Origin of the sequence: Acinetobacter sp. ANC 3813 (assembly GCF_002135435.1) — a bacterium.
GTDB lineage: Bacteria > Pseudomonadota > Gammaproteobacteria > Pseudomonadales > Moraxellaceae > Acinetobacter.
Map to the genome: position 1 here is coordinate 1 of NZ_NEGK01000009.1, position 115,343 is coordinate 115,343.

Annotated in this window: 110 protein-coding genes, 1 pseudogene and 1 riboswitch (1 of these 112 running past the window's edge); of the genes and pseudogenes, 51 read left to right on the top strand and 60 right to left on the bottom strand. The window is 40.5% G+C overall.

Features of this window, described 5'->3' with window-relative positions; genetic code table 11:
- The 3 genes and pseudogenes from B9T34_RS13425 to B9T34_RS13435 all read left to right on the top strand — a co-directional run.
- Positions 1 to 242: pseudogene (locus tag B9T34_RS13425) on the top strand (acetyl-CoA C-acyltransferase); the annotation flags it as partial.
- 66 nt (positions 243 to 308) lie between these two features.
- Positions 309 to 1,088: a 3-oxoadipate enol-lactonase gene (gene pcaD / locus B9T34_RS13430; protein WP_086213641.1), complete on the top strand. Its 780-nt coding sequence runs from the start codon at positions 309 to 311 to the stop codon at positions 1,086 to 1,088.
- Between the two features lie 124 nt (positions 1,089 to 1,212).
- The gene (locus B9T34_RS13435; protein ID WP_086213642.1) at positions 1,213 to 1,602 is read left to right on the top strand and encodes a hypothetical protein; all 390 of its coding nucleotides are present in this window, start codon (positions 1,213 to 1,215) and stop codon (positions 1,600 to 1,602) included.
- Between the two features lie 94 nt (positions 1,603 to 1,696).
- Here B9T34_RS13435 and B9T34_RS13440 read toward each other — a convergent pair whose 3' ends face one another.
- The 3 genes from B9T34_RS13440 to B9T34_RS13450 form a co-directional block, all read right to left on the bottom strand.
- Positions 1,697 to 2,926, bottom strand: a complete 1,230-nt coding sequence (locus tag B9T34_RS13440) for a CaiB/BaiF CoA transferase family protein (protein ID WP_086213643.1) — start codon at positions 2,924 to 2,926, stop codon at positions 1,697 to 1,699.
- Between the two features lie 51 nt (positions 2,927 to 2,977).
- On the bottom strand, positions 2,978 to 4,393 hold the full coding sequence (locus B9T34_RS13445; RefSeq protein ID WP_086213644.1) for an MFS transporter: 1,416 nt from the start codon (positions 4,391 to 4,393) through the stop codon (positions 2,978 to 2,980).
- A gap of 235 nt (positions 4,394 to 4,628) precedes the next feature.
- On the bottom strand, positions 4,629 to 5,852 hold the full coding sequence (locus tag B9T34_RS13450; RefSeq protein ID WP_086213645.1) for an acyl-CoA dehydrogenase: 1,224 nt from the start codon (positions 5,850 to 5,852) through the stop codon (positions 4,629 to 4,631).
- A 245-nt stretch (positions 5,853 to 6,097) separates the two neighbouring features.
- Here B9T34_RS13450 and B9T34_RS13455 point away from each other — a divergent pair, with 245 nt between their 5' ends.
- From B9T34_RS13455 to B9T34_RS13490, 8 genes are all read left to right on the top strand, one after another.
- Positions 6,098 to 7,045 carry a LysR substrate-binding domain-containing protein gene (locus B9T34_RS13455; protein ID WP_086213646.1) on the top strand — a complete coding sequence of 316 codons (948 nt, stop codon included), beginning with the start codon at positions 6,098 to 6,100 and terminating at the stop codon, positions 7,043 to 7,045.
- 123 nt (positions 7,046 to 7,168) lie between these two features.
- The gene (locus tag B9T34_RS13460; RefSeq protein WP_086213647.1) at positions 7,169 to 7,867 is read left to right on the top strand and encodes an SIR2 family NAD-dependent protein deacylase; all 699 of its coding nucleotides are present in this window, start codon (positions 7,169 to 7,171) and stop codon (positions 7,865 to 7,867) included.
- A gap of 193 nt (positions 7,868 to 8,060) precedes the next feature.
- On the top strand, positions 8,061 to 9,005 hold the full coding sequence (locus B9T34_RS13465; protein ID WP_086213648.1) for an ABC transporter permease: 945 nt from the start codon (positions 8,061 to 8,063) through the stop codon (positions 9,003 to 9,005).
- On the top strand, positions 9,005 to 9,886 hold the full coding sequence (locus B9T34_RS13470; RefSeq protein WP_086213649.1) for an ABC transporter ATP-binding protein: 882 nt from the start codon (positions 9,005 to 9,007) through the stop codon (positions 9,884 to 9,886). The genes B9T34_RS13465 and B9T34_RS13470 overlap by 1 nt, the downstream gene beginning before the upstream one ends.
- 85 nt (positions 9,887 to 9,971) lie before the next feature.
- The gene (locus tag B9T34_RS13475) at positions 9,972 to 10,988 is read left to right on the top strand and encodes an isopenicillin N synthase family dioxygenase (protein WP_086213650.1); all 1,017 of its coding nucleotides are present in this window, start codon (positions 9,972 to 9,974) and stop codon (positions 10,986 to 10,988) included.
- Positions 10,985 to 11,866 carry a hypothetical protein gene (locus B9T34_RS13480; RefSeq protein ID WP_086213651.1) on the top strand — a complete coding sequence of 294 codons (882 nt, stop codon included), beginning with the start codon at positions 10,985 to 10,987 and terminating at the stop codon, positions 11,864 to 11,866. The genes B9T34_RS13475 and B9T34_RS13480 overlap by 4 nt, the downstream gene beginning before the upstream one ends.
- 7 nt (positions 11,867 to 11,873) lie before the next feature.
- A complete protein-coding gene (locus B9T34_RS13485; protein WP_086213652.1) occupies positions 11,874 to 12,203 on the top strand; it encodes a DMT family transporter in 330 nt (109 codons plus the stop codon).
- Between the two features lie 191 nt (positions 12,204 to 12,394).
- Positions 12,395 to 13,186: a hypothetical protein gene (locus B9T34_RS13490; protein ID WP_086213653.1), complete on the top strand. Its 792-nt coding sequence runs from the start codon at positions 12,395 to 12,397 to the stop codon at positions 13,184 to 13,186.
- Between the two features lie 73 nt (positions 13,187 to 13,259).
- Here the strand turns inward: B9T34_RS13490 and B9T34_RS13495 are convergent, their stop codons facing one another.
- The 3 genes from B9T34_RS13495 to B9T34_RS13505 are packed head-to-tail and all read right to left on the bottom strand — an operon-like array spanning position 13,260 to position 16,542.
- The gene (locus B9T34_RS13495) at positions 13,260 to 14,282 is read right to left on the bottom strand and encodes an ABC transporter substrate-binding protein (protein WP_086213654.1); all 1,023 of its coding nucleotides are present in this window, start codon (positions 14,280 to 14,282) and stop codon (positions 13,260 to 13,262) included.
- On the bottom strand, positions 14,279 to 16,090 hold the full coding sequence (gene atzF / locus B9T34_RS13500; protein WP_086213655.1) for an allophanate hydrolase: 1,812 nt from the start codon (positions 16,088 to 16,090) through the stop codon (positions 14,279 to 14,281). The genes B9T34_RS13495 and atzF overlap by 4 nt, the downstream gene beginning before the upstream one ends.
- Positions 16,087 to 16,542, bottom strand: coding sequence for a CopG family ribbon-helix-helix protein (locus tag B9T34_RS13505; RefSeq protein WP_086213656.1), 456 nt, complete (start codon positions 16,540 to 16,542; stop codon positions 16,087 to 16,089). Before B9T34_RS13505 ends, atzF begins: the two co-directional genes overlap by 4 nt.
- Positions 16,543 to 16,976: 434 nt before the next feature.
- On the opposite strand from B9T34_RS13505, the gene B9T34_RS13510 reads away from it, so the two are divergent.
- Both B9T34_RS13510 and B9T34_RS13515 read left to right on the top strand, forming a co-directional pair.
- Positions 16,977 to 18,068, top strand: a complete 1,092-nt coding sequence (locus B9T34_RS13510) for a zinc-binding metallopeptidase family protein (protein WP_086213657.1) — start codon at positions 16,977 to 16,979, stop codon at positions 18,066 to 18,068.
- 120 nt (positions 18,069 to 18,188) lie between these two features.
- Positions 18,189 to 20,219: an AAA family ATPase gene (locus B9T34_RS13515; protein ID WP_086213658.1), complete on the top strand. Its 2,031-nt coding sequence runs from the start codon at positions 18,189 to 18,191 to the stop codon at positions 20,217 to 20,219.
- 15 nt (positions 20,220 to 20,234) lie between these two features.
- Here the strand turns inward: B9T34_RS13515 and B9T34_RS13520 are convergent, their stop codons facing one another.
- The 6 genes from B9T34_RS13520 to B9T34_RS13545 form a co-directional block, all read right to left on the bottom strand.
- Positions 20,235 to 20,537 carry a helix-turn-helix domain-containing protein gene (locus tag B9T34_RS13520; protein ID WP_086213659.1) on the bottom strand — a complete coding sequence of 101 codons (303 nt, stop codon included), beginning with the start codon at positions 20,535 to 20,537 and terminating at the stop codon, positions 20,235 to 20,237.
- A gap of 1 nt (position 20,538) precedes the next feature.
- Positions 20,539 to 20,886, bottom strand: coding sequence for a type II toxin-antitoxin system RelE/ParE family toxin (locus tag B9T34_RS13525; protein WP_086213660.1), 348 nt, complete (start codon positions 20,884 to 20,886; stop codon positions 20,539 to 20,541).
- A gap of 128 nt (positions 20,887 to 21,014) precedes the next feature.
- Complete coding sequence (gene uca / locus B9T34_RS13530) at positions 21,015 to 24,626, bottom strand: urea carboxylase (protein WP_086213661.1); 3,612 nt, start codon at positions 24,624 to 24,626, stop codon at positions 21,015 to 21,017.
- A gap of 3 nt (positions 24,627 to 24,629) precedes the next feature.
- Positions 24,630 to 25,298 carry an urea amidolyase associated protein UAAP2 gene (locus tag B9T34_RS13535; RefSeq protein WP_086213662.1) on the bottom strand — a complete coding sequence of 223 codons (669 nt, stop codon included), beginning with the start codon at positions 25,296 to 25,298 and terminating at the stop codon, positions 24,630 to 24,632.
- A gap of 15 nt (positions 25,299 to 25,313) precedes the next feature.
- A complete protein-coding gene (locus B9T34_RS13540) occupies positions 25,314 to 26,048 on the bottom strand; it encodes an urea amidolyase associated protein UAAP1 (protein WP_086213663.1) in 735 nt (244 codons plus the stop codon).
- Positions 26,049 to 26,092: 44 nt separating this feature from the next.
- A riboswitch (guanidine-I (ykkC/yxkD leader) is annotated at positions 26,093 to 26,205 on the bottom strand.
- 254 nt (positions 26,206 to 26,459) lie between these two features.
- Positions 26,460 to 27,353 (bottom strand): LysR substrate-binding domain-containing protein, encoded by an 894-nt coding sequence (locus B9T34_RS13545; RefSeq protein WP_086213664.1) that lies wholly within the window; start codon positions 27,351 to 27,353, stop codon positions 26,460 to 26,462.
- A gap of 282 nt (positions 27,354 to 27,635) precedes the next feature.
- Here B9T34_RS13545 and B9T34_RS13550 point away from each other — a divergent pair, with 282 nt between their 5' ends.
- Positions 27,636 to 28,346, top strand: coding sequence for an HAD family hydrolase (locus tag B9T34_RS13550; RefSeq protein ID WP_086213665.1), 711 nt, complete (start codon positions 27,636 to 27,638; stop codon positions 28,344 to 28,346).
- Positions 28,347 to 28,415: 69 nt separating this feature from the next.
- Here the strand turns inward: B9T34_RS13550 and B9T34_RS13555 are convergent, their stop codons facing one another.
- The 3 genes from B9T34_RS13555 to B9T34_RS13565 all read right to left on the bottom strand — a co-directional run bounded on the left by B9T34_RS13555 (position 28,416) and on the right by B9T34_RS13565 (position 33,072).
- Positions 28,416 to 29,912: a succinate CoA transferase gene (locus B9T34_RS13555; protein ID WP_086213666.1), complete on the bottom strand. Its 1,497-nt coding sequence runs from the start codon at positions 29,910 to 29,912 to the stop codon at positions 28,416 to 28,418.
- Between the two features lie 114 nt (positions 29,913 to 30,026).
- On the bottom strand, positions 30,027 to 31,196 hold the full coding sequence (locus tag B9T34_RS13560) for a thiolase family protein (protein WP_086213667.1): 1,170 nt from the start codon (positions 31,194 to 31,196) through the stop codon (positions 30,027 to 30,029).
- Positions 31,197 to 31,293: 97 nt separating this feature from the next.
- On the bottom strand, positions 31,294 to 33,072 hold the full coding sequence (locus B9T34_RS13565) for an acyl-CoA dehydrogenase C-terminal domain-containing protein (RefSeq protein WP_086213668.1): 1,779 nt from the start codon (positions 33,070 to 33,072) through the stop codon (positions 31,294 to 31,296).
- A 584-nt stretch (positions 33,073 to 33,656) separates the two neighbouring features.
- On the opposite strand from B9T34_RS13565, the gene B9T34_RS13570 reads away from it, so the two are divergent.
- A complete protein-coding gene (locus B9T34_RS13570) occupies positions 33,657 to 34,265 on the top strand; it encodes a TetR/AcrR family transcriptional regulator (protein WP_086213669.1) in 609 nt (202 codons plus the stop codon).
- Between the two features lie 81 nt (positions 34,266 to 34,346).
- On the opposite strand, the gene B9T34_RS13575 is transcribed toward B9T34_RS13570, so the two are convergent.
- The 4 genes from B9T34_RS13575 to cysK all read right to left on the bottom strand — a co-directional run bounded on the left by B9T34_RS13575 (position 34,347) and on the right by cysK (position 38,899).
- Positions 34,347 to 34,541 (bottom strand): heavy-metal-associated domain-containing protein, encoded by a 195-nt coding sequence (locus tag B9T34_RS13575; protein ID WP_086213670.1) that lies wholly within the window; start codon positions 34,539 to 34,541, stop codon positions 34,347 to 34,349.
- 85 nt (positions 34,542 to 34,626) lie between these two features.
- Positions 34,627 to 35,043: a Cu(I)-responsive transcriptional regulator gene (gene cueR, locus B9T34_RS13580; protein WP_086213671.1), complete on the bottom strand. Its 417-nt coding sequence runs from the start codon at positions 35,041 to 35,043 to the stop codon at positions 34,627 to 34,629.
- A gap of 1 nt (position 35,044) precedes the next feature.
- Positions 35,045 to 37,726, bottom strand: coding sequence for a heavy metal translocating P-type ATPase (locus tag B9T34_RS13585; RefSeq protein WP_086213672.1), 2,682 nt, complete (start codon positions 37,724 to 37,726; stop codon positions 35,045 to 35,047).
- A gap of 174 nt (positions 37,727 to 37,900) precedes the next feature.
- Positions 37,901 to 38,899: a cysteine synthase A gene (gene cysK, locus B9T34_RS13590; protein WP_086213673.1), complete on the bottom strand. Its 999-nt coding sequence runs from the start codon at positions 38,897 to 38,899 to the stop codon at positions 37,901 to 37,903.
- A gap of 287 nt (positions 38,900 to 39,186) precedes the next feature.
- Here cysK and B9T34_RS13595 point away from each other — a divergent pair, with 287 nt between their 5' ends.
- The 5 genes from B9T34_RS13595 (at position 39,187) to B9T34_RS13615 (ending at position 44,163) form a co-directional block, all read left to right on the top strand.
- Positions 39,187 to 39,510 carry an ArsR/SmtB family transcription factor gene (locus B9T34_RS13595; protein WP_086213674.1) on the top strand — a complete coding sequence of 108 codons (324 nt, stop codon included), beginning with the start codon at positions 39,187 to 39,189 and terminating at the stop codon, positions 39,508 to 39,510.
- Between the two features lie 252 nt (positions 39,511 to 39,762).
- Complete coding sequence (locus B9T34_RS13600; RefSeq protein ID WP_086213675.1) at positions 39,763 to 41,499, top strand: SulP family inorganic anion transporter; 1,737 nt, start codon at positions 39,763 to 39,765, stop codon at positions 41,497 to 41,499.
- A gap of 206 nt (positions 41,500 to 41,705) precedes the next feature.
- Positions 41,706 to 42,902, top strand: coding sequence for a serine/threonine transporter SstT (gene sstT, locus B9T34_RS13605; protein WP_086213676.1), 1,197 nt, complete (start codon positions 41,706 to 41,708; stop codon positions 42,900 to 42,902).
- A 36-nt stretch (positions 42,903 to 42,938) separates the two neighbouring features.
- The gene (locus tag B9T34_RS13610; RefSeq protein ID WP_086213677.1) at positions 42,939 to 43,613 is read left to right on the top strand and encodes a YoaK family protein; all 675 of its coding nucleotides are present in this window, start codon (positions 42,939 to 42,941) and stop codon (positions 43,611 to 43,613) included.
- Between the two features lie 13 nt (positions 43,614 to 43,626).
- Entirely contained in the window at positions 43,627 to 44,163 is a 537-nt protein-coding gene (locus B9T34_RS13615) for a DUF2058 domain-containing protein (protein WP_086213678.1), read from the top strand.
- Between the two features lie 181 nt (positions 44,164 to 44,344).
- Here B9T34_RS13615 and B9T34_RS13620 read toward each other — a convergent pair whose 3' ends face one another.
- Positions 44,345 to 44,626, bottom strand: a complete 282-nt coding sequence (locus tag B9T34_RS13620) for a hypothetical protein (protein ID WP_086213679.1) — start codon at positions 44,624 to 44,626, stop codon at positions 44,345 to 44,347.
- A 935-nt stretch (positions 44,627 to 45,561) separates the two neighbouring features.
- Here B9T34_RS13620 and B9T34_RS13625 point away from each other — a divergent pair.
- The 4 genes from B9T34_RS13625 to gcvH all read left to right on the top strand — a co-directional run bounded on the left by B9T34_RS13625 (position 45,562) and on the right by gcvH (position 49,553).
- Positions 45,562 to 47,427 (top strand): ABC transporter ATP-binding protein, encoded by a 1,866-nt coding sequence (locus tag B9T34_RS13625; protein ID WP_086213680.1) that lies wholly within the window; start codon positions 45,562 to 45,564, stop codon positions 47,425 to 47,427.
- A gap of 4 nt (positions 47,428 to 47,431) precedes the next feature.
- Positions 47,432 to 47,881, top strand: a complete 450-nt coding sequence (locus B9T34_RS13630; protein ID WP_086213681.1) for a MaoC family dehydratase — start codon at positions 47,432 to 47,434, stop codon at positions 47,879 to 47,881.
- Positions 47,882 to 48,048: 167 nt separating this feature from the next.
- Complete coding sequence (locus tag B9T34_RS13635; RefSeq protein ID WP_086213682.1) at positions 48,049 to 49,077, top strand: helix-turn-helix transcriptional regulator; 1,029 nt, start codon at positions 48,049 to 48,051, stop codon at positions 49,075 to 49,077.
- 98 nt (positions 49,078 to 49,175) lie between these two features.
- The gene (gene gcvH / locus B9T34_RS13640) at positions 49,176 to 49,553 is read left to right on the top strand and encodes a glycine cleavage system protein GcvH (RefSeq protein ID WP_086213683.1); all 378 of its coding nucleotides are present in this window, start codon (positions 49,176 to 49,178) and stop codon (positions 49,551 to 49,553) included.
- Positions 49,554 to 49,620: 67 nt separating this feature from the next.
- Here gcvH and ygiD read toward each other — a convergent pair whose 3' ends face one another.
- Entirely contained in the window at positions 49,621 to 50,475 is an 855-nt protein-coding gene (gene ygiD, locus B9T34_RS13645) for a 4,5-DOPA dioxygenase extradiol (RefSeq protein ID WP_086213684.1), read from the bottom strand.
- 286 nt (positions 50,476 to 50,761) lie between these two features.
- On the opposite strand from ygiD, the gene B9T34_RS13650 reads away from it, so the two are divergent.
- The gene (locus B9T34_RS13650; protein WP_086213685.1) at positions 50,762 to 51,937 is read left to right on the top strand and encodes an MFS transporter; all 1,176 of its coding nucleotides are present in this window, start codon (positions 50,762 to 50,764) and stop codon (positions 51,935 to 51,937) included.
- Positions 51,938 to 52,002: 65 nt separating this feature from the next.
- Here B9T34_RS13650 and B9T34_RS13655 read toward each other — a convergent pair whose 3' ends face one another.
- Together B9T34_RS13655 and B9T34_RS13660 are read right to left on the bottom strand one after the other, a co-directional pair.
- Positions 52,003 to 53,190 carry a PilT/PilU family type 4a pilus ATPase gene (locus B9T34_RS13655; protein ID WP_086213686.1) on the bottom strand — a complete coding sequence of 396 codons (1,188 nt, stop codon included), beginning with the start codon at positions 53,188 to 53,190 and terminating at the stop codon, positions 52,003 to 52,005.
- A gap of 266 nt (positions 53,191 to 53,456) precedes the next feature.
- On the bottom strand, positions 53,457 to 54,518 hold the full coding sequence (locus tag B9T34_RS13660; protein ID WP_086213687.1) for a 3-deoxy-7-phosphoheptulonate synthase: 1,062 nt from the start codon (positions 54,516 to 54,518) through the stop codon (positions 53,457 to 53,459).
- A 693-nt stretch (positions 54,519 to 55,211) separates the two neighbouring features.
- On the opposite strand from B9T34_RS13660, the gene B9T34_RS13665 reads away from it, so the two are divergent.
- A complete protein-coding gene (locus B9T34_RS13665) occupies positions 55,212 to 56,828 on the top strand; it encodes an ATP-binding cassette domain-containing protein (protein ID WP_086213688.1) in 1,617 nt (538 codons plus the stop codon).
- A 119-nt stretch (positions 56,829 to 56,947) separates the two neighbouring features.
- On the opposite strand, the gene B9T34_RS13670 is transcribed toward B9T34_RS13665, so the two are convergent.
- The 5 genes from B9T34_RS13670 to antA all read right to left on the bottom strand — a co-directional run bounded on the left by B9T34_RS13670 (position 56,948) and on the right by antA (position 62,805).
- Positions 56,948 to 58,117, bottom strand: a complete 1,170-nt coding sequence (locus tag B9T34_RS13670) for a fatty acid desaturase family protein (protein WP_086213689.1) — start codon at positions 58,115 to 58,117, stop codon at positions 56,948 to 56,950.
- 39 nt (positions 58,118 to 58,156) lie between these two features.
- Positions 58,157 to 59,179 (bottom strand): flavin reductase family protein, encoded by a 1,023-nt coding sequence (locus tag B9T34_RS13675; protein ID WP_086213690.1) that lies wholly within the window; start codon positions 59,177 to 59,179, stop codon positions 58,157 to 58,159.
- Between the two features lie 226 nt (positions 59,180 to 59,405).
- Complete coding sequence (locus B9T34_RS13680) at positions 59,406 to 60,788, bottom strand: MFS transporter (RefSeq protein ID WP_086213691.1); 1,383 nt, start codon at positions 60,786 to 60,788, stop codon at positions 59,406 to 59,408.
- Between the two features lie 140 nt (positions 60,789 to 60,928).
- Positions 60,929 to 61,423: an aromatic-ring-hydroxylating dioxygenase subunit beta gene (locus B9T34_RS13685; RefSeq protein WP_086213692.1), complete on the bottom strand. Its 495-nt coding sequence runs from the start codon at positions 61,421 to 61,423 to the stop codon at positions 60,929 to 60,931.
- 5 nt (positions 61,424 to 61,428) lie between these two features.
- Complete coding sequence (antA, locus tag B9T34_RS13690; protein ID WP_416202720.1) at positions 61,429 to 62,805, bottom strand: anthranilate 1,2-dioxygenase large subunit; 1,377 nt, start codon at positions 62,803 to 62,805, stop codon at positions 61,429 to 61,431.
- 245 nt (positions 62,806 to 63,050) lie between these two features.
- Here antA and B9T34_RS13695 point away from each other — a divergent pair, with 245 nt between their 5' ends.
- Positions 63,051 to 64,019, top strand: a complete 969-nt coding sequence (locus tag B9T34_RS13695) for an AraC family transcriptional regulator (RefSeq protein WP_139841273.1) — start codon at positions 63,051 to 63,053, stop codon at positions 64,017 to 64,019.
- 69 nt (positions 64,020 to 64,088) lie between these two features.
- Here B9T34_RS13695 and B9T34_RS13700 read toward each other — a convergent pair whose 3' ends face one another.
- Positions 64,089 to 65,204, bottom strand: a complete 1,116-nt coding sequence (locus tag B9T34_RS13700; protein WP_086213695.1) for an S-(hydroxymethyl)glutathione dehydrogenase/class III alcohol dehydrogenase — start codon at positions 65,202 to 65,204, stop codon at positions 64,089 to 64,091.
- A 125-nt stretch (positions 65,205 to 65,329) separates the two neighbouring features.
- Here B9T34_RS13700 and B9T34_RS13705 point away from each other — a divergent pair, with 125 nt between their 5' ends.
- Complete coding sequence (locus tag B9T34_RS13705) at positions 65,330 to 66,883, top strand: phospholipase D family protein (RefSeq protein WP_213034164.1); 1,554 nt, start codon at positions 65,330 to 65,332, stop codon at positions 66,881 to 66,883.
- Between the two features lie 104 nt (positions 66,884 to 66,987).
- On the opposite strand, the gene B9T34_RS13710 is transcribed toward B9T34_RS13705, so the two are convergent.
- The gene (locus tag B9T34_RS13710) at positions 66,988 to 67,665 is read right to left on the bottom strand and encodes a class I SAM-dependent methyltransferase (protein WP_416202718.1); all 678 of its coding nucleotides are present in this window, start codon (positions 67,663 to 67,665) and stop codon (positions 66,988 to 66,990) included.
- 203 nt (positions 67,666 to 67,868) lie between these two features.
- Between B9T34_RS13710 and B9T34_RS13715 the strand changes: the two genes are divergently transcribed.
- Complete coding sequence (locus B9T34_RS13715) at positions 67,869 to 68,306, top strand: hypothetical protein (protein ID WP_086213697.1); 438 nt, start codon at positions 67,869 to 67,871, stop codon at positions 68,304 to 68,306.
- A gap of 52 nt (positions 68,307 to 68,358) precedes the next feature.
- Here B9T34_RS13715 and B9T34_RS13720 read toward each other — a convergent pair whose 3' ends face one another.
- Positions 68,359 to 69,756 (bottom strand): PLP-dependent aminotransferase family protein, encoded by a 1,398-nt coding sequence (locus B9T34_RS13720; protein WP_171265215.1) that lies wholly within the window; start codon positions 69,754 to 69,756, stop codon positions 68,359 to 68,361.
- Positions 69,757 to 70,013: 257 nt separating this feature from the next.
- Between B9T34_RS13720 and B9T34_RS13725 the strand changes: the two genes are divergently transcribed.
- The 4 genes from B9T34_RS13725 (at position 70,014) to B9T34_RS13740 (ending at position 72,448) form a co-directional block, all read left to right on the top strand.
- On the top strand, positions 70,014 to 70,889 hold the full coding sequence (locus B9T34_RS13725) for a DMT family transporter (RefSeq protein ID WP_086213698.1): 876 nt from the start codon (positions 70,014 to 70,016) through the stop codon (positions 70,887 to 70,889).
- Positions 70,890 to 71,013: 124 nt separating this feature from the next.
- A complete protein-coding gene (locus tag B9T34_RS13730) occupies positions 71,014 to 71,505 on the top strand; it encodes a pyridoxamine 5'-phosphate oxidase family protein (RefSeq protein WP_171265216.1) in 492 nt (163 codons plus the stop codon).
- Positions 71,506 to 71,662: 157 nt separating this feature from the next.
- On the top strand, positions 71,663 to 72,133 hold the full coding sequence (locus B9T34_RS13735; RefSeq protein ID WP_086213699.1) for a hypothetical protein: 471 nt from the start codon (positions 71,663 to 71,665) through the stop codon (positions 72,131 to 72,133).
- Positions 72,134 to 72,214: 81 nt separating this feature from the next.
- Positions 72,215 to 72,448, top strand: coding sequence for a hypothetical protein (locus tag B9T34_RS13740; RefSeq protein ID WP_086213700.1), 234 nt, complete (start codon positions 72,215 to 72,217; stop codon positions 72,446 to 72,448).
- A 178-nt stretch (positions 72,449 to 72,626) separates the two neighbouring features.
- Here the strand turns inward: B9T34_RS13740 and B9T34_RS13745 are convergent, their stop codons facing one another.
- Both B9T34_RS13745 and B9T34_RS13750 read right to left on the bottom strand, forming a co-directional pair.
- Complete coding sequence (locus B9T34_RS13745; protein WP_086213701.1) at positions 72,627 to 73,265, bottom strand: uracil-DNA glycosylase family protein; 639 nt, start codon at positions 73,263 to 73,265, stop codon at positions 72,627 to 72,629.
- A 28-nt stretch (positions 73,266 to 73,293) separates the two neighbouring features.
- The gene (locus B9T34_RS13750) at positions 73,294 to 74,004 is read right to left on the bottom strand and encodes an SGNH/GDSL hydrolase family protein (RefSeq protein ID WP_086213702.1); all 711 of its coding nucleotides are present in this window, start codon (positions 74,002 to 74,004) and stop codon (positions 73,294 to 73,296) included.
- A 190-nt stretch (positions 74,005 to 74,194) separates the two neighbouring features.
- On the opposite strand from B9T34_RS13750, the gene B9T34_RS13755 reads away from it, so the two are divergent.
- The 5 genes from B9T34_RS13755 (at position 74,195) to B9T34_RS13775 (ending at position 80,443) form a co-directional block, all read left to right on the top strand.
- Complete coding sequence (locus B9T34_RS13755; RefSeq protein ID WP_086213703.1) at positions 74,195 to 75,655, top strand: alpha/beta hydrolase-fold protein; 1,461 nt, start codon at positions 74,195 to 74,197, stop codon at positions 75,653 to 75,655.
- Positions 75,656 to 75,963: 308 nt separating this feature from the next.
- Positions 75,964 to 76,746, top strand: coding sequence for a hypothetical protein (locus tag B9T34_RS13760; protein WP_228147455.1), 783 nt, complete (start codon positions 75,964 to 75,966; stop codon positions 76,744 to 76,746).
- 147 nt (positions 76,747 to 76,893) lie between these two features.
- Positions 76,894 to 77,421, top strand: a complete 528-nt coding sequence (locus B9T34_RS13765) for a MarR family winged helix-turn-helix transcriptional regulator (protein ID WP_171265217.1) — start codon at positions 76,894 to 76,896, stop codon at positions 77,419 to 77,421.
- A 2-nt stretch (positions 77,422 to 77,423) separates the two neighbouring features.
- Positions 77,424 to 78,581: a multidrug effflux MFS transporter gene (locus B9T34_RS13770; protein ID WP_086213705.1), complete on the top strand. Its 1,158-nt coding sequence runs from the start codon at positions 77,424 to 77,426 to the stop codon at positions 78,579 to 78,581.
- A gap of 407 nt (positions 78,582 to 78,988) precedes the next feature.
- Complete coding sequence (locus tag B9T34_RS13775) at positions 78,989 to 80,443, top strand: SulP family inorganic anion transporter (RefSeq protein WP_086213706.1); 1,455 nt, start codon at positions 78,989 to 78,991, stop codon at positions 80,441 to 80,443.
- 325 nt (positions 80,444 to 80,768) lie between these two features.
- Here B9T34_RS13775 and B9T34_RS13780 read toward each other — a convergent pair whose 3' ends face one another.
- From B9T34_RS13780 to B9T34_RS13795, 4 genes are all read right to left on the bottom strand, one after another.
- Entirely contained in the window at positions 80,769 to 81,512 is a 744-nt protein-coding gene (locus B9T34_RS13780) for an SDR family oxidoreductase (protein ID WP_086213707.1), read from the bottom strand.
- A gap of 25 nt (positions 81,513 to 81,537) precedes the next feature.
- Positions 81,538 to 82,236 carry a histidine phosphatase family protein gene (locus B9T34_RS13785; RefSeq protein WP_086213708.1) on the bottom strand — a complete coding sequence of 233 codons (699 nt, stop codon included), beginning with the start codon at positions 82,234 to 82,236 and terminating at the stop codon, positions 81,538 to 81,540.
- Entirely contained in the window at positions 82,233 to 83,354 is a 1,122-nt protein-coding gene (locus B9T34_RS13790) for a phosphotransferase family protein (protein WP_086213709.1), read from the bottom strand. Before B9T34_RS13790 ends, B9T34_RS13785 begins: the two co-directional genes overlap by 4 nt.
- A gap of 163 nt (positions 83,355 to 83,517) precedes the next feature.
- A complete protein-coding gene (locus tag B9T34_RS13795; protein WP_086213710.1) occupies positions 83,518 to 84,759 on the bottom strand; it encodes an acyl-CoA dehydrogenase family protein in 1,242 nt (413 codons plus the stop codon).
- Between the two features lie 92 nt (positions 84,760 to 84,851).
- On the opposite strand from B9T34_RS13795, the gene B9T34_RS13800 reads away from it, so the two are divergent.
- The 5 genes from B9T34_RS13800 (at position 84,852) to B9T34_RS13820 (ending at position 89,241) form a co-directional block, all read left to right on the top strand.
- Positions 84,852 to 85,769, top strand: a complete 918-nt coding sequence (locus tag B9T34_RS13800) for a LysR family transcriptional regulator (RefSeq protein WP_086213711.1) — start codon at positions 84,852 to 84,854, stop codon at positions 85,767 to 85,769.
- A gap of 261 nt (positions 85,770 to 86,030) precedes the next feature.
- Positions 86,031 to 86,585, top strand: a complete 555-nt coding sequence (locus B9T34_RS13805) for a thermonuclease family protein (protein ID WP_086213712.1) — start codon at positions 86,031 to 86,033, stop codon at positions 86,583 to 86,585.
- A 41-nt stretch (positions 86,586 to 86,626) separates the two neighbouring features.
- A complete protein-coding gene (locus tag B9T34_RS13810; protein WP_086213713.1) occupies positions 86,627 to 87,280 on the top strand; it encodes an IS1595 family transposase in 654 nt (217 codons plus the stop codon).
- A gap of 316 nt (positions 87,281 to 87,596) precedes the next feature.
- Positions 87,597 to 88,040, top strand: coding sequence for a MarR family winged helix-turn-helix transcriptional regulator (locus B9T34_RS13815; protein ID WP_228147456.1), 444 nt, complete (start codon positions 87,597 to 87,599; stop codon positions 88,038 to 88,040).
- The gene (locus tag B9T34_RS13820) at positions 88,033 to 89,241 is read left to right on the top strand and encodes an MFS transporter (RefSeq protein WP_086213715.1); all 1,209 of its coding nucleotides are present in this window, start codon (positions 88,033 to 88,035) and stop codon (positions 89,239 to 89,241) included. Before B9T34_RS13815 ends, B9T34_RS13820 begins: the two co-directional genes overlap by 8 nt.
- 7 nt (positions 89,242 to 89,248) lie before the next feature.
- Here B9T34_RS13820 and B9T34_RS13825 read toward each other — a convergent pair whose 3' ends face one another.
- A complete protein-coding gene (locus tag B9T34_RS13825) occupies positions 89,249 to 90,229 on the bottom strand; it encodes a GlxA family transcriptional regulator (protein WP_086213840.1) in 981 nt (326 codons plus the stop codon).
- A 151-nt stretch (positions 90,230 to 90,380) separates the two neighbouring features.
- Here B9T34_RS13825 and B9T34_RS13830 point away from each other — a divergent pair, with 151 nt between their 5' ends.
- Positions 90,381 to 92,168 (top strand): acyl-CoA dehydrogenase, encoded by a 1,788-nt coding sequence (locus B9T34_RS13830; protein WP_086213716.1) that lies wholly within the window; start codon positions 90,381 to 90,383, stop codon positions 92,166 to 92,168.
- A gap of 135 nt (positions 92,169 to 92,303) precedes the next feature.
- Here the strand turns inward: B9T34_RS13830 and B9T34_RS13835 are convergent, their stop codons facing one another.
- Both B9T34_RS13835 and B9T34_RS13840 read right to left on the bottom strand, forming a co-directional pair.
- Complete coding sequence (locus B9T34_RS13835) at positions 92,304 to 92,906, bottom strand: nitroreductase family protein (protein WP_086213717.1); 603 nt, start codon at positions 92,904 to 92,906, stop codon at positions 92,304 to 92,306.
- Between the two features lie 271 nt (positions 92,907 to 93,177).
- Complete coding sequence (locus B9T34_RS13840) at positions 93,178 to 93,669, bottom strand: hypothetical protein (protein WP_086213718.1); 492 nt, start codon at positions 93,667 to 93,669, stop codon at positions 93,178 to 93,180.
- Positions 93,670 to 94,067: 398 nt separating this feature from the next.
- On the opposite strand from B9T34_RS13840, the gene B9T34_RS13845 reads away from it, so the two are divergent.
- The gene (locus B9T34_RS13845; protein WP_086213719.1) at positions 94,068 to 94,814 is read left to right on the top strand and encodes a class I SAM-dependent DNA methyltransferase; all 747 of its coding nucleotides are present in this window, start codon (positions 94,068 to 94,070) and stop codon (positions 94,812 to 94,814) included.
- A 63-nt stretch (positions 94,815 to 94,877) separates the two neighbouring features.
- Here B9T34_RS13845 and fumC read toward each other — a convergent pair whose 3' ends face one another.
- Both fumC and B9T34_RS13855 read right to left on the bottom strand, forming a co-directional pair.
- On the bottom strand, positions 94,878 to 96,272 hold the full coding sequence (fumC, locus tag B9T34_RS13850; protein WP_086213720.1) for a class II fumarate hydratase: 1,395 nt from the start codon (positions 96,270 to 96,272) through the stop codon (positions 94,878 to 94,880).
- Positions 96,273 to 96,513: 241 nt separating this feature from the next.
- Positions 96,514 to 97,521: an NAD-dependent epimerase/dehydratase family protein gene (locus B9T34_RS13855; RefSeq protein WP_086213721.1), complete on the bottom strand. Its 1,008-nt coding sequence runs from the start codon at positions 97,519 to 97,521 to the stop codon at positions 96,514 to 96,516.
- A gap of 546 nt (positions 97,522 to 98,067) precedes the next feature.
- On the opposite strand from B9T34_RS13855, the gene tusD reads away from it, so the two are divergent.
- The 4 genes from tusD to B9T34_RS13875 are packed head-to-tail and all read left to right on the top strand — an operon-like array spanning position 98,068 to position 99,474.
- On the top strand, positions 98,068 to 98,436 hold the full coding sequence (gene tusD, locus B9T34_RS13860) for a sulfurtransferase complex subunit TusD (RefSeq protein WP_086213841.1): 369 nt from the start codon (positions 98,068 to 98,070) through the stop codon (positions 98,434 to 98,436).
- Between the two features lie 44 nt (positions 98,437 to 98,480).
- On the top strand, positions 98,481 to 98,831 hold the full coding sequence (locus tag B9T34_RS13865; protein ID WP_086213722.1) for a hypothetical protein: 351 nt from the start codon (positions 98,481 to 98,483) through the stop codon (positions 98,829 to 98,831).
- A gap of 11 nt (positions 98,832 to 98,842) precedes the next feature.
- Positions 98,843 to 99,139: a DsrH/TusB family sulfur metabolism protein gene (locus B9T34_RS13870; protein WP_086213842.1), complete on the top strand. Its 297-nt coding sequence runs from the start codon at positions 98,843 to 98,845 to the stop codon at positions 99,137 to 99,139.
- Positions 99,140 to 99,162: 23 nt separating this feature from the next.
- Positions 99,163 to 99,474, top strand: coding sequence for a TusE/DsrC/DsvC family sulfur relay protein (locus tag B9T34_RS13875; RefSeq protein ID WP_086213723.1), 312 nt, complete (start codon positions 99,163 to 99,165; stop codon positions 99,472 to 99,474).
- A gap of 45 nt (positions 99,475 to 99,519) precedes the next feature.
- Here B9T34_RS13875 and B9T34_RS13880 read toward each other — a convergent pair whose 3' ends face one another.
- Entirely contained in the window at positions 99,520 to 99,999 is a 480-nt protein-coding gene (locus tag B9T34_RS13880) for a winged helix-turn-helix transcriptional regulator (RefSeq protein ID WP_086213724.1), read from the bottom strand.
- Between the two features lie 77 nt (positions 100,000 to 100,076).
- Positions 100,077 to 100,976, bottom strand: coding sequence for a LysR family transcriptional regulator (locus tag B9T34_RS13885; protein ID WP_086213725.1), 900 nt, complete (start codon positions 100,974 to 100,976; stop codon positions 100,077 to 100,079).
- A 99-nt stretch (positions 100,977 to 101,075) separates the two neighbouring features.
- Here B9T34_RS13885 and B9T34_RS13890 point away from each other — a divergent pair, with 99 nt between their 5' ends.
- Both B9T34_RS13890 and B9T34_RS13895 read left to right on the top strand, forming a co-directional pair.
- Positions 101,076 to 101,522 (top strand): CidA/LrgA family protein, encoded by a 447-nt coding sequence (locus B9T34_RS13890; RefSeq protein ID WP_086213726.1) that lies wholly within the window; start codon positions 101,076 to 101,078, stop codon positions 101,520 to 101,522.
- Position 101,523: 1 nt separating this feature from the next.
- Positions 101,524 to 102,219 carry an LrgB family protein gene (locus tag B9T34_RS13895; protein ID WP_086213727.1) on the top strand — a complete coding sequence of 232 codons (696 nt, stop codon included), beginning with the start codon at positions 101,524 to 101,526 and terminating at the stop codon, positions 102,217 to 102,219.
- A 165-nt stretch (positions 102,220 to 102,384) separates the two neighbouring features.
- Here the strand turns inward: B9T34_RS13895 and B9T34_RS13900 are convergent, their stop codons facing one another.
- From B9T34_RS13900 to mtlD, 16 genes are all read right to left on the bottom strand, one after another.
- Positions 102,385 to 102,819, bottom strand: a complete 435-nt coding sequence (locus tag B9T34_RS13900; RefSeq protein ID WP_086213728.1) for a hypothetical protein — start codon at positions 102,817 to 102,819, stop codon at positions 102,385 to 102,387.
- Between the two features lie 13 nt (positions 102,820 to 102,832).
- Entirely contained in the window at positions 102,833 to 105,172 is a 2,340-nt protein-coding gene (locus tag B9T34_RS13905; RefSeq protein WP_086213729.1) for a fimbria/pilus outer membrane usher protein, read from the bottom strand.
- 5 nt (positions 105,173 to 105,177) lie between these two features.
- Positions 105,178 to 105,906 carry a molecular chaperone gene (locus tag B9T34_RS13910; protein ID WP_086213730.1) on the bottom strand — a complete coding sequence of 243 codons (729 nt, stop codon included), beginning with the start codon at positions 105,904 to 105,906 and terminating at the stop codon, positions 105,178 to 105,180.
- Between the two features lie 85 nt (positions 105,907 to 105,991).
- Positions 105,992 to 106,465, bottom strand: coding sequence for a hypothetical protein (locus tag B9T34_RS13915; protein WP_086213731.1), 474 nt, complete (start codon positions 106,463 to 106,465; stop codon positions 105,992 to 105,994).
- Positions 106,466 to 106,554: 89 nt separating this feature from the next.
- Positions 106,555 to 107,025 carry a hypothetical protein gene (locus tag B9T34_RS13920; protein ID WP_086213732.1) on the bottom strand — a complete coding sequence of 157 codons (471 nt, stop codon included), beginning with the start codon at positions 107,023 to 107,025 and terminating at the stop codon, positions 106,555 to 106,557.
- Positions 107,026 to 107,051: 26 nt separating this feature from the next.
- The gene (locus B9T34_RS13925) at positions 107,052 to 107,519 is read right to left on the bottom strand and encodes a spore coat protein U domain-containing protein (protein ID WP_086213733.1); all 468 of its coding nucleotides are present in this window, start codon (positions 107,517 to 107,519) and stop codon (positions 107,052 to 107,054) included.
- A gap of 32 nt (positions 107,520 to 107,551) precedes the next feature.
- Entirely contained in the window at positions 107,552 to 107,992 is a 441-nt protein-coding gene (locus tag B9T34_RS13930; RefSeq protein ID WP_139841275.1) for a hypothetical protein, read from the bottom strand.
- A gap of 85 nt (positions 107,993 to 108,077) precedes the next feature.
- Entirely contained in the window at positions 108,078 to 108,548 is a 471-nt protein-coding gene (locus B9T34_RS13935; protein ID WP_086213735.1) for a hypothetical protein, read from the bottom strand.
- Positions 108,549 to 108,575: 27 nt separating this feature from the next.
- Positions 108,576 to 109,043, bottom strand: a complete 468-nt coding sequence (locus B9T34_RS13940) for a fimbrial major subunit CsuA/B family protein (protein ID WP_086213736.1) — start codon at positions 109,041 to 109,043, stop codon at positions 108,576 to 108,578.
- 116 nt (positions 109,044 to 109,159) lie between these two features.
- Positions 109,160 to 109,627 (bottom strand): hypothetical protein, encoded by a 468-nt coding sequence (locus B9T34_RS13945; RefSeq protein WP_086213737.1) that lies wholly within the window; start codon positions 109,625 to 109,627, stop codon positions 109,160 to 109,162.
- A gap of 310 nt (positions 109,628 to 109,937) precedes the next feature.
- Positions 109,938 to 110,681: an adenosylcobinamide-GDP ribazoletransferase gene (locus B9T34_RS13950; protein WP_086213738.1), complete on the bottom strand. Its 744-nt coding sequence runs from the start codon at positions 110,679 to 110,681 to the stop codon at positions 109,938 to 109,940.
- Positions 110,678 to 111,289, bottom strand: a complete 612-nt coding sequence (locus tag B9T34_RS13955) for a histidine phosphatase family protein (protein WP_086213739.1) — start codon at positions 111,287 to 111,289, stop codon at positions 110,678 to 110,680. Before B9T34_RS13955 ends, B9T34_RS13950 begins: the two co-directional genes overlap by 4 nt.
- Positions 111,290 to 111,296: 7 nt before the next feature.
- Positions 111,297 to 112,349 (bottom strand): nicotinate-nucleotide--dimethylbenzimidazole phosphoribosyltransferase, encoded by a 1,053-nt coding sequence (gene cobT / locus B9T34_RS13960; protein WP_086213740.1) that lies wholly within the window; start codon positions 112,347 to 112,349, stop codon positions 111,297 to 111,299.
- Positions 112,349 to 112,867 carry a bifunctional adenosylcobinamide kinase/adenosylcobinamide-phosphate guanylyltransferase gene (cobU, locus tag B9T34_RS13965; RefSeq protein ID WP_086213741.1) on the bottom strand — a complete coding sequence of 173 codons (519 nt, stop codon included), beginning with the start codon at positions 112,865 to 112,867 and terminating at the stop codon, positions 112,349 to 112,351. Before cobU ends, cobT begins: the two co-directional genes overlap by 1 nt.
- Positions 112,864 to 113,538 carry a 2'-5' RNA ligase family protein gene (locus tag B9T34_RS13970; RefSeq protein ID WP_416202719.1) on the bottom strand — a complete coding sequence of 225 codons (675 nt, stop codon included), beginning with the start codon at positions 113,536 to 113,538 and terminating at the stop codon, positions 112,864 to 112,866. The genes cobU and B9T34_RS13970 overlap by 4 nt, the downstream gene beginning before the upstream one ends.
- A gap of 129 nt (positions 113,539 to 113,667) precedes the next feature.
- A protein-coding gene (mtlD, locus tag B9T34_RS13975) for a bifunctional mannitol-1-phosphate dehydrogenase/phosphatase (protein WP_086213743.1) crosses the window boundary here: on the bottom strand, positions 113,668 to 115,343 show its 3' portion. Its footprint extends 463 nt past the window's final position; the window shows 1,676 of its 2,139 coding nt (coding positions 464-2,139); the start codon falls outside the window, past its right edge — the gene reads right to left on this strand; the stop codon is at positions 113,668 to 113,670.

The following is a 115,343-nucleotide window of genomic DNA, read 5'->3' on the forward strand; positions in this document are numbered from 1 at the left end:
TAAATGAAGCCTTTGCAGCACAGGCTTTAGCCGTAACGCGTGATCTTGGCCTAAAAGATGGCTTAGCCAAAGTGAATCCTAACGGGGGTGCAATTGCTATTGGTCATCCACTGGGAGCATCAGGTGCGCGCTTGGTCACTACTGCACTGAATCAATTGGAACAAACAGGCGGCACATACGCACTGTGCTCAATGTGTATTGGTGTCGGTCAAGGCATCGCTTTGATTATTGAACGTGTTTAATCCTCAATAAAAGTCCCCATTATCAAAGGGGGATTTAGGGGGATTTATAAAATTAAGGATTTTAAAATGCCAACATTTACATCGAATGATGCCGAAATCAATTATCAAACTTTTGGTGACAGCGCTAAGCCTGCACTGATTTTTTCCAACTCTTTAGGCACCAAGTTCAGCATGTGGCAGCCGCAGATTAATTTCTTTAAAAAAGAGTATTTTATTATTTGTTATGACACCCGCGGCCATGGCGCATCTACAGCACCGCAGGGGCCATACAGCATAGAACAGCTGGGTACTGACGTAGTCAATCTGCTTGACCATTTGAATATTGCAAAAGCCAACTTCTGCGGTATTTCTATGGGCGGAATTACAGGTCAATGGCTGGCGATTCATCATCCAGAACGCTTTAACCACGTAGTGGTCTGCAATACTGCAGCGAAGATTGGTCAAGAACAGGCTTGGAACGAACGCGCCGCTTTAGTTCGTGAGCAGGGTTTGAAATCAATTGCAGAAACAGCAGCATCACGCTGGTTTACAGAACCCTTTATCCGAAGCAACACAGCAATTGTAGAATCTTTGAGTAACGACCTTGGTGCTGGCAGCCCAGAAGGTTATGCAAGCTGCTGTGAAGCTTTGGCTAAAGCGGATGTACGTGAACAACTAAAAAATATTTCAGTGCCGACTTTAGTGGTTGCAGGTCAAAAAGACCCTGTGACGACTGTGGCAGATGCCCAATACATTATCAATAATGTCCGTACAAGCTCACTATTTGAGATCAATGCATCGCATATTTCAAATATTGAACAGCCAAAAGCCTTTAATCAGGCTATTCAGAGCTTTTTACAGCAATAAGCAACTGAACAAATTCAACGCAGTATGATCTATTAAAATAAAGCCTTACCATTGTTTAGGGCTTTATTTCGTTTGAAGGCTTTGATTTAATAGCCGTTCTAAAAATAAATAGACAATTAAAAGAATGATTCATCAATATCCCAAAAACGGATCAATCCTGCTTTTTAGTTTAGCAATCGGCTTTAGTCCTGCTGTTTCTAGTGCAGATGTCACAACTCCACGTGCTGCCGATATAAAGGCCTATACTCTAGTCAGTGGAGGCGGTATCGATGATCTTTCTGTGCAATTGAAAGACATTAAAAACCGGGATATAAATGCTTATTGCGTGCAGCATTGCGGAAACTGGTTTGTGTTTAATCCAGCATCTGATGGTTATAGCTTAAAGAAAAAATACCAAGGCGCAAAAGTATGGGCTTCTCTTTCATATGAACAAAATCGTGACCGTATTGCAGGTCCAAGCGCTGATGAAGAATTGTTCTTTATAAAGAAAATTAAAATTGAAAGTATTCACTAAACGAATTTTCAATTGAATAAAAAAAAAGGCCGAAGTATTGGAGTCCTTCGGCCAAAACAGGAACGTCAAAACTTAATCAATCATTATGCTTTTACTAGGCGACTTCACCATCAATAATGCCCTGCACTTTTAAGGCCTTTAATTCATCTGCCGTTTTAAAGCGCGATAAAATCTGCGCGGTATGCTCCCCCAATTGCGGCGGCGCATGACGGTATTCCACAGGCGTATCAGAAAATTTCATTGGCGAACCAATCACTTTAAAATCGTTATTTAATGTATGTTGAATATTTACCACCATATTGCGGTGCTGAATTTGCGGTTCATTTAAGGCATCTTCCACAGAATTAATCACACCTACAGGCACTTTAACGGCATGAATGGCATCAACCCAATCTTGAGCATCCTGAGTTAAAAAATATGCCCTCAATAAAGTAATAAGTTCTTCACGATATTTTACCCGATCCTGATTGCGCAAATAGTTGGGATTATCTAACAGTTCTGCATAGCCAATGGCAATACATAAATCTTTGAATTGCTTGTCATTGCCGCAAGCAATAATAAATTCTTTATCTTTAGCTTTAAATGTTTGATAAGGCACAATATTGGGATGATTATTCCCCATACGCTCAGGTGCTTTTCCTGATGTCAGATAGTTCATGCCCTGATTGGCTAATGCTGCAACCTGTACATCCAGCAAAGACATATCAATATACTGCCCGCGGCCTGTGTGCTGTCTAGCCAACAGCGCAGCCTGAATGGCGATGGTTGAATACAGTCCCGTCTGAATATCAACCACAGCTACGCCAACTTTCTGTGCTCCGCCGCCAGCAACATGGTCAGGCTCACCAGTAATACTCATCAGGCCTGACATGCCTTGAATAATAAAATCATAGCCGGGTTCTTCCGCACGCGGGCCATCTTGACCAAAACCGGTGATTGAGCAGTACACGATACTGGGGTTTAAAGCGCTCAATGACGCATAGTCTAAACCGTATTTGGCAAGTGAACCTGCTTTGTAGTTTTCAATCACAACATCTGCCGTTTTAGAAATTTCATAAATAAGCGATTGCCCTTCTGTACTGGCAATATCAATTGCCACTGAGTATTTGTTGCGGTTCGCACATTGGAAGTAGCCTGATTCACGTGTTGGATTGCCCTGTTGATCCGACATCCAAGGCGGCCCCCACATGCGGGTGTCATCCCCCACCTGCGGACGTTCAATTTTAATCACTTCGGCGCCTAAATCGGCCAAAATCTGACCGCACCACGGCCCAGCCAAAACACGGCTTAAATCTAAAACTCGAATGCCCTGCAATGCGCCCATGTTTTTCTCCTATGAGCCATGAAAAGCGACACACTTCTCATGGCCTATTTTTTATTTTGCTGTGACTGGTTTTGAAACCGCTTCGTTTTGATCAGGTGCATGAGTATCTAGTTTCGCAAGCTTTTGCTGTTCTACAGATACAGCCGCCTGCTGAGGGTCGTATTGACGCTCTCGAATAAACAGCCCTGGAATAACACCTGCAATGAAATAGGCCGCACCCATGACAATAAAGGCCATAGTGAACGATCCGCCTGCGGCAATCATGCCAATGGTTGCTGGAGCAATGGCTGCACCTAAGCGGCCCATATTGTAAGCGCCGCCAATTGCTGTGCCGCGTACATCGGTAGAGAAGCTTTCAGCCATGTAGGTTGCATTTACACCATATGGAATGCCATATAAGAAACCAAAAGTTACTAATAAATAAGCAATATTGGTTGGCGTGTTATAGAAAATAATCACAGGCAAGAAAGCAGCTGTTGCAACCGTACCGAAAACAAAAGTTACGCGGCGGCCAAGTTTGTCTGCAGCATATCCTGCTAAAATTTTGCCTAGAATCATGGCGGTATACGCACCCACCATATAGCCAGCCATGGCTTTAAAGTTCATGCCAAGCTCAGTTTCTAAATATGTCGGCATCCAATTGTTTACGCCGTAGTAACCGAACTGCAAAAAGGCTGCCGTACTCATCCATAAAAGGAACATTTTGCGGTGATTAGTATGACCAAAAATACGTTTATAAATGCTTTCTGATGGCGCTTTTTCAGCTGCTGCCATGATTGGAACTGGATCTAAGTTCAATTCACGGCGTTTAATTTGTTCAATTTTAGCTTCTTGCCAAGAGGCTGGCTCTGGTACAAAACGCATGAAAATCAGAGCAAATGCAGCAGGAATAATGGTCACATAAAACAGCATACGCCAGCCGTGATCTGGAATAATGGCGCCTGCCAAAACTGTAGCTACGATATAACCTACGGTTTGACCTGTTTGCAGTGTACCCAACACCGTTGTGCGGTATTTCGTTGGCACATATTCCGCCATGAGCGTATTGCAGGCCATATATAATGAACCTAAACCAAATGCGCCAATAAAACGTAAAATTAAAAATTGTTCGTAACTTTGAGTAAAACCTAAAATACAGGTCATGATGGAGAAAAACACCACTGACCAAGCAATGGTTTTGACACGTCCGAATCTATCGCAGGCCCAGCCGCCAGAAATACCGCCTAAAGCCATACCTGCTAATGACGAACTGCCCAACATCCCTGCTTGAAACGTCGTTAATCCAAATTCAGCCTTTAAACTGGTTAAGCTGAAAGACAGCAGCATAATATCTACGCCATCAATTACCAAAGATATAAAGGCAAAAATAAACGCCATTTTCCAAGTATTGCCATTAATGCGGTGCATTGTTCCGACATTGCTTGGCAGTTTCAGCGCTCCTGCGCCATTGTGCATTTCATTGCTCATTATCCATTTACCTCATTTTCTCAAATGAGTCATCGACATTCCTATGTCTCTGCGCTGACTGTTTTTATAATTCTTTTTATTAATATTTTAATTCAAGTCAGCAACATGCAGATTTACAAGAGTATTTCACGATGAATCCTTTATAGTGATGAATTTTATCTGTAATTTTTTAAACAAAAGCTCCCTAAAGATGCTCATCTATGAGCATCTTTAGCCTTAAGCCACGGTATTAAACTTAGTTACCGAAAGCCGCAATCCCTGTTTGCGCACGGCCAAGAATCAGCGCATGCACATCATGCGTACCTTCATAAGTGTTCACCACTTCAAGATTCACCAAATGACGCGCAATTCCAAACTCATCTGAAATGCCGTTGCCGCCCAGCATGTCACGTGCGACACGGGCAATATCCAAAGCCTTGCCGCAATTGTTGCGCTTAATCAGTGATGTGCCTTCTACTGCGGCAATGCCCTCGTCTTTCATGCGGCCAAAACGCAGTGCAGCTTGTAGCCCCAACGCAATTTCAGTTTGCATATCGGCCAGCTTCTTTTGAATCAGCTGATTGGCTGCCAAAGGACGGCCAAACTGCTTGCGGTCCATCGTATATTGATGCGCTGTATGCCAGCAGAACTCAGCTGCACCCATTGCGCCCCAAGCAATGCCATAACGGGCGCTGTTTAGGCAGGTAAATGGGCCTTTTAAGCCGCGGACGGCTGGGAATGCGTTTTCTTCCGGAACAAAGACATTGTCCATCACAATTTCACCTGTGATTGAAGCGCGCAAACCTACCTTACCGTGAATAGCTGGTGCAGAAAGCCCTTCCCAGCCTTTTTCTAAAATAAATCCGCGAATGTCGCCAACATTGCCTTCTTTTGATACTTCTTTGGCCCACACCACAAATACATCGGCAATAGGACTGTTGGTAATCCACATTTTCGCACCGCTTAAGCGGTAGCCGCCGTCCACTTTTTTGGCACGAGTAATCATGCTGCCAGGATCAGAACCGTGATCTGGCTCTGTTAAACCAAAACAGCCAATGTATTCACCTGTCGCCAGTTTTGGCAGGTATTTCTGTTTTTGCTCTTCTGAACCAAATTCATTAATCGGAACCATCACCAAAGAACTTTGTACGCTGGCCATAGAGCGGTAGCCAGAGTCGACATATTCAATTTCACGCGCCACTAGGCCATAGCTGACATAGTTTAGACCTGCACCTCCGTACTGCTCTGGAATGGTTGGACCTAGAAGGCCAAGCTCACCCATTTCACGGAAAATTGAAGCGTCGGTTTGCTCATGGCGGAACTGTTCCAGCACACGCGGCTGCAGGCGGTCTTGGCAGTATGAATGCGCAGTATCGCGGATCATACGTTCTTCTTCTGTCAGCTGCAGTTCCAATAAAAACGGGTCTTTCCAATTAAATTGAACTTTTGCTTTTTTCACATTGTTAACCATTTGATTCATCGCTTCCTCTGCTTAATCAGGCTTTATTTATTTGATTCGATGCTATGTGTGAACATTCTTTCTTTCAAACGATAAATTTGCATGCAGATATGCGTTAATAGAATAACTTAATCAGGCGAGTTTAATTTTAAGCATTTCAGCCAGTGCGATGGCCCCATTAATGCTTTATTTTTAGACTATAGTGGTATATGAAAATAATTCTTATATGCCGATTTGTGATACCACGCGATAAAAGGATTTTATCTATGCGTCGCAATATTCCTTCATTGCAAAGTTTAATTTGCTTTGAATCTGCCGCTAAACATTCTAGTTATACGCATGCATCTCAAGAACTGTTTATTACCCAAAGTGCCGTTTCACGGCAAATTCAGCAATTGGAAGATTTTCTAGGTGTGACGCTATTCAGCCGCACGCGGCATGGTGTTGAATTAACAGAAGCTGGTAAACAATATGCCAAAAGTATTAAACCTTTTTTGCAAGGGATTGAAAAAAGCACCTCGGATATTATGACGCATAAAGGTTTAGGCGGTACTTTAAAGCTCGGCGTTGTACCGACTTTTGCCACTCACTGGCTGCTACCAAAACTGCATAAGCTGAATGCACAGCATCCAGAAATTACTGTGCATTTGGAAACCAGCACCAAACCGTTTTTATTTAATGAAAATGTATTTGACGCAGCAATTTTTGCAGGGACACAGCAGCAAATTGAACACTGGCCGGGCATACAAGCGCATTATTTAATGGATGAAGAAGTGGTGCCTGTTTGTTCGCCGCAACTCATTCAACAGCGTTTTCCAAATGCCCAAATGCTCAGTGATTGCAGTTATGACCTGAGCGATGATGAACTTCTACAGTTGCCTTTGCTACAACAGACTACTCGGCCCAGCATTTGGCAGGAATGGTTTCAGGCACATCACATGCAGCATGCCAAACCTTTTGATGGACAGCGCCATGAACTGTTTTCCATGCTTTCTGTTGCGGCCAGCCACAACATGGGCATGGCGTTAATTCCACAAATGCTGATAGAAGCCGAACTGCAAAAAAAAGAATTGGTGATTGCTTCGAACAAAAAACTGTACGGCAGCAGAAAATATTATTTAGTGCACTCTAGTCAAGACAGCTCCCCGCAAATACAAAAATTTGTCGATTGGGTCATGCAGGAATTACAGCAAAACTTAACGCTCTTAGCCTAATTACATCGTCGTTGAAACCACGGCTTTAAAATGATCAAGATCAGATGCAATGAACAAACAAACCATTTATTAGCACTTAAAATTACAGTTCATTGTTCTCAATAACCGCCATCAGGAGTCATTATGCAAAAGTTAGTGGTATTTTCAGGCGCAGGCATGAGTGCGGAAAGCGGCATCAATACCTTTCGTGACAGCGATGGATTGTGGGAGCAGCATCGCGTGGAAGATGTCGCAACACCTGAAGCATGGGCGCGGGATCCTGAACTGGTACAGCGTTTCTATAATCAGCGCCGTAAAAATATCTTAAATGCGCAGCCCAATTTGGCCCATCATCTGATCGCTCAGTTGCAAGAGCAGTATGATGTGCATGTTATTACACAAAATATTGATGATTTGCACGAACGTGCAGGCAGTACTCAGGTTGTGCATCTGCATGGAAATATCCGTTTGGCCAAAAGCTCTGGACCAAATGCGCAATATACACAGGAATTTTATCCCATTAATGGAACTGAATTAGACTTCAAACAAGATCAATGCCCTGCAGGTTATCCATTACGGCCGCATGTGGTGTGGTTTGGAGAGGCAGTTCCCGCTTATGAAAAAGCCAGTGCGCTTGCACAGCAAGCCGATATTTTTGTGGTGATTGGCACCAGTTTAGCCGTGTATCCTGTTGCAGGCTTAGTACATGAGATTCCTGCAAAATGCAAAGCGTACTATATAGACCCAAAGGCTGATTATTTACGGGTACCGAAACAATATCAGCTCATCGCAGATACCGCAGTTAATGGCATGAAAGCATTAGTAAAACAGCTGCTCGACTGATTCATACTGAATCATGGTGCACTTTTTTCGCACATGGAAATCGCTTTTCAGTAATTCAAATGGCCAATTTCTTTCATATATTGAGCATTTTATTTTATTAATTGCTTAAAAATGAGCATATATCCAGATTGGCATCGTATTTGCTTAACAGTATTACGTTTTAAAGTTTTAGTAATATTGGGGTTAGGCAAATATGAGTTATGCTGCAAAACCGCTGTCACCAAAAAGCAGATTGCTGTTTGGCTTAGGTTCTTTTTTAATTCCAATACTCGTTTGGTGTGCCGTCAGTTATCTGCCTTTTATTTGGCATCCGCAGGTACAGATTACACATTCTGGCAGTGTGCCATATTTGCAAGTGGATAGCCGCGTCGATAAAGCTGTGTTTTATGCAGAAGCTCAAAATGCTGTGAATGCAGGTGTGGAAGCGCCGCAAGGCAAATTGGTCAATCCGATTTATCTGCCTGCACCGCACGAAGTTGCCAAAGCTTTAGTTACAGCTTTTGTTACGCCGCCAGCTCAGCCTGATGCGCCTTGGTTCCATCAAAGCTTATGGCACAGTATTAAAATCGTATTTACAGCATTTTTTATTGCCTCGCTCATTGGCATTCCTTTAGGCATTCTTTGCGGTTTTTCAAATAAAATTTCACAGCTGACCGAACCCTTTGTAGAATTCTTCCGCTACTTGCCTGCCCCTGCTTTTGGAGCATTGGCTGTTGCTATTTTAGGCATTAACGATGCGCCTAAAATCGCCATTATTGTCATCGGCACGCTGTTTCAGCAAATTCTAATTATTGCCAATACCACCCGCATGGTCGACCGCGGCTTGATAGAAGCAGGTTTTACCCTCGGCACAAATAAACTAAAAAGCCTATTTCATGTGGTGATTCCCGCTGCGCTTCCAGACATCTACCGTGATCTTCGCGTACTGCTAGGCTGGGCATGGACCTATCTGATTGTATCTGAACTGATTGGCACAACATCTGGGATTACATGGTTTATTACCCAGCAAGCCCGTTATCAAAACTTTGACAATGTTTATGCAGCCATCTTGATTATTGGTGTGATTGGACTGGTCTGTGACTTGGTGCTGATGAAACTTGGTGAACGCATGTTTAAATGGAAAGCAGGAGCAAAATAATGACAAACTCTGAATTTAATGCCGCACAGTATTTTGATTCTATTTATACACGCCCTGTTATTTTAGAAGCAAAGAAACTCAGCCAAAGTTTTAAACATGGCAAAACAGAACGCACCATTTTAAATCAGCTGGATTTAAAAATTCATAAACGCGAATTCATCTGTGTGATTGGCCCATCGGGCTGCGGAAAATCGACCTTCAGCCGTATTGTTGCAGGTTTAGACCCTTATAGCAGCGGCGAATTACTGGTTGATGGTGAACCTATTACAGGCCCTAGCCCAGAACGCGGTATGGTCTTTCAAGGCTACACCCTTTTTCCATGGAAAACTGTCAAAGAGAATGTGATGTTTGGCCCATTAATGAAAGGTGCCAGTAATGCCACAGCAGATGCCAGCGCACGCGAATGGATTGATATCATTGGCTTAGAAAAGTACGAAAACCAATACCCGCATGAACTTTCGGGCGGGATGAAACAGCGTGTGGCCATTGCCCGTGCTCTGGTGAGTGAACCGAAAATTTTGCTGATGGATGAGCCATTTGGTGCACTCGACCCGCATACCCGTCAAAAAATGCAGAAGCATTTGATGGATCTTTGGCAAAACATAGATATCACCATTATTTTTGTCACACACGATATGGATGAAGCCATTCTGCTAGCAGATCGAATAGTGGCGCTTAAAGCCAATCCAGGTGAAATCAAAGAAATTATTGAAGTTGATTTGCCTCGCCCGCGCAATAGCGAACTGATGCTTACACCCGAATTTAAACACTTGCGTGAGCGGGTCGATTTCTTGGTGCATGCACAGGAAGATGAGCTTGACCCAGCATTGGAAAACTTGCCGAAAATTCCGCGTATGACTCAAGTCAGCGTAAAAAAATAAGCGCTGCCAGAATACAAAATACATCTTTGGGACGGCCCAAACGATGCAATGCACAGTTGGACGGCCAACAATACAGGTATTTATGATGAATGAAGAGTACGTATTGCCTCTAGTCGATATTTCTAAATTGCAAAGCGGCAAATTGGACGACCGTATAGAAGTGGCTGCAGCACTGGATCAGGCATGTAAAGATGTCGGTTTTCTATATTTGAAAGGCGATCAATTCAATTTCAAATTTGCAGAAGACCTCGTTCACATCACCAAAACCTATTTTGAAAAAGATTTAGATCACAAAATGGAGCACTACATTGGGCTGTCTAAAAACCATAGCGGCTATGTGCCGATTGGCGAAGAGCAATTTTCTGGCAACAGTTATGACCTAAAAGAAGCCTATGATGTCAATTATGACTATCAAGGCGCTGCTACAGACTGCCCTTTGCTAGGCCCAACGCTTTGGCCCAATGACGACGCATTTAAACTGACTGTAAGCCGCTATTACAGCCATTTACGCGCAATCAGTGAACAGATCTTCCGTGCATTTGCATTAGCCTTAAAAGTAGATGAAACCTTCTTTGATGCAAAGATTGCCCATGCGCCTAGCCAATTACGCCTGATTCATTATCCATATACTCCTGAAATTAAAGACGCTGAAGGCATTGGCGCGCATACAGACTATGAGTGTTTTACGCTTCTATTGCCGACAGCACCTGGTTTACAAGTTTTAAATAAGCAAGGTGAGTGGATTGATATTCCTATCATAGAAAATACATTGGTCATGAATATTGGCGATATGATGGAAATTTTGTCAAATGGCAAATATTTAGCAACCAAACACCGTGTAAAAAAAGTGTCTGAAGAGCGCTATTCGTTCCCACTATTTTGCGCATGTAATTACGATACAGTGATTGAACCAGTTCAGTCTGCTGAATCAGCAAAATATCAGCCGCTGATTGGCGGAGAACATTTGTTTAATCAAACGGCACAAACCTTTGCTTATCTTAAAAAGCGTGTTGCTAGCGGTGAATTGGTTCTAAAAAATGCTGTGCCTTTGTCTTCTTTTGGTATTGAGGAACATACTGAATCACAAGGAGCATCTGCATGAATCTATTTCAAGCCCTAGAACAGCTCCCTGCGAGCCAAGATATTTCAGGCCCTATTCCAGACTATTTGTACGGCGTTTTCCGCCGTAAAAGCATCAGTTTTTCTAATGGTTTAACAGATGAAAAAACCATTGTTTACTGGTTTCAATCACGGACTTTTACCATAGATATACGCTTAAAAAGCCGTGAAAATACGCCCGTCAATGAACGACAAGGCTGGATTGGCAATACCGTGTGGGACGACAAAGAACAGCTGCTGTCATGGGAAGTTGACGCGGAATCGAATTACCAAAATCATGTGCAATGGCCAGAACCTGCGAAACTGCATGCGGTTGGCAACAGCATTTTAGAATTTTCACCAAGTAATGTGTATGTTGAAGACTGGCGGCAGCAAGCCTATCAGGGCTTATTCTTGGGACTGCGCTTAAATTCAGCCGTAGATCTTTCATCTAATGAACCACTTGAAATGGATGGCGGTTTGATCATTTGCGGCGATCACATCGCCCTAACTTTGACCCGTTCCGCAGCAGACCAGCAAATTGTTTCTGCATTGGATCTTAAAACGGCGTCTGCAGACGATGAACAAGCCATTCAAAGTTTTGAAGTCTCTATTGGCCTTGATGGCGTGCATAAATTTTATACCACTTCATCTGCAGAGATGGATCAGAGCTTTAACTTTGAAGATTTTGAAATTGTAAATTCAGAAAGTTTGGCTCAAACCCTTTCTTTGCATGGACGCAATGTTCGACTGATCTTTGATATCGACATTTACGTGCCCGATTATTCATTTCAGCGCACAACAATCACGACACCTTCAAGTGAGCAATGGCTAATTGATGAAGGCAGCCACCTTATGCATCACGCCAAATTAAGCCTCTAGGATATACATGTCTTTTATATATTTGGTCATTGCGATTATTGCTGAGGTCATTGCGACTTCGGCATTAAAAGCCAGCAATGGCTTTACGGAATTAGTACCCATTATTTTTACAATAGTGGGTTATGTCATCGCTTTATTCTTTCTGGGGCTAACGTTTAAATCAATTCCGATGGGCCTTGCCTATGCAATGTGGTCGGCTGCTGGAATTGTATTGATTTCATGTGTGGGCTGGATTGTCTTTAAGCAAAACTTAGACATCCCTGCAATGATCGGTTTAGCATTTATTCTCTTTGGTATTGTGATTATTAATGTTTTTTCAAAAAGTACTCAACTCTAAAATTTAATGTCTTATTTGTAATGCAGTATGTCTTAATCTAAACATGGGCATACTGCAATTTTTACTTAACTTATTATTTTTAATTTACTTTTTGTAAAACACCCCTATTTCAAGGGATTGACTACTCTATAGTTTTCCGTTGTGATCTAAGCTGTTATTACTTTCTAAAAACTACATGACTAGGACAACCCATGAATATTAGTCACAAAACTTCATTACAAACATCTTTTAATATCACCTCTGAACAAGAAGCAGAGCTACGCCACTTAGGTTCAGTACTCACCCCGTCACCATTAATGATCAACAGTAAAAATTTTAATGATTTTGTCTCTCAATTGATGATTCCTAATACCGTCATGGAGCTGTCACGTAAATGTTCAGGTATTAGCCTCTCTGCACGTGAAATTAAAGGGATTGAAAGAAGTCTGCACGACGGCCGACTAAGAGATATATTGGAGGATAAGCTTGAAGAAGACCCTTCTCACCCACCTTATATTCGTGTTGACTGTACCAATGGCAGTCCACATCTTTATGGCTCTCCAGTTGTTCTTGAAATTTGGCCGGGACAACATTTTTCTCCTATTCACTCGCACGGCAAGACTACAGGTATCATTTATTGTTTAACTGGCCAACTCGAGGTTATGCTCTACGATCACTTAAATTGGGAAGCAAAAAAATTAGGGCTGTTAACTTTAAAACAAGGTGATTGCGCATGGTTAAATGAACAACATTTCCCTGTACATAAAGTCTACTCTTCGATGCCTAAAGACGCATTTGCAGCAAGTTTACATGCATACCTCAACAAAGATGAACTGCCGTTGCTCCAATCAGAATCAAACTCTCGAGATGAGTTTGATTTTGTACATGAAGATGAGCCACACGATCTAGGATGTTTTCAAACCTATTCCGACTTAACATGGAAACAACTTGTTCGGGAAATTGACCGAAGAGCCCCCCTAAATGAATTTGGTGCTGAAAGTTAAATATTTATTGGGTTGATTTAAAAATTAAAAAAATCCCAAACTAAGTTTGGGATTTTTTTGCTTACTTAAAGAGTTATTTTAACTCTTCCACCAATGCTGGATAAATCGAGCCATCTACATCCATTTCAGTTTTATAAATACCATTGGCAACGTTGAATTTATTCACATGATAGCTTGAACCGTACAGCGAGTCGAAACCATCACCCTTGGTAAAGACCTTCTTATTTGCTTCCAAATCCAGTAAATGCGTGCCGCCAATAAACTGTTCATATTGCGCAGGATCTACCCCAACACGGGTCGACATAATTTTCACAGCATCGGCATGGGTGGCTGGATCATTAATGTATTTAACGGTTTTATCCCACACTTGAATGATTTTTTTCCATTCCTCTTTATTGGCAGACAAATGCGTCATGTTCACGGTTAAAGTGTCATAAATCAGGCCGGGTTTATCTTTAGAGGTATAGATAATTTTAGAGCCTGCGACCGCTTTAAGTGCTTGATTGGCAACGGGCTGCCATACTGCAATCGCTGAAATATCTGGACTGGCAAAGACCTGCGGCAATTCATTGGTCATGGTATTCACCAATTTCACATCTGAGGCATTAATTTTTGCATCGCCCAACGCGGTCGCCAGCAGCAAATGATCGACTAGGCCTTTTTCAGTTGCAATACTTTTGCCTTTCAAATCTTGCAAGCTGTTAATACCAGCTTTAGCAATAATCACATCGTTTCCAGCAGAATAATCCGTCGCCATAATCATGACGCCTTTTGTTCCGCCTGAACCAGTCACCAAATTATCACCATTGGTCACTAATACTGCATCAAGCTGATTGGCTGCAAAAGCAGATAAAGATGCAGAATAATCAAACCATTTGAAATCGACATTCAGCCCTGCTTCTTTCAGCCAGCCTTTTTCAATTGCCACTTGCCAAGCCACATAGCCAGGCCAGTCACTGTAGCCAATCGTAATGGCTTTGGCTGTTGCTGTGCCTTCTGCTTTAGCAGTAGGTTCAGGTGTTTTCGCCGTATTGTCACAGCCGCTAAGCATAATTGCTGTAACGACTGATGCAGATAAAAACGCTTTTTTGATCATGATGCAATTTCCCCTATGCCTGAGCATTTAAATTTCGTATTGGTTGCTTGAAGTGATTTGATATATGCGCGCCAGCCGCCAAAGTGACTGATATCTGTCGCGTCATCTATGCCATAGCCTTCACAAATAAAGCCTTTTACCCAGCTGCCGTCTGCCAGCTGTATATTGCCAATGCCCAGCGGCGCAGGCACTTCTGCAACAATTTGCCCAAACAGCGCAAAAGGAATATCCCAGACTTCTACATCGATGCTGTGTCCACCTATTGGCAAATATTGCAAAGCAGGTTTAGGCGGTACGGTATTTTTTAAGGCATACAGTTTGTAGTTCGATGAAGTTTTGGCGGCTTTAATTAAAGTGCCTTGGCGTGCAGTCAGCTGGAAATTTAGCGGCATGCCAGATAAATGCGCACCTACAACAGCAAGTTTGACTGAATGCTGCGAACAGATTAAGTGTGACAGCTCATAAGTACGCTGCGATGTGCCTAATGGCAAATTGCCCGACGCTTGCCAAATCTTTGCAAAATTTGCCAGCGCCTGATCCATCCAAGCAGAAGCAATAAAAGTTACGCCTGTAGGCAGGCCATCTGCACGAATGGCATTCGGCAGCGCAATCGCGGATAGATCTGCAAAATTGACAAAGTTGGTATACGCACCCATATGGCTATTTTTTGCAATAGGGTCTGCTTCTACATCGGCAATGCGGTAAATGGTTGGCGATGTCGGCACCATCAGCGCATCAAAAGCGTCTAACTCAATATTAATTTTTCGCGCTAAATCTGCACGTTCATATTCCGCCTGCATGGCGTCTACAGCACTGAACTGATCAGCCTGTGCAATGATCTGCTGAATCACAGGATGGCTTTGCTCACGCTTAACCATTTTTTCAACCGCGCTGGTACGTTCAGCCACCCAAGATTTGTTATATAAAGCCGAAGCCAATTGATTAAACACTGTAAAATCAATTGCTTCTACGCTATAGCCTAAATTTTTTACTCGTTCTACTGCTGTGGCAAACGCTTTTTCAGTTTCTGCATCACCATAAAATTCCAGCTGTGCAGGTATGGCAATTTTGCCCTTAGAAAATTGTGTAGGCACATTGGCTGGATGTTCACGTGAATACTCATCCGCTGCATCATAACCTTGCATCACCTGTGCGGCTTGCCATGCATCGTCAGCTGTTAAGGCAAAGATTGAAATGACATCAATGGTTCTGCATGCAGGAATCAAACCTGCTGTTGAAAACCAGCCTTTGGTTGGCTTCAAGCCGACAATATTATTATGTCCTGCCGGTACACGGCCGGAACCAGCAGTATCTGTGCCTAAGCTGAACGGTACAATGCCCTTAGCCACAGCAACTGAAGAGCCTGAACTTGAACCGCCGCTAATATATTCAGGGTTGAAGCTGTTTTTCACTGCGCCGTATGGCGAGCGCACACCCACTAGCCCTGTCGCAAACTGATCTAAATTGGTTTTGCCCAATACAATTGCGCCCGCAGCTTTCAGTTTTGCAATCACTGTTGCATCTGTATTTGCCAAATACGCAGCTTCTTTACAGGCTGCCGTGGTGTGAAAACCAGCGACATCAATATTGTCTTTCACTGCAAACGGAATACCGTATAGCGGTAAATCTGCTGGAGATTTTTCTGCTAAAGCATCAAACTGTGCTTGCAGCTGTGCTTCGTTGGCAATTTCAATCCAAGCATGGTCATCATTTGTAATTGATGCGGCATAGGCTTTGAGGTCTTCCAGCTGAATGCTTTCAGATGCGTAGGCCTGTTTCCAATCTTGTATAGTCCATAGGTCTTTCACAGCTTCTGCTCCTTAAATATTTCGTTTTGTGGAATGGGCGGCATCACTGCATTCATCAATTCCAAATGTCCTTTGATCACACCTTTTAAGGCAATAAAGTGCTGGCTAATCACTTTCAGCTCAGAACTTAAACCTTGTAAGATCATGACTTCTAAAATCTTTTTCTCATCCAACTGTATATGCAGTGAACTCACGACCTGCTCTAAAAACTGCTGCTGCAAATCTAAAAGCTGAATACGCAGCGCGGTTACACTGGCGTCATACAGCAAAGTAAATGTGCCCACCATCACTTCATTGCGTTGCTCCTGATCTGCAATCAGGTGCTTATTGATCATGTCTACAATGGCTTGTGAGCGGCTTTCGTAATGCTGATCTACAATTTTTTGATCGAGAGCATCAACCGTTTTTTCAGGCACGGTAATGCTGATACGTGCCAATTTTTGTTTAGGCACAAGGCTATCCTTTTTTAATCTCTTGCTTCACATATAGCCCTGCGCGCACGCTGAGCAGCTCAACCAAAAAGATTTTTATACGATGCAAAATAATTGCTGAATGACTTCGATTCATGTGCATCTCCTGATCAGTAATACAAAATATTCATTTAGTAATATCATTAGAAATGCAGAATCTGTGCCAAGTTTTATTAGCCAATAAATACCGAATTTCAGCTTTTTAAATTCGCTTTGAACAAAAGCTGTGCAAAAAAATGCACATGAATGTGCGTTGTGCACCATTGACGCAAATTTCGAATATTGACTTATAGATTTCTGATGAAAGATTTAGCATTGCCTAAAGCCATGTAAAAATTCGGCTATTTTTTAAACTTCGCAGATCAATTCAACATCCTTTATAATGTTTGAGATCACTCTTCTGCTCGGCTCGATTCATGAAATATTTCAGATGCGCTGTATGCTCCAATCAAGTGTTTTTTGCCAATTCATTTTGTGTAAATTGCCAAACAGCATTGGGCTATATTGCGTCTGAAAAAGAAATGGGTTGCTTTAATAAGTATAGCGATACGCTGTGGCTGGCATTAAATCCGAATATTCAGCAAAAGCGTTATAAGCCTTGTCATAACTATCAGCATCACCAAGTCTGCAACTGGATGATTCCTGCAGACAGCGATGAAATTTACTGTGAATCATGTCTGATGACGCAGATCATCCCAAATTTAGATAACCCCGACCATATCGTGTATTGGGCGCGGCTTGAGCATGCCAAAAGGCGTTTTTTATATTTGATGCAGCAATTAAATATTATGCCGCGCCCGAAACGCAGCGCGGAAGACCGTTTTGGCCTATGTTTTAATTTTTTGATGCCCGCCGAAAATATGCCTGTTATGACAGGTCATGCCAATGGGGTCATTACCCTGAATGCCAGTGAAGCAGATGTAATTTACCGCGAGACGACCCGTGTAAAAATGGGGGAAAACTACCGTACCCTTTTAGGGCATTTCCGCCATGAAAGCGGCCATTATTATCTTGATTTAATGCAACATGTGCATCCCGAGTTAATTGACGAGTTCCGTGCCTTATTTGGCGATGAACGTCAAGATTACAGCGAAGCGCTTAAACGGCATTATAACGATGGTGCGCCGAAAAATTGGGCAGATCATTTTGTCAGTTCTTATGCCAGCACGCATCCATGGGAAGACTGGGCTGAAACGTGGGCGCATTATTTGCATATGATGGATACTTTAGAAACGGCCTATTGCGCAGGTTTAGTTGTTAAAACGGATAAGGCGGATTTAAATAATCTCGAATTGACCGAAAACCCTATTGGCGCACAAGATTTTGATCAGCTATTAAAGCATTGGATGACGCTGACATTTAACTTGAATGCCTTAAACCGCAGCATGGGCTTAGAAGATGCTTACCCTTTTACTCTGTCCGATCCTGTACTGGATAAGCTAAAGTTTATTCATCACAAATTAATGAAAGTGGCTTTTAAGAATCAGCAAAATATTCTTACGAATTAGTGCCTATGAACCTCTAATTTATGGCTGTTTAGGAACAAGAGCATAGAAATGCTTAATTTCAAATTTTCTTTTAAAAGCAAAATATTACTGATAAATTAGTCCCTATATTTAGGGGGCTTTATGTCAGAAAAATTATATTATTGGGCAGAAAATTTAGATAACTATACGTCAGATAATGATAAAGAGACGAATAATGATGAAGTTATAGAAATTAAGCGCCTTAATTTTTTTATTGGTAAGAATAATGCAGGAAAAAGTAGGTTTCTTCGGGAAGCGTTTATCTCTCAACACGACCTTAAGACTTATAACTATATATCCCCCAATCATTCTTTAAGTGAATTACAAACAACACTCAAGTCTTGTCATTCTGGCTATATTGGTTTTGGTAATGCATATGGAGGAGATAACTATAATCAACTAAATAAATTAATTATGGATGTCATAACACCTGAACCTCAAAGGACACGGCTCGAACTTGTCAGAATACTTACAGAAAAAATCAACATGATTTTTCAATACTATGATCAAAATAATAAGCTAAAATTTAATGAAATAACCGAAAAATATCGTTTAAATTTAGAATTATTTTATAAAAAAAATAATTTCAAGCATAAATTCTATATACCAATTCTACGTGGCATGCGTCCTGTCACAGAACAACAAAATAGACAGCCATACATCGAACGTGCTCAAAAAGATTATTTTTCAGATACAAATATATTCAACTCTAATAATATTATTACTGGTGAATGCTTATACCATGAACTTAAAATTCATCTTTTAGGCGAACCTGAGCAACGTGAACTAATTAAAGATTATGAAGAAAAATTAAGTCAGTATTTTTTTGACAATGAGACTGTTACACTCATACCTAAACATGATCAAGATGTTGTAAATATTAAAATTGGTAAAGATAAACAATTCCCAATTTCTCAATTAGGAGATGGCTTACAACAAGCGATTATCTTAACTTATGAAGCTTATATAAAAAGTAAAGACAAAGAAGGAAATACAGAAAAACATGCTTTTTTTATAGAAGAACCCGAACTACATATGCATGCAGGTATGGTTCGTCAATTGATGAATTTCTATTTAAACGAAACACCCCATTATTATTTCTTTACTACACATTCAAATCACTTACTTGATATGGCGGATGAATCTGACCAAGTCATTATTCAAAAGTTTGTTAAGCAACCCAAAGCTGGTTCATCTAACGAATTTGATTTTAAAATTTATCGCTGTGATCGAGATCGTGACTTACTTGCCTCATTAGGTGTACGTCCTTCTTCTGTTTATTTAGCCAACTGTACAATTTGGGTGGAAGGTATTACAGATCGTTTATACATTACCAAATATATGAAAAAATATTTAGAGGTACTAAAACAACAAGAAGCTTTGGAATTTGAAAGAAAAGCTAACAATTTACAATCATATAAATATCGATCATCAGATATTCAAAGATTAATGCCAAATTACCATTACACATTTGTGGAATATGCTGGTAGCAACTTAACGCATTGGGATTTTAGTGACGAATTTACTGATCATTTAGATGATTGCGGTATGAATGCTCTCTTAACTTCTAGTAGTGTTTTTCTTATAGCTGATGGTGATATTAAAACTAAAAATAAAGGAAAAAGAGCTACAAATTTAGCAGAAAAACTAGGGGAAAAGTTTTTCCTTTTAGAGTGTAAAGAAACTGAAAATACCCTGCCATCAAACATTATTTATCATGCTTGCCGTATTAAGTTTTTAGGCTTAAATGATGCTTTTAATAATGATGAGACAAATAGAAATGCTCTTTCCAATCATCTATCCATGGATGGTATGCAAGTAGAAACCAAAGATGGTTTTGATATTGAAACTCTTGTAGAAGAACAAGACTATTTTCATGCAAAAAATGGTATTGGTAAAATTATTGATGACCAAATTAAGAATGATGATCCTAGAACTGATGATAACAAACCTAAAAAATGTTTTTCTGACCAATCAGGGACAATTAAAGAAAAGCTTAAATTTTGTCGTTTAGTTTTGACGGTAATGGATCATATTGAATGGGAGTTGACAGATTCTGCAAAAGAACTGTGCGAAAAAATATTCGAACATATTATTTCTGAAAATCCCTTACCAAATAAAAAGACCGCCTAAGCGGTCTTTTTCTAATTAAACATTAAATCCAATATGCTTACCTGTAGGTAATTCGACATCAATACGAAGTTTCCCACCCATTGCTTCCACATATTTTTTCATAGTTGAGATTTTTAAATCATTACCACGGTTTTCAATTGCTGAAAGTGATGGCTGTTTAATCCCTAAAGTTTCGGCTAAATCTTTTTGAGAAATTTCCAACTCTTCACGAATCATGTGAAGATGCTGTTCAAGCATCAGTTCCTCTGCCATTTGCTGAATACGAGCTTGGCTTTCAGCAGAGCGAGCTGCCAATAGCTCTTGTAAACTTTTCGCCATGTTAGGAATCTCCTAAACTCTTTAAATGCAAAGTGTATTGCTCATCTGCAATTGCCAGCATTTCTGTATAAAAACGCTTTTTGCCACTTTTATCACCAATGCACAGCACAATCGCTTGTCTTAATGGATCAAAAGCAAAAAAAGCTCGAATTGGTTTACCACGGTGTTGCACACGAAGTTCTTTCATATTGGTATATTTAGAATCATATACAGTGTCCACCAAAGGTCGACCTAAGCTTGGTCCCTGTGATTGCAACACAACCAAAGCTGCCAAAACCTTTTCTTGTGCCGAATCGTCTTGCTGATCCAGCCATTCATTAAATACATCTGTGGTCAATACTGTCCACATAGCACAACCAAAATATAGACTATAAGCTATATAATAGTTCAAACAAGTATATACCGCAAATAAAAAACCGCCCTTACGGACGGTCTTAAAATTCCCTCCTTTTTCAAAGGAGGGTTAGGGAGGATTTTTTATGCCACTGGCGACAAAGTAAACAACACTTGCCCCGTTTTCACCGTTTGCCCTTTTTCAATGGTAATCGCATCTACACGCATACGTTCAGGCGCAATAATTGGAATCTCAATCTTCATCGCTTCAATCACAGCAAGTGTTGCACCCTCTTCCACAATATCGCCCGAAGCACATTCAATTTTCCAAATTGAGCCCGGCATATGCGATTCCACCGCACAGCCGCCATCTGGAATTTCAACACCTTCCCCATCATCCACAGTATCCAGACTTTCAGATACATATTCCGCAAGACCAGCTTCATGCCAGCGACGACGTTCTGCCTCAAAGTTTGCTTGTTGAACAGACTTAAATGCTGAAATCGATTCTTGGTTTTCAGTGAGGAAGTCATTGTATTCTTTAAGGTTCAATACACCTTCTTCAATGCGAAGTTTTAAACGGCCAGCTTTAAAGTCCTCACGCATTTGCATCAGTTCAGTTTCAGACACTTCATAAAATTTAATTTGGTCAAAGAAGCGCAGTAACCAAGGCATACCCTTTTCAAAATCAGGGTTCTTACGGTAGCGAGACCACATTTGCGTGGTACGACCGACAAACTGATAACCGCCGGGACCTTCCATACCGTATACGCACATATAAGCACCGCCAATACCGACCGCATTTTCAGGTGTCCAAGTACGTGCGGGGTTATATTTGGTGGTGACTAAACGCTGACGCGGATCAAGCGGTGTTGCCACAGGCGCACCCAAATACACATCGCCCAAGCCCATGACCAAATAACTCGCGTCATAGACCACGTCTTTAACCGCTTGTTTATCCTTTAAGCCATTAATACGGCGGATAAACTCAATATTATCTGGACACCACGGCGCATCAGGACGCACGGTTTGCATATAGCGTTCAGTTGCAAGTTGGGTTTGTGAATCTTCCCAAGCCAGTGGCAAATACACTGTACGTGATGGTACTTCCATTTCTGTCACATCAGGCAGTTCTGTTTCTGCAACTTGCAGTAAACGCAGTAAATCGAGTTGATCTAGCTGAATTGAATCAAAATGAATTTGCAAAGAACGTATGCCCGGTGTCAGGTCGATAATGCCCTGAATATTTTGCTTTTGAACCCATTGCATCAGTGCATGAATACGGAAACGTAAGTTCAGATCTAAAACCAACTCACCATATTCCACCAACATGTAGTTATTGCCCGCAGGACGATACACCACATCTGGCAAGCCATTCTGACCTTTTAAAGTATCAAGCACTGCATTTTTTAAGGTGGAAAGTTCAGGATAAAATGACTCATCAAATGCCACAGCCTGCGTATCAGATGCTTCTAATTGCGCATGATATTTTTCATTTAAAAGTTTCGCTTGATGATAACTCATAGGTATAAATCTGACTTTGTCTCCTGCTTTCAATTGACCGAGTTTCCAAAGCTCAGAATTAATCACCACGGCAGGACAAACAAAGCCTCCTAAACTTGGACCATCTGGACCCAAGATAATCGGCATATCTCCTGTGAAATCAATCGCACCAATCGCGTATGCATTGTCATGAATATTTGATGGATGCAAACCGGCTTCACCACCATCTTCACGTGCCCACTCTGGTTTTGGCCCAATCAGGCGGATACCTGTACGGCTTGAGTTAAAGTGAATCTCAAAAGTATTGGCAAAGAATGTATCAATATCATTTTTAGTGAAGAAATCAGGTGCACCATGCGGGCCATACATCACCGCAATTTCCCATTCATGACTGAATGATGGCACTTGTTCAGGTGCAAGTGTTTTTACTTCATCGGAAGTAAATGCTGTAATTGAAAGCATATCGCCAATCAATAAATTACGCCCTGCATGACCGCCAAACTGGCCTAGAGTAAAAGTTGCTTGTGAGCCTAAATATTCAGGCACATTCAGACCGCCTTTGATTCCGATATAAGTACGGCAACCTGTGGCGATTTTGCCACATTTTAAAATCTGACCTTTGCGTACATTGACGGTTTGCCACATTGGCACAGCCACACTATCAAGTGTTGATGGCATATCACCACCTGCCAGTACAATTTGGCTATCGCAGTGGAATTTCAGGCTTGGACCTTGCAGCGTACATTCTAAGCCAGCAGTATTCGGCTCATTGCCCAAAAGTTGATTCGCAACATTTAAAGACAATGGATCAATTGCGCCCGATGGTGGTACACCCACATCCCAATAGCCCAAACGTCCTGTCACATCCTGCACAGCCGTTTGAATGCCTGCTTGCTGCACTTCAATCTTTTGAGTTTTCCATTCAAAGGCATTCAGGAAACGTGTGGTTTGCGTACCTGCTTTAAAGACATCACCATCAATAATATTTTGTAAATACTCAAGATTGGTTTCAATGCCTGCCACTTGAGTTTTAGCTAAAGTGCCTGTCATGGCTTGAATCGCAGATTCTCGCGTCTCACTCGTCACAATAATTTTGGCAATCATCGGATCATAGAATGACGATACATTCGAGCCTGTTTCCACCCAAGTTTCATTACGCGCATCGGCATCAAACTCAACAAAAGTCAGTAAGCCTGCACTCGGCTGAAAGTTTTTAATCGGGTCTTCTGCATATAAACGCACTTGAATCGAATGGCCTTTTGACTGCAATGGCTCAGTTGGCGCAGTCCATGTGCCTTCAGCCAAAGTTACCATCCATTCGACCAAGTCTACACCGTAAACTTGTTCAGTTACGCCATGTTCCACTTGCAGACGGGTATTCACTTCCAAGAAATAGAATTCTTGCGTGTCGGTATCCATCACAAATTCTACTGTGCCTGCCGAACGGTAATTCACTGATTGCATCAGTTGAATGGCAACACTTTGAATATAGGCACGTTGCTCATCATTGATGTGCGGTGCAGGGGTTTCCTCAATCACCTTTTGGTTACGGCGTTGTACAGAACAATCACGCTCACCCAAAGCCAATACTAAACCATTGCCATCACCAAAGATCTGTACTTCGATATGACGGGCATTCTGCACAAATTTTTCTAAGTACAGACCTGCATCTTTAAAGTTGGCTTGCGCTAAATAAGATACGGTTGCATATGCATCTTTCAGCTCGGCTTCGTTCCAGACCAAACGCATGCCTATGCCGCCGCCACCCGCGGTGCTCTTTAACATGACTGGATAGCCAATGCGTGCAGCTTCAGTCAGCGCTTCCGCTTCATCCGCCAATAACTGACTGCCCGGAAGCAAGGGTACATTGGCTTGAATGGCAAGTTCACGCGCCGTATGTTTTAAGCCAAATTCACGCATTTGCTTAGAGTTTGGGCCAATAAAGGCAATGCCTTGTGATTCACAGAGATCACAAAATTCAGCATTTTCAGATAAGAAGCCATAGCCCGGATGAATGGCCTGCGCGCGGGTTTGCTTCGCAACCTCTAAAATTTTATCAATATTTAAATAGCTTTGGCTGGCTGGCGCTTCGCCGATATATACTGCTTCATCTGCCAAAGTCACATGTAATGAATCTCGGTCAGCTTCTGAATATACAGCAACGGATTGAATGCCCAATTTTTTTAGAGTACGGATAACACGGCATGCGATTGCGCCACGGTTGGCAATTAAAACTTTAGTTAATGCTTGCATTGCTTATGCCTCCGCGCCTTCATGTACGACCAATTGAATCGGTGTCGGGTTATAACCGCTGCATGGGTTATTTAGCTGCGGACAATTCGAAATCAGTACAATCAGATCCATTTCGGCTTGGATTTCAACAAATTTACCCGGTGCAGAAATGCCGTCATCAAACTTTAAAGCGCCTTCTGCTGTAACAGGCACATTCATAAAGAAGTTAATATTCGGGCCAATGTGGCGCACATTTAAACCGTGTTTTTGCGCTACAGGATTTTTTGCCAAAGCATACATAAAATTGTTGCGGCAGCTGTGCATTGGATATTTATCATGCGCATAGCGCACAGTGTTGCTCTCGCATGAACATGCGCCGCCTAAAGTGTCGTGGCGTCCACAGTTATCATCATTAATGGTCGCAATGGGCTGACCAAAGTTGCTGTACATCGTCGTACCTTTTTCAAGGTAAATTTGCTGATTAATCGCAAGTGTATCCGTTGCGCTATAACGTTCTTCAGGATTTGTAGCAGAGATAAATAAAGTATCTACCGCTTGGTTGCCTTCTAAATCGATAATGCGGAAATACTGCCCTTTTTTTACTTCACACATCCATGCTTCGCCAGCAGGACATACTTCACTCAACACGGTATTTTCAAAAGGGTTATTTGCAATATTCGTTAAAACTGTCATGAGTCTGCTCCTGTCTTAAATATTTGAAAGTGCGTAATAGCGGGCATTATTTTGAAATGCGCGCTGATTTTGCGGACAGGAATCACGGCAAATATCGCTCTCGCCTAAAGCATTGGCTTTAAATAAAGACAGTTCAATATCTGCGGGTGCATATGCGGCACTATTATCTAAGCCATGCGGTGCAGCAGATAAAAAAACTAGACAATCCATTTCAAAACGCAGTGCTGCGATTTGATCCGTGTTGTCAGATTGAATATATGATAAGGCGCCAGTATCATTTGGCGTCACTTTAGAAAATAAGTTCACCGTTGCGCTTAAATCAGCTTGGCCCAAAGAAAACTTAGACATTTCTACCAATAAGCCATCAAGGCCACTTTGATACATGTCATTACGGGCATCTTGAAAACTGCAAGTGCCAAATTGTTTTTCAATTTTTTCAGGACGGCTAGCGCCACAGAAAGTATCACTCCAAGCATGATCATCTTGAACAATAGAAGCCATAACACGACCCAAATCTGAATACAGCACATTGCCTGCTGCTAGAAATGCCGTATGTTGCCCCTTTAAGGTGTCTGGCATGTTGTAGCGTTCTAATTTATCTTCAGCATTGACACAAAACAGTGAAACATTGGCATTTGCACCAAGAGATTTAAGCTGTAACACCGCACCTTTTTGAATCCGTCCAGACCAATGATGCCCTCCCGGCAATTTCTCATTCCAAAGTGATAGATGATTATGAAAGCCGCCCATGTGCATGACCTCTCTAAGGTTGCCTATTGCTAGGTAATAAGTAAACCTCCCGGGCTTTTATCCCTCCGTGCAGCTCTGCTTTAAATCAAAACGAAGCCGTGAACTCTCGGTCGCAGTCATACATTCAATATGTATCGGAACCCTAGATCACTTTTATCTGTATAGGTAAATGCAAAGGCTGTGCCAATTTAGTATTACGTTTTTTGCTATCCGTAATACTTAAATCCTGCTTTTGATGTATCCATTCGGTGCGAATACAAAAAATGCGGATTAAAATGCACCAAAAGCTACACATCCGGAATTCATATACTAAAAAAAAAGATCCCAACTTTTGCAGGGATCTTTTTCATAGAATTTTTTAAAGTGCAGTACATTTATATGAATGCCTAAACCCATATGTTATTTATGGGTTTATTTCACTAAAATCTCATGGAACATATGCCGCAGCCATTGATGGCTGGTTTTATGATGGCAGGACATGTGCCAATACTGTTTAACGCCATAGGTCGGGAATGCAATTGGCGCTTCAAAGATTTTTAAATTGCCCCGAGAAAGCAAGACTTCGCTTAAATAATAAGGCACTGTTGCAATTGCATCTGTATCTTGCACTACTAGCCCAACCCCCAAATAACTGGGCAAACGCATTAAAATATCGCGCTTCAAATCTAAATTCAGCAGTTCATTTTCAATGTGGTAGTGCCCCATCCCTGCATCAATATCAATATGTGATTCACTCAGATATTGCTCTTTCGTGATCGTATCACCTGTTAAACGAGGATGATCTTTGGCTGCAATCACCACATAATACTGCTCAAAAAGTTTCTGCTGATAAAAGCCATTTTCTAAATGAGGCAAGAAACCCAAAGCCAAATCAATTTCACCATTGGCCATTTGATAGCTGGTTTCAGTGGTGATTGGACGGACATTTAAGCGCACATGCGGCGCATTGGCTTTTAAATATTGTGAAATTTTTGGCAGCAAGACCAAATGCGAAACATCGGTCATAGCCAGTGTAAACTGCTGATGCGACACAGCTTGGTCAAAATCAATAGTGAAATTATTGATGATTTCAACTTTGCTCAGCGCTTCGCTCACCAGCGGGAAAAGCTGTTTAGACAGCTCTGTCGGCACCATTTCATTGCCAATACGCAAGAACAGCGGATCATTATAATGCTGACGGATTTTATTTAGAATGTTGCTCACTGTCGGCTGGCTCATTTCTAGATGATCCGCCGCGAGAGATACGCTTTTAAATTTATAAACGTAAAAAAAGATACTGAGTAATTTACAGTCCAACTCAAACACGAAGGTTTAATTCCTATTGTTCAATCATTAACAGCACATATTCCATTAAGTGCCAATACACATATGCTTCCAAGACCTAAATATTACTGCGAAAGGTCACAATTTTCTAGAGCAGTTATTCTAGATCGCAGTATTCACCTACTTTTTAAACACGAATAAGAATATAAAGGCACCGCTTGAGACTCAGCTTTTACAGATTAACAAAGCTTTTTGCCTGCGCCTAACTTTCTTTACAAGCTGCAGCACAGCATAATCAGCAGAACCAATATTGGACATTGATGCATGCTTCGCAATAAAAAACTGGTTTGTTTTGATTTGGATGGAACCCTCATAGATTCAGTCGGTGTTTGGAACCAAGTCGATGCTCAACTGATTCAGGATTTATCTGGCCACACGATCAATTTGCAAAATATCCAAGCCCATCGGGATACCCAGCTGAAAAAATATAAACATTGTGTTGATCCCTATCTAGAGTATTGTGGCTATCTAAAAGAAAGTTATGGGATTTCAAATTTAAGCAAAGAAGATATTAAAATACGGCGCTATGCCGTTTCACATTATTTTTTGGATCATGTAATTCAGCTGAAACCGCAAGCCGATCAATTTGTTCAAAAACTGGCGCAGCATGGCATTCAAACCGCCATTACGACTACGACCAGTATCAATAATATTCAGCGTTATCAGCACAATAATGCCCATATTCATCAAAAACTGGATTTTAACCGTGACTTCAGCTTAATTTTAACGCGTGAAAATGTGCAAAATATTAAGCCGCACCCTGAAATTTATTTAAAAGCTATTGAGCATTTCAATGTTCAGCCAGAAGAATGCTTAATCATTGAAGATTCATTAATTGGTGTAGAGTCTGCCAATCAGGCAGGCATTGAAGTTGTCGCCATTTATGATCAATACTCTGAACATGAATTGGAACAAATTAAAGCAAAAGCTAATTTTTTTGCTAGAGATTTTTCAGAATTAATTGCCGCACTTTAATATTTCCCCCCATAAACTTTTGTTTAAATAGATTGAAAAAAAGCCCGAATCAATCGGGCTTTTTTAGATTTAAGCAGTTTTCATACTGCCCGTTTCTTCAAATTTTGCATGCCAGGATAGTGCTTCCGCCAATATATGCGGTGTTTGTCCACCACGTTCACAGGCACGTTCAAAATAACTCAGCAATGCTTCACGGTATTCTGGATGCGCGCAGATTTCAATGACTTTACGCGCACGCTCACGCGGTGACAAGCCGCGCAAATCGGCAAGGCCTTGCTCTGTTACCAGCACATCCACATCATGATCAGTATGATCCGTATGGCTGACCATTGGAACAACAGACGAAATTGCACCGCCCTTAGCCATAGATTTGGTCACAAAAATCGCAATATGCGCATGACGGGTAAAATCACCTGAACCGCCAATACCGTTCATCATTTTAGTACCCGTCACGTGTGTCGAATTTACGTTCCCGTAAATATCAAACTCAAGTGCAGTGTTAATGGCAATAATTCCTAAACGGCGGATGATTTCAGGGTTATTGGAAAGTTCCTGCGGTCGCAGCATGATCTTGTCTTTGTAGCGATCAAAGTTTTTCATCACATGAGCCGAACAAGACTCAGATAAAGTCATTGAACAGCCTGAAGCAAATTTCATTTTTCCTGAATCAATCAGCTGAAAGGTACAGTCTTGCAGCACTTCTGAATACATTTCCAAATCATGAAAATTTGAATGTTCAAATCCAGCAAATACAGCGTTGGCAATTGAACCGACACCAGACTGCAAAGGCCCTAGATTTTCAGGCAGGCGCCCTGCTGCCACTTCGCCTTCGAAGAAGTCAATCAAATGCTGTGCGATTGCCAAGGTTTCTGCATCCGGCTCATCCATGCCAAATGAAGTGTCCGGCAAATCATTTAAAACAATTGCAGAAATTTTTTCAGGGCTGACATTTATACCTATTGTACCTATACGGTCACTCGCTTGCGTCAGTGGAATTGGCCCGCGGTTCGGACGCGCTTTAGGTACATAAATATCATGTACGCCCTCTAAAATAGGATTGATGGTGTTATCAATCTCGATAATGACATGATCCGCCATTTCTATGAAATTGGCAGAGTTGCCGCATGAACCTGTTGGAATAATCTGTCCATCTTCTGTAATGGCTGTGGCTGCAATGACCGCAACATTGATCCGCGGCAAATTTTGATGGCGAATATTGTCGGCCATTTCAGACAAATGCTGATCGATATACATCACTTCGCCAGCATTAATCGCTTTACGCAAACCAGGGTCTGCCTGATAAGGATAACGACGCTGAATTGCATGTGCATCGTTTAAACGCCCGTCAATGCGGTTGCCCAAACTCGCGCCTGTAGCCAGTGTAATTTTCAAAGGATGCTTTTCTGCATAATCAGCCAGCGCCAGCGGTACTGTTTTTGCTTCGCCTGCACCGCCAAAACCGCTTAAACCAACAACAGAACCGTCTTTAATTAATTGAATCGCTTCTAATGGCGACATGACTTTATCGCGTAGGGAGACTAAGCGAATACGTTCTAAACCGTTCATAACAAAAATCTCAAAAATAAATATCTCAAAATAAACATCAATATATTTCCTCCATCCCAGCGTGCTGAAATGGAGCCAGTTATTGCTTATCTAAAAATTAAAATTGAGTTTGAATTAGACTAATTCAACTGCAATTGCGGTCGCTTCTCCGCCGCCAATGCACAGCGCTGCTATGCCTTTTTTGCCGCCAGTGCGTTTTAAGGCATGAATCAATGTCACAATAATGCGCGAACCTGATGAGCCTAAAGGATGTCCCAGTGAACAAGCGCCGCCATTGATGTTCACTTTCGCTTCATCCAGATTAAAACCGTCAATTGCCAGCATTGTCACCATCGCGAAAGCTTCATTGACTTCCCAAAGATCGACGTCTTTTGCATCCCAGCCTGCTTTTTTCAATACTTTGTCAATTGCGCCGACAGGAGCAATGGTAAATTCTGAAGGATGCTGTGAGTTCGAGGCATAAGCCACGATATTTGCCAAAGGCTTCAAGCCGCGTGCAGTGGCTGTTTCTTCAGATGTAATCACTAAAGCAGATGCACCGTCTGAAATTGAGCTGGCATTGGCTGCAGTAATGGTGCCGTCTTTTTTAAATGCTGGACGCAAAGTTGGAATTTTTTCGGGTTTGGCACTTAATGGCTGTTCATCAGTATCTACAATGACATCGCCTTTGCGGGTTTTGACATTGACTGGAACGATTTCGTCTTTAAAAAAACCGCCCTGAATAGCTGCAACCGCCTTATTTAAAGAATTGATTGCAAATGCATCTTGCTGTTCACGGGTGTAGCCTTTTTTATCCGCCATTTCCTGCGCAAGAATACCCATAGACAGACCAGTTTCTGCATCTTCCAAGCCTTCTTGGAACATGTGATCTGTAATTTTCCCATGCCCCATTCGGTAGCCAGAACGTGCTTTATCCAGCAAATACGGCGCATTAGACATAGACTCCATACCGCCGGCTACAACAATTTCTGCAGAGCCAGCTTTCACGGTATCTGCCGCCTGCATTACAGCTTTCATACCAGAGCCGCAAATTTTATTAATTGTGGTCGCACCTGTGGTATCTGGCAAACCTGCCTGACGCATGGCTTGACGTGCAGGCCCCTGCTTTAAGCCAGCAGGCAATACGCAGCCAAAAATAACTTCATCAATATCTGCAGGCGCTAAACCAGCACGCTCTACTGCAGCTTTAATTGCGGCAGCACCTAAATCTGGCGCTGTACAAGAAGAAAATGCGCCCTGAAATCCGCCCATTGCTGTACGAACTGCATCTACAATCACAATCATTTTTTTTCCATCCTATTTGGTACATGATGTTTGCCTCAAGAAGCATAAGCACTTCTTGAGGGTTTTCCATTAATTTTTTGGAACCTTTGCTCTAAACTCAAGCTTGAGCGGTGAAATATTCTTCCGGCAGCTGCATAATCAATTCAGCACCCGCTTGAATACGCTGTGCACGTGCAGCTAAGTCTGGAAGCACCTTGGCAACATAGTATTCTGCCAAGACCAATTTGTTTTGATAGAACGGTTCTGGTTTTGCCGCCGCTGCTTGGCTAATGCGCGCGAACATATAGACAAAGCTCAATAAGCCCACTGCATGCAAATAGTCCACAGCAACTGAATTGCTGAAATCTGGCGCTGTTTTAGATTGCTCGACAATGTACTGCGTTAAAGATTCTAATTCTGCACAAGACTGAAGCGTGGCTACTTTCACTTTAGAATCTGCCATTGATGCTCCAAAATCACGAATTTCCGCAATATATTCCGCAATAAATGCGCCGCTGCATTTCGTGGTTTTGCGGCCTATCAAGTCAATCGCCTGAACGCCGTTGGTGCCTTCGTAAATCTGGGAAATGCGTAAGTCACGGATGCACTGCTCCATACCCCATTCACGAATATAACCATGACCGCCAAAACACATTTGCGCTTCTAAAGCAGAATCCAGTGCTTTATCCGTTAAATACGCTTTAGCAATGGGCGTTAATAAAGCAACGCGGTCATTGGCTTTACGTACAGCATCTTCATCTGTAGAAAATTTGGTAATGTCCAGCTGCTGACCCACATAGACTGCAAATGCACGTGATGCTTCATTATTCGCACGGATATTCAGCAGCATACGGCGTACATCACCATGTACTAAAATAGAGTCCGCTGGTTTTTCAAGTGATTGAGCACCTGTTGCAGCGCGACCCTGTAAACGATCAGTCGCATATTGCGCAGCGTTTTGATAAGCAAATTCTGCCGCGCCAATACCTTGAATACCCATAGACAGACGTTCATAGTTCATCATGACAAACATGGCCGCTAAGCCTTCGTTTTCTTTACCCACGATGTAGCCTTTCGCGCCGTCAAAATTCATTACACAGGTTGCTGAACCTTTAATGCCCATCTTGTGTTCAATTGAACCCGCAGATACTGCATTGCGTTCGCCTACAGAACCATCTGCATTTACATGAAATTTAGGCACGATAAACAGAGAAATTCCGCGTGAACCTGCGGGTGCATTTGGTGTTTTTGCTAAAACCAAATGAATAATATTTTCACAAAGATCATGCTCACCGCTGGTGATAAAAATTTTAGTTCCAGTGATGTTGAATGAGCCATCTTCATTAGGTTCTGCTTTCGTTTTAATCAGGCCTAAATCAGTGCCTGAATGCGGTTCAGTTAAGCACATTGTGCCTGACCATTCACCTGTATAAAATTTTGGCAAATAGGTTTCTTTTTGCTCTTGTGAAGCGCGGTCATTAATGGCCATACCCGCGCCAACAGTCAATAATGGATAAAGCATAAATGATGGATTGGCACTCCAAATCATTTCATCCGCTAAAACGGTCAGCATTTTTGGCATGCCTTGACCGCCAAACTCTTCAGACGCGCCTAAGCCCACCCAGCCGCCTTCAGCAAATTGTTTAAATGCCGCTTTAAAGCCTGCAGGAGTTTTAACTTCGCCATTTTTCAATTCTGCACCGCCAGCTTCATCTGCACTGCGGTTCAAATCTAAAATGACATTTTTAGAAAATTTCGCCATTTCTTCTAAAATGGCATTTGCAGTTGCCATATCCAGATGCGCTAGATTTTCATTGGCCTGCCAGAATTCATCAGCCTTAAACACATCATTTAGAATAAAGTCCATGTCTTTGAGCGGCGCGTTGTAAATTGGCATAGTTGCTTCCCTTATACATTAAATGCTGGCATGAATTCCGGCATTTTCTACAGATAAAAGTGTCCTAAGCGGGATCAGCATTGTGATTCCGACTGAGTCATGAATGTGAAATTTTGTGTTTAGTTTCAGCTTAATTAATTTACTGAAACTGAAGCAGCGGCTTAGGCTGCCTTCTTTAAGATTTAAACTGCGTTCGTGCAGATAAAAACTGAATAAAGCGGATTAAGCTCATAAATTGATCATGTATAAAACCGTACATATAAAACCTAAAACAAATACTAAAAGAACCTATGTTTAGAACCTTATTTTTAAGGTTTCTTAAACTTAACTGCTGTTTTTGTGCGCATTGACAATAGAATAAAAAATTAAAAAAAGGAATTTTATTTGCTTGAAATGACCTCTAGGGTTCACTTTTCTTGACTTTGTCTGACAATTAATTAAAAAGGGTAAAAATCTATTATTCATTGAATGTTTATTTTTAAAACAATTTTGAGCACTTTGCTCGACCTTAGTGCTATTTTAGATGACACAAAAAAGCCGTAATCTAAAATTACGTTCTCCATAGATGTGCTTGGAACAATTAAATGACTACAGTGCGCCAACAAAATTTTCTAGTCCGCAAAGAGAAAATTTTAGCGATGGCAGAAACGTTATTGCTTGATAATCATCAAGATATTACTTTAAGCGAATTGGCGAGTGAGCTGGATATCGCCAAAGGCACTATTTATAAGCATTTTAAAAGCAAGAATCAGCTGTATTTAGAACTGATTATTTTAAATGAAAAGCGCTTGCTGGACATTTCAAAAAATTATAACCACGATATAAAAACCTATGTTTCGCAGTACATGCTCTACAACATGCTGAACTCTAACCGGACGATTTTACTGCATGTCATTGAAGAGCGCTTAACCAATAATGAGCGTAAACTCAAGGACTTGTTTGAAGAATTGTATTCGGTCCGTGAACAGCGGATTTTAGAAATTAAAGATTTGTTCGCAGATTACTTAAAAGCATCAAACAGCATTATGTCCATCCGCGATTATCTGTCCTATATTTGGACGGTAACCTATGGCGCATCGTTATTGCTCAACTCTACACATTACCAAAAATCAATTGGTTCACGTGAACGCCTGATTAAACTTTATGTCAACCAAGCGCTGATGACACCTGATAAAATTTCAACACATAATTGATTTTGTTCAGATATAGCCTGTCATATGCCACATAAAAAAAGCCTGAATTATGTCAGGCTTTTTTATAAATCCAGAGCTTGATTAAAGCTGAATAGCCGGAAAGCCATCATCAGCCAAGGCATCTAAGATTTTTTGCTGATCCGCAGCAGTCTCAACACTGACTAATTTCGCCGCAACATCAATATCCACTTTGGCATTTGGATCTACATCTTTAATGGTCGCTGTTACACTGCGTGCACAGCCGCCGCAAGTCATAGCATCTATACTTAATTTCATTGGATCTTTCCTTCTATTTCACCATAAACCAACTATAAAGCTTCCCATAAGGTGAAGGTCAAGCGTCTTCGTTCTAGGTTTTATACTAATTGCCTTTTGAATGTTCAGGTGCTGTACCCAATTCAATCTGATTCAAGATTTCGCATTCAGCCTGCTGATTGCCAGCGCAGCAATCTACGGACTGCTGCAGTGCGCTGACCATCGCCTGCAAGTCAGCAATTTTCTGATTCAGGGCATCGATATGCTTCTGCGTCAGCTGTTTCACTTCTGCACTTTGACGGTCTTGATTGTTCCTCAAATCCAGTAACTCTTTCATTTGCTCAGTAGAAAAACCAAGTTCACGTGAATGCTGAATAAACTTCAATGTTTTAAGATCTTCTTCACTGTACATGCGGTAGCCAGCATCTGTGCGCTTAGATGCAGGCAACAAGCCAATCTCTTCATAATAGCGGATCATTTTTGCTGAAATACCCGATTGCTTTGCCGCCTGCCCTATATTCATCTTAAACCTCCAGCTTAAAGATTATTGGCTGCCAGCGTTTTAAACGCAGCGCATTGCTGATCACAAACACCGAAGACAGCGCCATCGCTGCAGCGGCAAATATCGGTGACAGTAATATGCCAAAGAATGGATACAGCACGCCCGCAGCGACAGGAATCAGCGCGGCATTGTAAACAAAGGCCCAAAATAAGTTCTGACGTATGTTATTGATGGTTGCCGTACTCAGTCCAATGGCTGTTGGTACAGCCTGTAAATTGCCAGACATCAGTACCACATCAGCAGCTTCAATGGCGACATCTGTACCTGTCCCAATAGCAAGTCCTACATCAGCCTGCGCCAAAGCAGGTGCATCATTAATCCCATCGCCAACAAAGGCCGTATGGCCATATTGCTGCTGCAGTTTTTTTACATGCTGTACTTTTTCATCAGGCAGTACTTCCGCAATCACTTCGTCGATATGCAGCTGCTTCGCAATCGCTTGCGCCGTATGGCGGTTATCGCCCGTAATCATTGCCACTTTCAAGCCCTGATCATGCAAAGCCTGTATCGCACTAAAGGTGGTGTCTTTAATCGGATCCGCCACGGCGATAATCGCAGCTAACTGCTGATCTATAGATACATACAATGGTGTTTTGCATTGCTCGCCCAATGCTGCAGCCGTATCTGCAAATGCAGAAGTATCTAAACCTAAATCCTGCATTAAACGGTCAGCGCCAATATGCAGCTGATACCCATTGACCTGCGCCTGAATGCCTGCGCCAGTAATAGAATCAAACGCGGTAACTTCTAAAAACTCCAGCTGTAAATCTTGTGCTGCCTGTACAATCGCATGAGCAATAGGATGTTCAGATTTTGCTTCTACCGAAGCCACCAAACGCAGCACCTCGTGCTCATCAAACTGTTCAGTTACTTGAAAATCAGTAAGTTTGGGCTTGCCTTCGGTTAGCGTTCCAGTTTTATCAACGGCGACCACTTGTGTTTCTTTTAATAGCTGTAAGGCTTCACCTTTACGGAACAGCACGCCTAACTCAGCACCTCGTCCTGTTCCTACCATAATTGAAGTCGGTGTTGCCAAACCCATTGCACATGGACAAGCAATAATCAATACAGCGACCGCATTGACTAAGGCATAAGTCAAACTTGGCTCTGGACCAAAGAAATACCAGAGAATAAATATGATCAGCGCCAATAACATAACCACAGGTACAAACCATAACGTGACTTTATCCACTAAAGTTTGAATCGGCAATTTAGCGCCTTGCGCTTGCTCAACCAGTTGAATAATCTGAGAAAGAACTGAATCTTGGCCTACAGCTGTTGCACGGACCGTCAAGCTGCCATTTTGGTTCACTGTGCCGCCAACCACAGTTTGGCCTGCATTTTTTTCTACCGGAATGGGCTCGCCGCTAATCATAGACTCATCAATATAACTGCTGCCTGAAATGACTTCCCCATCTACGGGTACACGTTCACCGGGACGGATTTCCAGCATCATCCCAGACTGAACTTGATCAATGCCCAATTCAACGTATTGACCATTTTGCTCAATCCGCGCAGTTTTCGGCTGCATCCTGACCAAATACTGTATGGCTTGTGAAGTGCGGCCTTTGGCACGCGCTTCTAAATAACGGCCCAGTAAAATCAGGGCAATAATCACAGCGGCAGCTTCAAAGTACACATGCACGGTATTGCTAGGCAAAACCTGCGGCATAAAGGTTGCCACACAAGAGAAGACATAGGCTGAAAAAGTTCCTACGGCGACCAAAGAATTCATATCGGGCGCTGCGCGCAATAACGCAGGAACCCCATGCTGATAAAAACGGCGGCCTGGCAACAGCAAAATCAAAGTGGTTAGCGCAAACTGGATATACCAGCTGTTCTGCATGCCAATGGCGCTATGTATAAAATGATGGAACGCTGGAATCATATGCGATCCCATTTCCAACACAAAAACAGGAATCGCCAGCACCAAAGCAATGATCAAATCACGTTTTAATATTTCTTGCTCTTTCTGTTTTTTATCTGCATAGGATGACTGCTGATCTGCCTGTACTAAGGTCGCATCAAAACCAGCTTTTTTTACGGCGGCAACCAAGTCCGCTGCCTTACCGCCTTGGATAAAAGCTTTTTCAGTGGCTAAATTGACCGATGCGGACTGCACCCCATCGACTTTGTTCAGTGCTTTTTCAACCCGCGCAACACAAGAGGCGCAGGTCATGCCTTCAATGTTCAATTCTATTTTAGGCGCAGTCACTGCATAACCAGCTTTTTCTACAGCGGCACGCAATTGAGCTGGTTCAACAGTGCTCAATACACGAACGGTGGCTTTTTCTGTGGCTAAATTGACTGAGACCTGCACAACACCAGCGACTTTATTTAACGCTTTTTCCACACGTGCAACACAGGACGCACAAGTCATGCCTTCAATTGGCAGTTCAATATTTTTCTGCGCCACGTCATAGCCTGATTTTTCAATAGCTTGAATTATTAATTGGGTGTCTATGGGCAGAACACTGCTGACGATTGCTTTTTCTGTTGCTAAATTAACGGATGCTTCATCTATCCCCTCAACTCTTTTTAATGCTTTTTCTACCCGTGCCACACAGGATGCGCAAGTCATGCCTTCCACATCAACACTAAGCTGACTTTTAACAGCAGTTGATGGATTTAATGCACCAGACATAATTTCGCTCCTGTACTTCACGCTAATTTAATATTTATAGCTTAAACATTCCCATATTGGGAAGGTCAAGCGCTTTTTGAAATTGTTAAATCAAATACATAAAAAAACAGGCTATAAATAGCCTGTTTTTTTATGTTCAACTGATTCTGTTTTACATCATGTATTTTTAAATGCTCAATCAGCAGAAATATCTTCAAACAGTACAGAAGATAAATACCGCTCACCCGCATCTGGTAAAATGACAACAATGGTTTTGCCTGCATTTTCAGGACGTGCAGCAAGCTGAGCTGCCGCAGCCATTGCCGCGCCACTTGAAATACCAACTAGAATACCTTCAGAAGTAGCGGTTTTACGTGCCCATTCAATAGCAGTAGCACTTTCAATTTGAATCACTTCATCCACTAAATCTAAATCTAAGTTTTTAGGAATGAAGTTTGCGCCAATCCCTTGGATCTTATGTGGCCCTGGCGTTAGAGTTTCACCGCGTTTTGCTTGACCAATAATTGGAGATTCTGCAGGTTCTACAGCAACAGAATAAATCGGCTGGTTTTTAACTTTCTCAAAATAACGTGAAATACCCGAAATCGTTCCGCCTGTACCCACGCCTGCGACTAAAATATCAACTTTACCGCCCGTAGCTTCCCAAATTTCTGGGCCAGTGGTTAGTTCATGAATTTTAGGGTTTGCTGGATTTTCAAACTGCTGCGGTAAATAGTAGGTTTCAGGATGTTCCTGAGCCAAACGCTCAGCTTCTTCTACTGCACCTTTCATGCCTTTTGCAGGCTCGGTTAAAACCAAGTTTGCGCCAAATGCCTTTAACACTTTACGGCGCTCAATACTCATGCTGGCTGGCATAGTCAACGTAATATCATAACCCTTTGCTGCGGCGACAAATGCCAATGCAATCCCAGTATTGCCGCTGGTAGGTTCAACAATATGCATGCCTGGTTTTAGCAAGCCTTTTTCTTCTGCATCTGCAACCAATGCTGCCCCAATACGGCACTTGACAGAAAATGCAGGATTTCGGCTTTCTACTTTTGCTAAAACTGTCGCATCGCCTGAAATTGCACGATTAATACGAACCAACGGCGTATTGCCAATAGCCTCTGCATTATTGCTGTATACTGCAATGCCTAAATTCGCTGTTGCTGGAAATGCTGAATCTGTTGTCATGAGTCTTTCCTTGATATTTTTTACATCAAAAAGTTCATTGAACATCATACAATTATTTGTCCATTACGGTGTATAATTACTTGTATAATTTAAAAATACAGGACTATTCACGTTTTTCTGCGCAAATAGGAAGCAATAAGAATATTTGATGTTAAATTATATTGCATATAAAAAAATCTGATTACAAATGTCACTAAAAACCATAAAAATTTAGAATTTTAACCATGTATTTAAGTCGGATATACGTATACTAAAAAGAGTTGCAGAAGCAGAGTGGAACCCCCTGAATGAACAGCAATCTTGAAATCACAACCATGCGTGATTCCGCAGATTTAGTGGTTGGCGTTTTAAAATCACTAGCAAACACTGACCGTTTGTTAATCTTGTGCCATTTAGCGCAGGAGGAATTGAACGTCTCCCAGATTGAACAAATTACCAATATTAACCAGCCTACCTTGTCTCAGCAGCTAATGATGCTGCGTAAAAGTGATGTGGTCACTACCCGCCGCGACGGTAAGCAAATTTATTATTCTATTAAAGATCCAAATTTGCTGGTGATCTTACAAACTTTGTATGATTTATACTGCAATAAAGAATACGATGCGGCTTAATAAGCATCTTTAATGCTGACAGCAGAAACCAACAATTAAATGATTGGCAGCATTTCAATCCCTTCAATGTGATTTTTTAATTTTTCTTTTTTTATAATCTTTATTTTTCAATTTAATATACTTTTTTAATCTTTTACTCAATCTGCATTTCACGCCATCATTTTAAGACTGTTCAAAACGGACTGTTTTCACCTGAGACTTCTTAGCATTTTTTATGCATAATATATATTAAATTGTGATTTAGAATTTTGTATGCCAGATTTCATCCCGCGTATGCTTCAGCTTATCCCTGCTTGGCAATGGCTCAAGAACTATAATGCCGGCAAATTTAAATCTGACCTTTTAGCTTCACTGATTGTCATAGCAATGCTGGTTCCGCAAGGTATGGCCTATGCCATGCTGGCTGGTTTACCTCCCATTATGGGCTTATATGCCAGCATGATTCCAATGATCATCTATGCGGTATTAGGCGGCAGCACAACTTTATCAATTGGTCCAGTTGCCATTATTTCTATGATGACATTTGCGACTTTAAACCCACTGTTTGAAGCTGGATCGCCTGTATTTATAGAAGCTGCCATGCTGCTTGCTTTGATGGTCGGCATCATTTCGATGCTATTGGGCCTATTCCGCTTTGGTTTTCTTATTCAGCTGATCAGCCATCCAGTTATTAAAAGTTTTATCATTGCTTCAGCTTTACTGATTGCGCTTGGACAGTTTAAGTTTTTGGTTGATGTGCCGCTAAATGGAAACAGCATTCCTGAGTTTGTAATGAGCATGTGGCAATATCTGAGTTTCACGCACTTTGCTTCTCTGGTTTTTGGTTTAGCTTCTATTTTGTTTTTAATCTATTTTCCAAAGCTGCTGAACCGGTCAGCACTCAGCGAAAATGTAAAATCTATCCCCTTTATCATCAAGGCTGTACCGCTCATTTTGGTGGTCATTTCTATTGGCTTAACCCTAAGTTTGGGGCTTAAAGATTTAGGCATAAAAACCGTTGGTGAAATTCCATCAGGTTTCCCGCCTATAGCTGTTCCGCATTGGACTTGGGAACTGGTCCAAAAGCTGCTACCTGGGGCGGCAATGATTGCCATGATCAGCTTTATTGAATCTTTATCTATTGCTCAAGCTACCGCTTTACAGCAAAGAAGCAACTTGAACAGCAACCAAGAGCTGCTGGCTTTAGGCGTTGCTAATATTAGCGCAGGCCTTAGCTCTGCCTTTCCCGTAACGGGCAGCCTATCCCGCACCGTTGTGAATGCAGATGCAGGCGCAAGAAGTCCTATGGCGGGCATCCTGTCCTCACTGATGATCATTGTCGTTACTTTATTCTTCACTGGCTTTTTTAAAGATTTACCTTTGGTTATTTTAGCCGCGACCATCATTGTCTCAATCTGGAAACTCGTCGATTTCAAACCGTTTATCGAAACCTGGCGCTATTCAAAAGCTGATGGCTTTGCTATGTGGATCACTTTCTTTGGTGTGATTTTTATTGATATTTCTACGGGCTTAATTATTGGCATTATTTCAACCTTTATCTTAATGCTGTGGAGGATTAGCCGACCGCATATGGCTATTATTGGCCTAGTTGAAGGTACGCAGCATTTCCGCAATGTTCAGCGCTATCACACCCTAACCACGCCAGAAGTTTTATCCGTGCGTATAGATGAAAACCTGACATTTTTAAACTCAAATGCGTTGAAAGGTTTCTTAATCAATGAGATTAGTCTGCACCCTCAATTAAAGCATGTGATTATAAATTGTTCGAGTATCAGTAGCATTGATTATAGCGCCTTGGAAATGCTGGAAGAGATCAACAATGAGCTTAAAAAACTCAACATTAATTTGCATTTCTCTGAAGTCAAAGGCCCTGTTATGGATAGGCTGCAGCAATCAAGAATGCTGTCGCACTTGAGCGGGCAAATCTATTTAACCCACTATAAAGCGATACAAAGCCTAGCGCCTCAAGTGTTTGAATACCAAATTTAAAGAAATTTTACGGAAAATTTGGCCGGTAATTGTTTAAGACGTATGCTTTTTCTGTTTTATTATTATGCATTTTTATAAAATATAAACTTTAAAAATAGTGACTTAGCTTTTATATTAAAATTTCTGCCAAGCATATAAGATTTTCAGTATAAAATATCCGCCTTATTTTCTTCAATTTGTCATCGTAATTCTGACAAGGCACTCCTATGTTTTCTGCATTCACGCGTTTGAGTTTAGTAACCCGAATTATTATCGCCATCATTTTAGGCGTATTGGTTGCAAGCCTATTTCCAAACGCAGCACCTTATTTAAGTTTGCTGGGTGACTTATTCATTAAGGCACTTAAATCTGTTGCCCCAATTCTTGTCTTTGTACTTGTATTATCGTCTATTGCTAATTTTAAAGTCGGCGGCAGCAATGCTTACATTAAGCCAATTATGCTGATGTACGCTTTGGGCATGTTCTTTGCGGCTCTCGCAGCTGTAATCTCAAGTACACTATTTCCAAGCACATTGTTCTTGGACATGCCCGCACAGGCAGAGTTGACTCCTCCAGGCAGTTTAGCTGAAATCTTGAAAAATCTTCTTTTAAGCTTTGTAGCGAACCCTGTTACTGCAATTGGTGAAGCCAACTTTATCGGTATTTTGGCATGGGCGGTTGCGCTTGGTATTGCCTTCCGTCATTCGTCTGAGCAAACAAAAGCATTTTTATCGGATGCAGCTGAAGCAGTGAATAAAGTGATCCGTTTAGTGATCAACTTCGCTCCATTTGGTATTTTCGGCTTGGTTACTGTGACTTTCGCAGAAGCAGGTTTAAGTACTCTCGCGAGCTATGCGCACTTATTGGCGGTACTATTAGGAACAATGCTATTTGTTGCTGTCGTCATCAACCCCATTATGGTTGCATTCATGACACGCTCAAACCCATATCCACTGGTTTTCCAGTGTTTACGTGAAAGCGGCATTACGGCATTCTTTACCCGCAGCTCTGCAGCCAATATTCCAGTTAACTTAGACCTTGCAAAACGCCTTGGCGTACCTGAAGCAACAGCAAGTGTTGCCATTCCTTTAGGCGCAGCCATTAACATGGCAGGCGCATCGGTAACAATTACTGTTTTGACTTTGGCTACGGTAAACACTTTAGGCATTTCAGTTGATTTCACCACCATGCTGATATTATCTGTAGTTGCGACTATTTCTGCATGCGGCGCATCAGGTGTTGCCGGCGGTTCACTGCTTTTGATTCCTGTTGCTTGCGGCCTATTCGGCATTTCATCAGATATTGCTATGCAAGTTGTGGCTATTGGCATGGTTATCAGTGTATTGCAAGATTCTACAGAAACAGCTTTGAACTCTTCGACTGATGTATTATTTACTGCAGCAGTAGATCGTGGTTTAAGATAATATACTGTTATATGTATATTAATTATTCAAAGCACTATGCCTTTTTATACTTTGCCTCTTTGGGTTCAACTGGGGGCTTTCTTTCTCGCATTTAATGCGGGCATGATTAACGTACTCGGACTGGTCACTGTTTTACACCAGTCCGTTTCTCACATGACTGGCAATGTCAGCATGCTTGCGCAAGCCATCACCAATTGGCAACCCTCCTCAATACTTTACCTCTTTCTGATTACCCTTTCCTATGTCGTGGGTTCGTTTTATAGCGGACTGATTTTGGGCAATAGCCAGTTCCGTTTTGGACGCTTGTACGGTATTCCATTAAGCCTAGTAGCATTATTTATTTTTCTATGCTGGCTGCTGTTGCCGTATTTCCCACGTTACGCCTTATTATGGGCCTGTGTCGCAATGGGTGTGCAAAATGCTATGGTAAGCCATTACAAGGGCACAATCATCCGTACAACGCATTTATCGGGTGTTTTGACAGATTTAGGACTTGCTTTGGGCTACCGCGCGCGTGGATTAGAGGTAGAATCCAAACGCGTTTTATTACACTTGCTTATTTTAATCGGATTTTTTCTGGGTGGCCTTCTTGCCAGCTTGATTTATCCTTTATTAAAATTAAACGCATTTCTCATCCCAGCTTTGTTTAGCTTTATGCTTAGCATGGCATATTGGGTTATCTATTTACGTTATCGACATCGTCAAAATTAATTTGGAACATCTTATGGTTAAAAATGCACTACAGGCCCAACTGCTTAAAGCAGGTTTAGTCGATAACAAAAAGGCCAAAAAACTTTCAAAACAAGCCGTACACGAACAGCGTACAGGCCAAAGCGATGAAGCTGCGGTTAAAGCCAAAATTGCACAAGACCAGCAGCAAAAACAAGCACGCGATCAAGCAATTGAGCAAGAGAAAAAAGCTGTATTACAAGAAAAAGAGCTTAAAGCGTCTATTGTTCAAATGATCAGTCAACACAAAATCCGTGAAACAAATGGGGATTCAAGCTTTCAGTTTATCGATAACGCTAAAATTAAAAAAGTGTACATCAACCAGCAAATCTACAATGCGCTTGTTGCCGGCAGTCTCGTCATTGCCAAAGAGGGCGATAGCTATGCTTTCTTACCCAAAGCATTAGCAGATCGCATTAATGCGAAAATGGAAGGCTTTATTATTGTGAATAATTCTGAGCAGAATTTACAGACGACTGATGAAGATGATCCGTATGCGGCTTATGTTATTCCTGATGATCTAATGTGGTAAGTTTCAAAACATTAAAGCTCCCATCTCGGGGCTTTTTTATTTCATCAATAGCTTCATCAAAGGATGGATTAAGGCATACTTAAGTCGTTTTCCTTGCGCAATTTAGACTACTCTAGTTATTTGTTTTATAAGATATAAAATTAAAAAAACCGCAACTTGTTGCGGTTTTTTTTATGATGACTTAATCCATTTCCCGTTCAAACTGCTTTGCCACCCACCCGATAAACTCTTGCTTATCTGCAATGGTTGGTGCGGTATGCGTAGAGATGACTTTATAAATACCGTTAAATACACCTTTGAAAGTGTAAGGTTTTATTGATTCAAAATTTATATTATCCCCCTCATGCAATTCCTTAAATAAAATATGTAATTGCATAAACTGGCTTTTGGACTGAAAATAAGGTTTTTCGAGTACAAAATTATAAATTTGCTCAATAATTAATGTTGAATTTAATTTTTTCATATTATTTACCCCCTGATTCTTTAATAAGAATGGACGCTCAATATACGTGAAAGATGCAATATTTAGTTAATGATTTTCTTTATAAAATTATGATTAATTATTGTTTTTTCAATTTTCACAGATACAAAATGCCATTCCAAAATAGATATTAAATCATATAAAATAAAACCTTACAAAACTTATGTATTTTCAAACAAAAAAGAAAAATTTAATAACTAAAATTTGTCAATATCATTTGCAGCCATAACTTATACTGCAATTTTCAACAAATCTTTAAAAACATATATTTAAATTAAACTTTATAAAATTTTTATAGATTATATTTAAATAATTATTAATATATATTTATTATTAAACCTTAATAAAAAAATAATATTTCCCAAAAAAATAACCATAAAAACAACATAAATGATAATTCAAGCTAAAACAACATTCAAAATAATAAAAATTTTCTAGATTGTTGCCGCAGCTATGAGAAATGCGTTTATGCAAAAAGCCTTGCTGCAAATAATCATTCATTTTAAACATTGGCTAAACGATCCAATGCTGCATCTTTACAACGTGTTACACCTAAACTCAAATTACAGCGGTATTAGCGTTATCTTTCATTGCTTGCAGGGACATAAGCCCCAAGAAATACTCCTATGACTAGCATCATCTTCCAGTTTGTTTCAACAACACAATTTATATATTTAACGAAGTATGTAAACAGCTATACACTTTTTCCTAATGATGCTGCGACAGAGATGAGCATTACAGCCAATATTTAAGCACAAAAAAAGTGCATAAAAAGTGAAACAAAAAATTACTTTACTCCAAACTGTAGCCATTTTTCATAAAAACACAGCATTAAACAGCTTAAAATGTTAAAAAGTCATCAGAGAAAGCTATACGAATGTGTTAAAGCTAGAGTTAAAGATGAGATAGGTAGCAACATGCTAAAGTGGTTTGAAAAGCTGGTAGACCCGTATCCTGAAAAAGGTTTGAATGAACCGCTTCCAACAACCTTTTTCGCTTTTGTTTGGCAGGCCGCGCATGGTGTAAAACGATACCTGCTGTTACTGGTTCTATGCACAGCGGGCGCTGCGAGCTTTGAAGCTTTACTTTATGCCAAGATTGGTGATTTGGTGAATTGGCTCAGCCAAAGTCAGCCGGATACATTCTTGCAAAACCATAGTCAAAATTTAACTATTCTGTGCTTTATTTTATTTGCGAATGTATTTTTCTCCAGCCTGCAAACTATTGTTAAGCATCAAATGCTGTATAGCAGTTTTCCAATGCGGCTGCGCTGGCGTTTTCATAATTTGCTTTTACAGCAGAGCCTAGATTTTTTTCATAATGATTTCGCAGGACGCCTATCTGCAAAAGTGATGCAAACTGCGCTTGCCATTCGAGAATTTTGGATTATTTTGGGCGATATGCTGGCTTATGTGCTGATTTACTTTATAACAGTCAGCCTTGTATTTGCTTCGATCTCCCCGCTGCTTCTAGTCCCCCTATTGCTTTGGCTGGTGCTATTTATCACTTCAGCACTGTACTTCATTCCTAAGCTCAGCAGTGTTTCAAATGCTCAGGCAGATGCCCGCGCTGTTATGACGGGCCGTGTGACTGATGCTTACACCAATATTCAAACAGTAAAACTGTTCGCGCATGCTGGCCGTGAAAGCCAATATGCAAAATCATCAATGCAGCAGTTCATGGTCACTGTATTCAAGCAAATGCGTTTGGGTGCTTGGTATTCGATCAGCATCAGCATACTGAATATTGTGCTTTATGGCGGAGTGATAGGCACAGCGGTTTATTTATGGCTGAACGGTCAGGTTGAGCTGGGTGTCATTGCGGCAGCGACAGCCATGATCTTGAAACTCAGCAGCATTGCTGAATTTATTATGTGGCAAACCTCTGCACTATTTGAAAATATCGGCACCATTCAAGACGGCATGAAAACACTTGGCCGTCCAATCACGATTCAGGACAAACCCAACGCGCAGGTGCTGCAAGTGCCTAAAGGCGAAATTAAATTTGAAAATGTAAGTTTTGCATACAGCACCAAAAATGTATTTGATCAGCTGAACATGACCATTAAGCCAGGTGAGAAAATTGGTATTGTTGGACGTTCAGGTGCTGGTAAATCAACTTTAATTCAGTTATTGCTGCATTTTTACACCCTCAACCAAGGTCGTATTTTGATTGATGGCCAAAATATAGAAGATGTTACTCAAGACAGTTTAAGACGAAATATTGCACTGGTGACTCAAGATACTTCGTTGCTGCACCGCACCGTGGAAGAAAATATTAAATATGGACGTCCAGATGCCAGCAATGAAGACATGTATCAAGCTGTGCTAAAAGCCAAAGCTGATGAGTTTATTCCACAATTGGTCGATTTGCGCGGTAAAACGGGTTATGAGGCTTATGTCGGAGAACGCGGCGTAAAACTTTCAGGCGGTCAGCGCCAGCGGATAGCGATTGCACGTGTTTTTTTAAAAGATGCGCCTATTTTAATTTTAGATGAAGCGACCAGCGCACTCGATTCCGAAGTGGAAGCGGCAATTCAATCCAGCTTAGATGACTTGATGCAAGGAAAAACCGTGATTGCTATTGCACATAGACTTTCAACCATTGCGCAAATGGACCGCTTGATTGTGCTTGACCAAGGTCAAATTGCAGAACAAGGCACACATGATGAATTAGTTGCAATGAACGGTATTTATGCGCACTTATGGCAGCGTCAAACTGGCGGATTTTTAATAGAACAGCAAAACATTCAAGCAATTGAATCAGAAAAGGAAGGAAACTAGACATATGCTGTATTTGGAAGATTTGAACGTGGGTGACCGCTTTATCAGCCGCGAATATGAAATGACTTTAGAAGAAATTAAAAAGTTTGCTCAAGCATATGATCCGCAGCCATTTCATTTAGATGAGGAAAAAGCCTCCGAACACCCTATTTTCCATGGTTTGGCAGCGAGCGGCTGGCATACGGCATCCGTCACAATGCGTTTATGGACAGAATGTTTTCCAATTGCTAACGGATTGGTCGGATCGGAATCCAGTGTTCGCTGGCCCCGCCCAACTCGACCTGGCGATTTACTTCATGTCGAAGTTGAAATTGCAGCGATTACGCCATCGAAAAGTAAAAATGACCGTGCCATTGTGACGTATATTACGCAGGCATTAAACCAGCATGGCGATTTGCTCTTTATTTCTACGACAAAAATAATTGTCTTTAAAAAAGAATCGCATGCCGCATAAAAAGTATGGTAAATCTGTTTATATAAAGTGCAGATGATGCTCAATATTTTGCGTTGACATCATTTGCGCGAAAAAATTGTCAAACAATTTTAAGGCTAAGCACTTTTTTTTCATGCCAATATAGCTTGTGAAAAATAGAAAAACATAAAGACAGCAACGGATAGCAAATGAAACCACCTTCTTTACGTCAAGACCAAGGTATTCCAGGTGTTTATGGCTTATTGCTTTTAGATGTCGTGTCCCGCTGGGGCTACAATGATCAAACACTTTTTGAGCCGTTTGGCTTAAACAGTGAGCAGCTCGCTGACCCTAATTTCCGCATACCGACTGCTACCGCAAACGACTTAGTACAGCACGCATTACGCCTTACAGGTGAACCCACACTCGGCTTTCATCTAGGCACGCAAATGCGCATTTCTATACATGGCTTTATTGGCTATGCCATTATGACCGCCAAAGATATTACAGATGCGTTGATCCTTGCGAACCGCTTTATTCAATTGCGCATGCCCTTTTTACAGTTGTTTTTTTCTACATTTGGCACTAAAGCCACCATCCAGCTGCAAACAGATGTCACTTTAGAGCCTCTACGTACTGAAATTTCTATTGCGCTTATTTTTGGCATTATCAGCATGGGCAAAGCAATTACTGGTACGGATTATGGGGCTGGCGATATTGACTTTGATTTTCCAAAGCCCGAAGGTTTTGAGCGCTTCATGGCAAAGTTTCCGCATCATACTTTCCGTTTTGAACAGCCGCATCTGATTTTAAGTTTCGACAAACAATATTTAGGCAATAAACTGGTGCATGCAGACCCGATTGCCAGTCAAATTGCCATCAATCAATGTGAAGCAGAACTTTCTGCTTTGGGTGAACGCCACAGATTGGCTATGCGCGTGCGTGATCTTCTTACCAATTCAGATCAGCATTACTTAAGCATTGAAGCTGTAGCAGAACGCCTACACATGTCTGACCGCACCTTAAAACGCCAATTAGCTGCTGAAGGCACTTCTTTTTCTACATTGGTCGATGAAGTCCGCTATCGTCATGCGACTTCACTGCTTTCGCGTACTGACTTTACACTCGAACAAATTGCTGATGAGCTCGGCTATAGTGACGTTGCCAATTTCAGCCGTGCATTTAAGCGCTGGAGCGGACGCAGTCCAAGCAATTGGCGTAAAGATCCTTATCTCTGACCGATTCGCTTGATTTGGCTGAGAAGTTCTTTTTTTTTTAATCAAAAACATGTATAAATCATGCCAAAAATGACTTTAATAGTTTTAAGGAGTTATCCATGAATCATCCTTCAGATTTAAAATATGCAAGCACACATGAATGGGTACGCATTGAAGGTGATCTTGTTGTAACTGGCATTTCTGACCATGCACAAGACGCATTGGGCGACTTAGTTTATGTAGAAGCGCCTGAGGCTGGCTCACATATCACTGCTGGCTCGCAAGCAGGCGTGGTCGAATCTGTTAAAACAGCGTCTGATATTCACGCACCTGTATCTGGAACTGTTGTAGAAGTTAACCCAGATTTAGAAGACGATCCTGACTTTGTGAATGATGACCCGTATGGCAAAGGCTGGATTTACAAAATTAAGCCTGACAATATAGGCGATGTTGAAAAACTGCTTTCAAGCAGTGATTATGAAGCTGGACTAGAATAAACAGCTACCGTATAGAAATAAAAAAATCAGCCATGCGCTGATTTTTTTTATGCATTTTGATTCAATTCTAAAGCCGATAATCCAAGCGGAAGCTGGTCATTGTCAAAGATCCGCCAACAGCAGCTTCATTAAACAGCGTTAGTTCATCATGCTCTTCTTGAATACCTAAGGCATAGAGCATTGGGTAATAATGATCAGGGGTCGGGATGGCCAGTCTAAAAGCTTCACCTTGCTTTTCCCATTCAATCAATGGCTGGTGCCTTTTTTCCAGAAGGAAATTTTTCATTTTTGCATCTGCTTCCAAAGCCCACTCATAACCAAAGACCGGTTCATTCAGCTTTTCCCATGCAACTTTCATCAAGTTATGCACTAAGTTTCCGCTGGCAATAATTAAAACTCCCAAACGGCGCAAAGCGCGGAGTTGCTGACCAAGCGCATAATGAAAATCAGCTGGCTGGCTGTAGTCAATGCTTAATTGCACAACGGGAATATCAGCTTTGGGGAACACATGAACCAGCACACTCCAAGCACCGTGATCAATCCCCCTGTCTGCATCTTCGGCTATAGACACCATATTTACACAGTGCTTTACTGCATCAACCAAGGCCCGTGAACCTTTCACTGGATACTGCACGTCAAATAAAGCCTGAGGAAACCCGCCAAAATCATGAATTGTCTGCAATTCTTCTGCAGAACTCACAGCAGTTACACCTTGAGTGAGCCAATGCGCTGAAATACAAAGGATTGCTGCAGGCTTGGGCTGAAGCTGCTCCCCCAATCTATGCCAATTTCTGGAAAATACATTATCATTGATGGCATTCATCGGCGATCCATGCCCCAGAAAAAACACAGGCAATGGCTCAGTTACCGGCAATTCAATGCCATGCTCAATCAAAGTTGCCATATGATTATCTAAATCCATGACAGCACTCCCCAATAGCGACTCTTTCTTTAGATTAAGCTTAAACCAATAAAGAAAACGATATTATTTGTAATGAATAGATTTTGTGATTAATAATCATATTTCGATAATTTAATTAGTAATATCTTATATTTTCAATAAATAATCTTGTTTATTTTACAATTGCTATACTTTTCAACTTTTGTATTTTATAATTTGTGCTATATGACGGTATGTCTGAGTTTAAGCAAATAAAAATTATAAATGAACCGAACCGCCAGCCCTATCTTCTCTATTCAGGTAATTTATGAACACTGTAAGTGCTCAACATTTATGGAATAAGCCTTTCATTCTGTGTTTGTTGAATAATCTGTTTTTATTTATTTTTTATTTCGCGCAAATCACGATCTTACCAATTTACATTCTGAATGATCTGGGCGGCAATATTTCTCAAGCTGGCTTAGCCATGACGTTGTTTATGGTTTCTGCTATCGCTGTGCGCCCTTTTAGCGGTCTGATTATTGAAAAATTAGGCACAAAAAAAGCCTTATATATTTCTGAAACGCTCTTTTGTTTATTCAGTTTGACTTATGTTCTCGCTGAGAATTTAACAGTTTTAATGATTATCCGTTTTCTGCATGGCATTTGGTTCAGTATTTTAACGACAGTAGCTGTACCTATTGTGAACGATTTTATTCCAGCCAAGCGTAAAGGCGAAGGCATGGGTTATTTCCTGATGTCTATTAATTTGGGGATCGTATTGGGTCCTTTAATCGGCCTGACGTTTATTCAAAGCATGTCTTATACTGCAGTAGCGGGTATTTTGGCCGGTTTTGTTGTACTCGGCTTTATTTTCTGCTTCCTTATTCCACTGCCAGAACATAAAAAACCAGAACCTGCTGCTGAGAAAAAAAGCCTCAGCATTCATGATTTTCTAGAATTTAAAGCCCTGCCAGTTGCGCTCATGGCCATGATGGTTTCATTCTGCTATGCCAGCATCATGAATTTTATCGCCACCTTTGCAGAAGAAAAAAATATGCTGAGTTATGCCAGCATGTTCTTTGTGGTATTTGCGATTTCAATGATGAGCCTGCGTCCTATTACAGGTAAAATCTATGACCGAAAAGGGCCAAGTGCTGTGGTCTATCCGGCCTTAATCTTATTTGCTATTGGCTTAGGTGTTCTGGCCTTTATTAACAGTGTTGCGGGTTTTCTATTTGCAGCAGTTCTTATCGGTATGGGGTTCGGTTCTGCACAGCCATGTTTGCAAACCATTTCAATCCAAAGCTCACCCAAACACCGCATAGGCTACGCCACTTCGACTTACTTCACTTTCTATGATATTGGTATTGCAATCGGTTCAATTGTATTAGGCATGGTCATCGCAGGAACCAGCTATACAGTAGCCTATTTAATTTGTGCGGTATTGGTTTTAATTAGCCTGCTTTATTATAAGTTTATTGTCAGCCCTAAAACAGTTTAAAACCAATTATGATGCGCCGGCAGTTCAAATATCAAATATTGGCAGCCAGCGCATCTATTCAAATTTTATGAAACTTCCACTTCTTTTTCTTCGATCTGCTTCTCTTCAGCCTGCATACTGAATTCAGCAGATGCCGTATGAATGGCTGGATTTGCTCTCGGACTTTTCAATTTAATCTGCAAGCGCAATTCATTGGTCGAATCTGCATTTCGCAAGGCTTCTTCATACGAGATAGCGCCATCATTATATAAATCAAAAAGCGCCTGATCAAAGGTCTGCATGCCCAACTCACGAGACTTAGACATAATCGCCTTAAGCTCATGAAACTCACCCTTTAAAATAAGATCTGAAATTAAAGGTGTATTCAGCATAATCTCTACAGCAGCGCGTCGCCCTTTACCATCTTCAGTACGAATCAAGCGCTGGGAAATAATGGCTTTCATATTTGAAGATAAATCCATCAGCAGCTGGTTTCGACGTTCTTCAGGGAAAAAGTTAATAATACGGTCTAGCGTCTGGTTCGCATTGTTTGAATGCAGCGTACCTAAACATAAATGCCCTGTTTCGGCAAAGGCAATTGCATGCTCCATGGTCTCTGTATCACGAATCTCACCGATTAAAATGACATCCGGCGCCTGACGCAAAGTATTTTTTAAGGCATTGTGCCAAGAGTGGCAATCCACGCCTACTTCACGGTGGGTAATCATCGATTTTTTATGCTTGTGCACATATTCCACAGGGTCTTCTACAGTAATAATATGCCCTGCGCTGTTTTCATTTCGGTAATCAATCATTGCGGCTAAAGAAGTTGATTTACCTGAACCTGTACCGCCGACAACTAGCACCAAACCGCGCTTTTCCATAATCACATCTTTCAGTGATTCAGGCAGTTTCAACTTAGCAAAATTTGGAATTTCGGCGGTAATGGTTCGGATTACCATCCCTACATTTAATTGCTGCTGGAAAATATTGACGCGAAAGCGGGAAACATTAGGCACATTAATGGCAAAGTTGCATTCAAGCTCCGATTCAAATTCTTTACGCTGCTTTTCATTCATTAAGCTAAAGGCAAAAAGCTTGGTTTTATCTGCCGTCAGTTCCTGCTGTCCAAAAGGCTTCATTAAGCCTTGATGCTTAATACTTGGCGGAAAATCTGCTGTAATAAATAAGTCAGAGCCGCCATATTCCACCACTTTTGTCAGCATGTGAAACATTAAGCGGCGCGCTTCTTCAAGCAGCTCGGCAGTGTACATAGAAATTCCCCTAGATTTAATTCACTCATACAAAAGTTCTGCTTTTTTGCAGTTTTTATTTTTGTATCAATTTATAGCTACATAATTACACATTGTAACAACTATAAAGTGTTAATTTAAATAATATTTCTAATATTCAGTGTGATTCAATTCAAACATAGGGCGCAATCATAGACTTATTTAACCAAGCCAAAAAGTGCAATCCATTAATACGGCAATAAAAAACGCCCTATGTTCAGAGCGTTTTTAAATTTCAAATAATCGCTTTAAGCGCTGCGTTTCAAATCAGATTCTGTATCTGCCAAAAGGCTAGCCATTTCCAATAACAGCTGCTGAGTTTTTTCCCAGCCCAAGCAACCATCTGTTACAGATTGACCATAGGTCATATCACAGGAAATTTTCTGAGCGCCATCGACCAAATGACTTTCCAGCATTACACCGCGGACTAAGCTTTCACGGCGTTCCTGTACAATCGTACGCAGCACTTCAGGCTGTTTCATCGGGTCTTTATGGCTATTGCCATGACTGCAATCAATGACTAAAGCAGGCAACTCACCTTTCATTTTAGCTTTGATTTTTTCAATTTCAGCCATTTGATAATTTGGACCGCTGTTTGAGCCGCGTAAAATTAAATGCGCTTTCGGATTGCCTTTAGACGATAAAATGCTTGGCATGCCATTTTGGCCCATGCCCATGAACTGATGCACATTCGAAGCTGATTGGATCGCATCCAATGCAATTTGAATGGAGCCATCTGTACCGTTTTTGAACCCGATGCTGTACGGCATATGGCTTGAAATTTCACGATGGATTTGTGATTCGCTTGTACGCGCGCCAATTGCGCCCCATGCAAGAAGATCATCAAAGTACGCTGTAGCCATTGGGCTTAAAATTTCTGAAGCAATTGGTAGGCCCATTTCAATAATTTTTAGGTATAGTTCACGCGATTTTTCTAAGCCTAACTGCATATCTGCAGACCCATCTAAATGAGGGTCATACATGAAACCTTTCCAGCCTACAGTTGTACGCGGTTTTTCAATGTACGCGCGCATTACCAGAAAAATTTGAGCCGATACTTTTGCCTGCAATTCTTTAATTTTTTCAGCATATTCAAGCGCTGATTGAACATCGTGTATCGAGCATGGGCCAGTAATCACCAGTAATCGGTCATCCTTGCCTTCTAAAATATTTTGAATCGTTTGACGCTGCAATTCGATTTGCGCCGCAAATTGATAGGTCAAAGGCAACTGTGCCTTTAATTGATGCGGCAAGCTTAAAATTGTTTCTTGAGCAGCTGTTTGTTGTAATGCAGTATTTAGAGCGTTCATTGGTCTTTCCTTTGGACTGCTGCTGTTGCAGTCCGATCTTTTATTTGAGCGTATTGGGACTATGGGACTTCAAGGCATGAGACATAAATTGACTAAAGTAAAACCAATAACCATTGCTAAAATATGAGCTGCGAAGTGTAAACATGAAAAATCTCCAAAAAACTTATAAAATTCAAGACATAAAAAAACCTGACCAGGGTTGCCGATCAGGTATAAACTTGGTGGGCAACCATTTTCTTTGCCCGAATACGTTCAGGCAATTATCTAAATTGCCAAAAGTAATACGATGCGTTTGAAATAACTGGCTGCTTTAACATTTTGAATTCATCAAAAAAAGGTGCTTGTCTAAAATTTAAAATACGCTGTATTAACTGCTTTGACAATAGTTTTTTCTAATTTCCATCAGAATTATCCAATAAATATATAGATCATGCCTACGCACTACTTATTCATATATTGATTAAATATTAATCTTAACATACACTGCAAAGCTCAAAACCCCTCCAAAAAGATTTTCGAGTATCTGCCAATGAAGTAAGTGCTGTTTCATCATCAAAATCTCCGCTATGTTAATTTTTTGATGTGCAAAATAGCACTAAAACACTTCATGTCTTTCAATTCGTTGGTTTTTATAAATAAAAAACGATATCTGATTGCTATTTTGCGCATGCATCTATTGTATGAGGCGCGTTTATGACGCAAATAATAACTCCCCAATCTGCTGCTGTCACAGCCTGCAATATTCAGCAGCTCTATTTAGAATTTTCAAATAAGACCATCTTTCGTGAACTTCAATTCAGTTTAGCGCCACGGCAAATTTCAGCATGTATAGGCAGAAATGGTTTGGGGAAATCCCTGCTCATGCAAATTTTACATTTTCAGCATGAGTCAAAACTCCCTTATGAAGGACAAATTTCTTGGCACATGCCACACGCCTACTTGCCCCAAATACAGCGTATTGAGGCTGCAACCATTGCTGACGCGCTGGGTATTAAAGACTTGCATCAGGCATTTGAACGTATTGAATCTGGCGATGGCCGATTTGAAGACTTTGATTTGGTAGAAAATATATGGCATATGCCAGCAGAGTGGCAATCTCTCTTGACTCAAGCCAAACTTCCGCAGGATTTAAATATTCTTGTTGATCATCTCAGCGAAGGCCAAAAAACAAAACTGGCTTTATGCACTTTATTTTTAAAGCCTGATCACTATTTGCTCTTAGATGAACCCAGCAACCATTTGGATGCTGCATCTAGGGCGTGGTTCATTGAGCGTCTTCAAGCCCACCCAGCTGGGGCTTTAGTGATCAGTCATGACCGCAGCTTACTTGAGCATGTACAGCATATTTATGCCTTAAGTGAACACGGTATCCAGCATATTTCCGGCAATTACTCAGACTATACTCAGCATTATGCACAACATTATGATGCTCTAGAACGCCGTGCGGATCAGCAAAAACGTGAATTGAAACAGTTAAAAGTCAAACAGCATGAACACCAGATGAAAGCGCAAAAGCGTGAACGTAGCGGCAAGCAATTACGTGCGTCCAATTCACAAGCGCCCATCCTTTTGGACTTTAAAAAAGAACAAGCAGGACAAAGCTTAGCAAGCGTACAGAAACAGCAGCAGAAACAAATGGATGACAAACAGGCGCAATTTCGAAACTGTCAAATGCAGCTAGAACATTTGAAACAGCAGCAGTTTCATTTTCAACATCATTCCGTTAAAACAGGTGAAATTATACGCATTCATCAGTTGAGTCTGCCTCACGGCACATCAGAGGAAATAAATTTTGCCATGAGTGCTGGTTCTAAAGTGAACTTACAAGGAGCAAATGGTTCTGGAAAATCTACACTTTTAAAAATACTTCATAAATCAGCAACATCTTCTAGCGTAGATAAACAAATATTTACTGCGGTTCAATCGTTGTATTTAGATCAGAACTTCAATAGCTTAGCTGAAGATATAAGCGTGCTGGACACTTTGCATCAATATAATGCAGATATTCCAGCCGAAGAATGGCGCAATCAATTGGGTCAACTCAGGATTCGAGGTGATAAAGCAGAACAGCCAATGAAAGCTTTGAGTGGCGGCGAAAAACTTAAAGTCGCACTACTCGGCTTAAATTTTTGGGCTAAAAATATAGAACTGCTGCTATTAGATGAACCAGAAAATCATTTGGATATTGAGTCACGCGAACTATTGGCACAGGCAATCCGTCAATATTCGGGCGCTGTAATTTTAGTCTCGCATGACAGTGCTTTTGTTGAGCAATGCGGGATTACCAATACTTTTCATATTGGCGTCTAAAATAATACTACACCCAGCATTTATGCTGGGTGTAGAAATGAGTGCTTCAACTCTTTTAGACTTATTCCAACTTACTTGAATGCTTCACTGGTAGTGAAGCACAGTATTGAAAATATTTACTAAAATTTGAATTTACTCGCAATGGCAGATTGCATACGCTGTTTAGCTTTAGCCGCATAATGTTTCGTTTCTGCTTTCCAGTCATTTGGCAATGAACACTTCGCAATACGCACCCAAACACTGCCAAACTGCTTCATAAAGCTGGCTTCATTGTAGTTAATGCCGTATTCAGCACATAGAGCTCGAATCTTTGGCGCTGCTTCTGCATAGCGGTTGGCAGGCATATCTGGGAATAAATGATGTTCAATTTGATGGCTTAAATTGCCGCTCAAAATATGCAGCCACTCTGTACCGCTAAAATTGCTTGAACCGCGGATCTGGCGTAGATACCATTCAGCTCGGGTTTCATTTTCCGTATTGTCCATCTCAAAATTTTCAGCATCTTCGGTAAAGTGACCATTAAAAATGACCGCCGAAGCCCACAAACTGCGGATGACATTCGCTACTGCATTGCCCGCAAAAACAGGAATGGCATTTGGACCAGCAATGATTGGAAAAAAAACATAATCTTTAAGAATCTGGCGTTTCATTTTTTTGCGTACAGGCGCTGCATCTTCCCATACTTGCGCCCAAGTCTTAGTTTTATAGGCAATGGCTTCCTCTAAATGCAGGTTTTGCACGCCAACATACCATTCAAAGAACAGCATCAGCTGAGCAGCCAATGGAATATTCAGCAAAAAGCGCGGCTCCCATTTTTGCGCATCACTGACCCGGATTAGGCCATAACCCACATCATGATCCATACCGACAATATTGGTATAAGTATGATGGATATAGTTATGCGTATATTTCCAGTCTGGACCAGTCGCCATGGTATCCCAGTCGTAATTGGCGCCATTTAAGCTCGGGTCATTCAGCCAATCAAATTGGCCATGCATGACATTGTGGCCCAATTCCATATTTTCTACAATTTTAGAAACACCCAGCAAACCTGTTCCTAAAAGCCAAACTGGCGGCACCCAGCCTGCAAACATCAGCATGCCGCGTGATGCAATTTCGCTGTAACGGACAAAGTTGCGGATTTTATAAATATATTTCGCATCTTTTTCGCCAATGCTGTCCATGATTTCACGGCGAATGGCTTCAACTTTAGCGCCAAACTCTTCAATTTGGTCAGAACTCAAATACTGAGACTTGCTGTTTACATTAAAATTTACGGGCTTATTCATTTGTTTTTCTCCCCTTTAACGCATCTAGATAGGTTGGGCTTATAAGTTAATCGTGACTGGGCTGATGGCTTGGGAAATGCACAGCTTAATCTGTGAATTGTTCTGGCTATCAATTTCTCCAGTCAAAATGTTTTTGACTGAGCCTTGCACTTTGGTACATGAGCAAGTATTGCAAATACCCATTCTACAGCCATGGGCTGGTCTTAAACCCGCCTGTTCTGCACTCTCCAGCAAGTTGCTTCTGGCTTGAAACTCCTGCTGCGCAAGCAGAAACTTAACCGGCTGCTCTGCTAGCGTTTCATCAATAACCAATTGAAAATATTCTGTGTTCAGCTGAGATGATAATTCCAGCTGCTGATAAATATTTTGAACACTTTGCATCATACCTGATGCACCGCAGGCATAGCATTCACGTTGCTGGAAATCTGCAACTAACTCGCTCAGCAGATCTTGCGTTAAGTGCTGCTTCTGCTGCGCCGTATTAATCAGATGCAATTTAAACTGCGGATATTGCTCAGACAAAGCATTCAGTTCAGTGGCATAAGCATTGTCACGGCTAAAATAAAGCAAATCGACTGGTTTTGAATCATTTAGCAGATGACAGTTCAGTAAGGCGTATATGGATGTTATACCGCTGCCCGAAGCAATCAGTAAATTTGCACGTTCAGATGGCTTAAGTACAAAATCGCCCTGAGGCTGTGAAATTTCGACAATGGAGTTTACTGGCAAGGCCGTTAAGGCATTAGAAACCAGCCCCTGTTTTTTTACGGCAATGCTGATCAGTCCTTGCGGAGATACCTGCACAATGGAATAGCTGCGCTGCTGACGAACACCGCCAAGCACAACAGTAACTAATACGCTTTGCCCAGCTTGATAAGTGTTCATTTTAAAATTGTGATTCGGGCGCAATTGCAGCTGAATAAAGTCTGCGCTTAATGGCTTGACACTGATAATTTCAGCCTTAATTTTTTTCCATGCCCAGATTGAATCGAATTTTTCCGCGATAAAATCGACAAAATCTTCTCGGATCCATTCTGGCGCGTATTCTGCTCTTGTATGCATATGAGCCTCATAAAAGTTTGATGTATAGAATAATATACAAGTGTTCATTATTTTGATGACAAGATATTACGCGCCTGTTTTTTGTACTATGTCAATAAGGGACAGAATCTATCATTTGTGACTTATTTGCATTTTTTGTCAGACAAAGTGGCATATTATGCCAATCCCGAATAAACAAAAATACCAGTCATCTGAGACTGGTATTTTTACGATAAAATGAGCAATATTATTCAGTTAATTGTTCATATTTTAGTTTTGAATCATTTTGAACTGATTCAGGCTCATCTACCGAAATCATTCTATCCTGCACCAAATAGACAGTAATCATGCCTAAAACTGCAGGAATGCTGAGCGCCAGAAAATTGTAAACATGCGGCAGCTGCATCGCTAAGAGCCAGCCGGTCAAAATTGGGCCTAAAATTGCGCCAATACGCCCCATTCCCAGTCCCCAGCCAATGCCTGTGGTACGAATATTGGCAGGATAAAATTTTGCCATATAAGCCAAAAGCATAATTTGAGATCCAATGGATGCCGCTCCTGCGCAGGCGATCAGCACGTACAGTACAACGCTATTAAACTGGAATGAAAGCAAAGATAAAGATACCGCGCCAATCAGCAGCATGACCATCAGTACATATTTCAGATTGTAGCGGTCTGCTAAATATCCCCCCAAAATAGAACCGACCATCCCGCCGACATTGAGAGAAAATAGGAAAATTAAACTTTTAGATAAATTATAGCCCGCTTCAATCATTAATTTTGGCAGCCAATTGCCTAGAGCATATACCATAATTAAAGTCATGAAGATTGAGCACCAGAACATTACTGTGCTGAAAGCGCGGCCATCTGAGAAAATCTTTTTTACTGGCGCCTTAACTGCTTGCTGATTGCCGCCATTCAGTACAAAGATGTCATCTGTTTGATAATGATACGAAGGTTCCATTTTACTTAAAAATTTTTGTACGGTCTGTGTTTGCTTACGGCGTACTAAAAAGTCAATTGACTCTGGCAGTATTTTCATCAAAGGCAGCAGCACAACTAAAGGAATGCCTGCGATTAAAAACATGATTTTCCAGCCATAGGCAGGCACTAAAATCGAGCCTAAAAATGCCGCTGCCATACCGCCAATTGCGTAGCCGCTGAACATCAAAGTGACAAAGAAACTTTTATATTTTTTAGGGGCATATTCGCTGACTAATGCAATTACATTAGGCATTACACCGCCAATGCCAATCCCTGCGATAAAACGGCAGATTGAAAATTGCTGCGGGGTTTCTGCATATCCGCAGAGCACTGTAAACAAGCTAAAAAGGATTATGCAGACTGCAATCACCCGCTTACGGCTGACTCCATAATGTTCCAATTTGTCGGATATTGTGCCGAAAATCAGTGCGCCAAACATCATACCAAAGAGCGCTACACTGCCAATCAAACCCGCCGTAACTGGATCAATCCCCCATTCTTTCATGAGCAGAGGCAAAGCAACCCCGTAAATCACGAGGTCGTAGCCATCAAAAATAATAATGAGCGTACTCAAAATAATGACCCTCCAATGGAAGGCTGTTAATTTTGAGTTGTCTATCAATTGATTCACATTAATTTCACGCATCGTTCCCTCCTGGAACATCTCATTTTCATTATGAAAAATTGTTCTAAATTGCGCTTAATGAGAAGCGTGAGATTGAAGAAGGACATGCAAGGAACTCAATCTCACGCTAAGGGGCTAGCTTTCGCTAAACTGGACGAGTTTTAAAGATGATAAAAATCTAAAACTGCATTAATTTTGTCATTCAGCAAGATGACCTGCTTGGTGCAAATCTTAAACTGATCGCCATCTTTACGGATTTTGTAATTGACATGACCAAAGAATCGATTGGCATTTTCCATGCGCACATAGGATGTGTCCCAGCCTGCAGTCACTTCTATTTCATCCTGATCAGACTTCACAATTTGAATATTGCTGAGCTGATGCAAAGTACGCGGTAGCGGATATGCAGAGGATGATTTCTCTGTTTCTACTCGGAAAATTCGGTCTTCTAAACCGCCGCGGTTTGCATAATAAATCAGTGACATTTCGCGTTTAGGATTGGTCGTATACTCATGTTCAGACTTCCACTGCGGTACATGAAAAATCATGTCTTCAGAAAAATCTTCGATATAGCTTTTCCAATCTTTCTGGTCACATTTATGTGCATTGGCATATAAAAACTGTTTAATTTGATAGTGCAATTCAGCATTAGACATGACCCTTACTCCTCTACCACGCTGATTTTACGATTTGATAACCCTTTCAGCATTAACGATTGCCATGTACGGTGCTGGTTCACATATAAACCTTCTTGGGTAATTTCAGTGCCCGTGATTAGCGGCTGAATATCTAAAATCTTACTGTTTTTGCTTTCACCATAGTTCCAGCTTTGAAAACCGCGTGAAATATCATTCCATTTAGAATTGCGCGCTTCAAAACCGCGCTGTGCTTCTTTAAATTCCACCAAATCATCCGGCGTGCCCATGCCTGAAACATTAAAGAAGTCTTCAAATTGGCGGATACGGCTTTCGCGGTCTTCATCCGACTCACCTTTTACCCCTAAGCACTGTGAGATAATTTCCGTCTTGTTCCATGCTACTGGGCGGATAATCCGAAGCTGCGAGCTGATCTGATCCATAAAGAAAAGGCTTGGATAGATATTCAGATTGCGTAAGCGGTGCATCATCCATTCCGCTGTTTCATGACCATATTTTTCCAGTAAACGCGGCATAACACTCTCATAACCTGGACGCACTTCTGGGTTTGGCATATCGCTGAACAATACGCTATGGCCATTTTTAAAACTGAACCAGCCATCGTCGGTTTGCGTATCACCCGCGCCGAGTTTGCTGTAATCCAATGTTTTGCTGTTATGAATGCCTTTTTCGTCTTCTAATGTTTTACGGTGCTGAACTGTTGCAACGTAGTTATAATGCACGGTACTGACATGATAGCCGTCCAGACCATTTTCGTTCTGCAGTTTCCAGTTGGCATCAAACTCATATTTAGAGCGGCCTTCAATGACTTCCAGCTCACCCGTTGGCGACTGGGCAATCATCATGTCCAAAAATTTGCGGGTATCGCCCAAAAAGTCTTCCAGATTTTGCTGTGAATTTACATCCAAATTTACAAATACAAAGCCGCGGTAGCTTTGCACCAAGCCTTTTTTTAAGCCTAAAGTTGATTTATCAAAAGTGGTATCGCAATACTCTGCAGGCGCTTTGACTTTGAGTAATTTCCCATCGTTTTTATAGCACCACGCATGGAATGGACATACAAAACTGGCCTGATTGCCTTTATACATGCGGGTCAGCGTTGTACCGCGGTGCGAACAAGTGTTCGACAAAGCATGCAGCTGCTGTTCTTTATCACGGGTGATGATCATTGGATAACGGCCAATCTGTACCGTAATAAAATCATTAGGATTGGCAATTTCACTTTCATGGCAGGCATAGATCCACGATTTTTCGAAGATATATTCCATTTCCAAATCAAATAATTCTGGCTCGGTAAAAATTGAACGGCCAACACGAAATACGCCTTCGTTCTCGCGAAAATCAATATTGTCCTGAACAAATGATTTCCAATCTCGTTCCATCACTTGAGTATTTTGCATTCCTTCACTCCTTAAAGCTTTTCTTTAAGGTATAAATTTAAGCAGGCGTCTTCTATCCAATTTTCACCGCTGAATATCCAATTTTCACAAAGTTGCTGTCTACCTATAAGGTATACCCATATACTTATTTGATATTTTTGATTTGTGACAGCTCTGATTTAGACTAATTACAGCCAAAAGCATTGGATGCTGAATACGCCATCTTTGATCTGCGCAAGGAATATGCCATGCATCAACTTTCTGTTTCAAACCAATATGCCGTTTCAGATGCGCAAAATTGGATGAATCACATCTGCGGCAGCCATGAGCTGATTGTCAAAAAAACTCAGAACCTTAATTTTCAGCATGAATATGCCCGTTTAGCCAAAGACTCCGTATCTCTGGGATATATTCAATACGGCACAGATGTATCCATTGTGAATGAGAAAAAACTGCACTGCTATAGCCTGAGCTTGCCGGTATCTGGCGAACAGGAATTAATTACACGGAATCAAAACATTGTTTCTAATCAAAATATCGCTTTGGTCGTTAACCCTCATGAAGAGCTGCAGCTGAATATTGCCGGCGATTGCAGAAAATTGCATTTGGCTATTCCTAAAGAAAAAGTGAAGCACGCCCTGCAACTGCTTACTGGTCAGCAAATCGAGCAAGAGATTGTTTTCGATTCAAAAATGCCGATCGAGAGCATTGAAATTGCACAGTGGTGGCAGCAGGTGAATTTCTTCATTCGTGATATTCATCAAATGGGCATTGCGCATTTTCAATATTTTCATCAAGAAATGGAAAGCTTATTGATTAAAAAATTGCTTTTTATTCAACAGCATAATTACAGCACTCAGTTAAACTCTCATTTGGGACAGCACTTACCTAAAGAACTGCAGCAAGCGGTACAATTTATTCAGCAGAATTCTAAACTGCCTATTTCTTTACAGGATATTTGTGATTTCTCCTGCAGCTCTGCAACTAAAATCAATACGCTTTTTAAACGTTATTTTCAGCTGTCACCCATGCAGTATTTAAAACATATCCGTTTAAAAAATGTCTATCAAAGCATACAGCTTAGTGCACCCTGCAATATTGCCGAAGTTGCCTTGGAACATGGTTTTAATCATTTGGGACATTTTGCAAAAGACTATAAGCTTTTCTTTCATGAAAGCCCGCGCGATACGCTAAGAAAAAGGCTTGAAACCGTTTAATCATTAATTTTTTGATTATTATCAAATAGATCAGGCCAAAAAGATCAACTTTTCGGCCTGAAGTAGACTTTAGTCTTCAAAATGCACAACAGAGCGAATTGATTTGCCTTCATGCATTAAATCAAAGGCTTCATTGATTTTGTCCAATCCCATGGTATGCGTTACAAATGGTTCAAGCTGAATCTCACCTGTCATGGCTTCTTCTACCATGCCCGGCAATTGAGAGCGGCCTTTTACACCGCCAAATGCAGTGCCTTTCCATGTACGGCCAGTCACCAATTGGAAAGGACGCGTAGAGATTTCTTGACCTGCACCTGCTACACCAATAATTACAGATTGACCCCAGCCGCGGTGAGCGCATTCCAGTGCTGAGCGCATGACATTGGTATTGCCAATACATTCAAAGGAATGATCTACGCCCCAGCCTGTCATTTCTACAATCACTTCCTGTACAGGACGGTCATGATCTTTTGGATTGACAAAATCTGTTGCGCCAAACTGTTCAGCAAGCTCAAATTTATCTGGGTTGGTATCCACTGCAATAATGCGGCCTGCTTTGGCATTTTTCGCGCCTTGCACTACAGCCAAACCAATACCGCCTAAACCAAAGACCGCTACAGAATCGCCTTCCTGAACTTTTGCAGTATTTTTGACTGCGCCAAGACCTGTCGTTACGCCGCAGCCCAATAAACATACATGTTCATGATTGGCTTCAGGGTTAATTTTTGCCAAAGACACTTCAGCAACAACCGTATATTCAGAGAAGGTTGAACAGCCCATGTAGTGATAAATTGGCTGGCCATTATATGAAAAACGCGTTGTGCCGTCTGGCATTAAACCCTTACCTTGAGTTGCGCGAACCGATACGCAAAGGTTGGTTTTACCAGATTTACAGAACAAGCATTCGCCGCATTCTGCAGTATATAAAGGAATGACATGATCCCCCGGCTGAACACTGGTGACACCTTCACCGACTTCAACCACAACGCCTGCGCCTTCATGACCCAGAACCGCAGGGAAAACACCTTCTGGATCATCGCCAGACAAAGTGAACGCGTCTGTATGACATACGCCCGTATGCGTGATTTTAACCAGCACTTCGCCAGCTTTAGGCGGAGCGACATCAATTTCGACAATTTCTAAAGGTAGGCCCGGTCCAAATGCGACAGCTGCACGAGATTTCATTGAGTAAACATCCTTAGTTGGCAAGTTTAACAGATGGCCTACAGTAACCGCTTTCCATTGCCCGATTCAACCTTTAACATGGTGATAATATGAACTTATAACGTTTTGATTACTTAAAAATAAATATGCAGATTCATTTATCCATACCAGCTGTTTCATTTTCTTTAATGTTTCTTATGCTTACGGGATGCAGTTTGCCTATGAATACATCCAATCCAGAATCAGCACTAAAGCCGCATACAGAACACTGGCTCAGCGATAAAAATGTCGATGTTCAATTGGCCAAAGGATTGACTGGCTATCTGGCGCTGGATGATGCCTTTCTGAGTATTGCCTCACGTGTGCATGTCATCCGCAAAGCACAGCATAATATTGACCTGCAATATTACATTTGGAAAGATGATTATATTGGCCACATGATGCTGCACGAACTGCTTAAAGCTGCTGATCGAGGGGTTAAAGTCCGTTTATTAATTGATGATCAAAATGGTACGCAGCTTGATCCAGCTCTAAAAGCCCTTGCGGCACATCCAAATTTTGAAATTAAACTGTTCAATCCTTATAAGTTTCGAAAATTTAGAATAATTGACTACGCATTTCGGCTGAAAAACATTAATCACCGCATGCACAATAAATTGATTATTGCCGATGGCGCAATTGCAGTCACCGGCGGACGCAATATTAGCCGTGAATATTTTGATGCCAGTGAAAGTTTCCAATTTACCGATTTAGATATTCTGTTTTATGGCAATGCCGTCAGCCATGCCAATGAAGTCTTTCTAGACTTTTGGAATGACGAGCTCAGTTATGATGTTCGGCAATTGCTAGGCAATGGATCGCCAGAAAGTTTGACTCAGCTCAATACGGATTATGAACAAGATGCCATTCGAAAAAATACCGTTGAAAATAAAATTGAGTATGTGCAAAAGCAGTTAAATGAAGACCTGAAACGCCGTGAATTTAACTGGGCAACAGCGCATTTTGTCGCGGACAGCCCAGATAAAATCCGTGGAAACGCAGCAAAAGAACAGCTGATCTATTCACAAATGATTCACTTTATGGGTGTTCCTAAGCAGCATTTAGAGCTTGTTTCTGCATATTTTGTTCCTACACGGCGTGGCACAGATTTTTTAAATCAATTGGCCCAAGACGGCGTAAAGGTTCGAGTACTGACCAATTCACTCGCTGCCAATGATGTTGCTGTGGTACATGCTTTTTACCAAAAATACCGCACAGATTTACTGAAAAATGGGATTAAACTGTATGAATTTAAACCTTATATTGAACGTAAAAAAAGAACATGGTATGAGGTAATGACTGGAAGCGTGATTCCTGCAAAAGGCAAAAATGCCTCCAGCCTGCATGCCAAATTTTTTGATATAGACGGCATGGTCTTTATCGGTTCATTCAACTTTGATCCGCGCTCCGCCAATTTAAACACTGAAGTGGGTTTAGTGGTTGAATCTGAACTGCTGCAAGAGCAAATATCGAAGTCGCTTGATCAATTCCTGCCGCAAATTGCCTACGAATTAAAACTGGATCAAAACCATCAAATCATTTGGTTAGACCATCAAGCAGATGGGAAAGTGATTGAATTAAATGCTGATCCGAATACTACACGTTTCCAGCGCTTTTCTATGCACGCAGTGTCATACTTGCCTATTGAGTGGATGATGTAATTTGCTCGTAATTACATTGAACTTACTTTACTGTGTTTTAATCTTTTGTTGGTTGTTAATTAAGCAATATATTTCTGAATTTACGCTGCAGCATGTTGTTATTTTTAGCGTTGGGCTTTAAAAACAGCCAGCCCTTTGAAATTCTGAATAAACTCTGCATCACTAATTCCAGCAGTTTTAAATGCTTTTAGATGTTCCTCTACAGACATATACAGCTGATTATTTTGCTGGGCATCTGGTGCAAAAATATGGTCACAAACAAAATAAAGTGTTTGCTCACGCATGAGTGTTTTAACCGCAGAATGAAATGCAGTTGCATAATATTTATGCCGCAGTTCATGCAGCGCTTGATGCATGATAATCACATCAAACTGCTGCTGGCTGCTATTCTGTTGAAATCTTTCAGTCCAATTCGGCTGTTTAAAATCTCCAAGTAAATATTCTGTTCTTTTCAACTCAGAAGTAGTTAATTTACTTTTTGAAAGCTCATGCATGGCTGAAGAAAAATCAAAAGCGGTATATTCAATATTTGGACAATGCTGCAGTAAATGTTTAGCTAAAAAGCCTGGCCCTGCGCCCAATTCAAGTACATTTCCAATAGGCGCATGCTGTAAAATTTCCTGCAGATAATAGTCAAAAATTTCATAGCGCCACGGACGCTTGAGATTCACTTCATTTGCCCATTGCAAAGCATCATCTGGATTTCTTAAGTCAATTGGACTCGGTACCTCATCAATCCCTATTTCAAAATGATCAGCATTCTTGTGTCTATTTTCGTTCATTATTTATCCCTCTCCTAGGATTCAGTCATAGCATTCAGCCGCTGATTCTTAACACTGAAAATGCCATAAACGGTTATACTTTTCAGCCTGTTATTTATACATAAAACAGATCAATGTGCACAAAGGTTTTACAGTCCATTTCCATTGCTTTAAAATCATCCATGCAAAAACTCTCCTTTATTTATGCTTCGTGATCTCCCCTAATGCAATTTTTTGATTTAAGCCGCCAGTTCAATTTAAATGATATTTTAACGCCGTATAAGACTTTAGAAGACTTAAGCGCCCAAGAATGGATACTGTCTAAAGTCCGTGTAGAACATGACTGTTTAAATGACAACGATCTCATTGAAGGTCAAGCAGTTTTGAAATCGAATCAAAACATTCAACTGGAATTGGAATGGCTGATTCAAGATACTGGACATGAACTGCAAGTCTTATTCAAAGGCATCGAAACAGCCGCTTCTGCTGAAACTTTCGTTGTGGTCAAAGGCGCACAATTGGTTGATGTTGATCAGCAATTATTGTCATCTCAAGCGCTCAGCTTATGGATTGATGGCACTCTACTGCCTTTGCTTCCCAATATCCGCAAAGAAATTAAAACACGTTTAAACTTATGGGATTATGTGGAATATGATGGTTAATCAATAACACCTTGATTACTAATTTAGCCTAAAACAATCTACATCTTCAGCATTAAACGCTGTCTTGAATCTGCAGCTCATTGAGGCTCTGCTGCAATACATCAAAGACTTTTTTGTTGATGCACTGCGCCACATTAAATCGCATGAACTGCCCTGCATTTTGAGCTTGGCTAAATGAATTGCCCGGCGCAAGAATAATGCCTTTGGCTAAACAGCTTTTGGAAAGCTCAGCAGCATCAATATTCGATGGCAATTGACACCATAAAAAGATTCCCGCCTTTGGCATAACTGCTGGTTGTATCCCCAACATTGCAAGCTTTTTGACGGTATCCGTCATGTGCCTTTGCAATTGTTTCTTAACCCACTCAATATGCCGTGAATAACTGCTGTCCATCAGCGCCTGATAGATAATTTCGGCATTCAGATGACTGGTATTAAAATGAGTCGCAATGTTTAAATCAATAAGCTGATCAATCAGGGATTCTTGACCAATGATATAACCGCAGCGTACAGCCGCAGACAGTGTTTTAGTAAAACTGCCAATTTGTATCACCTGCTTTAAACCCAGCAGTGTTAAATAACGCGGTGCATGCAGATATTCAAATTCTGCAAAAATATCATCTTCAACAATGGTTAAGCTGTTTTGCTCTGCTAATTTGGCAATCTCAAATGCTGTTTGCATAGAAAGTGCCGCACCCGTTGGATTGTGTATGCCTGAGTTGGTTAAATACAATTTAGGCTGAAACTGCAAGGCCTGCTTAAATGCGTTTACATCTGGCCCATTTTTGCCATATGGCACGGCAATATAGTTTAGGCCATGTGCTTTGATTAAAGCCCTAAAATTAAAATAGCATGGGTCATCAATCAGAATAGTGTCACCCGCTTTTAACAGATGCCTAAAAATCAAATCTATAGCGTGTGTTGCCGAGTCGCAAATAAAAATCTGTTTTAAATTTAAGGTCACATCATAGACTTCACGTTTACGGCCAATATAGCGCCTTAAATCGATATGTCCATGCGGCGTAGAATAATCCAGTAAAAAACTGCTATCCGATTTAGCTGCCATTTTTAAGGCTTTACGCAAAGTCAGCTCTGGCATCCACTCTTTAGGCAGCCAGCCGCAGCCGGGTTTCAGCATATGATCATGCGCATCTAAAGACTGGCGGGAAATCCACAGCGGATCGACTTCACGGCTATACTCAATAGCATGCTCTGCCAATAACGCGCCTGCTGTCGATGCTTTGCAAACATAGTAGCCCGCACCAATGCGGGATTCTAAAATACCTGTACTGACAAGCCGTGCATAGGCTTCAACCACAGTTGACACTGAACAGCCAAGCTGTAGTGAAAATTGACGCACTGATGGCACACGTCCGCCTTCAGCAAGCTGTTTCTGATTGATCAGCTCTTGAACTTGCTGCATGACCCATTCAATTTTTGTCATTTTCATTTCCATCACTCATGCATCGTACAAAAGCATTAAGCTAAGTTTGTATATATTTAACAGACTATTTAACAGCCCTTTCAGGTATTTATTACTATGCTTTCATTTCATTCAGCTTATAAAAATGAATTTTTAAATGCAAATTGTATGGGTTTTTTAAGCATAACAGTTCTTTGAAATTGTATTGGACTGTATCTATTTCATCAGTGTTTCAAGGTCTACATTTTCAGAATAATCTTTAGACCTAAACACACGGAATTCAAATGCTCTTCAATCTAAAAGAATCGCATCAAGGCTGGCTGAATGGATTCATTGGCGTGGTTATTTTTGCAGGTTCTATGCCCGCAACTCGAGTTGCAGTGAATGGCTTTAGTCCTGAATTTTTGACGGGCGCTCGCGCCTGTATTGCAGCAATTTTAGCACTGATTCTATTGTTGGTTTTAAAACAGCCAAGGCCATCTATGCATCAGATGAAATCCTTATGCATCATATCGGCTGGTGTCGTCATTGGTTTTCCACTATTTACTGCATTGGCATTGCAAACCGAGACTGCTGCACACTCTTTAATTTTTGTAGCTTTACTGCCCTTAGCGACCGCATGTTTTGCAGTGCTGCGCGCCAAAGAAATGCCTAATAATGCATTTTGGATGTATGCAGTTTTCGGCAGCGCATTGGTCATTTTCTTTATGCTGCATCAATCTGGTTTAAAAGGACTTTCTCTAGGTGATCTGTATATGATTAGCGCTGTTTTGCTTTGCGGATTAGGTTATGCAGAAGGCGGCGTACTTTCTAGAACCTTAGGCGGCTGGCAAGTGATTTGCTGGGCTTTAATCATTGCTTTACCGCTGATGCTACCGCTGTGCTGGCTCTATTTCCCAAGCAGCTTTCACGGCATCCCTCCTTCTGCATATATTGGTCTGGCTTATGTGTCTTTATTCAGCATGCTGCTAGGCTTCTTTTTTTGGTACAAAGGTTTAGCTTTGGGCGGTATTGCTAAAATTGGACAAATACAGCTGGTGCAGCCTTTTATTGGCTTAGTACTTTGTGCATTATTATTAAATGAACATATCAGCCTGCTGATGATTGCTGTGTCTTTGGCTGTAGTCAGCTGTGTGGTGATGGCTAAAAAATATGCCTAAGCACTTGGCAAATTGAAAAGCAAATACAGTGGCATGAATGACCAGTTCATAGCCATTGTTCAGTCAAACAATTGAGCAAAGCTCTGATAGAATGCTATTCACAGACAATAATAAAAAAGGCAAAATGATGAATATTGAAAACTGGACTCACATTCGTAAAATCGTTGCTGATGCCCAGCGTGCATCAATGCACTGTTCAATTGCTACAGTCAATCAAGACATGCAGCCAACCATCACCCCGATTGGCACCGTATTTCTGCATGAAGATCAATTTTCTGGTTTCTTTTTTGATACTTTTTCAGAATCACTGCGGGAAAATCTAAGACTAAATTCCAAAGCCTGCATACAAGCCATTAATAGCAGTAAGTTATTTTGGCTGAAATCCTTAATCAATGGTCAATTTCAAGATTATCCAGGTATCCGCTTATATGTAGAAATTGGTGATTTAAGGCCAACAAATGAGGCAGAATTAGCTTTGGTGCAGCAAAGAATTAAAGCCTTAAAATGGACCAAAGGCAGTCGCTTAATTTGGAATGACTTTCATCAGGTAAGTGATTTTAAAGTACATAACTATCGATGGGTTGAATATCCAGCCATGATGCCTGAACAACATTAGAATTTTTGTCGTAAAAAGAAAGGTGGATAATTCAAGCTAAAAATCTTATTTAGGATTGCTAATTTTAAAAAATACATAAAAATTAATACCATATATTCAAAACTTAAATTTCGTATAACGTGTATTATATGAATTTTATTCATAAAAAGAAGAATGAATGGACATTTGTAGCTGGGATTGGGGAGCAATTGCTACTTTTACAGGTGCAGGAGTAGCTTTATTTATTTCATGGCAATGGAAACATCAAAAAGCAAGTGAAGTAATAGCAAATGAAGCGAAAAAATTTATAGTTAACTTAGCAATACTCCAGTCATTACAAAGTGAGATTCGTAAAATAATATATGAATCAAATGGATATAACAGTGCAAATAAAGAGATTGACAATTTTAAAGAAATTCATAAATTACTTAATGATTCAGCAATTATGTTGGGAGAATCATTAAAGGATACCGCTATATCACATTACTCAAGTACAGTTATGGCACAAGCTATCATCTTTGAAAAGGATATTGATAAGTATAAAAATGGTGAAATATCTTTAGCAAAAATAAGACTTATAGACCCTAATGATGCAAAGATAATTACTGATATATATATAGATTATGCACTATATAAAAAGACAATCTAAAAGTGCATAAAATTAACTGAGTATCTTATGATATTTCCCATACATCTATTTGAATTTTATTAAATTAAATAAGGTAATTATATGATTAATCTATCACCTAGTACTAAGAAGTTTTTCAAAATTGATTCTGAAACGCATGAAGAAATCGAACTAGAATATGTTGGTGAACAGAATAATTTACTATTCACGTCTATGAAAACCATTGTCTGTATTGGTGACAGTATTAAAATTATTGATGTTGATGGGTATGAAGAAATTCGTAAAGTTAAGCAATCGAGCAAAGAGATGTTTAGGCAAAAAATTGTTCTTTCATAAGCATAGATAAGAAAGGATAAAATTAAAAATCTTACTCGGAACCGTACCGATTTTATCTCAGAATATTTTATTGAGACTTAACATAAAGTCTCTAATGCGAAATGCTAACCCCATTTAGCGTGTCAGAGTAAGATTGTCTACTCCCCAATCCCCAATTATTATCTAATTAAATTGAAATTTACCTCATCAAACCCACATCTTTAAACAATTGCGCATACGCTTCGGCCTTTTTCTCCAGTGCCAGTGGATACGCCCGCGATGAAGATGGCATCCGATATAAAGTCAAATCTCTACCTGTAAGTGAGGTTTGTACACTCTGCCCAATTTGCGGCTTTTCGGTGTTTTCTGGCATAGATAACATTAAGGTATCGGTCGCTTTATCCCCTGTAGTCATAATACTGCGGCAATCTGGCATCTGCGAGAGCAGCTTTCCAATATCGGTTGGCTGATGGATCTGTAAATGTTTATCTGAGGCATTGCCTTTCAGCCGTATCACTTGATAAGCCGTATCAAAAATACCTATGCCTTTTTCATTTAAAAAATCTCGAATCAGCTGTTCTTTAAAGGTTTTTGTCTCAACATTTAAAAAGTAATTTTTATCCTGAAAAAAGCAGACACCGAATATTTTCCACATGTCGTTTTGAAAGTTTGGATAGTAAAAATCCATTTTCCAGCGCGTTTTGGGCGGCGGAAAACTGCCAAGCATCAGCAATTTGCCATTTTGTGGCAAAAATGGCGGCAAAGGATGCGTTTCAATGGCACCTAAACTGCCATCACTACCCTGCAAATCATCAGAAGGCTTAAGACTAACTTTCATTCTTTTAAATTTGCGCTGTTCAAAATAATCAAAATTGCTGACGAATCATATCTGCAGCTGTTTTGCCCCAAATTTGATAGATCTCTTTGCTTGGATGAAAGCCATCTGAAGCCATTTCTAAATTCAGTGACTGGTACTTTTGCAAATCATATTCGATCCACTGCATATGATCTTGCGCGTTTACAAACTCAGCCAATTCTGTATTCATCTGCTTCGCATATTGCCCAAACAGCCAACTTAAAGGATTCGGCAACGCAGGAAACATATGCATAGGCGGCACGCCTGCGGCAACGACCAACTCAGGACTGAATTTTTGCCGAATTAACTGATATAAATCCTGCTGCTTTTTAATCCATTGCTTTGATGACATCAGTTTAGTGACATCATTGACACCTACAGAGGTCAGCACTACATCGTAATGCCGATTTGTTAATGTGTGAATATTCTTAATAATTTGGCCTGTACCATCGCCTGATTTTGCATGCAGTTTCCAATCAACTGCATAATCCATTTTCAATGCATCAATAACAGAACCGAGCAAAGCATCCTGCTGAGTCTCTACACCTACTCCAGCCGCGGCAGAGTCACCAAGAATAAGAACGGATAATGGTTTCCCCATACCCGTTTGACCTTCACGCAGACCATCTGGTTCTGGCAAGCGCGGCGTATTCTTTTTAACACGCTTACCTTGAACGATAAGCGCTGGGATAAGAGCGATGGTTGCAGCTTTTAAAAACATAATGTAGGCGAATAAAATGAATGCTTAAATTCTATAAGATTCACACTGCGAATGCATTAGCTGCTGCGCCATATATTTATTTTTGCACACATAATTTACGAATAACGCATTACTGATGTTATTTTCAAGTAGATCACAATATTAATAATGATTATCATTTATAAAACTGAATTACGTTACTTATCCTATAATGTTTAAAATTTTTACATCAACTTTTGCAATTTCAAGCGCTGTACTTTTCAGCCCTTTCCTGCTGGCCAATACACAAAACCTGCCTATTGCATCTGAGCAAAATACAAGAGTTCAAAATAATGGTGTCTTGGAATATGCAAAAGCTTGCGAAGAAGTTGCGCCGCAAAGTCCAAAATTGATTGAACTGCAGCAGAAAATTCGTAAAAATCCCAAACAATCTAAGCAAATACTTCATTCATTTTGGCAAAATATCTCGCTGCATGGCGCGCCACTCGTTGAACCTATTGATGCTCAAAACAGCCGTGTGACCTTTTTGTGGCGTGGTGCCAAACACAATGTCCGTATAATTGGCGGCCCAAGCAATGATCATGAATGGCTGACCCGTATTGCACAAACAGACATCTGGTTTAAAGAAACCATTGTAAATAATCAATTTATTGGCAGCTACAGCTTTGCCGTAGATGTACCCAATGTAGATGGGTATTTATCGCATTATTGCCCGCAGCTCAATCCAAAGTTAAAAGAATCCCGCACGCAGCGCCGTACTATTGTTCAAGTACAAAAAATTGAACCTTATAATCCACGCCATTATCTGCCGCTCAATGATACATCTGGACTGCGTAATGAAAGTTATATCGCGTTGCACAATGCGCCAAAATTTATTAATCCGCATGATTATGCAGACAGGCCCAATCCTGAAATCAACAGCCACAGGATGGACAGCCAGATTTTAGCCAATCAGCGTATGATTCAAATCTATCAATCACCTCAGAAACATCCGCATCAGGAATATATTACCGCCATTTTTTTTGACGGTACGCAATATGCAGATTTGCTGAATGTGCCTAAAGCGCTGGATATTTTAGTTGAACAAGGCCAGTTGCCGCCTATTCAAGCCATTTTTGTGTCTGCACCAAATAATGAACAGCGTTCTAAAGAATTGACACCAAACACTGCATCTACAGAATTTTTTGGCAAAGAACTGCTGCCTTGGATCGATCAGCATGCGCCAAATAAACGCAATAAACAGAAAACTGTTTTACTGGGTTCCAGTCTTGGCGGTTTGAGTACAGCTTATCTAGCACTCAAATATCCGAATGAAATCAGTCATGCTGTACCGTTATCTGGTTCATTTTGGTGGCAAGCGATTCCTTCAAATTTGCCTAGTGGCATGAGTAAAATCATTCGTGAACAGAATAATCCGCCAAAACAGCATTGGCATATTTCCGCCAATAGTTTTGAAACGTCTCGTAATAGCAATGACTTAAGTATTTTGGGAACTTCGCCTAGAGTAGCTGAGGATTTAAAAGCCCAAGGACATGAGGTATTGTATAAGAATTATGTCGGTGGTCATTCTTATGCTGTTTGGCAAGTCAGTCTGCAAGATGCATTGCTGCATTTCTTTGGAAGCTCTGATTTGGATAGCTTCGAAAATAACCTTAGAAAAATGCAAAAATAGACTGTTTTTGAGCGCATGCAATCATCTGATGCATACAATGTCATTACATAATTCAAGTCAGAAATTTATGTTAAAAGTTTATCAATATTTATTTCTTACCCTGCTTATGTATAGATACTAAATCTGTACGTGAATTGGATTAGAGCTTTGAAAAAGACAGGTATGGTGTATTTAACGCTTTGCAAAAATAACTGCATCATATCTACCTATTTCAACACTCAAACTGAGTTTATAAATGGTTTGTATACAGTGCTATTTAAGCTAGTTTTTGTTTAACTTTTAAATATTAAAGAATAAGGTCCGCCAGTATGAGACTGATAACAACCATGAGCCATGAAAAGCTTAGCAGGTATAAAATTTATTTAGCCGGCATTCTCATGGCATGCAGCCTGCCTGTTTTTGCTTTAACACCTACAGAGCAAAAACAAGTCGACCATCTAAAGCAGCTGTTTAAACAAGACAATACACACGCAATTGCGCAGAGTATTCGCTACCCGCTGCAGCGTGAAACGCCAATCCCCGCGATTCATAATGCCAAAGAAATGGAAAAGCGTTTTGATCAAGTGTTTGATGCACAGCTAAAACAAGACATTAGGCACTCAAAACCAAGCCAATGGAGTGCTATGGGCTGGCGTGGACTCATGCTAGATGGCGGTAAAGTCTGGTTTGATGGCGAAAAAATTACCGCGGTCAATTACAGCAGTAAAGCCGAACAGCAATACAAACTTGAATTAACTGCCGCACAAAAACAGCGGCTGCATCCCAGCCTAAAGTCTTTTAAAACACCTGTTTTAGCATTTAAAACTAAAAGCTTTAATGTACGTATTGATGAATTGGACAATGGCAAATACCGTTATGCCTCATGGAAAGCAGGCCAAAAGCAATCTGCTCAACCTTCACTGGTTTTAAATAATGGCACAGTCGTGTTTGATGGCAGCGGCGGGAATCACGCTTATATCTTTAAGAATGGCGCTTATACCTATACTGCAGCACGAAATGTACTCGGAACCAGTAATTCACCTGAGGTCAATTTAATCGTGAAGCGCGGCGCCAATGCTATTTTGAAGCAAGACGGCAGTCTTTCTCAATGAATGTTATTTAAATATAAACGGTTTAAAAAAATGACAGCTTAAATGAACTTTCCATAAATTTTTTTCATTAAAGTTATTTGATTTGAAAATTGACTTATTAGAGACATGGGCATATTTTAAAAATAGATGATATACAATCTATTTTATATGAATACACATTCTGAACTGGATCAATTGCGTTTTGCAGGCTTAGCCTCATTGGTTGCGCGTACATGGCGCAAAACTATCGACAGCCGGCTGGAAAAATATGAGTTGACGGAGGCCACATGGCTGCCGCTGGTTTACCTATCGCGAGTCAATAAACCCATCCGCCAAAAGGATTTGGCATCTATGCTTTCATTAGACAGCTCCTCTGTGGTTCGGGTACTTAATCAGTTAGAACAAAATGGTTTAATCGAACGTGTGCCCGAAGAACATGACCGGCGCGCTAAAGCCACCAGCATTACGGCTCAGGGGCGCGAAATTGTTGAGCATTTAGAGCAAATGTCGCAAAGCTTAGAAGATGAAATCAAATCTCGCTTAGATCCGCATAATTTTCAAATTGCTAGAGAGGTATTAGAAAGCTTAGTGCTGATATTGGATGCATTACCAAATCATCAAGCATTAGACCAACAGCTAGATTTTGATCATAGCCATGTATTAAAGAACAAAACCAATAACAGCACAGAAGATTGATCATGCATCAAAAAAATACGATTCCGCTGTGGTTTTTGGCTGTTTTAACCCTCAGCGGTACACTGGCCATGCATATTTTTGTGTCAGTTTTGCCATTGGTCGGGCAAGATTTCCATGCTGATTTGCATGAAGTTCAGCTCACACTCAGTATTTATATTTTAGGTTTAGCCATTGGCCAGTTATTTTATGGACCTTTAGCCGACAGTTTTGGACGCAGGCCCATCTTAATTTTCGGTATGCTTTTATATTCTTCAGCCAGTATAGGCGCACTCTTTGCGGCCAATATTGAAATGCTAATCATCATGCGGTTTTTACAAGCCTTAGGCGGATGTACGGGGCTGCTTTTAGGCCGTGCGATTGTCAGAGATACATCAACAGGTGCAGATACCACCAAACGCCTCTCGCTTATGAATATGATGGTCATGTTTGGGCCAGGATTATCCCCTTTATTAGGCGGTCTGCTGGCCTCCGTTTCTGGCTGGCGCAGCATTTTTATTGCTTTAAGTCTGCTCGGATTAATTAATTTAATCTTGGTCTATATTTTTATTCAAGATAGTGCATTAAAGCGTGAAACTTCAATCAAAATGGTCGCAAGCAATTATAAACAGCTAATCAGCTCTCCTAAATTTATAGGATTGACTGTAGGCGGCGGATTAGCAACAACCTCCATGTACGCTTTTTTAAGCGTAGCATCCTATATTGTGATCCAGCAGTTTGGCGGAACTTTACATGAAGTCGGCATTTATTTAGCCTTGATTATGGTTGGTGTATGGATTGGAACATTTGCAACCAGCCGTTTAGCTGGACGATGGTCTATTGACCGAATGATTACAATCGGCAGCAGCATAAGTTTTGTATTCGCCATTATTTTCCTACTTTTTTGTGTTTTTAATTTCATTAATGTCTATACAGTTATGATTCCGATTGTATGCTTCTGCATAGGCGCAGGCCTAACCTCACCTGCTGCATTAACCAAAGCTTTAAATGTAAATCCTAAAATTGCGGGTTCAGCGTCTGGCATTTATGGCTGCTGTCAAATGGTTATTGGCGCATTTTGTGCATCATTGAGCGGTATTGGTGATAACCCTGCATTAGCAGCTGCATGCGTATTGTTTATCTCATGCATAGTTGCACAGATCTGTTTTAGGGTTGCACGTTAGTTTGTGCTTATGCAAACTGATAAATGGCATTGAGAATAGGTAACTTACTTTATATATGAAATTTAATGGAAACCAATATTTCCAAATAGTTCAATAGAGATGCTGATTTCTACTTGAGTGTTAGGGAGTGTGGATAATCGCCATGATGTTCGATTAGCAATGATTTGTTCATTTTTTATTACGGATATATGTTCACAATAGGGAGATAAAAGATTACGTGCTATTCTTTGCTTTCTAAAAATAGATGAAAATTCCCCGATCCTTATATGAAACTTACGCCACCTTAAAATTATTTGCCTCTTCAATTAGTAAATAACTCATCACTGTCTAGTGATGTGGTGTAGGTGTTCGCATGTTGTATATATCACATCGCTAGCCTGTCTAAAATTCTAAAAAAGGGCTATTTCATGTTATCTAATATTCGAGAACAATGGTTCTCTAACATCCGTGGTGATGTACTTGCTGGGCTAGTTGTCGGTCTTGCACTTATTCCAGAAGCTATTGCATTTTCTATTATTGCAGGTGTTGATCCGAAAGTCGGTCTATATGCTTCATTTTGTATTGCCGTAGTCATTTCATTTGTTGGCGCTCGCCCCGCGATGGTTTCAGCTGCCACTGGTGCAATGGCATTGCTTATGGTCACATTGGTTAAAGATCATGGCCTGCAATACCTGCTTGCCGCAACAATTTTAACTGGCGTCATTCAAATACTTGCTGGTTATTTTAAATTAGCAAAGCTTATGCGCTTTGTTTCAAAATCAGTCGTAATTGGATTTGTAAATGCTCTAGCCATTTTGATTTTAATGGCACAGCTTCCAGAACTCACAAATGTCACTTGGCATGTATATGCTCTAGTCACATTAGGTTTAGGTATAATCTACTTATTTCCAATGATTCCTAAAATAGGAAGATTATTACCTTCCCCTTTAGTCTGCATTGTCGTCGTTACTTTAGCTGTAATGACTCTAGGCATTGATGTTAGAACGGTTGGAGATATGGGATCTTTACCGAATGCGCTTCCAATATTTCTGATTCCGAATATTCCTTTAAATATTGAAACACTCATCATCATCTTACCTTATTCATTGGCTTTGGCGGCTGTAGGTCTGCTTGAATCAATGATGACTGCAACAATTGTCGATGAAATGACTGATACACCAAGCGATAAATTTCAAGAATGCAAAGGCCAAGGTATCGCCAATATTGCTTCTGGTTTTATGGGAGGTATGGCTGGTTGTGCCATGATTGGGCAATCTATGATAAATGTTAAGTCAGGTGGTCTCACTCGTCTCTCAACATTTTCCTCAGGCATCTTCCTTTTAATATTAGTGGTCTTTATTAGTGATTGGCTCAAAATCATTCCAATGGCTGCGCTTGTAGCTGTCATGATTATGGTGTCGATAAGTACTTTTGAATGGAGTTCATTGAAAACTTTCAAAGTCAATCCTAAGAGCAGCAATATTGTCATGCTATCTACAGTTGTAATTGTTGTCGCAACACATAACCTAGCTTTAGGCGTTTTAACAGGTGTTCTATTGTCTACATTGTTTCTAGCAAATAAGTTAGAGAATGATGTTCGAGTAGAAACTAGTTTAGAAGGTACATATCGTATTTATGACTTCCATGGTCAAATTTTCTTTAGTTCCTCTGAAAAATTTATTCAGTGTTTTGACTTTAAAGAAGATGTTAACGAAGTCATTATAGATTTGACGCATGCACATATTTGGGATGTGACATCAGTCGCTATGCTTGATTCAGTAATTAATAAATTTCAGAAGAACGCCATAAATGTTACTGTACGAGGTTTAAATGAAGCCAGCACCTATATGATTGATAAATATGGAGTACACTCCAAAATATAAATGAAATGTATTCATCTGTAGGTTAAATCTAAAAAAATTTTATTTTATTAAGCCCCGTCTAAGGATCGGGGCTTGCAAGTGAATGGTATATAGTAACTTTTAAATTATAAAATCATATTGAGTGATATTCATGTATTTGTTTGATCAGATAATTACCTTCACAAACTACGAAACCTAGATTTTGGCCTAGTTTTTTATTTCGTAGATATGCCCCTTTTGCTTTAATAGTTTAAAAAGTTCATTTCTAGTTATTTGAAATCTTCTAAGAATTAAAAAAAGCCCCTGCTGGAGCTTTTTTACATCAATATTTAAAAAGACTAAAACATCAGCCTAATTTCATAACCAGCTTTAATGGCAAAACTTTCATCACTGTACCAAGCGGCATCCAAGGCCATTTTGGTACATAAGCTTTGACTGGCGCTTTTTCAATTTCCGCCGCCAATAAGCGTGAACCTGTTTTTTCATCCACTTCAAAAGGTAATTTCTTTGCGCCTTCATTAATTTCTGTGCGGATATAGCCAGGGAAAATAGTTGACACTTTAATTGGCGTATTGATCAGCTCTGCACGAATGCCTTCTGCCAAATGTGCAACACCTGCTTTACTTGCGCCGTATGCTGTTAAATGCTTTGGCATTCCTCGCATTGCGCTCATAGATGAAATTACAACCAAATGCCCGGCATTTTGTGCACGGAAAATTTCCACAGCAGCTTCACATTGCGCCAGAGCAGAAATAAAGTTGGTCTCTACCGTAGCACGGTTAATTTCAAAGTTGCCTTTACCAATTCGGCGGCCTTCACCTACACCCGCATTGACAATCACGCGGTCAATAGTGCCAAAGTCTTCTTTAAATGCGCGGAACACTTCAAATACTTGATCGTAATTGGTGACATCTAAAATTTTAGCAATCACTTTAATGCCATATTGACTTTCCAATTCTTGCTTCAAGCTTTCTAAACGCTCTAATCGGCGGGCGCAAATGGCAAGGTTATAGCCTTTTTTGGCGAATTCACGCGCCATACCTGCGCCAATCCCTGAACTTGCGCCAGTAATTAAAATAGTTTTAGCCATGATCGTATCCTTAATATTTTTTAAATCAAATCCAAGTCAACAAACTTGGATTTGCAGCTTTTATAAAATGATGTTCATTTAAACTCAGCAGCTGTGGTTCATTTCCGACCAAACGCAATGTGGTTATGCTGGTATTGGCTATCGCCCAATTCAGCGCAAACGTTTTTTCAGGACTGAGGCCTAAAATTTTACCCACAGCTACCGAGATCACTCCGCCAGAAGTAAAGACCACGGCATAACGAGGTTGTTTTTTCGCCAGCTCATCACACAAATTCTGTAAAGCACTTTCTACACGGTGTTTGAAATGCGGCCAAGATTCATCATATTCATGGTGATATTCCCCGCCTGTCCAACGGCCAATTGCACCTTCAAAAATTTTGGCAAGATACGCGCGTGGATTAGCCTCTTTAGAGACATCTTCTTTTAATAAATGCGGCTCGTTAAAACGCGGTTCATACTGTGCAAAAACTTGCTGATGATTGAACTCATTCCAAGCGCTATCCGTAATCAGATTGCTTTCTGGAAAACATTTTTCCAATGCCAAGCTTGCAGTTTGCTGATGACGCTGCATTGAGCCTGCAACAGCGAATGGGGCTTCTTTTAAAATTTCATCAAAATACTGACCCAGTACTTTTGCCTGCAATTCACCATTGGGAGAAAGCTTGTCATAGCTTTCAGCGCCAAAAGATGCCTGCCCGTGCCGAATCAAATAAATCGTGGTCATTTTCCTAAAATATCCTTCATTTTTTCGATGTACTTTTGCGCTATATCATTGGCTTCAATCTTTTGCAGACCAATCAGTTTCAATGCGCGTATATGCAAGGCATGAATCACAATCCAAAAATCTTTAAAGGCTGGATTATTGGTTTGCTTGTGATAAAAGCGGTAATAAATCTGCTGCGCAATCACGGCTAAACGGAAAATGCCAAAGACTTCATAAAAGGTCCAGTTGTCAGTCTGCAGTCCTGTTTTTTCAAGGTAGTATTCAACCACTTCTTTGCGGCTAAACATGCCTTTTAAATTGGTCGGCTGCCGGCGAGTCGCTTTAAAAATAGCACTGTCTTTATCTTCAACCCAATAGGCTAAAGCAGAACCTAGATCCATTAAAGGGTCACCCAATGTCGCCATTTCCCAATCCAAAACGCCGATGACTTCTGTTGGGTTTTCTGGATTTAAAATGACATTATCAAAACGCCAGTCGTTATGAATAATGCAAGTATTATTATCTTCTGGAATATGTTCTTTGAGCCAATTGCGCACATATTTGAATGAAGGCACATTTAAAGTTTTGGCTTTTTCATAGCGAGCATCCCAGCCTTCCACTTGACGGCGGCAATAGCCTTCACCTTTTCCGAGCTTTTCTAAGGCTGTGCCTTGATATGGTACTTGATGCAGTTCAATCAGCTTATCAATCACATTAATGCAAAGTTTACGGACTTGGCTTTCATCCAAGTTCAGCTCTTTAGGAAGGTTTGCACGCGGGATAATGCCTTCTACGCGCTTCATCACATAAAAGTCACAGCCAATGATGGATTCATCCTGACACAGCGCGACCATTTCTGGCAGTACTGGATAAAATGGCGCCAAAGATCTCTGTACATTGTATTCACGCGCCATATCATGTGCAGATTTGGCTTTAGTACCTTTTGGCGGACGCCGCAAAATCAAGTCTGCATTTTCATATTTAAGACGGTATGTCCAATTTGACGCACCGCCAGAATATTGTGTTACTTCAACAGGGCCAGAAATTTCTGAGCCGTTTTCAATTAGCCAGTTGCTTACCGCACGGACATCTAATTCTTCACCTTCACGAACCGTGCCGCCTACATCAATCACTGACATTATTTTCACCCTAAATCTTTCAATGCAAATCTATAAATCAAATTTTAACCATCACTGATGATGCTGTCGCCAAAAGCAGTGAGTCATACGAAAATTGTTATATCCATATGTTTATAGCACGGTCAACTCAGAGTTGCCATGCTATAAAACCCATAGAAAATACTTACTTTTTGCGTCGTGAACTGTAACCGCGTTTTGCCAATTCAAGTTTTGCAATCATACCTTTATGCACTTCGTCTGGACCATCCGCTAAACGCAGTGAGCGCGCTTGGGCAAAGAAACCTGTTAACGGAGTATCGCGTGATACGCCAGCGCCGCCGTGTATTTGCATAGCCATATCCACCACTTTTTCCAATACACTTGGCGCAACCACTTTAATTGCAGAAATTTCAGTTAAAGCCGCCATATTGCCCAAAGTATCCATCTTATAAGCGGCATACAAGGTCAATAGACGCGCCTGATCAATGGCGACACGCGCTTCTGCAACACGCTCCAAATTTCCGCCCAATTTTAAAATTTCTTTGCCAAAAGCTGTTCGGCTCATACCGCGGTCAATCATCAGTTCTAAAGATTTTTCCGCTGCGCCAATGCAGCGCATGCAGTGGTGAATGCGCCCAGGCCCTAATCGGCCTTGCGCAATTTCAAAACCTTGCCCCGCGCCGCCAATAAAGTTAGCTAGGGGTACTCGAACATTGCTAAAGCTGACTTCGCCATGTCCATGCGGCGCATCATAATCTCCCAATACCGGCAGCATGCGTTCAATCTTGACGCCTGCAGTGTCGATTGGAACCAAAACCATAGAATGCTGATGATGGCGGTCTTTGGTCTCGTCTGGGGTGTGCGCCATGAAAATAATGATCTTAGCATTTGGATCACCCAAACCAGACGACCACCATTTACGGCCATTTAAAACAATTTCATTGCCTTCAATAACAGCCGTTGCTTCCATATTGGTCGCATCGGATGATGCCACTGCTGGCTCAGTCATACAAAATACAGAACGGATTTTTCCATCCAAAAGCGGCTTCAGCCACTGTTCTTTCTGCGCTTCCGTACCATAGCGCCACATCAGCTCCATGTTTCCGCTGTCAGGCGCATTGCAGTTAAATACAATTGGCGCGATTAAACTGCGGCCAGAAAGTTCGGCAATATGTGCATATTCCTGTACAGACAAACCTTGGCCTAATTGTTCACAAGGCAAAAACATATTCCATAAACCAGCAGCTTTGGCTTTGTCTTTTAACACTTCCAACTGCGCTGGCCACTGCCATTTGGTCCAGTCACCGCCTTGATTTAATTCATGTACGTCATGCCAGAATTTGCTTTCAACAGGGTCGATTTCATTATTTATAAACTGCTTTGTTCTTTCAATATAATCCTGTGCACGTGCTGATAACTCAAACATGGCATGATCCTTTTCAATATTGTGTTTTAGGCTTTACAACAACATACCTTGAAAACTACTATGAACAAAATGATTTAATTTTATAATCCTTCATGAACTCAATTCATAGTAAAAATCCGATCGATCTGGGAATATTCCACCGTATCGACATCAATTTATATCCGCTGTTTGTGGCGGTATATGAACAAAAAAGTATTTCAAAAGCTGCGCAAATCCTTTGCATTACACAGTCAGCTGCCAGCCATGCTTTACAGCGTCTGCGCCAGCATTTACAGGATGATTTATTTGTGCGTGCTGGCAGCAAAATGCTTCCTACGCCTTTCTCTGAACAGATCTATCCCGCTATTAAAGATGCGTTATACGCCATACAGAAAATCTCTAAGCAAAATCAGAGTTTTGATCCAAGCAGCATTCAGACTCTAAAAATTGCTTTGCATGATGAAATTGAACCTTTGATATTTCCTAAATTGGTTACGCATTTTCAGCAAAATCAATTTAATATCCAATTTTCCAGCATCAAATTAGATCGCAAAAATATTGTGGCAGATCTGGCTTCGCAGCAAATCGACTTTGTTATTGATTTAGAACAAAACTTTGGCGATAAGATTCAATTTCAATGTCTACAGCAAGATGATTTTGTTGTTTGTTCTCAGCAGATGGAAATGGATCAAGCCTGCTATCTCGCTTCAGCGCATATTGGTGTTTCTTCACGCCGTACGGGTGTTTTGATTGAAGATATCTTTTTGAACCGTAAGCAGGTATCACGCAAAATTGCGCTGCGCTGCCAGCATTATTCAACAGCATTGCAAATTTTGGTGCAGCAGCCTAAAGCTGTACTTACTATTCCAAAAAATTTATTAACGCATTTGCAAATTGCTGAATGCTTGAATATTTTTGAAGTTCCAGTTGAACTACCTAAAATTAATATGGGGATGTTTTGGCATAAAGATAGCCAAGAGAATGCGCGGCATAATTTTTTGCGAAGCGAAATTATTAAAATTTTTGCTTAGGCTATTTTAATGGATATTTCATCCATTTCACTTAGGCTATTTTCAGGATTTGAAACTCTGGCTCACCTTGATCAATTTAACCCCGAGGAATTCACAGTCATGTGCAATTTTTCAGCAAACAATTGATTCGGCTTTAATTTTAAACCGTTTGCCGATTATTTAAGCCCAGCCAATAGCGCTTTTCAATTACAATTGGTGCCCGTAACATCTCCAACTTATGCTGAATTTATTCGAACGGATCAATAAATTCAGCTTTTTTTTATGCTTGAAAATTTATCTCCTAGCTGGCTTATTGGCCTGGGCATCGTACTGTGCCTGATTGCCCTATTTCTCTTTCGTAAACTTTATGTTTTTCTGTCTGATCTTTTCCGCCCCTTCAAAAAAGGAAAAACTTACTGGTGCCGTGTAATTGCGGTCAGTGATGGTGATACCCTTACCTGCACTAGGTTAAATGTCCGCAGATCGCAAACGAAACTGCGCTTTGCTTATGTAGATGCGCCTGAGTCATCACAAAGCTATGGCAAAGAATCACAGCGCGTCATTAAAGCAATGGTCTATAAAAAGCTGGTGCGGGTTAAAATTACCGATGTAGACCGCTATGGCCGCTGCGTCGGTGTCATTTACCGCTATCGCCGCAATATGAATGAAGAAATGGTCAAACGCGGCGCTGCCTGGGTGTATGAAGAATACATCCGCGATAAAAAACAACTGCAATATATGAAGTCTTTACAGGATAAGGCCCGTAAGCAGAAAAAAGGCCTTTGGAAAGAAAGCCGTCCGATGCGGCCTAAAGAATATCGCAAACTGTATAAATAATAAGGGGCTGTAGTAGATTAACTTTGTGATAATCTACTTTTATGAAGATAACTCGATGTAAATTAAACAAAAAGACTCAAAGAAAGCTATTAGAGTTTTTTGTTGCAGAGGTTACAGCTAGAACTGCTGCTGATTTATTGGGAATACAGCCTAATTCTGCTGCACTGTTCTATCGTAAGCTTCGTCAAATTATTATGTATCATCTTGACCAAGATGCCATCGAAGTATTCCAAGGACAAATTGAATTAGATGAAAGTTACTTCGGTGGAGCACGTAAAGGAAAGCGTGGTCGAGGTACTGCTGGAAAAGTGATTGTTTTTGGTTTACTCAAGCTTAATGGTAAAGTTTATACGGCCATAGTCCCTGATACCAAATCAAGCACCTTAATGCCTGTAATAGTGAATAAAATAACTCCAGATAGTATTGTTTATACAGATCATTGGCATAGTTATAATGCTTTGGATGTTGCAGGCTTTAGCCATTATCGAATTAATCATTCAAGTCATTTTGCTGAGGGCCAAAATCATATCAATGGGATTGAGAACTTTTGGAATCAGGCAAAAAGAGTATTGCGGAAATACAATGGTATTGACCGAAATGCCTTTCCGTTATTTATTAAGGAATGTGAATTTAGATTCAATTATGGCAGCCCAAAGCAACAGCTTAAAACACTATTAAAATGGACTGAAATTTAACTTTATCTACTACAGCCCCATAATAATTCTGCCTGATTGGGCTAATTTACAAGATTATGCATAATATAGAGGGGTGTCTAACTCTTCTCTTTTATGCCTATATTTAGACATAAAACACAGACTTTACACTTATATATCAATACAAAAAATCCAAATATATCTTTGAAGAAGAAACCTTTTTAATAATTAACCTATTGTATTTATTCAATTATACTTATAGATTTATTGAGCGCATCAAACTCTAGCTTTTTTCACTTGATTATTCATTTTAATAGGCGTAAAGTTGCAATAAATTTAGTTACCCTAGTTAACTATTATGAACTCCCAATTAGGTTTTCGAGCCTCGCTGATGCGCTGCGCCCGCTTGTTCAGCGATGAAGTAAACACAATCCTGCTCCCATATCAGCTGAACTATTCTTTGTGGCAAGTCATGTTTGTCATACAGCATAAAGAAGGCTGTACATCCATAGAAATTGCTGAATATCTAAATGTATCTAAACCATCCGTGGCCAAACGGACACATATATTGGCTCAGCTCAATATTGTATCTCAGGTGCATACTGAAGATAAGCGTCAGAAAAAGTTGATCCTTAGCGATGCTGGAGCAAAACTGTACCAGCAATGCGCGGCAGAAATTGATCAATTTGAACAGCAGCTGACTCGGCACTTGGATCAGCACAATCTGCAGCAGAGTGCAGAAGTGATGCATCAAATCGGCAATGCCCTTGAAGCCAGAACAGCAGGTAAGCACCATGAGTGATAATGCCCCCTTATGGACTAGAAACTTCATTTTAGTCAGTTCTATCAATTTTCAACTGGTGTTGACTTTCTACCTTTTGGTGGTTGTGATTGTCGGCTATGCCGTAGCTGAGCTAGGCGCTTCTACAGCGCAAGCTGGCTTAATTTCTGGTCTTTTTATTGTCGGGACTTTGGTTGGCCGTTTGCTTGTGGGTCAATTTCTTGAACGCTTAGGCCGTAAAACGACTTTAGTGATTGGCCTGCTGGGTTTTTTAGTTTTTTCCTTTTTATATTTCATTCCATTTTGCGTCAGTACATTATTATTTGTCCGCTTTATGCATGGCTTTATGATGGGTATCGCCTCTTCTGTACTGGGGACGATTATTGCGCAAATTTTGCCGCCTGCCCGGCGCGGCGAAGGAATTGGCTATTACAGTATGAGCAGCACGCTGGGTACAGCGATCGGCCCTTTTCTCGCAATTTGGATGATGCTGCATATCGGCTATCACGCCATTTTCATTGTTTCCAGTGTTATTGCGGTCAGCTGCTTACTGGTTGCACTGTTGATTAAAGTTCCGAATTTACCGCAAATGGCGAAATCTCCTATTCAAACCAAAGATGATTTTGCCGTTAAGCCTAGTTTGCTGTCACGTTTTGTAGAACCCAAAGCGTTGCCTATCTCAATGATTATGCTTTTAACATCCATATGTTATTCGGGTGTTTTATCCTTTATTAACTTTTATGCCGAAGAAATTAATTTGGTACAAACTGCATCATTCTTCTTTCTGACCTATGCTGTTGCTATTTTAATTTCGCGTCCAATTACTGGTCCTTTAATGGACCGTAAGGGCGAAAATATCATTATGTATCCAGCATTTGTCATTATGGGAATTGCATTAGTATTACTGAGTATTGCCAACAGTTCGTGGCTGTTTTTACTTTGCGCCGCTTTGCTCGGTTTTGGCTATGGTAATATTCAATCTGTTTGTCAGACGTTAGCTGTGAAAAGCACCAGTATAGAACGCATGGGCTTCGCCACATCTACCTTCTTTATTTTCTTAGATGCCGGTCTTGGTTTTGGCCCTTACTTCATTGGTAAAGCACTCGACTATATAGGCTATTCAGAGCTGTATCTTTATAGTGCGTATGCCGCCTTTGCATGCATAGCAGCATACTATCTACTGCATGGCCGCCATCAGCAGAAAACGGCTGAATTGAATTAAACATACTTTAAAACCGCCGGCTAAAACGCCGGCGGTATTCAATGGGATTCAGCCCTGTTTTTTTATGAAATAGCCTGCGGAATGAACTTGGGTCGCTATAGCCAACCTCATGCATGATCACCTCTAAAGCCTGTTCAGTTTCCTCCAAGCGCTTACGGGCAGCCTCTATGCGTATAGACTGCAGATACTGATTTGGCGGCATATTTAAGGCAGCTTTAAAACGGCGAATTAAGGTTCTAACGGTGACATTTAAGTATGAAGCCAACGTATCTAAATTAAACTGCTGCTGATAATGCTGCTCTATCCAATCTTGGGCCTTTTGCACCAGTACATCATGATGCGGCTTGCCAATTTTCATCAAGGAATAGGACAGCTGGCTGTCACGACGGTAATCAATCACAAATGATTTTGCAGACTGTATCGCCGTTTCAAAACCATAAAAGCGTTCTATTAAATGCAATCCCAAATCAAACCATGCCAAACCGCCGCCTGCACAATAAACATGCTGATCTCGGGTAATAAGCTGATCTGCGTTTAACTTTACTAAAGGAAAGTGCTCTGTAAGTAGCTGCTGAAAGCCCCAATGTGTAGTCGCCAGTTTACCGTTTAATATTCCTGCCTCTGCTAAAAAGAAATTTCCTGTGCAATTTCCTGCAATGAGCTGATGACGCCGATCTGCTTTTTGCAGCAGTTGCACCAGCTTGGGATTTCTGTTCAATGTGTCAAATATAGGTGCACCAATTGTAGGCACAATCAGTAAATCGTCCTGCAGGATTTCTGCAAAGCATAAATCTGCCTGTAATTTCATGCCGTTAATGCATTGGATCGCTTGCGCCTGTTCACTGGCAATTTTCACATCAAAAAGTCGTTGGATATGCTGATTCTGAATCCGGTTCCAGCTGACACCCGCCATAGAAAAAAGGTCGGTCACCCCTGTAATTGCAGTGGCTAAAGCGCCATCAAAACCTAAAATAACGATTCTTTTCATGCTTGTATTCATTACCAATTATGCAGAATTCTATCTGCGATTTTATATTGTCGTTTTCAACCTATTAAGTGTCATTATTGACAATCCTCCAGTTAAAAATCAACTGATAGTCTTAATGCAGACGATAAAGAACTGAAAAGAGGATGCATGCATGGCTCAGCTGATCAATGAAAAGGATTTAAATTTCCTGCTCTACGATGTATTCAAAGCAGAAGAATTGACACAATTTCCACGCTATGCAGAGCATGATACGGCTACATTCAATAGCATCTTAGATACCGCTCGAGGAATTGCAGAAGATTTCTTTGCTCCGCACAATGCAAAGGCTGATCATCATGAGCCGACTTTTGACGGCAAAACAGTCACCACTCTTCCAGAAGTAAAAACAGCTTGGACACAATTGGCAAATGCAGGACTGCTTTGCGCGCAGCATGACTATGACCAAGGCGGCATGCAGCTTCCAACATTAATTAATATGGCGGCCAATGCCTATTTTATGTCAGCAAATCCTTCGACAGCGGCCTATTCATTTTTAACTGCAGCTGCTGCCAATCTCATTCAAGCCTTTGGTACAGAATCTCAAAAACGCGATTTTGTACCGCATATGTTTAGCGGTCGCTTCGCAGGTACGATGGCAATGACTGAACCGAACGTCGGTTCATCATTGGGTGATTTAAGCACCAAAGCGCTGCCAAAAGCAGATGGTACGTATTTGATTAAGGGTCAGAAAATGTTTATTTCTGGCGGTGATCAAGACATCACAGAAAATATTGTGCATTTGGTTTTAGCCCGTATACAAGATGCGCCGCAAGGTGTGAAAGGTATTTCGTTGTTTATTGTGCCTAAATTTAAAGTGCACGCAGATGGTTCTTTGGCAGAACACAATGATGTACAGCTCGCGGGCCTGCTGCATAAAATGGGCTACCGCGGCACGACATCCACCGTTTTAAGTTTTGGCGAGCAAGACCAGTGCACAGGCTACTTAATTGGGGAGGCTGGTGCAGGCTTAAAATACATGTTCAAAATGATGAACGAAGCCCGCGTAGGTGTCGCGCTTGGTGCAGCAATGATTGGTTATCGTGGCTATTTAGAGTCTTTGGATTATGCAAAAAACCGACCCCAAGGACGCTTAGTTTCGAATAAAGATCCATTGGCTAAGCCTGTCAGTATTATTCAGCATACTGACGTCAAACGTATGCTGCTTGCACAAAAGTCTTATGTGGAAGGATCACTTGCACTTTGCCTCTTTGCAGCGCGTTTAATTGATGAACATCAAGCCAATGCCGATGAAGACAGCGCATTACTGCTAGATTTAATCACCCCTGTGGTGAAATCATTCCCTTCGGCCTATGGGCCTAAAGCCAACGATTTAGCCATTCAAGTTTTAGGTGGAGCTGGCTATACCCGTGAATATCCTTTAGAACAATGCTACCGCGATAACCGTTTAAATCCAATTCACGAAGGTACTTTTGGCATTCAGTCTTTAGATTTACTTGGCCGTAAACTTTGGCAGCAGAACAGCAAAGGCTTAATACTTCTGACTCAGCGCATGCAGAGCACGTTGAATGAGACCGTTCATGAATCATTAATTCCCTTGGCTGAAATATTTAAACAGCATCTAACAACTGTACAGAAAACTACACAGGCTTTAGGCAAAGTACTTGCAGATGGCCAAACTGATTTAGGCTTGGCAAACTCTGCGCTGTATTTAGAAATGATGGGTAAAACCATGATTTCGTGGCTATGGCTGGATATGGCAAATAAAGCCGTACTCAAATTTGCAGACAGCAGCCATGCTGAAGATCAGCATTTTATGGCCGGTAAAATACAGGCTGCGCAATATTTTATACGCTGGGAACTGCCTGAAATTGAACATTATGCAAAATTACTCAATCAGCTTGATGATACATGCCTCAACATGCAGGCCGATTGGTTCTAAGTTTTAGTCCTTCCCCTCCGTTGGACTAAAAAGAAGGCGGAATACTGTTTTCAGTATTCCGCCTTCACTTTTACAAATTCGCAAAATTCAATGATTCATAAACATAAATAATCATTCATCTTGCTGATCTTATAATTATTTAAAAACTTTAAAACGTGCTGCATCATCCATAAAGCCTTTGGCTTTTGCTTCACCTTCAACTGAACCAAACACCAGCTGAGCGCGCAATTTCCAGTTTGCAGGAATATCCCATTCTGCATGTACTTCTGCATCTACAATTGGATTGTAATGCTGCAGCGATGCACCTAGACCCTCAGTATGCAATGCTGTCCACACTGCAAATTGCGCAATTGCTGTTGAGTGCTCTGCCCAAATAGGGAAGTTTTCAGCATATGAAGGGAACTGCTCTTGCAGGCCTGTAATCACATCCATATCTTCAAAGAAAAGAACTGTGCCAACACCCGCTGCAAAACTCGCCATTTTAGCGGTTGTTTTTGCTGCGCCTTCTTCATCTTTCGCATAAGACTTCAATTTTTCAGCCACAAGATTCCAAAATTTCTCACTTTCGCCATCAAATAAGATCACCGCGCGTGAAGACTGAGAATTGAATGAAGATGGGCTTTGCTTTATTGCAGTTTGAATCAAATCAGTTAGATGTTCTGGGCTTTGATTTGTATTTTTGCCAATTGCATAAATAGTACGGCGCTGAGTAATATGATCGATAAACTGATTCGACATGAATATTTCCTTTGTATTGTCATTAAATTAATAAGAGCCGCTTTGTACTGAGAACCTGAGGAGAAAGCAGTTAAAGTGCTCCTAAAAACACCTTAATCATTATGCAAATTCAATTCCAAATTTCAGTATCAAAAGAGAGTTTTTTAACCATTTGATAAAAAATTTAGCCTTCAGATGAATTAAGCACATGCTAAATTCAAGGCATATAAAAAATCCCCCAATAGAAGGAGGAATTTTTGAGCTGCAGAACTCAAAGACCTTTAGCTTAAAATTAAAAATTCGCTTGCAAAACTTTCACTGACACTTTGCCTTTCCATAGATCACGCAAAGCCGGCAAATAGAATTTCTCGCCCAGCTCTACCAGTTCTGCATCAATCAAACCATGCACTTCATGCATAAATAGATAATCTAAATCTACTGTGCTGAGCATAGGCTGAGCCTTAGAAAAGTCCTTCCGTTTTTGCTGCGCTTGTTTGACTAAGCTGTCTGCATATTTGCGGTCTTTGTACTGCGCAATCACATTTAAACGCAGTTCAATCACGCCCCAGCCGCTGAGCAGCAATTTGAAGGTTTCAAAATCTTGTGTTGTAGATTCCCATGTCATTTCTTCCAAATTTTCATTTTCTGGAAGTACTGGCAGCATGAGTTCCATTACACTTGGGAAAATTTTCTTAAAATTTAAGACAAATTTAACAGGATGTTCACCCGGATAATCCTTAAACTGAACTTTCTTTTGAACATCGGTTAAATAAATATCAAACATTAAATCTTTCCTAGCTAGAGTACTGTTTCTAATACATTATTTTTCTTTCAAAAAAGAAATGCACAACAGTTATAAAAATCAAAATATATTTTAACAACTATGGCGCTTTATTCAAAGGTAATTGATTGTTTATACATGCATTGAATTAGTAGAAGTTTCAATTTTCATCGGGCCACGAAAAGCCTATTTAAAAAAATACTTCAGACCGCAATCAGTATTTCTGAGTGATGTCACCACTCTTGAAATGTTCACATTTTGAAATAACTTTTATGAAATTTTATTGCAAATCATTGCCGCTTACCGTTTTATTTTTGCTAATGTAATATACTGATTATAAATAAAAATAATTCCATACCAATCAAATATACCATCACATTAACATATTAAAAGGGTAAGTCATGTCACAAAATACATCTGAAAATCTTGAGTTTGATCCCACTACATTTGACGATTATCCAGTTCTATATGACGGTACATTGGCATGGCCTTACCGAAAAGAATTAGAACTTCCAACTTTAAAAAAATTACTGGGAAATCTTGCTGGCAAAAAAGTTTTAGATTTTGGGTGCGGTCCAGGTGTAATTACACGCTGGCTTCATGCACAAGGCGCGCAAAAAGTTACAGGTTACGATATATCAGAAGGCATGTTGGCTTATGCACGTGAATGTGAAGAAAAGACCAAACTTGGTATTCAGTATTACTCGCATTTGGATGATCAATTTGAAGGTACATTTGATATTATTCTCGCAGTCTACGTCATGCCCTATGTAGTGAAACAAGCAGATCTTAGTAGCATGTGCAACGAGATGTTCAAAATGTTAAAACCGGGCGGCAGGCTCATTACTTTGCCCCTTCATCCTGATTTTCATTTAGACCCTGATTATTACAGCGTTTGCGGATTTAAACTCATAGAAAAAGAACCGCGCAGTGACGGCAGCAAAGTCGATTTACACATTCGAATGGAGCCACATATAATTGATCTTAAAGCTTATTACTGGTCGAGAGACACTTTAAACAGCACACTTCAACAAGCTGGCTTTCAGCAAATCACGTGGCATCCGCTTGAAGTACCTGATCAGCTTTCGCCAGAACTACAGCCATATGCGAACTGTCCGCATGTTTCAATCATTGAAGCGATTAAGTAATTTTTTATTACAGCTACAGAAGTGAGTTAAAGCCAAGTATAGCTTTAACTCACATTGTGAAATCTATTTGGTATTGGCAGAGACCATCTGCTCTGGACGCACCACTTCATCAAACTGCTGTTCAGTCACCAGACCTAATTCTACAGCCACTTGTTTCAATGTTTTGCCTTCTTTATAAGCAGTTTTAGCCACTTTAGCCGCATTTTCATAGCCAATTACAGGATTGAGCGCTGTCACTAACATTAAAGAATCATGCAGGAAATGATCAATTTTTTCACGGTTTGGTTCAATACCGACTGCACAATGATCATTAAAGCTATTGCATGCATCTCCTAATAACTGAATAGACTGCAGCAGGTTAAATGCAATCACTGGCATGAACACATTCAGCTCGAAATTACCCGAAGCACCCGCAATATTGATGGTTGTATCATTACCCATCACTTGCGCAACAACCATGGTCATCGCTTCGCTTTGCGTAGGATTCACTTTGCCCGGCATAATGCTTGAACCTGGTTCATTTTCAGGAATGCGTAGTTCACCAAAACCGCAGCGCGGGCCGCTTGCCAGCCAGCGGATATCATTCGCGATTTTATTTAAACTCGCAGCCAAAGTCTTCAATGCTCCCGATGCGAAAACAGCAGCATCACGGCCAGCCAGCGCTTCGAATTTGTTTGGCGCGGTCACAAATGGCAGACCTGTTAGCTCACCTAATTGTTCAGCAGCTTTGACTGCATAATCTGGATGTGCATTTAAACCTGTACCAACTGCAGTACCGCCTAAAGGCAACTCATATAAACCTGACAGCGCTTGCTGCAAACGTTTTAAACCATGATCCAGCTGCGATACATAGCCGCTGAACTCTTGGCCTAAAGTTAAAGGTGTAGCATCTTGCAGATGAGTACGGCCAATTTTGACAATGTCAGAAAATTCTTGCGACTTTGCATCTAAAGTATTGCGCAGCTGCGTAACAGCCGGAATCAGCAACTCATTAATTTGCAGACTTGCCGCCACATGAATGGCTGTAGGAAATGAGTCATTGGTAGACTGCGCGCGGTTAACATGGTCATTCGGATGAACCGGCTTTTGTGAGCCCAAAGGATTGCCTAGTTTTTGATTGGCAATATTGGCAATCACTTCATTGCAATTCATATTACTTTGCGTGCCAGAACCCGTCTGCCAAACCACTAAAGGGAATTGTGAATCCCACTGCCCTGCAATAACTTCTTCTGCGGCATCAACAATATACTGAGATAGTTCATTCGGAATTTGATTCAACTCTGCATTAGTAATAGCAGCGGATTTTTTAACCAGCCCCATCGCACGGATCATTGGACGCGGTAAGCGTTCACCGCCAATTTTAAAGTTTTGCAGACTGCGCTGTGTTTGTGCGCCCCACATTGCTTCACTAGGTACTTCCACATCACCCATAGTGTCATGTTCAATACGTGTATGCATGTTGCAACCTCATTTCCTTGTCTAGACCTTGTTTAAAACATTGGCTATGGCACTAACAGCTTGCTTTGGCTTATTTTTGCAGTGTACGAAAGATTTAAATTTATGTAAATGATAATTATTTACAATTTCTCGGGTTTTTCAGATTACCACAATCCGACTTTTAAATTATTGCACCTAATGTTTTTAAACGGTTTTTAATAATTTATCTAGCCTATACAGTTAACCATGCCATGTAGAAAGACTATTGTCCACGCAATGTCATTTGATAAAAACGCCATTCATCTTCCAAAGTTTTTTTCAAACTATGTTCAGGTGTCCAGTGAAGGACATTTTTGGCTTTATCTGAATTGCTGCCCAGCTGATCAAACTCTGCATTTGGATAATATGGCGCATCAATAGTTTGAATTTTACTCTGAGTCACTTCAGAAATTAGCGCGAGCAGATTTTGAATTGAAATCATTTCACCTGAAATATTAAATGCCTCACAGCAATGCTCCTGCCCCTGCAGCCATTGTAGTGCCTGCGAGACGGCTTTACATGCATCTAACACATGTAAAAAACTGCGTTCGACAGTTTTATCTTCGGTATTGGCTTGTTTGCGCAACTCTATAAACTCACGCTGCAACGCGCCCACTTGCATAGCAAGCGGAACAATATTTTTAGGTAAGGGCGGAATAAACTCCCCCAGTACAGCATGCTCAAATGCGCCTGCAATATTACCTAAGCGCAAAATAGCGATTTTCCATTCATTGTCAGTTCGCGCAGTGTCTTGAATAATTTCCTCAACCATTTGCTGAGATTTTACATAAGGATTTGGATAGGCATAATGAAATGGCAGATCTTCCTTTAATTCCGCAGAAGATTGTCCATAAACACTCAAACTCGATAGATGAACGAGGTTTCGCGCGCCTGTACGCTGCATTGCGCGCATGAGGCTCATAATACAGCTGACATTATCATTGTAATATTCAAGCGGCTTCAAAACTGATTCTTCTAAAGATTTAAAGCCTGCTGTATGCACTACATCACTGATTGAATATTGCTCAAATACTTTATTTAAAGCTGGAGTATTGCGAATGTCTATTTTTACAAAGGGCACATACATGCCTGAGATATATTCAAGGCGCTCTAAAATTTGCAAGTTTGAATTTGATAAATTATCGACAATAATGACTTCTTGTCCTCGCGCTAAAAGACTTAAAGCAATATGCGAGCCTAGAAAGCCTAATCCACCAGTCACTAAAATCATTGTTTAGATACTCCCTAGTTTAATCAGCATCTTGCGATTTATTGGTGTAATTTTGGTGTTTTCAATAAGTTATCCCTTGATTTAGAAGTATAAAAACTGGCTTAAATTTTCTCTTAAGCCGGTCAATCTGCAAGAGCTTTGTCTTATCATATTACATGCTCAAATGATTGCATGTGTTGCAGTTATGGTAACCAACTGTATTTTATTCACGACTAAAACTTTAATTTCGTCATAAAAAATAGCCAAGCTTTTCAGTATCATTTTTTTCATGCTTCAACATTCCTCAAATTCTAAAATTCCTTTCCCCATCAATTGATATTTACATAAGCGGAAACTGACCAATAAACTGATAAGGTTTGAAACAGGCCTTATGCTTCTTATTATTTGACTTGAATAGATATTTTTTGTGATTAGGAATGTCTAAATAATTCTTTTTAACATGTCCGCTGGAATATTTAGATACCATCATAAATCGTTGTATACTACCTTTTTCTTATGAAGTCTGGGCTAGCCAACTGTGTGGCCAGTGCCCGCTGTGAAATTTCAATGAGCACTTTATTACTGATTACCTCCTCACCTGCATCCATACATGCATGGCATGCTTTGGGCCTCGCCCAAGCATTAAATCGCAAAAATGAAGAGTTCCGTGTGTTCTTCTATCAAGACGGTGTTTCTGTAGCCAATGCACTGCAATGGGTGCCTGATGATCAGCGCAAGTTAACTTCCGAATGGCAAAAATTGTCTGTACGATTACCTGTGTGTGTTAGCGCAGCTTTGGCGCGCGGCATTACCGATCAGGAAAATGCGCAGCGCCATAACATTCAACAGCATAACCTTGCAGAAGGATTTGAATTAGTCGGCTTAGGTGAACTTGCAGATGCTGTCCAATCTGCTTCACGTCTCATTCAATTCTAAAAAATTTATATTTAGAAATTTGCTGTATTTAAAGGGTTTAATGTGTGAAAACCGTACTCGTAATTTTAACTCAGCCAAACTTAAGCAGTTTGCAAGTCCATGAAAGCCTTTCTGCTACTATGGTTTTAGCCACGTTTGGCTGTGAAGTCAAAGTGCTTCTGCAAGATGGCGCCCTTAGCTTGCTGGCATCCGAATTGGAGTTTAATCAGCTGCAGCATGCTTTCAAAATTGCCTCCAATATGGTCGACAGTTTTGAGTTTTATGATCTGACCCCGATCCTGATTGAAAAAAAAAATCGCAGTCATTCTTTTGTTGCAGGCTCTGAACAAGAACTGGAATTTGTTGAGCTGAATACAAGTTTGATTCAGCAATTTGATCATGTGCTGTATTGGTAATGGTGATAAAAATGTCTAATCAATCTCTAGTATCAAATACATTGTACTTAATACAGGCCAGCTATAGTGCTGCCCCTATGGCATTGTCTAAATTACAGCAGCTCTATACAGCTGGTGACAGTGTGGTATTTATGGGTGATGCCGTTATGCACGCCTCATCGGGTATACTGCAAACTTTGCAGAATTGCTTTGTATTGCGAAATGAACAGCCGTTGCTAAATGACTCAAATCACCAGATTCAATTGATTGATTATGATGCATTTGCAACTTTGTGCCTGCAATACAGCCGCTGTATCAGCCTGAAATAATTTTAAAAATTGGTTATTGAAAGATGAATCTAGAACTCGACCAAGATGGTCATTTAGTCGATTATACTATTTGGAATGAAGACGTTGCTCAAACACTTGCGAAGTCTTTAGATCTTGAACTGACCGCATGGCATTTTGAAATATTAAAAGCAGTGCGCCAATTTTATCAGCAATTCGGGCACTCTCCTGCAACGCGTCCGCTCATTAAATTTTTAATGAAAACGGTCAGCCCAGAGATTAATAATGCAGTCTTGCAAGATAAGTTCCATACCGGTCTGGTCGCGCGCCATTTAAGCCGTTTAGCTGGCGTGCCAAAACCTGCCAATTGCCTATAATTGATTGGAATGTACCGAAATTAATTAAGATTGAAAGCAGGCAAATTATGCCTGCTTTTTTTCATTCAGCGCATCATAATAAGCTTGTGTAAATACGGCTTTGACTTGTTTCGCATGTACTTCTTCACCACATTCTGAACAGACCATCATCGGCTGAAAAATTTGACCGCAGTTTTTATGCACATACTGCACAGGTGCGCCACGGCCTTCATCCATCCATTGATCAGCCCACTTCGTCATTGCCTGTAAAACTGGATAAAGCGCCAAACCTTTTTCCGTTAGCCGATATTCAAAACGCTCCTGCCGATCAAAATATGGCGCCTTGACTAAAATCTCGTGATCGACCAAACGCTTTAGCCTTTCAGACAGCACATGCCGCGTGAGACCCAAGTTATGCTGAAAATCATCAAAACGTCGCATGCCCATAAAGGCATTTCTGACAATCAGCATGGTCCAACGGTCGCCTAAAATAGACAACGTTCTAGCAATTGAACATGGCTGATTGCCAATTTCTTCCCATTTCATTCTGATTAGCCAGCAAAATTATAGATCTTAAATTAATAGAATATTGTGATTTTGAAAAGTAGCTATCTGTCTAAAATTTAAAAACGGATCTGCTCCAAATTGTCTTCAATAATATGCAGCCATGCACGTGTAGCTGGACTCATTGCCACAGTTGTATTCCATGCCATGCTTAAAGTCCAGTTTAAGCTTGGATTCTGCAGCACACTGACATTATATTTTTGCATATCCAATTGCTTGCAATAAATCTGAGGCAGTAGCGCAATGCCGACATCAGACTCCACCATTTTGGCTATAAAATCCCATTGACTGCTTTTACAGACCACATTGGGTTCAAAACCAGCAAAATTGCAGGCCTGAATAATCATGTTATTCAGGGTAAAAGTATCTGCATATAACAAAAAAGATTCTTCTTTCAATTCATTCAATGAAACCTGTTCACGGTCATGCCATTGCGAATGCTTGGCAGAAAGCAGACATAGCGGAGAGTCCATAATTTGAATGCCGCTTAATATTGGCTTTAAATGTCCAAGTAATATACCTACATCAATACGCTTTTCTAAAATCGCATCCTCAATACCTGTTGCGCCAACCTCTAAAAAACTCAACTCGATGTTTGGATATTGTTTATGAAATTTGGCAATCAGTTTACTCAGTAAAACTGAACCTAAAGGCGGCAAACCTAAAATCAGCCGGCCTTGTTTTAAGGCTCGTACCTGCATGACTGTTTCTGCTATACGCTGCTGTTCATTTAAAATAACGAGCGCATGCTGGTAAATTTTTTCGCCTAAATTAGTCATTACTGCTTCACGCTTGCGGCCAGCGCCCCCTTTATGAAATAAAGGTACACCTATTTCTTCTTCTAACTGTTTAATCATTTTACTAATGGTCGGCTGTGTGACGCACAGCTCCTCTGCCGCCAAACTAAAACTTTGCTTTTGCACAATGGTCACAAAAACATTCAGCGCTTTAATATCCACCGATATTATTCCAATTCAGCATAATTATTTTTTTATTATTCATAATTATTCATGCAGGTCAATTTTACAATAGGCTAAATCCATATGATTTAATCAGTTATGTTTCGCTTACCGCAATCTCCCCACATCATGTATCTGCTCAAAACCACGGCACAATTAGGCTTGCTCATCCTGATTTGGTCGTTGGGCAGTTTTATCCAGCAGATGTTGAAACTGCCTATTTCTGCAGGCGTAATTGGTTTACTGCTCCTGACTGCAGCCTTAATCAGCGGTATTTTTAAACTTGAATGGATTAAGCAGGGTTCAGACTTGCTCTTAGCTGAGCTGGTTTTGTTTTTTGTACCAATTGTTGTCGGGCTTATAAAATATAAAGAATTGCTACTGACTCAGGGCTGGCAATTGGCCTTAGCTGTCGTTGCAGGAACCATTTGTGTAATGATCTGTACAGCATATTGTGTATATTGGGGTTTTAAACTTGAAGCAAAGCTGAAAAATCGAACAAAGCCTGAATCCACTTCAACCCACGAAATTATTCAAGGCAAATGATATGAATATGCTCTCACTCTTTTGCTTTGCTCTGACTTTGATTCTGTATGTGTTCATCAAAAAACTACATAAAAGGCATCCTTATTTGCTGCTGTCACCCGCATTGTTTGCGCCCTTTTTAATTATCGTTTTTATGCTTATTTTTGATGTGTCTTATGATACATATATTGAAGAAAACAAATGGCTGGTCTGGCTGCTAGGCCCTGCAACTGTGGCTTTTGCCATTCCAATTTATGAATATCGGCAAGTAATTAAAAACCATCTGATTTCAATCAGTTTAGGTATCGCAGTCGGCATGCTCTGCGGTATCGTAAGCGCATTTTATCTCGCTAAAATGTTCAATTTTGATCAAGTAACGACCCTCAGTTTAATGTCTCGCTCTATTTCTACGCCTTTTGCGATTGAGCTGACCAACAACATTGGCGGATCTGCCGAACTGGTCATTTTATTTACCATGATTACAGGTATGGCTGGCGTCGCATTTGCCGATCTGGTTTTAGCTGGATTAAAATTGCACTCAAAATTTGCGCAAGGTGCTGCCTTAGGCAATTCTGCGCATGGCTTTGGAACAAGTAAGGCCTTTATGCGCCATAAAGAAGAAGGTGTAGCTGCTTGTTTAAGTATGGTTCTGGCAGGTGTATTTATGGTGTTATTAGGCCCGAGCCTAATTCACGGAGTGATTTGGATACTCCAATAATAAAATATTAGGTCTGGTGAGAGCCAGACCACTTATTCAATTTTAAAATCAATCATAATATTTTAAATAAACTTTACTTTTAAAAATAACATCCACTCAAGGGTGTCATTTTAAAAGAATAGTGAAAAAAATTAGATCTAATAATCTTATCCATTCTATATAAAGTTAATAATCAATATTAACGGTAATTCGATCCCGATAATCTCCTACTGCCAAGCTTTCTAAATTAATCGCACCTAATCGGGCTAAAATTGTATAAGTATGATTTGCCTTTTTATTCTGAGAAATTGTTTTATTCCACTCAGCACCCGCATCACCGCTCAAATCATATTTTATATCCAGCGTGTTTTTAAGTTTCGTGTATCCTAAAGCAGATTCATTCTTTAAAAAGCTTTGACCATTACTATTTTGTAAATTTTGACTATTAAATTGAATTGAAAAAGCATCATCACATTTAATATTAAACTGAATCGTTGATGTTTCTCCAGAGTTAGGCTGTAAACGGAGAACTCCTGCACCAGTATCTGAAATTGTACAAATCGCAAAAGTACTAGAACATGTAAATACAATAAAAACTGCAGCTAAAATTTTTGCAATCATGTTTCATCTCCTTCTACTTACAAACCAATTGCAGAGGTTCTTTTGATTTATCTTCATACTTTAGTTCAAAATCAACCGTACATGTTTCACTTGCTGACATCTGAACATGTAATTGGTGCACACCTGCTGTTAAGCCATAGACTGTGACTACATCATCGCTGCCAATAGGATAAATATCATCCATGTTTCCATCGAGAGTAACTTGACTGCCTTTTACTATTGGTTTTCCTGCTAAATCCACCAACTTTAAATCTACCTCTTTGGTATGTATGACTGGAAATTCAACAATATAGCCACGCTTATTGAGCGGCATAATTGACTTACGCGCAGTAGAAACTTTATCTTCAATTTGCAGCTGATTTTCATTGAATGACACATGTTGATTTGTATATGCAATGAGATCATGAACAAATATCTCACCATGCTTATTTGTTTTACCTATAAACAAATCATTGCGATAAACATCAATATTCGGACTATCTGTTACTTTAACCAATGAAAAGCCATTATTAACAGATTTTGTTAAGTCAACACTGCTCCCCAGCCAAGTTAAAGCGCCATGAAAAGCAGCACTATAATTATTCTGATCACCTGTTTTTAAATATTGCAGATCTAAATCGCCAGCTTTTGATTTTAACCGCGTTGCTACATTCCCAGTATTTTCATCATTCGAACGCCCACCGCCAACAGAATAATCAACGCCAACTGCGTTTGAACTATTTTTAACAAATGTAAGATTGTTTGAATCTGAATCTGTCTGATTAAAATAAGCTGCATGCTTATCATCAAAGCGATAACTCAGGGACAGATCCACACGATTGTTATCCTGATTAATGGCATCGTAACTAAACCCGACAGACATGTTTAAATTATCAAAAAGACTTCGGCTAGAACGAATAGAAAAAATTCGCTCATTTTCCCGCTCTGAATCATCACGAAATAACCGATCAATATATGTCAGTGATAAATTTCCGAGAAATGGAATAGCGGATTTTGAAAAATATAATAAGTTTTCTTGTTCCGGAAGAAAACTATCATCCTCCATGCCTAACATTTTAAAATCACGGCTATAATACTGATACTTAAGCCCAAAACTGTATAACTTATAATCCCGCTTAAATTCAGTACTGACAGTAAAGCCATCATTATGATGATCATTACTATAAGCTGAATTTACTTCCAACAATCCAAGCTTATATAGATATTGACTCCACAAAATCCCCGTACTGCTTAGATCATGACTATAATCAGAAATTGCTCCTAAAGTTGTACTGCTGCTTAGTCCGTGCCTAAAATATCCACTGGCAAACCATTCACGATAATCATCACTTGCCTCACTGTAATTATATCTAATTTTTCCGGCAGAAAAGCTGTAGTCCGTTAAACCTTTCTTTAATAACCTTTCACTGACAAAAATAGGAATATTTTGCACTGTCCGATTGCCCATAATATCTTGAACAATCATATCTGCACTGCCCAAACCGCGAAAATTAATATTGCTGTCAATATTAAATTCACCTGGGTTTATTTTAGAATTATAAGCTTTATTGCCATTTATAATGAGATCTATGGTTGATGGAACCAAAGCGCTCCCTTTTAAAGACGGAGTATTCCAATAAATAAAGTCTGGCCGCGAAACAAAATTTTTCCCCCATCGAAACCCGCCAAAATAATAGGATTGAGTTAAACCTGTATTCGTACTTACTACATCACCAATTTGTAAATTTGCAAGTTTTTTGGGGAACTCAAACGTCAGTGTCGTATTTAATCTAGTATGATGACCAGCATCTAAATCATTGCTCGAATTCGTATTTTTTCTAAAAATATGACTACTATTTAGAAATGTATTTCTCCAAAAAATGCCTAAGTCTGCAACAGCGTTTGCCTGCTCAGAGTAGTCTCCACCCTGATAAAATAAATCATAATTTATAAAGCCGCCTAACCCTGGTAGCTCTGGCATTTGTATCTTGATATTTCCAATATTCTGACTCAGCATATAACTGGCAGGAATATCGATTTTTACTAATTGTAAATCTTGGTCTTCAGAAATTTCAATTTCTGGGTTTGATATTAAGCAATAAGAAATAGAACCCTGAGAAATTTGCTGAAATTTGTCTAAATCCATAAAATTTGACTGCAGTACGCTGCATTCAATATAGTGTTTTTTATCCACTATACTCAACATAGCATCACGATGCTGATCTATGCCATTAATCCATAAACCTAAAATTGCATCGTCATTGCGCAGAATATCTGCATCACCAGCTGCATGCAGTTCGCCTGCCAAAGTAAAGTCTGCATGTGCTAGAGCTAAAATCGCAAGAAATATAAGATTATATTTTGCTTTGAGCATAAATTTTATAGCCCCGCAATATCGTATATTTGACTACCCTTTTGTGAATCTGTCTGCATTACAAATTTCAATTTTTTACCAGTAATATCGACGCCATCCACAGGCATAGCTGCTTCGCGATTAGGCAATATGTATTTCATGGTTTCCATATCTTTTAATACTTTTCCAGAAGCATCCTGAATACTGAACTTTGTCACTTGAAAGTGAGCGCTTCCGCTATTTTTAATATGAAGAATAGTTTTATTTTTGGTATCTTTCTTCAGATAGAAAGACATCTCTGGTTTAAAGCCACTGCCTACAAACACTGGGACACTGAAATTTAGCGCAATACTCATTCCAGTCTTTTGTAAAGGTGAAGGCATCTCATTAAATTTGACCCGCCATGAACCTTCCTGCTTTAAATTCATAGAAGCAATGGACTGTCTAAAACCAAATCGTATTACTTTATTTCCGTCTGGTTTTAAAATCAGTGCCTTAGGATTAACCACCAAATCAGTATCTGACGTTAGAATTTCATTACCCGCTTCATCTTGGCTCCAGCGGAAAACACTAATTTCATACGTACGGTCAGCTTTTTCACCTTTAGTGTTTAAGGTAGCCGTTGTACTTCGCTGATCACGCTCACCAGTAATATATAATTGCACAGGTGAAATTGTCAGATCAGCGTGTGCTATTGGCTTTATTAAAATCAATAAACTCAATAAAAGAATGGATTGATTATTTACAAATCGCATATTTATTTGTCCCCCATACAAATCTGCTATTTATTGTTAGAACTTTAATTGCAATATTTTTAATTTAAAGCCATCATTTTTTTAATTAATAATAGACATCAACTAGATAGGTATCAGTATAAATTCCAGCACGTGTAGTCGCTGTGATTGGTGAGTTTATAAGATCAATTTGTGCTGTTATTAAATATGCATCAACAGAGGAACCAGGGCGCGGCAATGGCTGACTGCCAGCATGTAAAGTAACTATTGCGTTATCACTGACTGCACGTGTTTGAAATTTTGTTCTGATACGTTCATTTTGCGTATTTGAAATATACCCATACCAGCCACCTTCCCATTTCGCATTATCTGCAAAAATGGAATATGGCGTATTGCAGGTGACTGTATAACCTGCAGTTGTTTCGGATCCATCTTCTTTCAAAATAATTTCAGAAGCAACATTGGAAAAAGTACACTGCTTTGCAATTTCCACACTCATGGGAATTGATGAAGTTGCTGAAGCAGCAAAAGCTGGACTTGCCATCATCATTGCTGTTATCGCTAAGAAAATTGTTTTCATAATTTCATCCTTGATGAAATATTTTATAATTATTAAAATTTAAAGCCATAAAAGGTAAATAGCTTACCTTTTAGTAAGTTTAAAAATTATTAATAATAAACATCGACTAAATAAGTATCGGTATAAACACCAGCGCGAGTCGTTGGCATAATCGGTGAGTTCAACAGATCTACCTGTGCTGTAATTAGGTAATTTTCTGCTGAATATCCAGTACGGGATAATCTAGGCCCTACGTGCAGCGCAACTTCAACGTTGTCACTCAATGCAATCGTTTTAAATTTAGTCCACAAACGTTCATTTTCTGCATTGGATATATATGTGTACCAGCCACCTTCCCATTTCGCATTATCAGCAAAAATGGAATATGGCGTATTGCAGGTCACGGTATAACCAGCTGTAGTCACAGAGCCATCTTCTTTTAAAATAATTTCAGAACTGACATTGGAAAATGTGCACTGCTTTGCAATTTCGATTTCCATAGGTATAGATGAAGATGTTGTAGCAGCAACTGCATGACCACCCATCATCAGTGCAGTAATCGCTAAAAGTATTTTTTTCATGAGCATATCCTCAATAATTTGAGAACTTAGTAGTCGACACTAATGTTTAAGGTATCGTTATAGAAACCCGCTGGCGTTGTTGCTGAAACAGCTGTGACAAGCGCCGCTGTAACATTATAAAGATCTTCCGTTAAACCAGTCTGGGATAATGGCGTTCCAACATTGACTGGTACGGCTGTACCGCTTAAATCCACTCCAATTTGAGTGCTTAAGGTATGTGCTGCATTGGTCGTTGATTTTACAAATGTCGCAGCATTTGAAGTGTTTGACGTAGACGTTGCAATGCTATACGGCGTGTTGCAGGTTACTTTAAACGTTCCTGTACCATTGGATGCATCAGTAGGGATGACGATATTCGTTGCGACATCACTGATGGTGCATTTTTTAGTAATGGTTAAGCTGACTGGAATACTTGCTGATGTTGTTGCCGCTTGAGTTAAAGCACTAGATAAAGCAGCGATTGCAGCTAAGCTAATTTTTGTTAATGTTTTCATTTTTTTTCTCGTTTACTTTGGTTCGATTAAAATTAATAAGTTACAGAAACACGAAATGTGTCTGTATACACACCCGCTGGGGTTGTTGCAGTAGTTGGATTTCTCAGTTTAAATTTTAAGATCGCATCGATAGGCGCACCGATAGGCAAAATGCCACCCGTCCACCAGTCTCGACTACCGCTATTCAATTCATAATTTCCATATGCCACAGAGTTGAACATATAGGTCTGAATAATTTGGATTGGCAATTTAATACCATCAGCATTTTTAAGACTTAAATTGCCAGAGTCCAATGAGTCTGTCGTTACGACAAAACTATAGGCGTCAATATTACAGCTCATAGTGAAATTACCTGTTGCCTGACTGCCATCTTCAGGTACAACCACCGACGAACTTACATTTGAAAGCGTGCAACTTCTAGGCACATCAACCCCCATAGGAATACTGGCTGATGTTGTATCAGCTTGAGCCAAGCCACTTCCCAGTAATGTTGCTAAAATTGCAACAGATTTTATTAATGTTTTCATTTTTTTCTCATATACTTAATTTGAATTAAAATTAATAAGTTATAGTCACACGAAATGTGTCTGTATATACACCAGCTGCTGTTGTAGCAGTTACTGGGCTTTTTAATTTTATTTTGACATATCCATTTACGGTATAATTTAGAAATCCGCTTCCTGCTTGCCATGTTTCCTTCATGTTAAGGTCTAGATACGTAATCATATTATTGACTAACGCGGAAATGGGTAATTTCTGCCCTGTAGAATTTTTCAGAGATGCATATCCATCTTGATCGATAGAATCCATGCTCACTGAAGAGCTAAATCCATAATCCATATTGCATTTATAAGTAAAGTTGCCTATGGCTTCACTGCCATCTTCAGGGACAATAATTCCTGTACTAACATTTGAAAATGTACAGCTTTTAGGAACATCTAATCCCATCGGAATAGACGAAGTCGCAGTATCAGCAATTGCATGTCCGCCCAGCATCAGTGCTGTAATCGCTAAGAATATTTTTTTCATGATTCTATCCTCAATGAATTAATTCACTTAGTAATCAACACTAATGTTTAGGGTATCGTTATAGAAACCCGCTGGTGTCGTTGCTGAAACAGCTGTAACAAGCGCTGCCCGAACGTTATAAAGATCTTCCGTTAAACCGGTCTGGGATAATGGCGTTCCAACATTGACGGGTACGGCTGTACCGCTTAAATCCACTCCAATTTGAGTGCTTAAGGTATGTGCTGCATTGGTCGTTGATTTTACAAATGTCGCAGCATTTGCAGTATTTGCTGTCGTGGTTGCAATGCTATACGGCGTGTTGCAGGTTACTTTAAACGTGCCTGTACCATTGGATGCATCATTCGGGATGACGATATTCGTTGCTACATCACTGATGGTACATTTTTTAGTGATGGTTAAGCTGACTGGAATACTTGCTGATGTTGTTGCCGCTTGAGTTAAAGCACTAGATAAAACAGCGATTGCAGCTAAGCTAATTTTTGTTAATGTTTTCATTTTTTTTCTCGTTTAATTATTTGAAATAGAAGTTAATAACTTACGATTCCACGAAATGTATTTGTATCTATATAAATAACAGCGGCCTTAGTTTCTCCTATTGCATCAGAAAATGATTAAAAAGTAGCATCCAAGTACAAAACATCCTGATAAAGCCCAGCTGGAATACTTGAATTCACATGTGTTTCTAAGCTGATACTGATTGTTCCAGGCTCCGAACTAGAAGGATCTAAAACTTGAATTTGTTGAATACTGTTGAGTTGATAATGATGAGCTATAAAATTTACATCCACTAGCGTCCTCAGCTTTTTCCCATTTTCAGACTTAACAAAAGTTGCCGACTCCCCATCTTTCAAAGATTTTGAACTTATCCTGAGCTCGAAATTTTTATTGCAATTCAGATTGAAATTTCCAGTTGCTTTCCCTCCATTTTCTGGAATGATGATTTGTGAACTAACATTCGAAAATTTACAACTCACTGGAATCGTAGTGATGACATCCACTGAAGAGGTTTGCTGTGTAGCATAAAGATTTCCTGTAAATTGGAATAAAACCAGCATCAGAAAAATGTTGAAAATTTTCATACAACATCCTGTCATCTGTATTTTCGAATTAAATTGAGTAGTAACGATTTAAATATATATAAAATGATATTCATATCACTATTATTGGGTATTTTTTAATCAAAACTTATTTATAATTATTATGCCTAATATTAAAAATAAAATATTTTCTTATATTATTGAGTGATTATTCAATAAATAATCATCTATCAAAGATGTTTTTATTTTTTCCTTCTTAGAAAAAACAAATTGATAGTCTATTTGTTAATTTTCACCAAAAAATAAAACGTCTAGATCAAACCAATATTATTCATTTTATTTTTATATAACTTCAAAAAATCAAATATAATCCAATGACAAAAATCAGCAAGCTAACGCACTCAATAATTTCTATAGCAGCACCAACCGTATCTCCAGTTATACCGCCAATTCGCTGAATAAATTTATGGCGCAAATACAGCAAACTTACAACTGCTGCCAGCAGCGCTGTTAAACCTACATATAAAAAGCACGCACAGATACTTAAACTCAGAACGATCACTGTCCATGCCGTTTTGCGCGGCAACAGCTCAGCCATTGAGCTGCCTAAACCTTTTTCACGGACATACGCTGTGCTTAAAAACAGATATAAAGGCGCTGTACGGCCCAATACAGGAAATATGATCAAGGCCGCATACAGCTGCTTTTGCAGCAATACATAAGCTGCAGACCATTTTAATAAACAGATAATGATTAGGCTCAGCACCCCGATTGGACCGCAGGCCGGGTCCTTCATAATTTTCAGTGTGCGCTCAACATCTCCAAAACCTCCGACCCAAGCATCTGCGGTATCTGCCAAGCCATCTAAATGCAAACCTCCCGTCAGCCAAATCCATACGACCAAAATCAGACTGGAAAGTAAAATTATAGGAACAGTCTGTAACGCGAGTGCAAGCGCAAATAAAATGAAACCGATGATCAATCCCACAAGCGGATAAAACAGCAGCGAGTGGGCATTTTGCACTTTGCTTGGCATAGCTTGTAAACGTATAGGAAACGTGGTTAAAAACTGCAGCGCGATCCAAAAAGGAGTCATAGCTCATGCTCCTTTTCATCTACACAGCGTATGCTTAAATTATGATGTATTTCAAAACGATTTAACTGTCCCAATTCAGCAGACATTTTTAAAATATTATCTAGAGATTGACTAAAGGCTTTACACTTCAACAGCTTTATTACGCCGCCATGTGTGACAAGCAAAGCGCTGTGATTGTTGTTGAGCTGCATATTTTGAATGCTTCGTTTTAAGCCAGACAATACGCGCTGATCAAAAGCCAACATACTTTCGGCATTGGGCGGCGTGAAATCTGTTGGCTGCAGCCAAAATTTTTCCAAGGCTTCAGGCTGAGTATGATAAAGATGTGCTGTAGATTGCCCTTCCCAGTCTCCAAAATGCATTTCTTGGAAATCAGGCATTACCAACAGTTCCACATTCAGCAATGTCGCCGCATGTGTTGCAAATGTAAAACAGCGCTGCAGCGGTGAACTGATCACAAAGTCCCATTGTGCGCCATTTTTAATTGCTTGTTCCAGCGTGCTTTGCATTTGCTGCCAGCCATTTTCTGTCAGTGCGTCATCTGTCGAACCACGCAATGTATGGCTCAATTCAGTTTCACCATGGCGCAGCAAATCCAGCGTATACATCGTGAGATTAAACCTTATCGCCAATTACAGAGGCTTCCGCAAAAGTCGCCATATTATTGTGCAGGCTACATGCAAGCTTAATCAGCCCGAGTGCGGCACCTGCACCACTGCCTTCACCTAAGCGAAGATTCAATTTCAGCAAGGGTTCAGCCTGTAACTGATCTAATAAGCGGCGATGGCCATACTCTGCAGATTGATGGCCAAACAGCATCCATTGACGAACTGCCGGATTCATCCGCACCGCTGCCAATGCCGAAGCTGTCGTAATAAAACCATCAACAATAACTGGCAAACCAATTTGCGCACAGCGGATATAAGCGCCCGTCATGGCTGCAAGCTCTAAACCGCCGACTGCGCATAAAGCTTTAAATGCATCTTGAGCGACATAATTTTTATGCAGCTCCAGCGCTTGATTAATAATATTCTTTTTATGGGCTAATTGTTCTGCCCGAATACCTGTGCCAACTCCTGTCAGCTGTTCTGCATCTTCATTTAATAAAAAACATGCCACTGCAGAAGCTGAGCAGGTATTGCCAATGCCCATTTCGCCAGCAATATAAATAGAGGCGCCATTTACAAGCGCCTTTTCAGCGCTGAGGCGGCCTAAATTCATGGCTTCTATACATTGTTCTTCTGTCATTGCCAGCTGTTTCACGAAGTTTGCGGTACCTGGAATAATGCAATGACGCTCTACGCCTGCATATTCATAAGCTTCACCCACGGAGCCGCAGTCAATGACCTGTAGATTTGCACCATACTCTTTGGCAATAACACTGATGCACGCGCCGCCGGTAGCAAAATTTTGCAGCATTTGTCGAGTTACTGCTTGCGGGTATGCGGAGATGTTTTCTTCCATCACCCCATGATCGCCTGCAAAAATAGCAATCCAAGGTTTATCTGCATTGGGTTTTGCCTGATTTTGCAATGCTGCCAGCTGTACAGCAACATGCTCTAACTCAGATAATGAGCCTGTTGGTTTGGTTAATTGCAGCTGACGCGCTTCTGCCTGCTGTTTTGCTTCCGCACTTGGCGTTTTGCATTCATCTAACCACCAGCTCATTATTTATCTCCTTTTAAAATCATTGGAAAGCCTGCCACACAAAACAAGACTTTATCAGCAATTTGACCCAACTGTTGATGCAGTCGGCCCGATTCATCAACAAATTTACGGCTGATCTGCCCCATAGGTACAACGCCTAAACCCGTTTCATTGCTTACTAAAATAATTTCAGATTTCAGCTGAGGCAGGATTTGCAGCAGCTTGGTACATTCTTCTATTTGCAGCTGCGCGTTATCACTCATTAACAAATTGCTCATCCATAAAGTCAGACAATCTACCAAAATGAGCTGCCCAGCTTGATCAATTTGTTTTAAACGATCTGCCAAATATACAGGTTCTTCAACAAGCGCCCATTCTCTTGGCCGCTGCGCTTGATGATGTTCAATCCGCTCGCGCATTTCATCATCCCAAGCCTGTGCAGTCGCCACATAAGTCACTGGCTTGTTAAGCTGAATGGCAGTTTGTTCTGCTAAACGGCTTTTTCCTGAGCGTGCACCGCCTAAAATTAAATGAATCATTGAGCACCTAATTGTAATTGATGATGTGCAGTCAGTTCGCCCTGCAGCTGCTGCGCGGTATAACTGCCAAAAGTCAGCTGCTGTACGTCAAGTTCAAAGCAGCGCTGTTCCATTGCTTGTATGCGGGCAAAGACTTCATCACTGTTCAGCGCATGGCCGTATAAGCCAATTGTAATATGCGGACAGTAACGCAGCGGCGCAATTTCATCTGAACATTGATACAGCTGCTGACGGATACGGTCTAAATGATTATTTGGGTCTTCGATTTCAATAAACAAAGCACTTTCGAAACTGTTGATTCTGCCAGTTTTCAGCTTAAATGATGTTAAAGTTGCTGACTGCAATTTCTGAAGATGTGCCTGGAAATGCTGCAAGCTGAAATCATCATATTGATATTGGATTGCTGAATTGGGTGCTTCTGAATTCTGCGCGTTTGGACTGTGTATTTCTGAGTTTAAAAACCCGCAAATAAATAACGTGATGTGAAATTGGCGGCTATTCGGTTGAAATAAAAAGTCAGAAAAAGCCGCGCGCAGCTGCTCCAAATAAGCTAGCAGCTCTGGAGAATGCAATTCTAAATACCATAATGAAAATACAGAACGCCCTTTATGCCACTCTGGATAATCTTGAGCGCAGGTTGGCACTACAGGCATAGAAGGTAAAAGAAACACGCAAAATTCACAATAAAATCAGTTCAGTTATTTAAACATGTTTTGAAAGTATTATGCACACGTGTTTCTTTAGCAATATTCAGCATCAAGCTGAATATTGCTCAGTTATCGTTGACTAATACGCTGCTCCTATATACTTGCGACCTGCCCCTGAGTTGCATTTTCAAGCTCATAAACAGTATTTGTTTTCATTTTATTAGCTGTAAGTTCGAGTAGCTGTATTTCTACAGCGCTGATAATCTCCTGCTGCCGCTTTTGTGGAAGCGCCATCAGGCCAACATCATGCTGCAAATGCTGCAGCGCACCAGTGATATTGACCATACCTTGCTGCACGGCATAAGCATAGCCATAGGCTGCGCCGCGGAGCAATGCCTGAACTGGCAGCTCATGCTGAACATGGTATTCGATAGAACCCAATACCCGTTCATTTCTATTCAGCTTACGCAATGGATCGCGGGCAACCCGCTGACAAGGGTCTTTATATGCCGTTTCGCAAGAAGCTAAAAAAGTATCAGCCATGCGTTTCAAGTCCTTTCGGTATTTCGGAACATGTAAGTTCAGGCCCTGCTGCACTTCCAAGACTAAAGCATGGCAAAATTGCTGCACCCGCTTATCTGCCAGAGCAACACCAATTGTGCTATGACCATGCAGGCTCGCATACCACGCCGTCATCGCATGAACGCCATTCCACAAACGGTTTTTAATCAACTGAATATCTTCAATATGCTCCACTAAAATCATTTGTCGGATTTTGCTTAAGACTGGGCTTTTATTTTCTACATAGATTGTCATATCAGCTTCGGCATTAAACAGAATCAAATCCATGTTTTGTAATATATGACCAGGCTGGAAATTACGGCGCAAGTCTTCCACATATTGTGCCGCCTGCCGTTCCTGATCCGCGCTCAGATGTGTTGCATCCTCCATCTCCATTACATCTTCTTCGCAGTCCTGCTGATATTGCTGAAAAATACTGTGCTTTATCCGCAGCTGGCGATAGAGATTATGGTCACTCAGTTTAGAAACCATGCGGTTTACTACGGTATCGCAGAAATAATGCTGAGCCATAATGTTCGCAGCAATGTCCTGATCAGAAATAGCTTCTAAAGCCTGCCGTAAATGCTGTAAAAATAATGTTTTGGCGCCCACTTTATTTAAAATAATTAAAAAGGTCAGCGGCAATTCCTGCTGATCAAAAGCCATATGGCGCGCCATTAATCCCTGAGCAATCACTTTGCTTTCTTTTTCCAAGGCGCGTTCCGGCAAGCAAATGGCAATGACACTTGATTCTATATACATCTCCTGCATTTGCTCGAGCTGATCGGCGTTAATCACCTGCACATTATCAATACGCTCATCAAAGGACATTTGACCATAACGGATACTGTATGCCCCAAAGGCATTGACTGCTGACTGATACAGCGGATTGCGTGTAGATGCATAAATGCGTTTTGGCCGTGTATAACCATCCCAGTGCGAAAATATCTGCGCCAAATAACCGCCGCCAATTGCGCCAAAGCCATGAATGCCGACACTGAGCTGGTTCAATGTTTGCGGGAAAGCCTCGGTTAAACTTGGCATATCCAAATGGTCAACATAGCGATCTAAATCTTCAAAACAGGCATACATATCATCATAATAAAAATCAGCATTGCGCATCATTTCATCATTGGGTTCTTTAATGTCTTTCAGCAAAATGGTCTGGCCATCGGCATGACGCGCAGAGCGGATGCCATTTGCTGAATCTTCAAACATTAGACAGTCTGTAGGCTGCACATTGAGTTTCGCTGCTGCAGTAATAAAAA

Excerpts from the sequence above, each read along its gene's own strand:
- pcaD (WP_086213641.1), top strand. The coding sequence starts at position 309 with ATGCCAACATTTACATCGAATGATGCCGAAATCAATTATCAAACTTTT.
- B9T34_RS13435 (WP_086213642.1), top strand. The coding sequence starts at position 1,213 with ATGATTCATCAATATCCCAAAAACGGATCAATCCTGCTTTTTAGTTTA.
- B9T34_RS13440 (WP_086213643.1), bottom strand. The coding sequence starts at position 2,926 with ATGGGCGCATTGCAGGGCATTCGAGTTTTAGATTTAAGCCGTGTTTTG.
- B9T34_RS13445 (WP_086213644.1), bottom strand. The coding sequence starts at position 4,393 with ATGAGCAATGAAATGCACAATGGCGCAGGAGCGCTGAAACTGCCAAGC.
- B9T34_RS13450 (WP_086213645.1), bottom strand. The coding sequence starts at position 5,852 with ATGAATCAAATGGTTAACAATGTGAAAAAAGCAAAAGTTCAATTTAAT.
- B9T34_RS13455 (WP_086213646.1), top strand. The coding sequence starts at position 6,098 with ATGCGTCGCAATATTCCTTCATTGCAAAGTTTAATTTGCTTTGAATCT.
- B9T34_RS13460 (WP_086213647.1), top strand. The coding sequence starts at position 7,169 with ATGCAAAAGTTAGTGGTATTTTCAGGCGCAGGCATGAGTGCGGAAAGC.
- B9T34_RS13465 (WP_086213648.1), top strand. The coding sequence starts at position 8,061 with ATGAGTTATGCTGCAAAACCGCTGTCACCAAAAAGCAGATTGCTGTTT.
- B9T34_RS13470 (WP_086213649.1), top strand. The coding sequence starts at position 9,005 with ATGACAAACTCTGAATTTAATGCCGCACAGTATTTTGATTCTATTTAT.
- B9T34_RS13475 (WP_086213650.1), top strand. The coding sequence starts at position 9,972 with ATGAATGAAGAGTACGTATTGCCTCTAGTCGATATTTCTAAATTGCAA.
- B9T34_RS13480 (WP_086213651.1), top strand. The coding sequence starts at position 10,985 with ATGAATCTATTTCAAGCCCTAGAACAGCTCCCTGCGAGCCAAGATATT.
- B9T34_RS13485 (WP_086213652.1), top strand. The coding sequence starts at position 11,874 with ATGTCTTTTATATATTTGGTCATTGCGATTATTGCTGAGGTCATTGCG.
- B9T34_RS13490 (WP_086213653.1), top strand. The coding sequence starts at position 12,395 with ATGAATATTAGTCACAAAACTTCATTACAAACATCTTTTAATATCACC.
- B9T34_RS13495 (WP_086213654.1), bottom strand. The coding sequence starts at position 14,282 with ATGATCAAAAAAGCGTTTTTATCTGCATCAGTCGTTACAGCAATTATG.
- B9T34_RS13510 (WP_086213657.1), top strand. The coding sequence starts at position 16,977 with ATGAAATATTTCAGATGCGCTGTATGCTCCAATCAAGTGTTTTTTGCC.
- B9T34_RS13515 (WP_086213658.1), top strand. The coding sequence starts at position 18,189 with ATGTCAGAAAAATTATATTATTGGGCAGAAAATTTAGATAACTATACG.
- B9T34_RS13520 (WP_086213659.1), bottom strand. The coding sequence starts at position 20,537 with ATGGCGAAAAGTTTACAAGAGCTATTGGCAGCTCGCTCTGCTGAAAGC.
- B9T34_RS13525 (WP_086213660.1), bottom strand. The coding sequence starts at position 20,886 with ATGTGGACAGTATTGACCACAGATGTATTTAATGAATGGCTGGATCAG.
- uca (WP_086213661.1), bottom strand. The coding sequence starts at position 24,626 with ATGCAAGCATTAACTAAAGTTTTAATTGCCAACCGTGGCGCAATCGCA.
- B9T34_RS13535 (WP_086213662.1), bottom strand. The coding sequence starts at position 25,298 with ATGACAGTTTTAACGAATATTGCAAATAACCCTTTTGAAAATACCGTG.
- B9T34_RS13540 (WP_086213663.1), bottom strand. The coding sequence starts at position 26,048 with ATGGGCGGCTTTCATAATCATCTATCACTTTGGAATGAGAAATTGCCG.
- B9T34_RS13550 (WP_086213665.1), top strand. The coding sequence starts at position 27,636 with ATGCTTCGCAATAAAAAACTGGTTTGTTTTGATTTGGATGGAACCCTC.
- B9T34_RS13555 (WP_086213666.1), bottom strand. The coding sequence starts at position 29,912 with ATGAACGGTTTAGAACGTATTCGCTTAGTCTCCCTACGCGATAAAGTC.
- B9T34_RS13560 (WP_086213667.1), bottom strand. The coding sequence starts at position 31,196 with ATGATTGTGATTGTAGATGCAGTTCGTACAGCAATGGGCGGATTTCAG.
- B9T34_RS13565 (WP_086213668.1), bottom strand. The coding sequence starts at position 33,072 with ATGCCAATTTACAACGCGCCGCTCAAAGACATGGACTTTATTCTAAAT.
- B9T34_RS13570 (WP_086213669.1), top strand. The coding sequence starts at position 33,657 with ATGACTACAGTGCGCCAACAAAATTTTCTAGTCCGCAAAGAGAAAATT.
- B9T34_RS13575 (WP_086213670.1), bottom strand. The coding sequence starts at position 34,541 with ATGAAATTAAGTATAGATGCTATGACTTGCGGCGGCTGTGCACGCAGT.
- cueR (WP_086213671.1), bottom strand. The coding sequence starts at position 35,043 with ATGAATATAGGGCAGGCGGCAAAGCAATCGGGTATTTCAGCAAAAATG.
- B9T34_RS13585 (WP_086213672.1), bottom strand. The coding sequence starts at position 37,726 with ATGTCTGGTGCATTAAATCCATCAACTGCTGTTAAAAGTCAGCTTAGT.
- cysK (WP_086213673.1), bottom strand. The coding sequence starts at position 38,899 with ATGACAACAGATTCAGCATTTCCAGCAACAGCGAATTTAGGCATTGCA.
- B9T34_RS13595 (WP_086213674.1), top strand. The coding sequence starts at position 39,187 with ATGAACAGCAATCTTGAAATCACAACCATGCGTGATTCCGCAGATTTA.
- B9T34_RS13600 (WP_086213675.1), top strand. The coding sequence starts at position 39,763 with ATGCCAGATTTCATCCCGCGTATGCTTCAGCTTATCCCTGCTTGGCAA.
- sstT (WP_086213676.1), top strand. The coding sequence starts at position 41,706 with ATGTTTTCTGCATTCACGCGTTTGAGTTTAGTAACCCGAATTATTATC.
- B9T34_RS13610 (WP_086213677.1), top strand. The coding sequence starts at position 42,939 with ATGCCTTTTTATACTTTGCCTCTTTGGGTTCAACTGGGGGCTTTCTTT.
- B9T34_RS13615 (WP_086213678.1), top strand. The coding sequence starts at position 43,627 with ATGGTTAAAAATGCACTACAGGCCCAACTGCTTAAAGCAGGTTTAGTC.
- B9T34_RS13620 (WP_086213679.1), bottom strand. The coding sequence starts at position 44,626 with ATGAAAAAATTAAATTCAACATTAATTATTGAGCAAATTTATAATTTT.
- B9T34_RS13625 (WP_086213680.1), top strand. The coding sequence starts at position 45,562 with ATGCTAAAGTGGTTTGAAAAGCTGGTAGACCCGTATCCTGAAAAAGGT.
- B9T34_RS13630 (WP_086213681.1), top strand. The coding sequence starts at position 47,432 with ATGCTGTATTTGGAAGATTTGAACGTGGGTGACCGCTTTATCAGCCGC.
- B9T34_RS13635 (WP_086213682.1), top strand. The coding sequence starts at position 48,049 with ATGAAACCACCTTCTTTACGTCAAGACCAAGGTATTCCAGGTGTTTAT.
- gcvH (WP_086213683.1), top strand. The coding sequence starts at position 49,176 with ATGAATCATCCTTCAGATTTAAAATATGCAAGCACACATGAATGGGTA.
- ygiD (WP_086213684.1), bottom strand. The coding sequence starts at position 50,475 with ATGGATTTAGATAATCATATGGCAACTTTGATTGAGCATGGCATTGAA.
- B9T34_RS13650 (WP_086213685.1), top strand. The coding sequence starts at position 50,762 with ATGAACACTGTAAGTGCTCAACATTTATGGAATAAGCCTTTCATTCTG.
- B9T34_RS13655 (WP_086213686.1), bottom strand. The coding sequence starts at position 53,190 with ATGTACACTGCCGAGCTGCTTGAAGAAGCGCGCCGCTTAATGTTTCAC.
- B9T34_RS13660 (WP_086213687.1), bottom strand. The coding sequence starts at position 54,518 with ATGAACGCTCTAAATACTGCATTACAACAAACAGCTGCTCAAGAAACA.
- B9T34_RS13665 (WP_086213688.1), top strand. The coding sequence starts at position 55,212 with ATGACGCAAATAATAACTCCCCAATCTGCTGCTGTCACAGCCTGCAAT.
- B9T34_RS13670 (WP_086213689.1), bottom strand. The coding sequence starts at position 58,117 with ATGAATAAGCCCGTAAATTTTAATGTAAACAGCAAGTCTCAGTATTTG.
- B9T34_RS13675 (WP_086213690.1), bottom strand. The coding sequence starts at position 59,179 with ATGCATACAAGAGCAGAATACGCGCCAGAATGGATCCGAGAAGATTTT.
- B9T34_RS13680 (WP_086213691.1), bottom strand. The coding sequence starts at position 60,788 with ATGCGTGAAATTAATGTGAATCAATTGATAGACAACTCAAAATTAACA.
- B9T34_RS13685 (WP_086213692.1), bottom strand. The coding sequence starts at position 61,423 with ATGTCTAATGCTGAATTGCACTATCAAATTAAACAGTTTTTATATGCC.
- antA (WP_416202720.1), bottom strand. The coding sequence starts at position 62,805 with ATGGAACGAGATTGGAAATCATTTGTTCAGGACAATATTGATTTTCGC.
- B9T34_RS13695 (WP_139841273.1), top strand. The coding sequence starts at position 63,051 with ATGCATCAACTTTCTGTTTCAAACCAATATGCCGTTTCAGATGCGCAA.
- B9T34_RS13700 (WP_086213695.1), bottom strand. The coding sequence starts at position 65,204 with ATGAAATCTCGTGCAGCTGTCGCATTTGGACCGGGCCTACCTTTAGAA.
- B9T34_RS13705 (WP_213034164.1), top strand. The coding sequence starts at position 65,330 with ATGCAGATTCATTTATCCATACCAGCTGTTTCATTTTCTTTAATGTTT.
- B9T34_RS13710 (WP_416202718.1), bottom strand. The coding sequence starts at position 67,665 with ATGAACGAAAATAGACACAAGAATGCTGATCATTTTGAAATAGGGATT.
- B9T34_RS13715 (WP_086213697.1), top strand. The coding sequence starts at position 67,869 with ATGCAATTTTTTGATTTAAGCCGCCAGTTCAATTTAAATGATATTTTA.
- B9T34_RS13720 (WP_171265215.1), bottom strand. The coding sequence starts at position 69,756 with ATGAAAATGACAAAAATTGAATGGGTCATGCAGCAAGTTCAAGAGCTG.
- B9T34_RS13725 (WP_086213698.1), top strand. The coding sequence starts at position 70,014 with ATGCTCTTCAATCTAAAAGAATCGCATCAAGGCTGGCTGAATGGATTC.
- B9T34_RS13730 (WP_171265216.1), top strand. The coding sequence starts at position 71,014 with ATGATGAATATTGAAAACTGGACTCACATTCGTAAAATCGTTGCTGAT.
- B9T34_RS13735 (WP_086213699.1), top strand. The coding sequence starts at position 71,663 with ATGGACATTTGTAGCTGGGATTGGGGAGCAATTGCTACTTTTACAGGT.
- B9T34_RS13740 (WP_086213700.1), top strand. The coding sequence starts at position 72,215 with ATGATTAATCTATCACCTAGTACTAAGAAGTTTTTCAAAATTGATTCT.
- B9T34_RS13745 (WP_086213701.1), bottom strand. The coding sequence starts at position 73,265 with ATGAAAGTTAGTCTTAAGCCTTCTGATGATTTGCAGGGTAGTGATGGC.
- B9T34_RS13750 (WP_086213702.1), bottom strand. The coding sequence starts at position 74,004 with ATGTTTTTAAAAGCTGCAACCATCGCTCTTATCCCAGCGCTTATCGTT.
- B9T34_RS13755 (WP_086213703.1), top strand. The coding sequence starts at position 74,195 with ATGTTTAAAATTTTTACATCAACTTTTGCAATTTCAAGCGCTGTACTT.
- B9T34_RS13760 (WP_228147455.1), top strand. The coding sequence starts at position 75,964 with ATGAGACTGATAACAACCATGAGCCATGAAAAGCTTAGCAGGTATAAA.
- B9T34_RS13765 (WP_171265217.1), top strand. The coding sequence starts at position 76,894 with ATGAATACACATTCTGAACTGGATCAATTGCGTTTTGCAGGCTTAGCC.
- B9T34_RS13770 (WP_086213705.1), top strand. The coding sequence starts at position 77,424 with ATGCATCAAAAAAATACGATTCCGCTGTGGTTTTTGGCTGTTTTAACC.
- B9T34_RS13775 (WP_086213706.1), top strand. The coding sequence starts at position 78,989 with ATGTTATCTAATATTCGAGAACAATGGTTCTCTAACATCCGTGGTGAT.
- B9T34_RS13780 (WP_086213707.1), bottom strand. The coding sequence starts at position 81,512 with ATGGCTAAAACTATTTTAATTACTGGCGCAAGTTCAGGGATTGGCGCA.
- B9T34_RS13785 (WP_086213708.1), bottom strand. The coding sequence starts at position 82,236 with ATGACCACGATTTATTTGATTCGGCACGGGCAGGCATCTTTTGGCGCT.
- B9T34_RS13790 (WP_086213709.1), bottom strand. The coding sequence starts at position 83,354 with ATGTCAGTGATTGATGTAGGCGGCACGGTTCGTGAAGGTGAAGAATTA.
- B9T34_RS13795 (WP_086213710.1), bottom strand. The coding sequence starts at position 84,759 with ATGTTTGAGTTATCAGCACGTGCACAGGATTATATTGAAAGAACAAAG.
- B9T34_RS13800 (WP_086213711.1), top strand. The coding sequence starts at position 84,852 with ATGAACTCAATTCATAGTAAAAATCCGATCGATCTGGGAATATTCCAC.
- B9T34_RS13805 (WP_086213712.1), top strand. The coding sequence starts at position 86,031 with ATGCTTGAAAATTTATCTCCTAGCTGGCTTATTGGCCTGGGCATCGTA.
- B9T34_RS13810 (WP_086213713.1), top strand. The coding sequence starts at position 86,627 with ATGAAGATAACTCGATGTAAATTAAACAAAAAGACTCAAAGAAAGCTA.
- B9T34_RS13815 (WP_228147456.1), top strand. The coding sequence starts at position 87,597 with ATGAACTCCCAATTAGGTTTTCGAGCCTCGCTGATGCGCTGCGCCCGC.
- B9T34_RS13820 (WP_086213715.1), top strand. The coding sequence starts at position 88,033 with ATGAGTGATAATGCCCCCTTATGGACTAGAAACTTCATTTTAGTCAGT.
- B9T34_RS13825 (WP_086213840.1), bottom strand. The coding sequence starts at position 90,229 with ATGAAAAGAATCGTTATTTTAGGTTTTGATGGCGCTTTAGCCACTGCA.
- B9T34_RS13830 (WP_086213716.1), top strand. The coding sequence starts at position 90,381 with ATGGCTCAGCTGATCAATGAAAAGGATTTAAATTTCCTGCTCTACGAT.
- B9T34_RS13835 (WP_086213717.1), bottom strand. The coding sequence starts at position 92,906 with ATGTCGAATCAGTTTATCGATCATATTACTCAGCGCCGTACTATTTAT.
- B9T34_RS13840 (WP_086213718.1), bottom strand. The coding sequence starts at position 93,669 with ATGTTTGATATTTATTTAACCGATGTTCAAAAGAAAGTTCAGTTTAAG.
- B9T34_RS13845 (WP_086213719.1), top strand. The coding sequence starts at position 94,068 with ATGTCACAAAATACATCTGAAAATCTTGAGTTTGATCCCACTACATTT.
- fumC (WP_086213720.1), bottom strand. The coding sequence starts at position 96,272 with ATGCATACACGTATTGAACATGACACTATGGGTGATGTGGAAGTACCT.
- B9T34_RS13855 (WP_086213721.1), bottom strand. The coding sequence starts at position 97,521 with ATGATTTTAGTGACTGGTGGATTAGGCTTTCTAGGCTCGCATATTGCT.
- tusD (WP_086213841.1), top strand. The coding sequence starts at position 98,068 with ATGAGCACTTTATTACTGATTACCTCCTCACCTGCATCCATACATGCA.
- B9T34_RS13870 (WP_086213842.1), top strand. The coding sequence starts at position 98,843 with ATGTCTAATCAATCTCTAGTATCAAATACATTGTACTTAATACAGGCC.
- B9T34_RS13875 (WP_086213723.1), top strand. The coding sequence starts at position 99,163 with ATGAATCTAGAACTCGACCAAGATGGTCATTTAGTCGATTATACTATT.
- B9T34_RS13880 (WP_086213724.1), bottom strand. The coding sequence starts at position 99,999 with ATGAAATGGGAAGAAATTGGCAATCAGCCATGTTCAATTGCTAGAACG.
- B9T34_RS13890 (WP_086213726.1), top strand. The coding sequence starts at position 101,076 with ATGTTTCGCTTACCGCAATCTCCCCACATCATGTATCTGCTCAAAACC.
- B9T34_RS13895 (WP_086213727.1), top strand. The coding sequence starts at position 101,524 with ATGAATATGCTCTCACTCTTTTGCTTTGCTCTGACTTTGATTCTGTAT.
- B9T34_RS13900 (WP_086213728.1), bottom strand. The coding sequence starts at position 102,819 with ATGATTGCAAAAATTTTAGCTGCAGTTTTTATTGTATTTACATGTTCT.
- B9T34_RS13905 (WP_086213729.1), bottom strand. The coding sequence starts at position 105,172 with ATGCTCAAAGCAAAATATAATCTTATATTTCTTGCGATTTTAGCTCTA.
- B9T34_RS13910 (WP_086213730.1), bottom strand. The coding sequence starts at position 105,906 with ATGCGATTTGTAAATAATCAATCCATTCTTTTATTGAGTTTATTGATT.
- B9T34_RS13915 (WP_086213731.1), bottom strand. The coding sequence starts at position 106,465 with ATGAAAACAATTTTCTTAGCGATAACAGCAATGATGATGGCAAGTCCA.
- B9T34_RS13920 (WP_086213732.1), bottom strand. The coding sequence starts at position 107,025 with ATGAAAAAAATACTTTTAGCGATTACTGCACTGATGATGGGTGGTCAT.
- B9T34_RS13925 (WP_086213733.1), bottom strand. The coding sequence starts at position 107,519 with ATGAAAACATTAACAAAAATTAGCTTAGCTGCAATCGCTGCTTTATCT.
- B9T34_RS13935 (WP_086213735.1), bottom strand. The coding sequence starts at position 108,548 with ATGAAAAAAATATTCTTAGCGATTACAGCACTGATGCTGGGCGGACAT.
- B9T34_RS13940 (WP_086213736.1), bottom strand. The coding sequence starts at position 109,043 with ATGAAAACATTAACAAAAATTAGCTTAGCTGCAATCGCTGTTTTATCT.
- B9T34_RS13945 (WP_086213737.1), bottom strand. The coding sequence starts at position 109,627 with ATGAAAATTTTCAACATTTTTCTGATGCTGGTTTTATTCCAATTTACA.
- B9T34_RS13950 (WP_086213738.1), bottom strand. The coding sequence starts at position 110,681 with ATGACTCCTTTTTGGATCGCGCTGCAGTTTTTAACCACGTTTCCTATA.
- B9T34_RS13955 (WP_086213739.1), bottom strand. The coding sequence starts at position 111,289 with ATGTATACGCTGGATTTGCTGCGCCATGGTGAAACTGAATTGAGCCAT.
- cobT (WP_086213740.1), bottom strand. The coding sequence starts at position 112,349 with ATGAGCTGGTGGTTAGATGAATGCAAAACGCCAAGTGCGGAAGCAAAA.
- cobU (WP_086213741.1), bottom strand. The coding sequence starts at position 112,867 with ATGATTCATTTAATTTTAGGCGGTGCACGCTCAGGAAAAAGCCGTTTA.